Below are 115,278 nucleotides of genomic sequence, written 5' to 3'. Positions count from 1 at the left end.
ACCCAACAACAGCGGGCCGTAACCGCCCCCTGTTGTTGGCGCATTTATTCAACCTTGCGCCGCCATCTGGTGGCGCTTTTACACCGCCGCTAACAGCGAGTGTCGGCTGCAAGCCAACGAGGGTGAAGTTGATTGCAGCCGAAGCGAGGCTGTGTACGTTACGTCAGACGGCCCGACGAGAGCCGATGATCGCCTTGGTCTCCAGGTATTCGCCGAAGGCAACCTCGCCCCATTCGCGTCCGTTGCCCGATTGCTTGTACCCACCAAACGGCGCAGCAAAGTCCATGTCGGCATAGTTCAGTGTGACTTGGCCGGCGCGCAGCCTGCGCGCAACGCGCTCGGCCTGGCCCGGTTCGCCCTGGACGTAAGCCGCCAGCCCAAAAACCGTGTCGTTGGCGATGGCGATGGCGTCGGCTTCATCGGCATAACCGATGATTGCGAGAACCGGACCGAAGATCTCCTGCTGTGCGATCGCCATATCGTTCTTCACATTGGCGAAGACGGTCGGGCGAACATAGAAGCCCGTTTCCAGTCCCTCGGGTCGGCCAGGACCGCCGGTGACGAGCGTCGCGCCTTCATCGATGCCGGACTGGATCAGGCGCTGGATCTTGTTCCACTGCGCCTCAGATACGACCGGTCCCATCTTCGCGCTGCTAGCCGGATGCCCCACGGTCCACTGCTCGGCTGCGGCCCTGGCAAGCTCGGAGGCCTCCGCCATCCGCTCGGCGGGAACCAACATCCGCGTGGGCGCACCGCAGGATTGGCCGCTATTGATCATGACGCCCGCGACACCCGCCGCAACAGCAGACGCCAGATCGGCGCTGGGCAGGAGGATGTTGGGCGACTTGCCGCCCAGTTCCTGATGCACGCGCTTCACCGTCTGGGCTGCGTTGCGCGCCACCTGGATGCCGGCTGGCGTGGATCCGGTGAACGAGACGAGATCGACATCGGGATGTGCGGTCAGGGCATTGCCCACGCCTGCTCCGTCGCCTTGCACCAGGTTGAACACGCCGGCAGGCGTCTGAGCCTCGTGCATGATCTCGGTGAAGATCGTCGCCGAATACGGCGAGATTTCCGACGGCTTCACGACCATCGTGCAACCGGTCGCCAGCGCCGCGGCGACCTTGCAGGCGATCTGGTTGAGCGGCCAGTTCCAAGGGGTGATGAGCGCACAGACCCCGATCGGCTCACGCACAATGTGTGCCGTGCCGTGGGGATCTTCGAAGTTATAGCCCGCGAGCGCAGTCCGACCGATCTGAAGGTGGCCGAGACCGACGGGCACCTGATACTGCTCGGCAAGCCAAAGCGGCGCGCCCATCTCCTCCGAAATCGCGTGGGCCAGGTCTCCGGCACGCCGTTGGTAGGCGGCGATGATACGGTCGAAGAGCGCAAGACGGTCCTCGACCGAAGTCAGCGAGAAGGTCTCGAACGCAGCGCGAGCTGCGGCGACCGCTCGGTCGACGTCGCGGGCGTCGCCGATCGCGACTTGGCCGGAGACAGATTCATCCGCGGGGTTGATGACATCGATCACGGTGTCGCCGGCAGGCTCTACCCACGATCCGTTGATATAGAACTGAAGATTGTTGCGCATATCTGGACTCTCCATCGTCGTCAAAGGAGGCCAAGGTATATGTCGTAGACCTAGACGTAAATTAGGCACCTGGAGTAGCGCTGGTAGGCTTGAGGATACCAGGTGCCGTGGGCCAACCCGTTCGGCGGTAGTGTCCCGGTCGCCCTCACAGGTCCTGGTCGACAAGAGCCTGCAGGTCGCTCGTCAAGCAAACTGCCGATGTTCTGATCCTTCCGCCAACGCGCTTCCACCCGCCGCCGCGTCGAACGCCTGACGTGCGGCCTCGACCTCGGAAAACTTGACGAGCGTCCACTCATGCAGTGCCCGCAATGGCGGCTGCAACGTACGCCCAAGAGGCGTGATCTGATACTGCACCGCCACCGGAGACAGCGAAACGACTGTCCTCGAGATCAGGCCGTTGCGCTCGAGCCGGCGAAGACTTTGAGTGAGCGCCTTCTGCGTGACGCCTTGGAGGCGCCGCCGGATGGCGTTGAAACGCTGCGGCCCGTCATCCAGCACGACCAGAACCATCATCGACCACTTGTCCGCGATCTGGTCGAAGAGTGCGCGGCTGGGACAGTCAGACGAAAAGCATTTCAGTTCGGGAACGGGCATGGTGGTTTCCTTCGATACACCTGGGCGACTTCAGGTGCCTAATTGACGGCAGGTATCAAACATATACCATGATGCCTTTGTTTGCAACGGAGCCTCTTCAATGTCTCACCCCGATACCAGCACCCTGTTTCGTCCCTTCTCAATCCGCTCGCTCAACCTGAAGAACCGGATCGTCATGGCCCCGATGACGCGGCTCTTTGCCCCCGAGGGCGTGCCTGGCGACGCGAACGTCATCTATTACCGGCGCCGCGCGGAAGGGCGCGTGGGGCTTATTCTGTCCGAAGGGACGGTCATTGACCGTCCTGCATCACGCAACGACGGCGGCATTCCGTTGTTTTATGGCGAGGCCGCGCTAGCCGGTTGGAAAGATGTGATCGATGCCGTCCACGGCGCAGGCGGACGCATGGCGCCGCAGATCTGGCACACCGGTTCCACCCGTTACATCAACAACTGGGAGCCCGATGCGCCGGTCGAAAGCCCATCCGGGCTAGTCGCGCCCGCCGACCCTCGCGGCGTGGCTATGACCGAAGAGGACATCGCGGATACGGTTGCCGCCTTCGCCAAGGCGGCAAGAGACGCCAAAGCGCTCGGCTTCGACGCGGCAGAGATCCATGGCGCCCATGGCTATCTGATCGACCAGTTTTTTTGGTCGGGGACCAACCAGCGGACCGATCGCTATGGTGGGCCGACGATCAAGGGGCGGTCCCGCTTCGCAAGTGAGATTGTCGCTGCCGTGCGAGACGCCGTCGGTCCGGATTTCCCGATCATCATGCGGTTCAGTCAGTGGAAGCAGCAGGATTTGAGCGTGCGCGTCGCCGAGACCCCGGCGATCATGGAGGACTGGCTACTGCCGCTGGTTGAAGCGGGCGTCGATCTCTTGCACTGCTCGCAGCGACGCTTCTGGGAACCCGAGTTTCCTGAGATCGATGGCGAAAATGGGCTAAATTTTGCCGGCTGGGCCAAGAAGGTGACGGGTGCCGCGACGATCAGCGTCGGATCGGTCGGGCTTGAAAAGGATTTCGCCACCTCTTTTGCCGGCGAGGGATCGAGTCCTGCGAGCCTGGACCGTCTCGTCGAGCGAATGGAACGCGACGAATTCGATCTGATCGCCGTTGGCCGAGCCATTCTCAACGACCCAAGCTGGGTCAAAAAGGTCGAACACGGCGAATACGGCGCGCTGAAAGGGTTCGACGCAGCGGCGCTCGCCGAATTGGTCTGATGGTGAGTTCGAGGACGGGGAACATTCTTGGAACCCGTCCTCGTCGTTATTCGGACTTCATACTTTCCTATGGATGAAGGAAATGCCCAACCTTTTAGACTACACGGATAAAGTTGTGCTGATCACCGGCGGCGCTACCGGGATCGGACAAGCGACCGCGAAAGCGTTCGCCGGCCAAGGCGCGAAGGTCGTGATCGGAGACGTCAACGAGGGCGCGACGGAAACCGTTGCGCAGATCAAGCGGGCTGGCGGCGAGGCCTTGTTCGTGCGGACCGACGTAAGCGATCCTGCTTCGGTCGAAGCCCTCGTCAAGGCCACGGTCGATACCTACGGCCGCCTCGACTGCGCGTTCAACAACGCCGGCATCCTGCCGACAGCCTCCCCACTGGCCGAAATGTCGGTCGCGGAGTTCGACAAGGTCATCTCGATCGATTTGCGCGGCGTGTTTCTCTGCCTCAAATACCAGATTGCGCACATGCTGACGGCGGGGGGCGGCTCGATCGTCAACACGGCCTCAGTGGCCGGGCTGATCGCCGGCCGGAACACGTCTTCCTACGTCGCCGCCAAGCATGGCGTGATCGGTCTTACAAAGGCAGCCGCGCTCGACTATGCCACTCAGGGCATCCGCGTGAATGCCATCGCTCCTGGCCTGGTCGCCACTGCCATGACCAAGGGTTGGTTGGAAGACGCTGATTTCAGTCGAAGATTGTTGCAGACCATCCCGCTCGCCCGCCCAGCGGAGCCTGAGGAAATGTCTGGCATGGTGCTTTTCCTCAGCTCTTCCCAAGCGTCGTTCATCACGGGGCAGACCTTCACCGTCGATGGCGGGCAAGTCCCCCGCTGATCGCGGTGCCGCCCGTTATCCAGAATCATGGATCGAGACAACGTGCTTGGAGAGCGGGGAGGCCAGTTGACTTGGGAGCACTGTTCGATCGGCTAGACGTGAATGGGAGTGTGCCCGGTGCGGCCCGGGCGCTCCTCATCGTCGGCGGCGCAGGTGGCGTCGGCTCGATCGCCGTCCAACTTGCACGCGTCCTGACCGATGTCACCGTCATCGCCACCGCCTCGCGGCCCGAGACGATCGAGTGGGTTCGGTCGCTCGGCGCACATCTTGTCGTCGATCATTCGGCATCACCGGCCAGGGGTCGAGGCGCTGTCGCTCAATGCGCCACCGGCTCTCGTGTTCTGCACGACGAACACCTATGCGCACCTCGCCGACATCGTGGAATGGATCGCGCCGCAGGGCCGCTTTGCGCTGATCGACGCCCCAGCGGTGCTGGACGTCAATCCCCTCATGCCCAAAAGCGTCTCGACGCATCGGAGTTCGTGTTCATGCGGTCGCTGTTCGGAACGGCCGATATCGGCGCGCAGATGCAGCTTCTCGCTTTCTCCGGCGTCAATCGATCCAGGTCACCACTTCATCGAGTGGAGCACGTCCCGTCCTGAAATTGTTCGCTGCGTGAGCGGTGTCTTCGTACCCGAAAGAGATGCCAACCACCACATGTCGATCGTCGGAAATACCCAGATGGGAACGTATGAACCGTGGATACGAGGCCAAGGCTGCTTGCGGCGCAGAGGCTACTCCAAGATCCTGTGCGGCAAGGATGAAGTTCGCCAGGTAGGCGCCGGCGTCGACGGCACCGTACGTGCCGAGACAACGGTGGGTCGTGATGATCGCCACGTGTGGAGCGCCAAAAAAACGGAAGTTCTCCAGCGTTTGACGCGCCGAACCTTCGCGATCGCCCTTTTTGACGCCCACGCTTTCATAGAGCCGCCAGCCGCATTCCCGACGGCGATCTTTCAAGACACCTTCATAGGACTGCGGAAATTCGAAGTCGGGCGCAATCGGTTCGTTTTTCTGAGCGAAGCGGGTGTACGCCTCTCGGAATGTATCGGCGGCGTCACCCGAAACGATGGTCACCTGCCAGGGCTGCACGTTGCCCCACGAAGGTGTTCGCTGCGCGGCCTCCAGGATGGACTCGATGGTGCTGCGCGCGACGGGAGTCGGCAGAAAGGCTCTGCAGGTGTGTCGACGAGAAATCAAATCGTTTAGTGTGTTCGGCGGACGGGTCATGACGCTGAAGAATGGTTGTTTAAAGTAAATCAGAATTTACACGCAAATCTTGGCTACTGCAACGGGGCAACGGCGCCAATGTGGTAGGATTTTCCACGGTAATTCAAGATTTACTTTTAAGGATGGATGATGAGACAATTCGCTGTGGAAGCGGACAGGCTTGCGGCAAACCACCTTTTCGGCTTCGGATGTGCGGCGGGGCTTCGGCCATGAAGCCGGGTTCGCCTGTTCGACTGAATCTTCAGTTTTTACGATCATGGAGCGCCATTTATGATGTCGACGGCAGCGCTGCGCAGAGCGGCGAGCATTTGTCCAAAAGGGCTGGCCATTTCCAGTGGTGACGAACGGCGCACCTGGCCCGAGCTGTTGGGACGAGTCTCAGCGCTGGCTGGCGCCCTGCAATCTGCGGGGCTCGAGCGCGGTGATCGGGTAGCCACGCTGGCGAGGAATTCGCCTCGCTATTTTGAACTCCTGATGGCGATCTGGTGGGCGGGCGGAGTGATTGTTCCCCTCAACACGCGTTTGGCCTTCGAGGAGCTTCGCCACATCGTGGAGCACTCCGATTCCGTGCTGCTGTTCAGCGACGAGTCGTTCGAGGAGTTCGGAGCGCGGATGGCTGAGGTTCTGTCGTCTCTAAAGGAATTCATCCGCTTCGACGACGCGCGGTATGCGGCGATGCTCGAGCACCCGCGTGTTGAGGATGCTTGCGGTGACCTCAATTCGCTAGCCGGGATCTGCTACACAGGGGGGACGACCGGACTGCCCAAGGGAGTGGAGTTGACGCACCTGAACTTCAGCTTCGCCGCGATGAGCCTGCATCGCGAACTCGGGTACAACCAGGACACGGTCTATCTCCATTCGACGCCGATGTTCCATTTGGGAGACCTTGCAAATGGGCTGGCTGTGACGCTTGGCGGCGGCACGCACAGCTTCATAGCGCAATTCAAGCCGGAGGTTTTCTATCGGCGCCTGCGCGACGATGGTGTCACGCACGTTCAGCTCGTCCCAACGATGGTTGCGATGGTCCTGGACGGGCCAGAGCGCGATGACGAGCTTCTATCGCGAATTCGCTCGATCCAGTACGGTGCTGCTCCGATATCGCAGGCGTTGCTTGCTCGAATGCTGCAGGCCTTTCCCAATGCGCGGATCAACCAGTTCTATGGAATGACCGAGGCATGCGGAGGCATTTGTAGCTTGCCCCCCGACCGGCATGTCTTGAGCGGCCCCAAGGCGGGAAAACTGAAATCGGCAGGGCAGGCGTTGCCCGGCTTTGAGATCCGTATTGGGAGCGATCAATCTCGCCCATGCAAACCGGGGGAAGCGGGCGAGATCCTGCTGCGCGGCCCGGCTATCATGCGCGGTTATTGGAAGGCGCCCGAGAAGACCGCCCAGACGCTCGTTGACGGTTGGCTCTATTCCGGTGATGCGGGCTATCTAGACGAGGACGGTTTTCTGTACATCGTCGATCGGATAAAGGACATGATCATCAGTGGTGGCGAGAACATCTATTGCGCCGAAGTCGAGAACGCGTTGGCTTCGCACCCTTCGGTAGACGCCTGCGCAGTCTTGGGTCTGCCCGATGAGCGCTGGGGAGATCGGGTGCATGCCGCGGTTGTTCCGAAACCTGGCGCGAATTTGAGCATCTCAGAACTGGACGCACATTGCCGGGCGCAGATTGCCGGCTACAAGGTTCCACGCAGCTACGACATCCGCAGCGAGCCGTTACCACTTTCAAGTATCGGCAAAGTTCAAAAGAACCAACTGCGGGAAGCGTGGCTTGCCGCTGAAAAGAGCAGAGCCGGTTAGCCGGAAAACCGCATCGGACGGAATTTCTCCCACCGAAGTTACTTGTCCTCAGACTTTGGTTGGCTGCGGCGTATGACGCATTGCTGATCGACTCCTTCATCTTGAAATAGTAGGACCACCGGGGGTTGAATCCGCCTGCGCCATGACGTCCGCGGCCTTCGCGGCGGCAAAGCCATCGATGTCGCGCGCATGGCGCGCTGCTTGATCGCCTCTCGCTTTGGTCTGCATGCATGGCCGCGACTCTCCCGCGGTGAAGGGGCGGCATGGTCGGCTAGCCAAGCGCCAGTTCGACGAAGCTACCGTCACTTCAAATAAGGGTTTCCGATAAATGAATCTAGATTTACTTTTTGTGCGCCATGCATTGTAATACGTTTCATGGGCCGCGCTGGACCCATCACCGTGCACGGAAATCGGAGGATTTCAGGACAGGTGTTCAGGCACCGCGTGGGGAGGGCTGCTCGAAGATATCACCGCGCGCGCGGGCTGCATCGAACGCCCGATGCTCCTGAGGTGCGATCGCAGCGCGCTACTGCTTTGTCAACCTGAATCGGAAGACCCCGGAATGAATGCATCAAATCAACAAAAGTCGCTTGATGTCGTCATCGTCGGGGCCGGCTTCGCCGGCCTCTACCAGTTGCACCGCGCCCGCAAGGCGGGCCTGACTGCCCGCGTGATCGAGGCCGGCGAGGACGTCGGCGGCACCTGGTACTGGAACCGCTACCCCGGCGCGCGGTGCGACGTAGAAAGCCTCGACTACTCATTTTCCTTCGACAAGGAGCTCGAACAGGAATGGACCTGGAGCGAGCGCTACGCGACACAGCCGGAAATTTTGCGTTACATCCGCCACGTCGCCGAGCGATTCGACCTGCGGCGGGACATCCAGTTTCGCACGCGTGTGACGCGGGCAGTATTTGACGAGCGGGCAAAGCGATGGACCCTGGAGACAGACGCGGGCGAGTCATTCGACGCGCAGTTCTGTGTTATGGCCACTGGATGCCTTTCGATCGCGCAAGCCCCGAATTTCAAGGGCCTGCACAGCTTCGCCGGCACCTGGTATCACAGCGCCGATTGGCCGAAACAGGGCGTGGATTTCGCTGGCAAGCGGGTAGGGGTGATAGGCACCGGTTCTAGCGGTGTGCAGATGATTCCGTTGATCGCGGAGCAGGCCGACCATTTGACAGTCTTCCAGCGCACCGCCAACTTCAGCGTGCCGGCGCAGAACGAGCCGCTCGACGATGAGGCCGTCCGCCATGCCAAGGCCCACTACCGTGAGCGGCGGGCTCGCGCGAGAGACGCCAACAACGGCCTGTATCTGGAGGCAGTCGACAAATCGGCCCTCGAGGTTTCAGAAGAGGAGCGGCTGCGCGAGTTCGAGTTCCGCTGGCGCGGTGCCGGTGGTGGATTCCGGATGCTCCGCGCATTCAATGACCTGCTGGTCAATGAAAAAGCCAACGAGTATGTCTCCGACTTCGTGCGCTCCAAGATCCGTGCGATCGTGCGCGATCCGAAGGTGGCCGAGCTGCTTTGCCCCAAGAAGGAGCTGCGCTTCGGCACGAAGCGCCTTTGTGTGGACTCCGGCTACTACGAAACATTCAACCGCCCCAACGTGACGCTGGTCGACGTGAAGGCTGCGCCGATCGAGGAAGTGACCCCGCGTGGGCTGCGCACGAGCGCCCAAGCGTATGAGCTGGACATCCTCGTGTTCGCGACCGGTTTCGACGCCATGACGGGTGCGCTGCGTGCCATCGACATCCGCGGAGTCGGAGGCGTGACGCTGGGGGAAAGGTGGCAGCACGGTCCACGCACCTACCTGGGCGTATCGTGCGCGGGCTTTCCGAACATGTTCATCATCGCGGGGCCCGGCAGCCCATCGGTGCTCAGCAACGTCGTGCACTCCATCGAAGAGCACGTCGATTGGGTCACTCGGCTCATTCAGCACGCGCGTGAGACCAAAAGGGCCTACGTCGCTTGCGACCTCGAGGCGGAGAACGAGTGGGTTCACCACGTCAACGAGGTGGCCGATCGCACCCTCTACCCACGCGGCAATTCGTGGTACGTCGGCGCCAATATCCCCGGCAAACCTCGAATCTTCATGCCCTACGTGGGCGGGGTACCGGCTTACCGCAAGATTCTGAACGAGGTGGCCGATGCCGGATACCGCGGGTTCGTGCTCTCCTGAAACACGGATAAAAGGAAGTCCTGAATGAAAACGCTTGTCCTGGGCGGTACTGGCTTCATAGGGATGCATGTCGCGCGCGAGCTTGCCGCGAGGGGCGAAGAGATTGTGATTGCAGGTGCCAGAGCTGAACGCTCGCCTGCGGAACTCAGGGAGTTTTTCGGAGATGCCCCGCAGCAGGAACGAATTGATTTGACGGTCAGCTATGACGTCTTCGATGCGATTGCCCGTATCAAGCCCGATAAGGTATTCGACGCGTCGGGGTATGCCCCAAAATCGATGTCGCCGGCGCGTGAAGTCCATTTACGAACGGCTTGTGCGCTCAATGTGATCGAAGCCTGTCGAATCATGAATGTCGGACAGCTGACGATCACGAGTTCCAGCGACATCTACTGGGGCCTGGACTCAAAATACTATCCGTATAGCGAGGCCGGGCCGATCGCCATCACTGAACAGAAGGACCATCACTATATTCAGGCTGGGCCCAAGAAGTTGCTCGAGGCGATCGCCGCCATCTTTCAGCGCCAGACGGACCTCGACATCCGAATCGTGAGAATCGACGGCACATACGGGCCGCTCTACAACAAGATGATCAATGTCGTCGCGCGGATGGTTCACGCCGCCGTGCGCGGCGTCCCCATGGATCTGACCTCGGACAAAGGACGCTTGCCATGCGCGGACATGGCTTGGGACTTCAACTATGTCAAGGACCATGCATACGGCATGGCGCTGGTCCACCAGGCGATTGCCCCGGAGCACAAGGTCTACAACGTGGGCAGTGGCAAAACCACGCGGCTGGACGAATTCGCTGATGCAGTCAACGCGCTGTTCCCAGGCGCGATACCGCCGTTGCCGCTGCACCCTCATGGGCCTTCGAGCGACCAACGCTATCTGGACATAACGCGCGTGCGTGCGCTCGGCTATGAACCACGATGGTCGGTTGCGACCGGCGTTGCTGATTATGTGCAATGGCTGCAATCCCACGACGTCTGATTTTCGTGCTTGAGAGCAGCGCAAGGCGATGAGGTCAGTGGGCCGCCGGCCCACGCGGTGGCGGCCACCGGAGTTTCGGTGGCCGAGTAATCCGCGCCGCGCATGAGGACCTCACGTTCCCGCGGCAGGCCGAGTTTCTCGAGCCCGCCACTTTCGATGGCCTGCCCATCCTGCCGGCAGTTGACCGCACTGAGCACTCCATCACGCGGCTGGCTTTCCCGACGTCCGAGTCAAAGCACCGCACCTCCAAAAGTGAACAGTAAATTCTACGGTGTTCGTCCCCGCCGTTACCCGCCAGTCCTGGCTAGACGCTCTCGGCATGGCCGAAAGGGCGTGCATGGTTTCGATGCCGGCGAAAGTGAATCTGAATTACAATTACGCGTCCCGGGGACGTCAGCGGAAACTCCCGATCCATGCGGCTCAGGCGGCGCTTTGACACGCACTCGGGCGTTGAATCTGGGGGGGCGGGCGCCCCGGCGTGACCTGGATTCCTCGAGACTGAGTGATGTCGAAAAGCCGTTGAACAGCGGGAAGCCGCAATTGACGAATATTCCGGCCAAGTGCCGGTCAGACTAATGGACGATTGTTCTCGTTATGGACGAACTCATCGAGCCGGCGACCCGGCGGACACCGAAGGGCAATACGACGCGAGAAGCGATCAAGCTTGCGGCGAAGCGCGCGTTGGCAGTAGATGGGTTTTCGAACGCGAAAATCGCCGACATCATGGCGAGCGTCAACCGCTCACCGGGTGCCTTCTACAAATACTATCCAAGCAAGGAAGCACTGCTGCACGAGCTGCTTGACGAATTTCGCACGCGCCTCAAGGCAGAAGTAAACCGCCCCTTGAACACGCGTGGGGACCCGCTTGAACACCTGAAAGAGCGGTTAGGTGCGTTCTGGAAGATCTATCGCGATGACTGGCCTGTGGCAACTGCAGCATTTCAGATGTCGATGGCGGATCGTGAGTTCGCTCGTGCGTGGCATGGTGTGAGGCAACAGGGCATACGAGGCATGTCGAGCGTGATCAAGCTCCTCCAAAAGGAAGGCTATTGCGCCGGGCTCGATAGCGAACTGATTGCTTCGGCACTGTGTTCGATGCTCGAATACACCGGCTACAACTGGACTGCGCGCGCCGGTGACTTCCCAGACCGGCTGATTGATGACGGGGCGGCTATTGAGGTACTGACTCGACTGGTCCTGAACGGTGTGAGAGGCGGCGCCGCTGAGACAACAGCCGCGTCTCCCGCAGACAAGGAACCCGGCCGCGATCCGGTGCGGCGTCGTGCAAAATCGGAGCGCCGCTGAGCCGGCGAATCTTATGTAGTGGTTGAGGCCTCGAAATGCATGGGGGGCCGGAGGCGACGCGCGAAGTCGCGTTCAGCGCATGGATGTTTCGGGGACCGGCTGCGCCACCCAGTTGGTGATCCTCTGCTGTCGGCTCGAGAACTCGCGCACCAATTGTCTGGGCGTGCGCCCAGTCTTCACGAACTCCACATCTCCGCCTGGATATCCGTCGCACGAGGCTTTCGATGCTTGCCCGTGCCGACATTCCCCTCATCCAAGAACAGAGTCCGTCTTTCGCGGCTCAACTCAACTTCGACTGACGCCTATCGTTGCGCTTCGTGTATTGCGACGGGCTGCGGTGTCTAACGGTTCCCCCCCCCCCCCGATTCTTCGCGTCTGCGCAGCACAAACTCGCAGGTCGTTACTGGCAGCACAGTTCGGGTAAACCAAAAGTGAATTGCAATTTACTTATGGGCGCCGATAGGCTCTAATGGCTACCAATGGGCCGGACTTCCAAACGCCCGCTGCGGTGGCACAGCAAGGTCTCGCTCTTGACCCTCAGCGACTTGCCGAAGAATGCATGGCGTTCTTGCCAGGGAGGGCTAGGAACTGCGCCGCAAGGTGGGCGGTTACGCCCACGCCAAACAATTGAGGCGATGACGAATTGCGCGGAAGCCGGCACGCGCGAACCGCACTGAACGACAGATGTCGCGCCGGATGGCCATAGACCGCAGGGGGCGTCATCGGCTCGTTCAGAACACGGCGGAATGTGAATCCGTCGGCATAGAGACGGTAGTCAGTCTTACTAAATAAATGGAATGGAGACAGACGCGTGAAATCTAAATTGGCCAATCTTCTTGTTGCGTCGGGCCTACTGAGCTTCGCCGGGCTGGCGAGTGCCCAGAGCAGCGTGACCCTCTACGGCTTGATCTCGACAGGTATCGCCTATGCGAATAATCAGAAAGGCGCCTCTTCATGGTACGTGGCAAACGGCCCGATGCAGGCGCCACGCTTCGGACTGAAGGGAACCGAGGACCTCGGCGGCGGGCTGCATGCCATCTTCACGCTGGAGAACGGCTTCAGTATCACCAATGGATCGCTTGGGCAGGGCGGGCGCATGTTCGGGCGGCAGGCGTTCGTCGGCTTGTCGTCCGATAGGATCGGCACGCTCACGATCGGGCGGCAATACGACCTCGGCGCCGCAACCCTCTATGGCTACGAGTCGGCGTGCCAGTTCGCCGCCTACGGCACGCATATCGGCGACAACGACAACGTGTTCGACACGTTCCGCATCAACAACGCTGTCCAGTTCAAGAGTCTCGACTATCGCGGGTTGCAAGTCGCCGCGCTGTATGGCTTCTCGAACAAGGCAGACGGGTTCTCTGACAACAGCAGCTACAGCGCCGGCGTGTCATACCACAGCGGCGGTCTGTCGCTTGGCGCGGCCTATAACCAGGTCACCATGCCGAACGATCCGAATAACACTGGCGGCGCTGTTTCGGGCGACTACGGCTTCACTTCGCCATTCATCACTAATCCGGCGACCGGCGCAGGCGTCGCCAAACAGTGGATGTTCGGCGCAGGCGGGGCCTATAAGTTCGGCGCGGCAAGCGCGTCCGTGCTCTATACGAAGTCGCGCTTCGACTACCTCGATACGTCCAGGCTAGACCTGAACAACTTCGAGGTCTCGCTGGTGGACTATGTGTTACCCGACTTGCTCGCCGGCGCGGCCTACATCTACACATCAGGCAGCTATCGCCCACAACCTGTCGACCCGAAATGGCACCAGATCAATGTCGGGATCGATTATTTCCTGAGCAAGCGGACCGACCTCTTTCTCGTCGGCACCTACCAGCGCGCGGCCGGCGATGCAAAGTTCGCACAGATCTATTCGCTGTCGCCTTCCAGCACGAAAACGCAAGTGTTCGGGGTGGTGGGGATGCGGACGAAATTCTGAGGCGAGGGCCCCCAGCTTGCATCGTAGCGATTGCACGAGACAGCTCATAGCTCTTCGGGCAACGCCTTCGCCTCTCGCAAGTCGGTGGAGTCGAAGCCTTCCGCGAAAGCGCCATAGGTTCCAGCGAGCCGCTGGCGGGCCGCCTCACTCTTGCCTTGTGCTTGCCACAGGCGCAGGAGGTTCAACGTGGCGCGCAGCTCGAGCGACTTCGCGGCTTGATGGCCGGCGACTGCGATCGCGTGTTGAAAGCACGCTTGCGCTAATAACGCCCCCCGTTTTGTCAACCATAGCGAGCGCCTCCGTCAGCGCGCTTGGCCCGGCCTGCGTTTGTCCGCCATGTCCGTAGGCGGTGGACCGCTGCTCAGGCTCATGAACATCGTCTGCCGCTTCTCACTAGAAACGGGCGCGACAGTATTTGCCGCGCATTTCGCGGAAACATCGGCGGGCACGGTAAAGCGGGTTGGCAGAGGATTCGAATGGAGTTATGGGGAGGCCGATCCAGCGATCCGTGACGGGTGAATGCAGCGGATATCCACCATGGCCGATTTGCGGCCACGACCTCATGTGAGCGCATGATCGTTTGACCTTGAAACCGGCCATCGCTGCCAGACGGAGTGAAGCCTACGCAGGTCCGCGGAGTTGTCACCCATTGCAAGACTGGAGTAAGTGAATAAATCTTCCCCTCAAGGACCGAGCCCTGCATCGCGTACTTTTTTTGGCCATCCTGGCAATGCGAAGCTTGGTGGCGCGTCCGGTTTCTCGTCGTCTGGCTGCGGAACTGATCCGCACCAGTCACTCATCGGGATCAAGGTGAACCTCCGCTTTCCGGTATTCACCCCTGGCTCAGTCGAGCTCCAGAGAATCGTCGGTGCCGGGCCAATGTCCAGAGGGATACATGTCAATTCCATGGTCGCCCGCATGGCGGTACCAGACAGCTATCGGCTCATGACCTGGGCGTCTCGGTGTTCGCAGCAGCGGGATGGCCGGGGACTGGGCACAATCAACTCAATGGTTTCGGACCAACGACTCTACCGGGCTCTCAGTCTCCCGCCAAACCTGGCTAAAGCATCGCGTTACCTCGAATGGTTGGTCATCACGCATCATGTAATAAGTCGCACGCCGCAGCTTCGATGAACGCCCAAGCGAGATCCAGGCGATCCAGTAACTCGATTTCCGTTTTCGTGAATACCGCTTCGGGCGTGGCCTGTGGAACTGCGCGGCTGATCATCGTGAGCCAGAAGCTGCGCCAGCTCAGGATGCAGAGGACGGAGTCTGCGAAGTCGAGTGCGTCTTCGCGCCGGAGGAGACATGTTTAACGCTTATGGCTGCACTTTGCATACCCGCAATGTGCGATCCGCGCTCCTTACCGCATCTAATCTCTTCCTTTATGGTGGATAATATGGCATTCCACGCTCCGATCACGCCATGGTGTGACCCGAGCTTTCTCTGTCCACTTTTTTACTTATGTCAGATCTTAAAGTTGTCCGCGAAACCAAAACCCTTCGTGAACTGACGCTGGACAAGCTGCGCGACGCAATTGTGCAGGGGTATTTCCAGCCGGGCGCACGCCTCGTCGAACGCACGCTGTGCGACGAGTTGGGGGTGAGCCGCACGATTGTGCGCGAAGTATTGCGGCACCTCGAGACCGAGGGGCTGGTGGATGTTATCGCGCGCCAAGGGCCGGTCGTCGCGCAACTGAATGCCGGCCAGGTTAGCGAAATCTACGAACTGCGCGGGCTACTGGAGGCGAATGCCGCACGCGCGTGTGCCGAGCAGTCCACACCCGAACTCGTGAGGCGACTGCGGGAGATCCGCAAACAGATCGAAGCAGCGTTCCAGGTCAAAGACTTGCCAGCGGTGCTCGCCTACACGGAACACTTCTACGAGGCGTTGTTCGAGGGCGCGCAACGGACCGTCTCCCTGGCCGTGGTCAAGACGCTCAATGCGCGGATCAATCGATTGCGCGCACTCACGATAGCCACGCCGGGACGCAGCCAGGAGTCGAATCGCGAGATGAACATGATGCTTGATGCCATCGAACGGCGCGACGGCGATGCCGCGTCTTCCGCCTCGATCGCGCATATCAGGCGCACGGCGGAGCTTGCGCTTGCGGCGCTTGCTCAACGAAGCGAAGGGGCGGCCGAAGCTTGACGCGAACGGCCTGACGATTCTCTACCGCTTGTCTGCGCCGCGGTTCCGCGGCGCGCTCCGCGCGCTCCTTCCGAGCGCCAGACCACTCCCACTCCGCTCCCCATAACGCGCCGTTCGCTCGCGGCGTTGTCTTCGCTCGACCCGGCCGCGAGGCGCTCCTGGTTTTTCAGCGCGAGGCTCCGACCGGCAACTGCGTGCCGTCAGCAACGTCCATGCCAGCCAGTTCTCCGTTCGAAATTATGGTATTCCATAATATTTTGACGCGAAAAGTTTGCTGTAGTATGGCATACCATAATCTTGTGGAGCATGAGCCGAATGAATCCTGACCGGACGCCCAGGCTTGCCGCAGCGCGCGGCGAGATTGCAGGGACGAGCTACAGCGTGCATGCGCCGAAGTCGGGCGAAGCGCCGGCAACAGTTGTCCTGATTCACGGCGTGGGGATGAATCAGAGCGTATGGTCGTCGCAGATCGAGCCGTTGACGGCGGCGAACTACGAAGTCGTGGTCTACGACATGCTCGGGCATGGCGCCAGTGCTCTGCCTCCGGCCGAGCCGACGCTCGATGATTACGCCGCCCAGCTCGAACGCCTGCTCGACGGCCTCGACATCGAGCAGGCGCACGTCGCCGGTCATTCGATGGGCGCACTCGTCGCACTCGAGTTCGCGCTGACTCGTGCGCCGCGTACGCTGAGCGTCGCTGCACTGAACGCGGTCTACGACCGCTCGCCTGCACAACGCGAAGCAGTAATGTCGCGCGCCGCGACGCTCGGCGATACACCGGCCGATACGGGCGCGATTGCGGGCGTCGACGCAACGCTCAAACGCTGGTTCGGTGACCCGGTGCCGGCGCATCTGACGCAGGCGGCGCAAGCGGTGCGGCACCTGCTGCTCTCGGTCGATCCGGTCGGCTATGCGCGGACTTACGGTCTCTTCGCCTGCTCGGACGACGTCCACGTCGGTCGGCTGGCGAGCCTCGCTGTGCCGGCCTTGTTCCTGACCGCCGAGCTAGATCTGAACTCGAGTCCGGACATGTCGCGGGCGATGGCAGAGGCCGCGCCGTTCGGTCGGGCCGAGGTGGTTGCGGGTGCGCGTCATATGATGAACGTTAGCCATCCAGAAGAAGTCACCGCACGCCTGCTTGCTTTTTTCGCCGAAGCAGCGCAACGAAACGGGGCAAATGCAACGAACGTGGGGGAAGACCATGTCTGAGCCGATCATCGAACAGACTTTCGACACTCTCGAATTTCGCCGCGCACTCGGCGCATTCGTCACCGGCGTGACTGTTGTCACGACGATCCAGCCGGACGGTTCCCCGCGCGGCTTCACGGCCAACTCGTTCGCCTCGGTTTCGCTCGATCCGCCGCTGATCCTCGTGTGCATCGCGAAGAGCGCGTCGAGCCACGCGGTCTTTGCCACCACGAATCACTTCGCAGTCAGCGTGCTGGCGGGGGAGCAGAAGGCCGTGTCGGGCGTCTTCGCGTCGAAGTCGGTCGACAAGTTCGCGCAGGTCTCATGGCGCGTCCGCGCAACGGGCGCGCCGATCATGGAGGGCGCGGCGGCGACGTTCGATTGCAGGACGCACGACGTCGTGGGTGCCGGCGATCACATCATTCTGATCGGGCGCGTGGTCGACTTCGTGCATACGAATTCTTCGCCGTTGGGTTACTGCCGTGGCGCGTACGTAAACTTCAGTCTCTCGCAGGACGCGCTCGCGGCAACCGGCGCGCGCGCCCAGGTGGGCGCAATTCTCGAACATCGCGACGGCCTGGTGCTGCTTGAAACGAAAAACGGTTTGCAGTTGCCGACCGGCGTCAAGCTCGAACCCGAAAGTGATGCGGGGAGCCTGCGCGGCGTGCTGGCGAAACTCGGTCTCACCGCGCATCTCGATTTCATTTTTGCCGTTTTCGAATCGGGTAGTGGTCCGTCGGCGAGGGTCCACGTCTATTACCGGGGACGCGTGAGCAGCAGCCTCGCCGCAATGATGGACACCGCGATCCACATCGTCCCGCTGCCACGGATTCCATGGAGCGAACTGCGCGACGACGCCGTGCGCTCGATGCTGCAGCGCTATGTGCGCGAGCGCAGCGAAGACGCCTTCGGCATCTACGTCGGCGACACAGAGGCAGGACAGGTCCAGACGCTCGCGACAGCACATTGAGATGCCCGGTGTCGCACGGCTGCCGCCGTCATCCGGATACGCTTTGCGACGACCGGTTTGTCTGGGGTTAATCCACCAAAAAGATCCATCAATCCAGCATCGCAGTGGGGAGACAAAGGAAAAGATGGAAAACAGCAACATGAAGCCAGCGCGTTCTTCGCCGTTGGCCGCAGAGACGACCGATTCGACGACCACGCAGTCAATTTAGCGCGACCAAACCGACTTGAAGGATACCGATATGACCCGCACCCGCAGTCTGATGATTTCTCCGCTGTTCGCGCTGTGCGCGGCAGCGTTCATGGCGACGCCGGCGCTTGCCGCAGATCCCATCGTGTTCACGAGTTGGGGCGGCACGACGCAATCGTCGCAGCAAAAGGACTGGGCGCAGCCTTTCACCCAGGGGAGCGGCATCACCGTGCTGATGGATGGTCCGACCGACTACGGCAAGCTCAAGGCGATGGTGGACAGCGGCAATGTTAGCTGGGACGTCGTCGACGTCGAGGGCGACTTTGCCTATGCCGCGCAAAAGGCAGGGCTGATCGAGCCTATCGACTACACCGTGGTCAAGAAGGGCGAGCTCGATCCACGCTTCTCGAGCGCCGATGCGGTGGGCAGCTTCTATTACTCGTTCGTACTCGGCTATAACAAATCGAGCTTCAAGGGCGCGCAGCCGCAGGCGTGGGCCGATCTGTTCGACACGAAGAAATTTCCCGGCAAACGAACGTTCTACAAGTGGTCCGCACCCGGCGTGCTCGAAATTGCGCTGCTTGCCGACGGCGTGCAGCCGGACAAACTCTATCCCCTCGACCTCGACCGCGCATTTAAAAAGCTCGACTCGATCAAGAGCGACATCGTCTGGTGGAGCGGCGGCGCACAGTCGCAGCAACTGCTCGCATCGGGAGAGGCGCCCGTCGGCATGTTCTGGAACGGCCGTCTGCATGCGCTCGAACAGACGGGCGTGCCGGTCGGCGTTTCGTGGAACCAGAACCTGACTGCCGCGGACATGCTCGTGATCCCGAAGGGCGCGAAGCACAAGGCCGAGGCGATGAAGTTCCTCGCCGTCGCGACGAGTCCGCAGGCGCAGGCAAAGTTCGCGCAGGATACGGGCTACGCGCCGATCAACGTGAAGTCGGCGGCGCTGATGCCTGCTGCAGTCGCGAAGACGATGCCGGACCAGTACAAGACCTCCCAGATCGACCTGGACATGAAGTACTGGGCGGACAATCGCGACGCGATTGCGAAGCGCTGGTACGCGTGGCAATCGAAATAAGCGTCAGCGAAAGAGGCGTGCCCCGAAGCGGCGGTCAGGCAGAAGGCGCGTAGCAGCAACTGGAGAATGCAGGAGATACCATGCCCAATGTTCTGAGTACCGCGGCCCATCCGCCGGCGACACCCACGCGTCGGCGTCGCGACTGGCGCAACATTCGCCTGTTGATACCGGGGCTCGTGCTCCTCGTGATCTTCTTCATGCTGCCGGTGCTTTCGCTCCTGCTGCGCAGCGTGCTGGAGCCCACACCGGGGCTGCACAACTACGAGCAGCTTCTCGGCTCTTCCACCTACCTGCGCGTGTTCGGCAACACGTTCCTGGTCGCGACCGTCGTGACCGTGGTGACGGTGGCGATCGGTTTCCCGACCGCATGGCTGCTCGCCATTGCGCCGCGCAGGCTGAGTTCGCTGCTGTTTTCGATCATGCTGCTTTCGATGTGGACCAACCTGCTGGCGCGCACGTTTGCCTGGATGGTTCTGCTTCAGTCGACGGGCCCGATCAACCGCATGTTAATGGCGATCGGCCTCATCCACGAGCCGCTGCCGCTCGTGAACAACCTGATCGGTGTGACGATCGGCATGACGTACATCATGCTGCCATTTCTCGTCATGCCGCTGCACGCGACGCTGCGCAGCATCGACCCCTCGACACTGCGCGCCGCGGCGGTCTGCGGCGCGAGTCGCTGGCAGGCCTTCTGGCGCGTCCTTGTGCCATTGGCGATGCCGGGCATCGCATCGGGCGCATTGATGGTATTTGTCATGGCCCTCGGCTACTTCGTGACCCCAGCATTGCTCGGCGGCGCGCAATACATGATGCTCGCCGAACTGGTGGCCCAGCTCGTGCAGGAGTTGTTGAACTGGGGTCTCGCCGGTGCCGCCGCCTTCGTGCTGCTCGCCGTGACGCTCTCGCTCTACGCGCTTCAACTGCGGTTCACAGGCGGCGCGCGCGCCACTGCTGGAGGCCTTTGACATGTTGCTCGATTTCGACCGTTTAGGTGCGTTGCGCTGGGCGCTGCTTGCAATCGGCGCTGCCGTTGCACTTTTCCTTCTGTTGCCCATCGTGTTCATCGTCGCCTTGTCGTTCGGCGATTCGCAGTGGCTGATCTTTCCGCCGCCGGGCTGGACGCTGGAGTGGTACCGCCAGCTTTTCACCGACCCGGGATGGCTCGACTCGCTGCTCACGAGCGCCAAGCTCGCGGTGATCGTGACAGTGCTGTCCGTGCTGATCGGCTTTCTTGCATCGCTTGCGCTCGTTCGCGGCAAGTTTCGCGGCCGCAACGCGGTGAAGGCGTTTTTTCTGACGCCGATGGTGCTGCCCGTGGTGGTGCTGGCTGTGGCGCTCTATGCGTTCTTTCTGCGCATTGGCCTGACCGGCACGATGACCGGCTTCGTGATCGGCCATCTGATCATCGCCTTGCCGTTTTCGATCATTTCAATCAGCAACTCGCTGTCGAGCTTCGATACCGCACTGGAAGACGCAGCGTTGATCTGCGGGGCATCGCCGCTCGAAGTGAAGCTGCGCGTTACATTGCCGGCGATCCGGCTTGGCCTGTTCGCCGCAGCGATCTTCGCGTTCCTTGCGTCGTGGGACGAGGTGGTGGTGTCGATCTTCATGTCGAGTCCGACTTTGCAGACGCTGCCTGTGCGCATCTGGGCGACGCTGCGGCAGGACCTGACTCCCGTCGTCGCGGCAGCATCCTCGCTGCTCGTTGGACTGACGACCGTTTTGATGTTGGCGGGCGCAGTGCTGCGCCGCGCCCGATAACGCCCGAACAATGAGGTGATTAGCCATGACTTCCGCATTCCTGCAAATCCAGCGCCTGCGTAAGACCTACGACGACGTCGTTGCCATCGACCAGGTTTCGCTCGATGTGCGCAAGGGCGAGTTCATGACCTTCCTCGGGCCGTCGGGCTCGGGCAAGAGCACGACGCTCTATATCGTCGCGGGTTTTCAGGAGCCGACTGAGGGTCGCGTGCTGCTCGACGGCAAACCGCTGCTGTCGGTCGCGCCCAATAAACGCAACATTGGCATGGTGTTTCAGCGCTACACGCTGTTTCCGCATCTCACCGTCGGGCAAAACGTGGCTTTCCCCTTGCGGGTGCGCCGCCGCCCCGAGGCGGAGATCAAGAAGAAGGTCGAGCAGATGCTCGCGCTGCTTCATCTCGCGGAGTTCCGCGATCGCATGCCCGGCCAGCTCTCGGGCGGCCAGCAACAGCGGGTGGCGATTGCGCGCGCGCTGGCGTACGACCCGCCTGTGCTGCTGATGGACGAACCGTTGTCCGCGCTCGACAAGAAGCTTCGCGAGGAAATCCAGCTCGAATTGCGCCGCATCCACCAGGAGACCGGCGTGACGATTCTCTACGTGACGCACGACCAGGAAGAGGCGTTGCGTCTTTCGGATCGTATCGCTGTGTTCAACAAGGGCCGCATCGAACAATGCGGAACCGGCGAAGAGCTCTATGAAAATCCGGCTTCGCGCTTCGTCGCCAACTTCATTGGCAATTCGAACTTCCTGCCTGTTCGCATCACCGCGCGCGACGCGGCGCAATCGAGCGCCGTCTTCCCGAGCGGCCATGCAATCGCGGCCACCGGCGATGCCACGCTTTCGGTGGGCGGCGACGGCACGCTGATGGTTCGCCCCGAGCAGATCCGCATTCGCGCTGCCGGGGCGGCCAAAAACACGGCGGGCTTGCCAGTTACCGTGCGAGACATCACCTATCTCGGCGACGCCATGCACTACTCGGTGACGACGCCGTGGGCACAGGACATGTCAGTGCGGATGCCTGCGGGAGATCATCGGGACAGTGGGATCGTCATCGGCACGCAGGCCTGGATCGACTGGGATGCGCGCGACACGAGGCTGTTCGCGCAGGCTTGATCGGATACAGCAATGCACCAACCGATCTCGTCCCTGAAAGTTGAGCGCCGAACGACCACGCTCAGAGCGCTTGCGCTCGAGAAAATGCGTAGCGCCATCCTGGACGCGCGTTTTCAGCCAGGCGCCCGGCTGGTCGAGCGGACCTTGTGTGAAGAGCTGGGCGTGAGCCGCACGGTCGTGCGCGAAGTGCTGCGCCATCTGGAGACGGAGGGGCTCGTCGATACCCTGCCGAATCAGGGGCCCATCGTTGCCGTGCTCGATCTCAAGACCGCAACGGAGATTTACGAAATTCGCGGCCTGCTGGAGGGCGAAGCGGCGTCCGCCTGTGCGCGGCTTGCCGACGCACGCACCGTCGACGATCTGGACGCACTGATCGACAGCATTCAGCTCGCTTTCGATGACCGGGACTATCGCGCAGTGCTGGCGTTCACGACGGCGTTTTACGAGCGCATGTTCACCGCGGGCCACAAACATGTCGCGTGGGAAATCGTCCAGTCGCTGACGGCAAGAATCAACCGTCTGCGAGCGTTGACCATCGCGTCCGACGATCGCGGCAGCCAGGCAGTTCTGGAAATGCGTCAGATCCTGGCCGCGATACGCGCGGGGGACGCGGTCGCCGCGCACAGCGCCGCCGTCACGCACATCAGCGGGGTGGCGGAAATCGCCAGGAAGCTGTTGGTTGAAGGGCAGGGGCTCTTGCTCCTGAAACGCGCGGGGTAATCTTCGGGCCCTTTGCTCCTTGCGCAGAAGCGGCGATAGAAAGGATAAAACGGCTCGGTACGACGAAGCGTTCAGAAGGAAAAAGCAAGTTCACCCACACGCCCCCACGTTTCGTGGCGGGTTAGCAGCGCATTTGACAAGGAGAGAAGAAAGCATGAAACGTCGTGATAAGAAGAACATTGCTATGTGGTTATTGGCGGGGAGCGCTTTCGTCGCGTTGAACGCGCACGCGCAATCGTCCGTCACGCTGTATGGCGTGATCGACGAGGGCATCGACTACGTCAGCAACAGCGGCGGCCATTCGCTTTGGCGCATGCGCGACGGTACGTATGACGGCGTCTATGGCAGCCGCTGGGGTTTGAAGGGCAGCGAGGATCTCGGCGGCGGTCTGAGCGCGCTGTTCAAGCTGGAATCGGGTTTCAGCACGGAAAACGGCCAAAGCCGCCAGGGCGGACGCCTGTTCGGCCGTCAGGCCTACGTAGGGCTTTCGGATGCGCATCTCGGCACGGTCACGCTCGGGCGCCAGTACGATTCGGTGGTCGATTATCTGCAACCGCTCACCGCGCCCGGACAACTCGGGGGACCGCTCGTTCATGCTGGTGACATCGACAACACGGACAACTCTTTTCGCGTCGACAATTCGATCAAATACGCGAGTCCGAAGATCGGCGGCCTGACCTTTGGCGGCCTCTATTCGTTCACCAATACGAACGCGCCCGGCCGTGGAACGACCGGCTTGTGGAGCCTCGGGGCGAATTACGCTTTTGGCGGGTTCAACATCGCGGGCGCTTACCTGTACGCGAAGCATCCCGCGGCACTTCTGACCGACGGAAATTACGTGAGCAACACCACCGGCGCGGCGATTGGCGCGAGCGGCCCGTTCAGCTACGTGGGCAATCCGGCCAATGAGCAGATCTTCGGTGCGGCGATCAACTACGCGCTGGGTTCGGCGACGCTCGGTCTGGATTACACCAACACGAAGTTCAACGACGCCAACGGCACGCAGGGCACGGTGATTTTTGCGAACTACGAAGCGTGGGGCCGCTACAACCTGACGTCGGCGTGGTACGTCGGTGCGCAGTACGTGTACACGCACGGCAACGTCGGCTACGACCAGTCGATTCCGATTTACCACCAGGTGGGACTCACGACGGCCTATGCCTTGTCAAAGCGCACCTCGCTATACGCGATGGGCGTCTGGCAAAAGGCAGCGGGCGCGGCGTCGAATGCCGACATCTTCGATGGCGCAGTCGCTTCGGCTTCGTCGAACAATCATCAAACCGCTGTGCGCATCGGCATGTATCACCAGTTTTGATCGTGGTGGGCTCCGTCCTCGCGCGGAGCACGATGTCGCCCCGAGTATGAATTCGCGCGATCCGGCTTGCAGCGGGTCGCGCGACACTTTTTTGCAACCCCTTTAGGAATGACCATGGAATTGGCAACCCAGTTGAAGGATCCGCTGCTGTTTCGACAACAGGCCTACGTCAACGGCGAATGGCAAAGCGCAGCCAACGCCGAAACATTCGAGGTTCGCGATCCCGCAACGGGCGCGATCGTCGGCAACGTTCCTTTGATGGGCGCGAGCGAAACACGTCAGGCGATCGACGCAGCGAACGCGGCCTGGCCCGCGTGGCGCAAAAAGACCGCGAAAGAACGCGGCGCCATTCTGCGCAAATGGCACGGTCTGATGATGGAGAACGCCGATGATCTCGCGCTGGTCCTGTCGACGGAGCAGGGCAAGTCGCTTGCGGAAGCGAAGGGTGAAATCGGCTATGCCGCGTCGTTCTTCGAATGGTTTGCGGAAGAAGGCAAGCGCGTGTATGGCGACACGATTCCGACGCCGGCGAGCGACAAGCGCATCGTCGTGGTGAAGGAACCGGTGGGTGTGTGCGCCGCGATCACGCCGTGGAATTTCCCGGCCGCGATGATTACCCGCAAGGTCGGACCCGCGCTCGCCGCCGGTTGCACCATCGTCGTCAAACCCGCCGAAGCGACGCCGTTCTCGGCGCTGGCGCTGGCCGTGCTGGCCCAGCGTGCGGGCGTGCCGTCCGGTGTGTTCAGCGTGGTGACGGGCGACCCGAAGGCGATTGGTGCGGAGCTGACGTCGAATCCCGTCGTGCGCAAGCTCTCGTTCACGGGATCGACGCCGGTGGGCCGCCTGTTGATGAGCCAGTGCGCGTCGACGGTCAAGAAAGTGTCGCTCGAACTCGGCGGCAACGCGCCGTTCATCGTGTTCGACGATGCCGACGTCGATGCGGCCGTCCAGGGTGCCATCGCATCGAAGTACCGCAACAGCGGGCAGACGTGCGTGTGCACGAACCGCTTCTACGTGCACGACACCGTGTACGACCAGTTCGCGGAAAAGCTCGCCGCAGCGGTCAGCCGCCTGAAGGTCGGACGCGGCACCGAACCCGATGTCGCGCAAGGCCCGCTCATCAACGAGGCAGCGGTGCAGAAAGTTGAAGCCCACATCGCGGATGCGCTCGCGAAGGGCGCGTCCGTCGTCACGGGCGGCAAGCGTCATGCGCTCGGCCACGGCTTCTTCGAACCGACGGTGCTCCGGGACGTCACCCCGGCGATGCAAGTCGCGAAAGACGAGACCTTCGGCCCACTCGCGCCGCTCTTCAGATTCAGCAGCGACGACGAGGTGATCGGCTTCGCGAACGACACCGAGTTCGGTCTCGCATCGTACTTCTACAGCCGGGACATCGGCCGCGTCTGGAGGGTTGCGGAAGCGTTGGAGTACGGGATGGTCGGCGTGAACACGGGCCTGATTTCGAACGAAGTCGCGCCGTTCGGTGGCGTGAAGCAGTCGGGCATGGGGCGCGAGGGTTCGCACTACGGCATCGACGATTATGTCGTCATCAAATATCTGTGCATGGCGGTTTGACCAGAAAAAAGCGGGGTGCAAAAGCGGACGCTCGAACATGAATACCTGGTCATCCGGAAACAATGAAGCGGGCGCGGCCCGTTTGCACGACACGGCGCTCGATCGCACCGAACCCGGCGCGGTGAGCATACCGTTGCCGGTAACGATACGCGTCGTCGCGATCTGTCTGGCGATGATCCTCGCCGAAGGTTACGACGTCGCAATTTACGGCGCCGTGCTGCCCATGCTGACGCATGGCACGAACTGGTCGCTCTCGCCATTCCAGTTGGGCGCGATTGCGAGTTGCTCATTAGCGGGCATGATGATCGGCGCGATGTGTGCCGGCACGGTGAGCGACCTGATCGGCCGGCGCTGGGTATTACTCGGCAGCGTGGCGCTGTTCTCGGCCATGATGGCTGCGGCGGCGCTGGCGCCCACGCCCACGGTCTTCGTCGTCGCGCGTGTCGTGGGCGGGTTGGGGCTGGGCGGCGTCGTGCCGACCGCCGCGGCGCTCACCGTCGAATATTCTCCACCGCACCGGCGCTCGTTCAACTACGCGTTGATCTACACCGGCTATTCGCTCGGCGGCATTCTCGTCGCGCTGCTCGCGATCGCCTGGTTGCCGACGCATGGCTGGCGATGGCTGTTCGGCCTGGGCGCGCTGCCTCTGCTGCTGGTGCTCGCGGCGGGGCCTTCGTTGCCGGAGTCGATCGATTTCCTCATTGCACGAAAACGTTTTGACGAAGCGCGGTCGCTGGCGCGTGCGCTGCGGATCCGGCACGCGTGGCTTGAAAACGAGTGCGGCGGCGACGCAGTACGTATCGCTGAAAAAAGCGCCCCCGCGCCTGTGCGTTCGTTGTTCGATCGCTCCTTCATTCATGCCACGCTGGCGTTCTGGCTCGCGATGTTTATGGGCCTGCTTCTCCTGTACGGCCTGAGCACGTGGCTGCCGCAACTCATGCGCAAGGCGGGCTATCCGCTCGGGTCGAGCCTCGCATTGCTCATGACGCTCAATCTTGCCGCCGCGCTGGGCTCGCTGTCCGGCGGTGCGTTGGCCGATCGCATCGGTTCGAAACGCGTGGTCAGCGTGTTGTATCTGCTGGCGGCTGCGAGCCTATGCGCGTTGCCGTTTGCCCATGGCGTGGTGCTCACGTATGTGCTGGTCAGCATCGCGGGGGTTGGCACGATCGGCAACACCATGCTGCTTGGCGCTTATATCACGCAGTACTACCCGCCTCACAGTCGGGCGACTGGAATCGGCTGGGCGCTCGGCATAGGACGCTTCGGCGCGATCGCGGGACCATTGATCGGTGGCGTTCTGGCGCAATGGGACGTCGTGCTCGCGTGGAACTTCTTTGTGTTTGCTGCCGCGGGTCTGCTGGCGGCAATCGCCGTGCTGATGGTACCGGGCAATCGCACAAGGCCGATACGAGACTGAACTACAACCACAACTTGCCAGTTTCAACATGAAAATCATTAAAAGCGTCTCCATCTCCAGCAAGATCTTCATCGCGTTTTCAGGCGCGATTTTCGTTTTTATTGTCAGCGCGTGCGTTTGTCTTTACAGCGTTCGGGCCATTGATCAGAAGCAGAAAGAGATCGAAGCATCGGAACAGATGTTGCGTCTTTTGAAAGACGGGACGGGCGACTATCTCAACATCATCTGGGCGGTTCTGGCGAACAACCTCAACGGGAAGGCGTCACACAGGCAATGGATCGTCGATCACCGCCCAGACTTTGGCGAAAAATTGACGAAGCTCCGCGCGATGGATCCCACGCCCGAAGGTGCGGCACTGGTCAACGAAGGTCAGCGGGAATACGACGCGTGGGTAAGAACGGTCGTCGACCCGCTCGTGGAGATGCGCAAGAAGGTGGACGCTTTTTCGGTGAACGTGAGCGACCTCTCCACGTTGACCGAGAGTTTCGGCTCATATCTGGGAACCGAAAAACTGATTGCGGCGGTCGGAAAGCTGGAAAGCTATGAGCAGCAGAGAGTGTCGGCGAATCGTGCGCAGCTCGATTCGCTGCGCACCTCGATTTACGCTAGCGTGCTCTGCGCGTCGTCGATTGCCGTGCTAGCGTCGATTCTCGCAGGACGATGGCTATCGCGCACGATTTCCCGGCCGTTGAAACAGGCCGTATCGGTGGCGACGTGTGTCGCCGAAGGCGATCTGACGAATCGCATCGAAGCGACGTCGACGGACGAAACCGGACAATTGATGCTGGCCATGAAGGCGATGAACCAGAGTCTCGCGGGCATCGTGGGCGGAGTTCGCTCCAGCGCCGATCGCATTGCGTCTGCGTCCAGCGAGATTGCCGTTGGTAATCTCGACCTGTCTTCGCGCACCGAGGAGCAGGCGAGTTCGCTGGAGGAGACGGCCGCGAGCATGACGCAACTGACCGAAACCGTGCGCCAGAATGCGGACAACGCACGTCAGGCCAGTACACTGGCGACGCGCGCGTCCAGCATGGCGGACGCAAGCAATGAAGCGGTGCACGGCATGGTCGAGACGATAGAACGCATCAGCGGCAGCTCGGACCAGATTTCGGAAATCACCGGCGTGATCGAAGGCATCGCTTTCCAGACGAACATCCTGGCCTTGAATGCGGCGGTCGAAGCCGCGCGCGCAGGTGATCAGGGACGCGGGTTTGCCGTCGTGGCGAACGAGGTGCGCGCGCTCGCCCAGCGCTCGGCAACAGCGGCGCGGGAAATCAAGGAACTGATCGGGTCATCGGTGGAGACAATCCAGAGCGGAGCGAGGCGGGCGCATAACGCAGGCGGCACGATGACCGAAGTGAAGCTCGCGATCAGGCAGGTGGCCGACATCGTAAGCGAGATCGCGGCAGCATCCGACGAACAAAGCAGGGGCATCGAGCAGGTGAACCAGGCTGTGAACCTGATGGACAAGGTCACGCAGCAGAATGCGGCGCTCGTCGAGCAGGCTGCCGCGGCGGCCCAGTCGCTGGAAGACCACGCGATGGATCTGAAAAATGCCGTTGCGGTATTCAATCTCGCGGATCACGCTGGGCAACACGCGTAGACCGTAGCGGCAACGCAGAACCGGCTCGTTGCAGCAACGAGCCGGCTGAAGATCGCAATTCAATAAACGCGATTCAACGGGCGCGGTTACTCGGACGCCGTGGCGCCTGCTGGAGCGCGGCGCGGGGAGCGTGAACCGTTGGTCGGCGCGAGCAGGTAGTAGGCAAGCGCCGTCGCAACGAGGCCGACCATCCAGGAAACGTCCGCACCGCCAAGCAGCGACGCCCAAGGGCCGTGGAAGAAGCTCTCTTCCATGAACGGCACCTGAACCGCAATGCCGAAGACGTACAGTGCGATCGCCGTCACATTGAACGAGCCGTACATGCCGCCGTCACTGCTGATGATTTCAGCGACGTGGTAGTGTCGTTTGTTGATGAGGTAGAAGTCGACGAGATTGATCGCAATCCACGGCGCGAGCACGATGCGCATCGCGAAGATTGCATTCAGGAAGATCGCGATGAAGTTGCTCGACGCCCACAACGCGGTGACGGTGGACCCGATCAGCAGGATCGTCGACACGACGACGCGAACGTTGCGGCCAGGCATCCAGTGCGGACGGAACGTTTGCGCGGCGGTGATGAAGGACAGCACAGCGCCGTACAGATTCATGCCGTTATGGCCGATGATATTGACGAGGAAGAGGAAGATCAGCACATAGCCGAACATGCCCGTCTGCGTGCGGATGGCCTGCATGGCGTCGGTGGTATGGCCGGTACTCACGGCGACCACGCCGAACACGAATGCGAAGATCGTTCCCAGCGACGTGCCGAAGTAGGTGAATGCGAAGGTCTTGACGAACCCGGTGGAACTCGGCAGGTAGCGCGAATAGTCGGACGTATACGGTGCGAAGCTGATTTGCCACACCGCGCAGAGTCCGAACATCGCGTACCAGCCGGAGAGATCGAAATGGCCCTGCTGGGAGACGTGGGCGTCGAGGCCCGGCGCCATCAGGATCATGCCGATCAGGAGCGCGCTGCCCATGAACCACGCACCTACCTTGTTGAAGCGATGGATGAAGTGATAGCCGATCACGCCGACCAGCGTCGCGAGAACGGCGCCCATCACTGTCGCAACCGGCACGGGAACCGGCGGGATAGCGGCGTGCAGCGTCTTGCCCGCGAGAATGATGTTCGAAACGAAGAACCCGAGATAGATCAGCGTGGTGAATCCCACCACGAGCAACGACCCATACCGGCCGAATTGCGCACGGCTCTGAATCATCTGCGGCACGCCGACGAGCGGCCCCTGCGCGGAGGTGAGGGCGTGGAAAATCGCGCCGAAGAATTGCCCGACGACGATGGCAAGAATGGCGCTCACCAGATCCAGGTGGAAAATCAGCACTGAGGTAGCGCCGGAAATCACGGCCAGCGGCGCGACATTCGTGCAGAACCACAAGGTGAAGAGATCGACCGGTTTGCCGTGCCGGTTTTCCGGCGCAACATACTCGATCGAGTTGCTTTCGATGGTCAGAACGCTGTTATCGTTCGCCGGGTTTGTCATCATGTCTCCATTTTTATACCAGACTGCGCCGCACCACGAACGCAATGCGTGTGGCGACAGCGCAGCCTTTACGACTTTGAATCGATACGGCAGGGGAGCGCGCCCGTCTAGCGCATCACGAACGGGTCGCTGATCGGGTCGTCCGAGGTGCGAAGCCACACGGACTTCGTCGTCGTGTATTCGAGCGCAGCGGCGAATCCGCCTTCACGGCCATGCCCCGACAGTCCGAAGCCGCCGAATGGGACGAGCGGCGAAACCGCCCGATACGTGTTGATCCAGACGATGCCCGATCGAACGCGCTTTGAAACGCGATGGGCACGCGTGAGATTGGTAGTAAAGATGCCGGCTGCAAGACCGTAGGCTGTGCTGTTTGCCTTTTCGATTGCTTCCTGTTCGGTGGCGAACGTATCCACCGAAAGCACCGGCCCGAAGAGTTCCGTCGTAATACTGTCCGCGTTCGCGACACCGGTACAGTCCAGAATCGTGGGCGCGTAGTAGAAGCCGGCGCGCTCGATAGCCTTGCCCCCCGTCAACACTTTGGCGCCCTGGCGCACGGAGCTTGCAACGACCGACTCGATATTACGCAGTTGCCGCTTGGTGCAAAGCGGCCCGTATTCCGTTGCCATGTCATTGGGCAAGCCGACGAGAATGCGCGAGACGCGTTCGACCAGCAACGCAAGAAACTCGTCCTTGACGGATGCTTCGATCAACAGACGCGAGCCCGCGACACAGCTCTGACCGCTGGCAGCGAAAATGGCCGCGACCTGTGCATTCACGGCGCTTTGAATGTCGGTGTCAGCGAATACGATGAACGGCGATTTGCCGCCCAGCTCCAGCGAAACCTTGGCGAGGTTATTCGCCGTGTTCGCGACAATATGCTTCGCGGTTTCGGGGCCGCCCGTGAAGGCGACTTTGTCCACCTTTGGGTGGCTGCTGAGCACGGCGCCGCATTGCGCGCCAAAGCCCGTGACCACGTTGACGACACCCGGAGGGAACCCGGCTTCGTGGACCACGCGAGCGAATTCGAGCAACGGGCCGGGCGCTTCCTCGGATGCCTTGAGCACCACCGTGCAGCCGGCGGCAAGCGCCGGCCCGAGCTTCACTGCGGAGAGGAACAACTGGCTATTCCATGGAACGATCGCGGCCACCACGCCAACGGGTTGGCGGTCGAGCCAGACCTGCATGTCCGGCTTGTCGACGGGAATATGGCTGCCTTCGAGCTTGTCGGCAATGCCCGCGTAATAGCGGTAGTACTCCGCCACGTACGCGATCTGGCTGGACGTCTCGCGGATGATCTTGCCGGTATCGTTGGTTTCAATTTCAGCGAGTCGCGGCGCAGCCTTTTCGAGGAGTTCGGCAAGCCTGTGCAGCAGTTTCCCTCTGGCCGACGCGGTGATGCCGGCCCACGCAGGATCGGTCAGCGCACGGCTGGCGGCGTCCACGGCGCGGTTGACCTCGTCGTTCCTGGCCTCGGGCATCTGCGCCCACACTTCGCCCGTAGCCGGGTTCACGCTTCCGAACGTCGCGGCGCCCGATTCGAACTGGCCGTCGATATAAAGCTGAAAATGAAAACTCATGGAATTACGTCCTCACTGAAAGGCCGGCATCACGTCGTTGATCATCCGTTCGAGCGACGCCTTCTTGCGCTCGAAGCTCATGCCGGTGTCGATCCAGAAGGAATACTCGTCGAAGCCGAGCGCTTCGTATGCCTTCAGGCGCGCGATCACCTCATCGGGCGTACCGATGACGTTGTTCTTGCGCATGGCTTGTGGCGTGTAGAACGGGTGAGCGGCGATTTCTTCCTTGCTCAGCGACTTGATCATGCCACGGCTCACCGGACGTTCGTTCTTGAACCATGCGCCGAAGTAGTTATAGAAGACGTTCACTTCGTCGGCCGCCAGTTGCGCGTCGTCCTCGCTGCTCGCGACATAGGTGTGGCGCAGCAACATGATCTGCGGGCGAGGCATGTCGCTGAACTTCTCGCATGCCGCGTTGAAATGGCCGGCGAGCTTCTCGACTTCTTCGTCGCCCATATGCAACGGCGTGACCTGGACGTTGCAGCCGTTCGCCACGGCGAACTCGTGGCTGTTCGGGTCGCGGGCGGCTACCCAGAGTGGCGGGTGCGGCTGCTGGAGCGGTCGCGGAGACGACGTTGTCGAAGGGAATTTCCAGAACTCGCCTTCGTGCGCGTAATCGCCTTCCCACAGTTTTTTCACTGCCGGAATGAGTTCGCGCATTCTCTGGCCGGCACCCCATGCATCGAGGCCCGGCAGCAGACGTTCGTATTCGAACGAATACGCGCCGCGTGCGATGCCCAATTCCAGACGGCCGTTGGTGATGATGTCGGTCATCGCCGCTTCGCCAGCAAGCTTGATCGGATGCCAGAATGGCGCGATGACCGTGCCGGTGCCCAGCCTGACGTTCTGGGTCTTGTTGGCCAGATCCACGAGGTTGAGGAACGGATTGGGCGCGATCGTGAAGTCCATGCCATGGTGCTCGCCGGTCCAGACGGCGTGCATGCCGCCCCGGTCCGCGATCTGACAAAGCTCGACCATCTCGTCATAAAGCTGTTTCTGACTGGTCTGGTCGGAGACGCGCTCCATGTGCACGAAAAGTGAAAAACGCATGGGGTAACCTTTCAGGAAAGAAGCGGGCGGACGGTGCCCTGGCTATGGTCGCCGTAGTACATGCTGTAGCTCTTCAACTGGCTTTCCTTGCGGTAGCGTTCGAGCATGCTGGCGACGGCGGCGTCCTGGAACTGATTCGAGCCGATCTCGTCGAGACTCACGAATTCGCCCGCAACAGCGGCCTCATCCGGCGCGCTGCAGAGAAACGAGATGTACTGGTAGTGGGTTTCGGTGTTGTTGTACGCCGAATAGATGAAGCTTGCCGATGCGTCCGGCTGGTACTTCGCGAAGATCTCGGCGAGTGCCTTGTCGGCGCCTTCCTTGCCGATTTCTTTCGAAGGCAGACGCCATCTGTTGTCCGCGTCCCGCGTGAGCAGCACCTTGTCGTCGCGCGCGATGATCGCGCTCACGATGACTTTCGGGCCGGCGATCACTTCGGCCGATACCTTGGCGGGCGTGAAATAGCCGCCGCGGTAATAGCCGAGGCCCGCGTAGCCAGCAGAGTGGAATGCCTCGACCTTGCCGACGATGAGCGCGTGGTCGCCCGCATCGATCACCGTGTGCGTTGTGCAGTCGAACCACGCACTGACGTCGCCGATGAGCGGGTTGTTGTTCGCGCTCAGATGCCAGTTCACGTCGGCGAAGCGATCGTCGCTGGGCCGCGCGAAGGTATTGGATAGATCCTTCTGGCCTTCCGCGAGAATGTTGATGGCGAAGTGTCCCGTCGTGGAAAACGTCTGGTAGTTGCTCGACGTCTTTGCGATGCTCACGAGCAGCAAGGCCGGGTCCAACGAAACTGACGAAAACGAGTTTGCGGTAAAGCCGAGCGGCTTGCCGTCGTCTCCTGCCGTCGTCACAATCGTGACGCCTGTCATGAAGGCGCCGAATGCATCGCGCAGTTCGCGAGGATTGATTCTGGCGGTCTCTTGGGTCATATCACACTTCCGATTTCAACGTTTCGGCGAGATGCTCGGTCTGCAGCCAGGCGCGGAGGGCGCGATTGACTTCCTCGGGGGCGGTCAGGTTCACCATATGGCGCTCGTTGCGGATTACGACGGCACGACCGTTGTGGGCGGCACTGGCCATCTGTTCTGCCATCTCCGGGGTCGAATTCGCATCATCCGAACCGGTAAGCACGAGAGCAGGGCAGGCAATCGTATGCCAGCCGTCGGCATACACTTCATCGCCACTCGCGAAGGCCGTATAGGCCGTGGCGTAACTTGCCAGATCGACGGATTTCAGCCAGGACTCGACCTTTTGCGCCGCGATGTGCTGCGTTTCCCCGGCATTGAACCAGCGCTTGAGCGGTGTCTCGACGTCAATGGTTCCCGATCGAAGTTCGGCCGCGCGTTGCAGTACGGCGTCGCGGGCCTCCGGTGTTCGACGATACACGCCGTTCAGAACGGCTACGCGCCTGACCAGATCGGGCCGTGTGACGGCCACGCCCGCGGCAATCAATGAACCCATCGAATGACCCGCCAGATTGACGGGGCCTGCGTCCAGTGCTTCGATGAATTCGATGGCCCAATTCACGAATTGCTGCAATCCGGCATTCACGTCCAGCGCGGTGCTCGTGCCGTGCCCGGGCATATCGACCGAAATTACCCTGAATTCGGCCGACAGATCGTCGATCTGCGGGTGCCACGCACGCGCCTGCATGCCCACCCCATGAATCAGGACCAGTGGCTCCCCAGTTCCCTGCTCGAGATAGTGCGCGACGCGATTACTTGACAGATGCAGGATTGTTGAGGTCATTTCCGAGTTCTGCCAGATCTTTGTAACGATCGCCAATGCGGTGATGCGGACGGCCGCCGGTCGAGCCGCCAATTGCAATAACCAGTTCGTCCGGCGCCGGCGCATCGGCGATCGCGAACTGTAGCGTCAGGTAATGCGAACGGCGGCCTTCGTCGTTCTTGTCCATCATCGGGATCAGCAGCGGCGCATTTGCCGGGCCGCGCGTGTTGTTGAAAGCCAGATACGACTTGGCGCCGACGGCCGTGCGATAGATGTTGCCGAAGTGCAGCGTGTGGATCAGCGCGGACGCATGCTCGAGCTCACCGTCGAGGCCGACAATCGCGCTCTTGCCGAACGCCTCGACCGCTTCGCCTGACCCCGCCTCGTCAAGGATGAGCTTCGTGAGGTGCTCGCTGAGTTGCGGCGCGATTGCGCGAATCTCGGACGACAGATCTTCGACATAGCCTCGGCCTGCCCACGGGTTTTTGATGACGGCCGCCGCGCCGATCATCTTCAGCGGCTTCGCGGCGGCTTTGTCGCCATCCACGAAGACCGTCTCGACATGGAGAATAGATTTGCGAATCAGGCTCATGGCAAGGTGTCCCAAGGTCAGTTGTTGATGTAAAGTATTGTGGTATGCCATAGTACGGCGTACCATGAGTGTTAACCCTAGCGCACGGATGGCGGCCCAGAAAATGGCGTCGCCCGCGCTCAGGACATGAAATGCACTCGTGCGAGGGTCAATGTGCGCTGACGAGCGTCGCGCGAAGGAGCCGGAAATTCGACGTCAGCGTGTCAGGCGGTAATGGCTAAGAGATCTTTGAAGGTGGAAAGGAGGAAAGATGACTGCATACTGGATTGCTCATGTCACCGTGCTCAACCCTGTGAAATACAAGGATTACACCGACATCGCACCGCTGGCATTCAAGAAATTCGGGGCGGTTTTCCTGGCGCGTGGAGGCGCGTCGAAAGTGCTCGAAGGGGAGTCGTTCGAGCGCCACGTGGTTATCCAGTTCAGCGACATGCAAACAGCGCTGGATTGCTACAGTTCACCCGAATATCAGTCGGCCAAGCAGGCGCGAGACGGACACTGCATCGCGCAAGTGTCGATTGTCGAGGGCTTAGACGGCGGATAGGCTTGCGGGGGGCCGTATTGCGCAAGCGAGATCATGAAGGTCTAGTGTCGTTCAAGAGGCTGCTTTGATGTTTATGTCAGTCACTGCCTGCGACCGTCGACGCGAACCGCTTACTCTCGTTTCTTTGTAATACGTTGAAAAGGGCCCCGTGCCATGGTGGTGGTGGCAAATGCTTGTTGATTCGTCAGTATTTACGAGACAGCGGCTTCAAAGTTGAAGCCGCTTTCTAATTTGACATGGTCACATGTTCGAATAATTCGGACCGCCACCGCCTTCCGGCGTGACCCACACGATGTTCTGTGTCGGGTCCTTGATGTCGCAGGTCTTGCAGTGCACGCAGTTCTGCGCGTTGATCTGCAAGCGGTCTTCGTTTTGCTCGTTCTTCACGAACTCGTAGACACCCGCCGGGCAGAAGCGTGACTCAGGTCCCGCGTAGGTCTGCCAGTTCACGTTCACCGGCACCGTCGGATCTTTCAGCGTCAGGTGCGCCGGCTGGTTTTCTTCGTGGTTCGTGTTCGAGATGAACACCGAGGAGAGCCGGTCGAACGTCAGCTTGCCGTCCGGCTTCGGATACGTGATCGGCTTGCACTGCGAAGCCGGCTTCAGCATCTCGTGATCGGAATGCTGGTGGTGCAGCGTCCACGGCACGTTGCCGCCGAGCAGCGTCTGCTCCAGACCGACCATCAGCGTGCCAAGGTAGAGACCCTTGCTCATCCACTGCTTGAAGTTACGCGCGCGATACAGCTCGGTGTAGAGCCACGACGTCTTGAACGCTTCCGGGTAGGCGCTCAGTTCGTCGGCCTGACGGCCGGCCTGCACGGCGTCGAACGCGGTATCGGCGGCGAGCATGCCGGTCTTGATCGCGGCGTGCGAACCCTTGATGCGCGACGCGTTCAGGAAGCCCGCGTCGTCGCCGACCAGCGCACCGCCCGGGAACACCAGCTTCGGCAACGACATCAGGCCGCCCGCGGTGATCGCGCGCGCGCCGTAGGACACGCGCTTGCCGCCTTCGAGAATCGCGCGGATCGCCGGATGCGTCTTGTAGCGCTGGAATTCCTCGAACGGCGACAGATACGGATTCGAATAGCCGAGGCCGACCACGAAGCCGACCACGACCTGGTTGTTGTCCATGTGGTAGAGGAACGAGCCGCCGTAGGTGTCGTTTTCGAGCGGCCAGCCGGCCGTGTGCATCACCAGACCCGGCTTGTGCCTGGCGGGATCGATCTCCCACAGCTCCTTGATACCGATGCCGTACACCTGCGGATCGACGCCGTCGCGCAGCTTGAACTTCTCGTTCAGCTGGCGGCCGAGGTGGCCGCGCGCGCCTTCGCAGAACAGCGTGTACTTCGCGTGCAGCTCCATGCCGAGCTGGAAGTTCCCGGTCGGTTCGCCATCCTTGCCGATGCCGAGGTTGCCGGTCGCGACGCCCTTGACCGAGCCGTCGTCGTTGTACAGCACTTCGGCCGCCGGAAAGCCCGGGAATAGCTCGACGCCGAGCGCCTCGGCCTGCTGACCCAGCCAGCGCGTCACGTTCGCGAGGCTGATCACGTAGTTGCCGTGGTTCTTGAAATTGTCCGGCAGCGCCCAGGTCGGCACGCTCTTCGCGCCCGTCTCCGTCAGGAACAGGAAGCGGTCTTCGGTCACGTCGACCGTCAGCGGCGCGCCTTTTTCCTTCCAGTCCGGGATCAGCTCGGTCAGCGCGCGCGGGTCCATCACCGCGCCCGACAGAATATGGGCCCCGATCTCTGAGCCTTTTTCGAGGACGCACACGCCAATGTCAGCGCCTCGTTCGGCGGCGCGCTGCTTCAGGCGAATGGCCGCCGACAGGCCCGCAGGGCCGCCGCCGACGATGACGACGTCATATTCCATCGACTCGCGAGGACCGTACTGCTCAATGAGGTTGTGCATGGTCGAATGCCTTATTGCGCGGGCGTCCGGACGTTCGGTTCGATCGCAATCGACACCAGCTTTGCGCCGGGGCCGACATGATGCAGATCCAGCTCCTCGCTTCGGCCTTCGATCCAGATGCCATGCATCGGCGACAGCGTGACGTTCTTCAGCAACTCACTCGACAGGCTCCATCGTCCGGAGAGACTGATCAACAGTTGCACGCTTGCTGGCGTGATCCGCAGCGCGTTCGTCGCTACACTGACTTTCGCGCGGCAGGCTTCGCGCCGGGCCATCACATTGAGTACCTGAACGGGCTTCGTCGGCAAGCTGACCCACACATGCAGGTCGCCGGAGAACTGCACAGGCTGGCCGGTTCGCGCGAGCAACTGGCCATCCTGCGAATGCAGATCGACTGTGCCGTCGTCGATCAGCAGCAGCGTGCGTTCGAAGCCAGGGAATTGCGAAAACCGCGCGGCGCCCTTAAGGTCCGCCAGACTCACGCGCCAGTCGGCTACGCCCGCCGGATTCGCACCACGAGCGAGGGTGCGGGTCGTACCGCCGCCGTTGACCCATGGTTCGGGCGAGACCGACGTGCAGTCGAGAAAGCGGACCGACGGCAGGTTGTCGTCGGCACGATGCGTTTTCAGATGACCCAGCGCTTCGCCGCTATAGCGCGAGATGGGTTTCGGCAGGTCGAGTTCCATCACGCTGCCCCTGCGCCGGCGTGGGCTTCGAGTTCACTTAATACATCGAACAGATCGCCGACGATGCCGTAATCCGCCACCGAAAAAATCGGCGCGTCCGGATCCTTGTTGACGGCGACGATCACCTTCGAATCCTTCATGCCGGCCAGATGCTGGATCGCGCCGGAAATGCCGAATGCGAAGTACACATCGGGTGCGACGGTTTTGCCGGTCTGTCCCACTTGCGTGGCGTTCGGCGCATAACCCGCATCCACGGCGGCTCGCGATGCGCCGAGTGCGGCACCTATGCGATCGGCGAACTCGCCGAGACGGACCATGTTGTCTTTCGATGCCAGTCCGCGGCCGCCCGAGATGACGACACGTGCCGTGCTCAGATCGCGTCCGGATTGTCCGGATGCCTGGCGCTCCAGTAGCTTCGTTTTCTTGAACGCGGCGACCGGTTCCGTTTCGACAATCGCGGCGGCACCGCCCGATGCCCGCGCCGCAACGAAAGATGAGGTTCGTACCGTGGCAAACGTCACGCGCGCTGTGACCGATACTTTGGCGATGACGCTGCCCGCATAAAGACCTCGCGTGAAGCGGCCTTGCGCGTCGATGCCGGTCACGTCCGCGAGAAACGCGCCATCGGTTAGCGCAGCGGCACGCGGCAACGCACGGCGGCCGAGATTGCGGTGACTCGCGACGATCAGCGTGTAATCGTGAGAGACGGCCTGAAGCTGCATGCCGAGCGTTTCGGGCACCTGAACATGAGCCACATCGCCCGTGATGGCGAGCACGCGCTCCACGCCGGTGATGCTGGCCGCAGCGTGGGCGCCTGCTGCCGGTACCAGGACGTCGACCGGCAAACCACGTTGCAACGCCGCAGTGACGGCGCGCCGCGTCGATTCCGCGAGCTCGCCATGCTCCCATTCCCCTACCACAAGGCTTCTCATACCGGTGCTCCCAGGTTGTCCAACGGACGCTGTGCGGCGAGCGCATCCAGCAGCGCGACGGTATTCGCGACCTTGATGCCGCCCTCGCGCACAGGCGGGTCTCGCAGTTCGACGATCGTCGTGCTCGGCGTCAGATCGACGCCGAGCGATGCGCCGTCGATCGTCACAAGCGGTTTCTGCTTCGCCTTGACGATGCTCGGCAGCGTGACGCGACGCGGCTCGGCCAGACGCAAGTCCGCGCTGATAACGCTCGGACCGTCCAGTTCCCACACGGATGTGCCGCCGTCATCGCCACACGTCACCTGCCAGTGAGCGTCGCGTGCGGACAACGCGCTTGCGTTCAGCGCCTGGGACCAGCCAAGCAACGCCGCGAGCATGGCGGCGACGCCGCCAATGTCGTTGTCGATTGCCTGCTTGCCGCATAGGACGAGGCCGAAGTCGCTCGTTGCCATGTACGCGCGCAGCGAGCGCGCGACGGCCAGCGAGTCCACGGTGGCGCTGGCGGCGCCAGTGTCGATCAGCACGGCGTCGTCGGCGCCCATCGCGAGGGCAGTGCGCAACACGTCCTGGCTGGTGGACTGGCCGCACGTCACCACCGTTACCTGGGAGGCCACGCCTGCCTCCCTCAGTTGCAGCGCCTTTTCGACCGCGCATTCGTCGAAGGGGTTGAGCGACATCTTCAAACCGGTTGTGTCGATCGCGCCGCTCGTGCTGACCCGCACGCGCACGTTGGCATCGACGACCCGTTTGACGGGAACGAGAATTCGAATGGTCATGTGGATAGGCTCCGGATCAGGACACGGCGCCCGCGCCGTATTTGCCGACCAGCAGCGCGCCGCTCGCGAACCGGCTCAACGCATAGGGGTCCAGCGAAACGTCAGTGGGCAGTCCGAGCGCATGCTGCGCGAGAATCTTACCGACCCCCGGCGACAGCTTGAAACCGTGTCCCGAGAAACCGAATCCCACCACCAGTCCTTCGATATCGCCAACTGAGCCGAGCACCGGATTCCAGTCGGGCGTGACGTCGTACACACCCGTCCATGACGACGCCAGACCTGCGGTCTCATAAGCGGGAAAGCGTTCGGCGACTTGCGCTCCGACTTCTCCGACGTAATCGAGCGAGATATCGCCTTGCTCGGTCTCCGGCGCATTCAACGTTTCGCCGACCACGCCTTCGGACACGAGCATCTGGCTGCCGCCATAGCTGCGGTAGTAAAGCATCCCGGCTGAGCCAAGATCCTTGAACGCGGGCATCTTGAACGAATAGGCGGCTGCGTCGCATTCCAGTGCAAGCACCGTATGACGTTCAGGCTTGACCGGCAATTCGACGTCCATCCACGCGGCCATCTCCGGCGTCCAGATGTTCTGCGTGCTGATCAGCGCGCCGCAACTGAACGAGCCCGCCGACGTCTGAACCCCAACCACCTTGCGGCCTTCGCGTACTACGCCGGTGACGCTCACGCCCTCCATGATCTTGACGCCTTGCCGGCGCGCCGCGCGAGCGAAGCTGGTCGCAACCAGATACGCGTCGGCGAAGCCCGCTTCCGGCTCGTAGCCGATCAACGCGGCGTCGTCGAATTGCGCGATCGGCAGGCGTTCGCGCGCCTCGGCCCGGTCCAGCAGTTGGACCTCGATACCCATGTCCTGCTGTGCGGTCAACGATGCGCGCAGCGGATCGATCTTGCCGCCGTCCGGTGCGGAAATCATGTAGCCGCATTTGACGAGACCGCACGACGCTTCGTCGTCGCCAACATATTCGGCGAAATTGTTGAAAGCCCACCACGACGAGCGAGCCAGTTCGACGTTCTGTTTCACCGAATAATGGGTGCGCAACAGACCGGACGACTGTGACGTCGTGCCCGCGCCAATGGTGCTGCGTTCAAGCACAAGCACGCTTTTCGCGCCGAGCGCGGCCAGATGATGGGCTACCGAGGCTCCGATCACACCGGCTCCGATCACAACAAAATCGTAATGGCTCATGTGAACCTCTGCGTTGAAGATGGAGCCGATTCTAGGCAACCGAACCCCACGGGACTTTTGTATTAGGCAAACTTATGGTGCAGACCGTGGATTGCTCATGGTCGGCAAGTGCCGGCAGAAAAAAAGCATCATGCACGCTCTTCCGTGACAAAAGAGGGCAAGAAGGCGAAAGGCGCCAGACGCGATAACCAGCGGAGTTTTCATGCGACGAACCCAACCTCCCATCGACCTGCGCGCGTTGCAGGCTTTCATCGCAGTCTGCGAGGCGGGGTCCATGACGGGCGCGGCGAAGCAGTTGGGCGTAAGCCAGAGCGCGATCAGCCAGGCCATTAGCGCGCTGGAGCGCGATCAAGGCGTCGATCTGTTCGATCGCGAAAGCCGGCCGCCACGCCCCAATATCGCTGGACGCGCATTGCTGGAACTGGCCGGTCCGTTGATCGAACATGCGCAGATGGTGAGCGCACGCGTCGGCGATGCGTCGCATGCAGGCAAGCTGCCGGTGCGGCTCGGTTGCGTGGATTCGTTCGCGGCCACCGTGGGGCCCGAACTGATCCGGGCGGTATCGGGCTCGGCGCGGCAGATTTCGCTCTGGTCTGGTCTGACGCCGGGCCTCAGCAAGCAGTTGCACGACCGGGAACTGGACGTGGCGATCTGCACGCAGACGTTATTGAGCGACGCACGGATTGTCGAAGTCCCGCTGTTTTCGGAAGCCTTCGTGGCCGTCGTGGCGCGACGTTATCTCGATCAGCGCAAGAACGTCGACTGGCGCACGCTCGCAGTGGAATTGCCGCTGATCCGCTATACGGCGCGCTCCGTGATCGGTCAGCAGGTTGAGCGGTTCGCGCGGCATCTTGGCATAGAGAGCGCGCGGCGCTATGAATTCGACGCGACCGATCCGCTATTGAGTCTCGTGGCCGCAGGGCTCGGATTCGCCATTTCGACGCCGCTCTGTTTGTGGCAGGCGCGTCATTATCTCGACGACATTGCCGTATTGCCGCTGCCCGATAGCCGTCTTGGGCGTCGTGATTTTTTTCTGCTGCATCGTCAGGGTGAATGGGACGATTTCGCGTCGGAGATCATCACACTCACACGTGGCGTGCTCGATCACAGCATCCGGCCGGCGCTGGCCCGCGTATTGCCGCATCTGCCCGATGGCGCGCTGCGCTGAGAAATAAATTTAAAGGAGTCAACGATGAGCGAGCTTTACAAGCTGCATATCGGCGATGCGCCATTGCTGATTTCGATCCCGCATCTCGGCATGGAGATTCCGTCGTCGTTGAAGCATGGGTATTCGGAGGTGGCACTGAGTGTGGCGGACACCGACTGGCATCTCGACCGTCTCTACGACTTTGCGAAAGCGCTGGGCGCGACCTTGCTGGGTGCGCGACTCTCGCGCTACGTGATCGACCTGAACCGGCCGCCGAACGACGAGAGTCTGTACCCCGGCCAAACGACGACGGGCCTTTGTCCGACGGAAACGTTTCGGGGCGAAGCGGTTTACCGGCCCGGCCAGGAACCCGATCAGGCGGAGAAGCAACGCCGCGTGGCTGCCTATTGGCAGCCATACCACACGGCATTGCAAGCGGAGTTGGCGAGGCTGCGCGAGCGGCATCCGAATGTACTGTTATGGGAAGCACATTCGATCGCGAGCGTACTGCCGCGCCTTTTCGACGCGAAGTTGCCGGATCTCAATCTCGGGACGCAAGACGGCCGCACCGCAAACGCGCTCGTGCAAAACGCAGCCGAACGAGCCGCTGCGGACAGCGCCTATACGTGGGTCGCGAACGGGCGCTTCAAGGGTGGTTATATCACGCGTCACTATGGCGAACCCGAGCGCGGTATCCACGCGGTTCAGCTTGAAATGTGTCAGTGCATCTACATGAATGAAGACGCGCCGTTCTCCTATCACGACGCGCGCGCCGCGGCGCTTCAACCGACGCTGCAACGCATGGTGGGCGGCGCGCTGAATGCGCTCGAGCACCTGTGACCACTTGTATAAGTCATGCTGTTGATGTATCTGAACCCGAGGTGCCGTTCCTGTGCAGCGAGGCACCGCGCAGGTCGGTAAACCGCACTGCTTTGATGCGGTGAGGATCCGCGGAAGTCACCCGTTTCATGCCGTCGGTTCGCCCAAAGTGTTTCCCATCATGAATCTTATGTTCCTACGGGTAATCATGGCATGGAGGTTGCATAAGAGGTAGCGGCGAATGAAGGCGCATCAGTCCCGGTCACCTTCGCCGTACACGAAGATGGACAGGAACTGAATCGGCATTTTGATCAGCCGCTCGGGACCGTGGGGCACGTCGGCCTGGAAGGTGAGGGTGTCGCCGGGATGCAGGATGTACGTTTGCTGGCCGTGCCGGTACTCGATGACACCCTTGAGCATGTGGATGAACTCGGTGCCCTGGTGTTCGAAGACGGGGAAGGTTTCCGATTCATCGTCCATCGTGATCAGGAACGGCTCGAACAGTTTTTTGGGGCCCTGGTCGTAGGCAAGCAGGTGATAGGTGTGGCCGCGTTTGGTGCCTTTACGGACCACCTCCATGCCTTCGCCCTTCTTCACGAGCTGGGCGCCGCCTTCGGGAACGTCGAAGCGGCGGAACAGGGTGGACATCGACACACCGAGCGCATTGGCGATCCGGTTGAGCACGTCGAGCCCGGTGGAAGTCTGGGCGTTCTCGATCTTCGAGAGCATGCCGCGGCTGATCCCGGCCTGCTCCGACACCTGGGCGATGGTCAGCCCGTGGCGCTGGCGAAGTTCGCGGATCGTGGCACCCAGATAGCGTTCGAGCGAGTTTTTGCTGTCTTCGCCGTTTTGCATGGTTGAACCTCGTTGAAAGGCGTGAGGGTAGCAGATAAGAAAGGCCGCATTGCGCCCTGAATGTTTCTTGTTGGGAACTATTGTTGCACGGTAATAAATTTGTATTGATGCTGCGAACAGGCTCGCAGTGGGGTCGTGCAATGGGGCATGACTCGCCAATCAGCCAGCGATGGTGGTGCAAGGAGTGACGATGAACCTGAACGATGCGAGCAAGCTGCCGGTCAACGAGTTGGGTAGCGTGCCCCGCTTTGGCTCGGCTGAAGAGGCCCAGGACTATCTCACGCAACGCGGCGTGAAATACGTGCTGGCGCAATTCGTGGATATTCACGGGGTCGCGAAGGCCAAGTCGGTCCCGGTCGCGCATCTCAAGGGTGTGCTGAAGGCGGGCGCCGGCTTTGCGGGCTTCGCGATCTGGGGCGTGGGCATCGAGCCGAACGGTCCGGACTACATGGCGGTGGGCGATCTGTCGACGCTCACGCCGGTGCCTTGGCAGGACGGTCTCGCGCGAATCGTCTGCGACGGCCACGTCGACGGGCAGCCGTGGGCATACGACTCGCGCGTCACGCTGAAGAAGCAGGTCGCGCGCATGACACAACGCGGCTGGACGCTTTTCACCGGACTGGAGCCGGAGTTCTCGCTGCTCAAGCGCTCGGTGACGGGCGCGATCGAACCGTGCGACCCGAGCGATACGCTCGCCAAGCCGTGCTACGACTACAAGGGACTGTCGCGTACGCGGGTCTTCCTGGAAAGGCTCACCGAATCGATGCGCTCGGTCGGCATCGACGTCTATCAGATCGATCACGAAGACGCGAACGGCCAGTTCGAAATCAACTACACGTATACCGATTGCCTGACTTCGTGTGATCACTACGTGTTCTTCAAGATGGCCGCCTCCGAGATCGCAAACGAGTTAGGCATGATCTGCTCGTTCATGCCCAAACCGTTCGCGAACCGTCCGGGCAACGGCATGCACATGCATATGTCGATCGGCGATGGCGAGCGCAATCTGTTCTCGGACAAAAGCGACAAGCTCGGCATGGGGTTGTCCACGCTCGGCTACCAGTTCACCGCGGGACTGCTCGCGCATGCGCCGGCACTCGCCGCGCTATGCAATCCGACCGTCAATTCGTACAAGCGTCTCGTGGTGGGCCGCTCGCTGACGGGCGCGACATGGGCGCCGGCCTACATCAGCTATGGCGATAACAACCGCTCGACGATGGTGCGCATGCCCGGCGAGCGCATCGAACTGCGTCTGCCCGACGGCGCATGCAATCCGTATCTCGCGACGGCCGCTGTGATCGCCGCGGGTCTCGACGGCGTTGAACGTGAATTGTCACCGGGCGCGCCGGCCAACGAAAACCTCTACGACTGGTCGCCTGCGAAGTTGCGCGAGCACCAGATCGGCATCCTGCCGCAGAACCTCGAACAGGCGCTCGACGCACTCGAAAGCGATCGACTGATCTGCGATGCGCTCGGCCCCGTCGCCGACGAATTCATCAAGCTCAAGCGGATGGAATGGCTCGAGTACATGCGTCATGTCTCGGACTGGGAAATGAAAAGTTATCTGGAATTCTTCTAAGGGGTACGACTATGTGTGGAATTGTAGGCTTGCTGGTCAAGACGCCGGCACTGCGCGCGCAACTTGGTCAATTGATGGTGCCGATGCTGATCGGCATGACCGAGCGCGGCCCGGACTCGGCCGGACTCGCCGTGTTCGGCAGCGCGGTCGACGAAAGCCAGCGCAAGCTGAGCCTGTATGCGGGCTTTACTGACGCGGGAAACGACTTCGACTGGAACGCGTTGATCGATGCGCTCAACGGCGCGATCGAAATGAATGCGCGCGTTGAGGCGAAAGGCAATCATGCGGTGCTGACGGTGAATGGCAATGTTGACGCTGTAAAGGCGTGGCTCACCGAGCATTTTCCGAAGCTGTTTCTGCTGTCCACCGGACGTTCGATCGATCTGTACAAGGACATCGGCTCACCTGCCGACGTCGCGCAACGTTACGACTTCTCGAAGCTGACCGGCTCGCATCTCGTCGGCCATACGCGGATGGCGACCGAGTCGGCGGTCACGCCGGATCGCGCGCACCCGTTCACGGCCGGCGAAGACTTCTGCCTCGTGCATAACGGCTCGCTCTCGAATGCGCATGGCGTGCGCCGCAAGCTGGAGCCGCAAGGTATCCGCTTCGAGACGGACAACGACACCGAAGCCGCGTGCCGCTTTCTCGAATGGCGGCTGCGTGAAGGGGATGAACTGCCGGTCGCGTTGCAGAAGGGCTTCGAAGAACTCGACGGCTTCTACACGTTCCTGATGGGCACCTCGACCGAACTCGCGCTGATTCGCGATCCGTTCGCGTGCAAGCCGGCGGTGGTCGCGGAAAACGACGACTACGTGGCGATCGCCTCCGAGTTTCGCTCGCTCGCGCACTTGCCGGACATCAGGAACGCCAAGGTATTCGAACCCGCACCCGAGGAGATGTATGTATGGAAAGCATGACGTTTGACCTTGAAGGGTCGTCGGTACGCGCGCTGAACCAGTACCTGCATGGCGAGAAAGAAGCGCTCGAAGGCGTCAAGGTGGATATCACGTCGCCGAACGGCGCGCACAACATCGCGGTGGGCGTCAACGCGCACGTGACGGTCACGGTGCAAGGACACGCCGGTTATTACGTGGGCGGCATGAACCAGCTCGCGACGATCGTCGTCGAGGGCAGCGCCGGCACCGGCGTCGCGGAAAACATGATGAGCGGCAAGGTCCACGTGAAGGGATTTGCATCCAACGGCGCGGGGGCGTCCGCACATGGCGGCCTGCTCGTGATCGACGGCGATGCGGGCTTGCGCTGCGGGATTTCGCTCAAGGGCGGCGATATCGTGGTCGGCGGCTCGGTGGGCAGTTTCTCCGCCTTCATGGCGCAGGCCGGCCGCATGGTGATCTGCGGCGATGCGGGCGACGCACTGGGCGACTCGCTGTATGAAGCCGTGCTGTATGTGCGCGGCGAGGTGAAGTCGCTCGGCGCGGATGCGCAGTACGAACCGATGACCGAAGCGGACGTGACGGCGGTCAGCGCATTGCTCGACGCCGCGGGTCTCGGTCACGACCCGCACTCGTTCAAGCGCATTGCATCGGCCCGCACGCTCTACCACTGGAACGCTGACGCGGACCAGGAGTATTGAGCGCTGCCTGCAGCTGCAATCGAACAACCAGTTCACAGAGAAGATTTCCATGGAAGCCAAACCCATCCATTTCGCCCGCTTGCAGCAGGAAGAGTCGCAAGGCTACGACCGGAAGACAATTGACTACATCCACACCGCCGCGCAGCGCGGACTCTATGAAATTCGCGGTCTCGGAGCGAAACGCCGCGTGCCGCATTTCGACGATCTGCTGTTTCTCGGCGCGTCGCTCTCGCGCTATCCGCTCGAAGGATATCGCGAGAAGTGCACGACACAAACGGTGCTCGGCACGCGCTTCGCGAAGAAGCCCGTTGTGCTGGATATTCCGATCACGATTGCGGGCATGAGCTTCGGCGCGCTGTCGGCGAACGTGAAAGAAGCGCTCGGCCAGGCGGCCACCGCGATGGGCACGTCCACCACCACCGGCGACGGCGGCATGACGCAGGAAGAAAGACGCTCATCGAAGACGCTCGTGTATCAGTGCCTGCCGTCGCGATACGGCTGGAATCCCGACGACGTGCGCCGCGCCGATGCGATCGAAGTCGTGATCGGACAGGGTGCGAAGCCGGGCGGCGGCGGCATGCTGCTCGGGCAGAAGGTGAACCCGCGCGTGGCCTCGATGCGCACGCTGCCCGCGGGCGTCGACCAGCGCTCGGCGAGCCGTCATCCGGACTGGACCGGCCCCGACGATCTGGCGATCAAGATTCAGGAGCTGCGCGAAATCACCGATTGGGAAAAACCGATCTACGTGAAAGTCGGCGCGACGCGTACGTTCAACGACGTCAAGCTGGCTGTGCATGCCGGTGCGGACGTGGTGGTGATCGACGGCATGCAGGGCGGCACCGCCGCCACCCAGACGTGCTTCATCGAAAACGTCGGCATTCCGACGCTGGCGGCGGTTCGTCAGGCCGTGGACGCGCTTGAAGACCTGAACATGAAGGGCACGGTGCAGCTGATCGTGTCAGGCGGTATCCGCTCCGGTGCGGACGTGGCCAAGGCGCTCGCCATGGGCGCCGACGCGGTCGCAATCGGGCAGGGCATGTTGATGGCGCTCGGCTGCAATAGCGATACGTACTTCCAGAATGGCGCGCTGCATCCGGCGGTGGCGGATTATGCCGCGCTCGGCACGTCGCCAGGGTTCTGTCATCACTGCCACACCGGCAAGTGCCCGGTCGGCGTGACGACACAGGACGCCGTGCTCGAACAGCGCGTGCAGGCGGAAGAAGGATCGCGCCGCGTGCGCAACTACCTGAAGACGCTGAACATGGAACTGACGACGATAGCGCGCGCCTGCGGCAAGCAGAACGTGCATCACCTCGAGCCGGAGGACCTCGTTGCGTTGACGGTGGAAGCCGCTGCCATGGCGCGTATTCCGCTCGCCGGTACGTCGTGGATTCCGGGGCAGACGTACTGATCGGTGCAGGATTCGACGCCCGGTGCGGGGCTCGCAATGCGAGTAACGCCGGGCGTCGGGACTGTCGCGGAGGTTGATGCATTGTGTGCGGCGCTAACGCAGGACCGCGCCGCGGCGGTCGGGTATCGCCGCTGGTTTAGACCAGCGTAGCAGTCGCCATTGGATTCTGTTTTACCCCACACTCATCACGGTCACCGCCTGCTTGCGCATGGTCCATCGCGCACGAGCACGCTTCGACGTTTTCTACAGGATCGCGCAATGAAAAGACTGAACAGGGTTTTTGCGTTACTCATGATGCTGGCGTTCGCTGTGCCGGTGTACTCGCAGAACGCCGCAGCCGCACCAGTGCCGAACAAGGGCGATACCGCCTGGATGATCGTCGCCACTCTGCTCGTCGTGATGATGGCCGCGCCGGGCCTCGGGTTGTTTTACGGCGGCATGGTGCGTGCCAAGAACATGTTGTCCGTGCTGATGCAGACACTCGTGGTGTTCTGCCTGCTTGGCGTATTGTGGGCCGTGTATGGCTACAGCATCGCCTTCACCGAGGGCAATGCCTTCTTCGGCGGTTTGAGCAAGGCGTTTCTTGCCGGCATTACGCCGGACTCGACGGCGTCGACGTTCAGCAAGGGTGTCGTGATTCCGGAATTCATCTATGTGTCATTCCAGTTGACGTTCGCGGCGATTACCCCGGCGTTGATCATCGGCGGCATCGCTGAGCGCGCCAAATTCTCCGCGGTGCTGCTTTTCATGGTGCTGTGGTTCACGTTCTCATATCTTCCGATTGCACATATGGTCTGGTACTGGCCTGGTCCCGATGCCTACACAAGCGCTGCCGCGGGCGAAAAGGCGACCGCGACCGCGGGCTTCCTGTTCCAGAAGGGTGCGATCGATTTTGCGGGCGGCACGGTGGTGCACATTAACGCGGGCATCGCGGCGCTAGTCGGCGCGGTCATGATCGGCAAGCGTACCGGTTTCGGTCGCGAAACGATGGCACCGCATAACCTCACGATGACAATGGTGGGCGGATCGCTGCTGTGGGTCGGCTGGTTCGGTTTTAACGTCGGCTCGAACCTCGAAGCCAGTGGCGCGGCCACGCTGGCGTTCATCACGACCCTGCTCGCCACATGCTCGGCCACCGTATCGTGGACGCTGGTGGAATGGGTGCTGAAGAAGAAGCCGTCGATGCTCGGCGCGGTGTCCGGCGCGATTGCCGGACTCGTCGTGATCACGCCCGCATGCGGCTACGTCGGGCCCATGGGGGCGATCGTGATGGGCTTGATCGCCGGGGGCGTCTGCTACTGGGGCGTGAACGGGCTAAAGCGTCTGCTTGGTGTCGACGACTCGCTCGACGTGTTTGGTGTGCACTGTCTCGGGGGAGTGGTTGGCGCACTGCTGACGGGCGTGTTTGCATCGCCGGGACTCGGTGGCACCGGTGTCTACGATTATGTCGCCAACAAGGTCGGCGACTACGATATGTTCGGCCAGTTAATCGCGCAGTGTTGGGGCGTGGGTATCTCCCTGGTCTGGTCGGCGGTGGTATCGATCGTCGCGTTCAAGCTGGTCGACATGACGGTCGGACTGCGTATCGAACAGGAGGGTGAGCGGGAAGGGCTCGATGTCAGTTCGCATGGGGAATCAGCCTACCATTCCTGACATTCGGCAGCGTGAAGGAGCTGGCTTTGGGGTGCAAAAATTGGCACTACGAGGCCGGTGACAAGGGACATGAAAGGTGCCGGCTCTTATGCTGCATGTCACGAATGTTGATTCGAGCGATAGACGTCGGCAATCAAGCGTAGGGTGAGAGACCATCTCGCCAGCAGCTGCAACGAAAATTCCCGTCCTGTGGCCCCAAAATGTCGACCGCACCTTGGACAACCAGGCATGGTCGCATGCATGCTCCACGTTAGCCGGAAACAACCTCCCGCGAGGGCTCCGCGGCTCGGTCGGGTCCGGCGGTGCGAGGTTGCCGTGTTCCGGCTGGCGCCATGCTGATGTAATGGCACCAGGCCTGCATCATTTGCGCCGCTTCTCAAACATGTCGCTGCGGAAGTAGGCGGCTTCTGCCTTGTTGCTCAGCGTATGCGCAAGCGCTGCTTCGGCGAGCTCGCGAGGGTAGGCAGTTATTTCGGCACACCAGTCGCGGAACGTGGAGCGGAATCCGTGAACCGTCAGTTCCGGATAGCCTGCCTTGCGCAGCAACTGAAGCATGGCCATGTTCGACAGGCCGGTTCCCGCCTTCCATCCCGGGAAAACGAAATCGCTCCTGCGTGCTTTCTTCATCTGCGTCAGAAGTTCGATCGCGCGGCTGGACAGCGGGACCCGGTGTTCGCGCTTCGCCTTCATCCGTGTCTTCGGAATGATCCATACCGCCTCCCGCAGATTGATCTCTTCCCAGGTGGCTGCGATGACCTCGCCGGTGCGCGTCGCAGTAAGAATCGTGAATTCGAGCGCTCGCGCCGTCACGCCGGGCTGCGCATGCAGCCCGGTGACAAACGCGTGGATGTCCTTGAAGGGAAGGGCTGCGTGATGTTTCTGCCGTTGTACCGAGGCGGGACGGGGCAACAGGGTATCAAGATGATTACGCCAGGTCGCCGGGTTGTCGCCGGTGCGCAGGCCGCGGGTTCTGGCCCACGCCAGCACGCGCTCCAGGCGGCCGCGTACGCGGGACGCAGTTTCGTTCTTGCTGACCCAGATCGGTTCCAGGATCTGCACGATATGCTGGGTATCGACAAGCCCGACATCGAGCTTGCCGATGACGGGCATCGCGTAAGTGTCGAGGGTATTGGTCCACTGGTCGGCGTGCTTGGGGTTTTTCCACCCCGGGCTGTGCATGGCAATATATTGACCAGTTGTATTCCTGCGATATCACGTATTTGCCGACGACGATCCGTGGGCATTACTTTTATCTGTGCCTGTTTCTGGATGTATTCGCAAGATCGTGGGTTGACAGATCTATGCGGAGGAAAGCAGCGCGCTGACCAGCGAGGTTCTCAGGGACCTCTGCCCGCGTGAAGCGATACAGCCTGACCGGGTGATTCTGCATTCGGATAACGGCGGCCCGATGAAAGGCGCGGCGATGCTTGCCACACTCCAGGCGCTGGGTGTCATGCCGTCGTTGAGTCGCCCGGGCGTGAGCAACGACAACCCCTGTTCCGAGTCGCTGTTCAAGCCCATGAAGTACCGGCCCGCTTACCCGCAAGGCGTTCGATACCCGTTCGCCGCGCGCAGCTGGGTGGGCGCACTGGTGTGCGGGTACAACGACGAACATCGTCACAGCGCGATCCAGTTCGTGACGCCGCCGCAGCGTCATGCCAACCTTGATCAGGACATTCTGGATCGGCGCATGGCGCTCTACAAGACTGCCCGGCAGCGCAATCCGCTGCGATGAAAGGCCGCACGCGCAACGGGCAGCGCGTAAGTGCTGAGCATCTGAACCCGGATCGAACTCACAACCTGCCAGGCACTCCGCAGCGCGATCAGCAGGAGCGAAAGGCCGTCTGAACTCAAACGTTGAGGCGACAACTACCTTGAAAATTTCAGAAGATGGCATCGAGGTTCCGCGGGTCGATGAGCAACCTCCGCCCGGGGGATAAGTGCTTGCGAAAATCGAGCCAAGGGCGGCCTGCTGATCGTCTTCGGACCGTAGCGATAGAGCGAGCTGCCGGGACAATTGGCCGCGTCGTACTGACCACTGAGCTGCAACGTCAGCAATCTTCGAACGGTGACGTAGCGAAAAGTGTTTCGTCGACTGACGGCGACAGACCAGTCCTGGTCAGTAACAAACCATCGCACCACACACGTTCGACGCGTCCCCACGCACAGGCTGAAGCAGCGTCCGGGAAGAAACCTCGTCCGTGATAGTTGGCGCTCGTGTTGCAGAGCAACGGAATACCCGTCAGCTTTTCGTATTCGACCAGAAGTTGCGCCACCGAATGCTCGGAAGTTCTTGAAATGGTCTGCAATCGGGCAGATCCGTCGAGATGCACGACGGCAGGGATCTTTTCTCGCCATTCCGCGCGCGTCTGATGATCGAACAACATATAGGGATCAGGGCTCCCCGGGCTAAAAATGGTCGGCGCACGATCCTCAAGGCATATTGGCGCTACGGGACGGAAGTGCTCTCGAAACTTGATGTCGTTGAGATGATCCTTCATTGTGGACGAAGTCGCGGCGGCCAGAATGCTTCTGCCCCCCAATGCTCGTGGTCCGAGCTCGGCCCGGCCGGCAAGGAAAATGACGGGCTCGCTACTGGCGAGTATGCTGGCGAGTTCTGCAATGGAGCAAGCAGACGCCGTCCATCCGGGCGGTACTTGGCAACCTTTTAAGGCCGGTCCGCTATATACCGACCACTCCAGCGGCACGAAGCCCTTCTCGGCTGCCAGCGCGCAACAAGCGGCGCCAATCGCAGACCCGCTATCGTTGGGAAACGGCGGCACCCAGATTGCGTCGAACAAACCGCTCGCGCGTAGGGCGCTGTTCCATTTGATATTGAGTCCGCATCCGCCAGCGATGCACAAATTTTTCGGCCCCGCAATCGAATGGCGCTGCAGCGCGATACCCATTTCATGAACGAGAAGACGCTCGAGGAATACATGGAACGAGGCGAGTACGTCTTCGGGCGGCCTGGCTTCCAGTCGCAGCGCGCTTGCTTCGAAGAACTCTCCCACAGCCGCTAGTGACGCATCCGCGCTGTGGATGTTCTCGCGATAAGCTTGCGCACACTCCGTGTCGCCAGCAAAGCGTGCCTGATAAAGCTCGCGAAATACCTCAACGATATCTTCGTCAACGGAGCCCAGCGCGATGTAAGCCATCAGCTTGCCGGCCACACCCAGATCCCACCGGGCGCCGCCCGGCTTCTTATAAGGACCAAAGTGATGACCCGCCGCAGCGTAGATGTGACCTATCACGGGGAACAGGCAGTCAACATGGCGGGCGTGGTGGCGTTCTACATGATAGAGGCGTGGGACGATGCCACCATCCCACACCAAACAGAATGCAGGTTGCCCGCTTTGGGCAAAGGGACTGGTGCAGTACGCGGAGGCCACATGGCCTGACACGTGAGGATAGCTTTTATAAGGAAAGGACTGGCCGCCGACAAGCAGTCCGGAGCCGTCGAGCGAAGCGAGAAGATCATCGGCTCGGCGTTCGGCATAAGGGGCCCCTTTCAGGCTGACGGGAATCGACCCACTCAGGACCCGAAACTGCGACTCGACTACTCCGTCCCAGCCGTCGATGACAAACTGGTCGATATCGTGCGCATCGAAACCATGCTCGGCCAATGCGATCGCGATCGCGTCGAGGTCGTCGATCGCCTGATACCGCGGATTGTTGTCTCGCTTTTCCTGCTCCACGCAAAAAACCAGTTTTCCATCCTCGACAAGGGCGATCGCTCCGTCGTGCGTCAGTTTGATCCCACAGATGCGCATAATATCTCCCGGCCTAACGCTGGTAAGTTGGTCCGCACGAAGGCGAAGCCGCGTTCCGAAAACTGGCGAGCAGACAGTCTTCATTCAACGACTGACCGACGCACCTCAAACGATCGATCTCAACCAGCTCTTCTTCCAGGATGGCTATGACCGTCTCGGCTCCGGCAATGTGGCCCCATCGCCGGCAATTGGCGTCATGTGCCGATCCGAAAACCAGCTGTCCTCCGGGCGCAAGCATCCGTGCTAAATTGCGGACAGCCGCACGCACCTCGGCGCTGCCGTCGAGGTAATAGAGAACCTCCGCCACCACGACCAGATCGAACTGTTGCTCAGTCGAAAAATGCTGGACATCGGAGACGATCCAATTGATGTGTGGTGGGTCCATCATCCGTTCGCGTGTCCTGGCAATTGCGTGTGGCACGATATCGATCACGGTGAGCCGTTGGCAGTGCGGTGCCAATTTTTCCGTGAAGGCTCCGCCTGCGCATCCGACTTCGAGCGCATTTGTGACGGATCCCTGCGAAAGTGCCATCCGAAGCATTTGCCTGTGGCGCTCGTGCTCAAAGGGATTGCTGTCGAGCCGCCATGGATCCTCTGCGTCCAATTCCCGACGCAGCAATTCGAAGTTCGTTTGATGTGTCAATTCCGCCTACCTTTGTGGTGCGCCGCTGCAAGTGTCCGGACCTTGGGCCGGGACTGGTGCTCCGTTGGACACCGGCATGTTGGTACAAGAACTGCACGGCGGCCAAACGCTATTGTTTAACGTTCTAGAAAAATAGCTCGCGAGTGCTGTTACCTAGCTTCAGACCTTCAGCAACTCATTGGAGGCGCGTCGTTACCGTGACAACGCCCGTGAGGGATGTAGCCGAACCCGACGCTGTTCCCACAATCCGCGCAGCTCCTCGACGAGGGCTTCCCGTTGAGTCTGCTCAGGCGTAATTGAATCGAGAAGATGTCCGAGCACGGCTTCGCCTTCGATCCGCATCAGCAGATCGAACAACTCATGTGAAATACGCACACTGTCATAGTTGGAGCCGCCGGTGCGAATTTCGCACACCGTCTCCTGACGATCCCGCGCTGTGTGAGCGCGGACTCGATAGAGCGATGCATAGGGCGGCAGTGAAACCGCGAGCGCAGTCCAATGTTCCTGCGTTGCGAGCCGCTTTTTGACGAGGAACGGCCCGACCACAAGTCCATCCAGCTCTGTCGTCAGAAATGTGGCAATTGCGTCTGCAACCGAATCTACGATCGGCTCAGCGTTGTTATTAAAGGAAGTATTGAGCAGAATTGGGATTCCTGTCCGCTTCTTGAACGCATTAATAACCTCCCAGTAGGCGGGATTGGTCTTGCGCGATACTGTTTGCAGCCGCGCTGTACCGTCAATGTGCGTGATGGCGCCGAGCAAGGCACGCTTGGAGTCGCGCACGCGAACGACAAAATTCATAAAAGGGAATTCGCGGGTGCCCTCTGGGAGGTCAAAAAATTCGTGCGCATCGTCCTCGAGCACTGATGGCGCGAACGGTCGGTAACCCTCACGCTTTTTGACCATGGCGTTGATCCGGTCCTTGTTTGCGGCCGGCCTGGGATCGGCAAGAATGCTGCGGTTGCCAAGCGCGCGTGGCCCGAACTCCGAACGACCCTGCACCCAGCCGATCACGGCACCATTGGCCATCCAGTCCGCTGCTCTGCCTGCCACGTCATCACTGCGTTCAACGTGGAGGTGTCCGACCCACGCATTCAATTCTTGCTCCACGACCAGATCGCTCCCAAGATCGGGCCCCCAATAAACCTCCTGCAATCGCTCACGCGGCGCGGGCCGACCGAAGTCGCTTGACATCATAAGGGCAGCGCCTAATGCGCAACCGGCGTCATGCGCTGCGGGCTGCACGAAGATGTCTTCGAAAAGTCCCGAATACAGCAGCTTACCGTTCATGGTGCAGTTATGAGCTACTCCTCCGGCTATACACAGCCGCTTCATACCGGTGACCTCGCGATGATGGCGGAGAATGTGAAACACGATCCGCTCCAGCGCTTCCTGCAATGAAGCACCCACATCTCGATGCTGCTGTGTGAATGGCATTCCCTTTCGCCGGACCTGGATGCTGCGGAGCAACGTCGGACCGATGCGGTCCAGGTAGACGCGGTACTCACCGTTGGCGGACAGTTGATAGAGTTGCTCGAAGAGCCCGCGATAGGGAGCGGGATCCCCATAAGGTGCAAGCCCCATGACCTTGTATTCATCGAACAAGCCGTAACCGAGATACCGGATTGTTTCGAGATAAAACAGCCCTAGAGAATTATGCTCTGCGAAAGTCGCGAGTTGCGTAATTTCGGTTCCAGATCCGAGCGCCAAGAGCCCCGAGAGGAAATCACCGCCGCCATCGACCGCGAGGATCAGACTTTGCTCGAATCCAGACATCGCAAACGCGCTCACGGCATGCGCCAGATGGTGACTCACGAATGAGACTCGCGAAGGATCGACCTCGGTACCGAATTCCCGCATTAGTAAGTTACGCAGAAACAGCTTGGCATCCACCGGAATGGAGATGTTCGGCTGGGACAGGAACAGGCGTTCGAGCATAACGTTGCAATAGGCCTCGGTAGCGTAAAACGCGATGTGGTCGATATCGCTGAGCTGAATCCCTGCGGATGCGAGGCAGTATTGAATTGAACTGCTCGGGAACTTGTTAGAGTGCTTGATCCGGTTGAGGCGCTCCTCTTCGACGGCCGCTATTACGCGTCCGTCCCGGACAAGCACCGCAGCGCCGTCGTGCAGAAATGTGTTCGGCAGTTCGAGTGAATTTTCATGAACTTTGTCTAGCCCGCCGCTCACTCCTAAGCACAGCATGTTTCTCTCCTTCATCGTGGTAGGAAGCCCCTATTGGCAAAACTCGAACCCCTACCACATAGGTAAGGTAGGGTATCGCTCGCCGCTGCGAACACCGGTCAGAGGTCACCAGCCCAAAGAATCTCGCGTAGGGTCCGTCTGCAAAATGGCGCCGCAATTCATGAAAATTCTGTACCGTTTGGTCCAGGGTCGCGTTTCTTGGCGACGAAGGATGGCGCGACCAGAAAGCTGAAGCGCTGGAACCCCGAGGAAATCCCCAATCGTTGCCAAACATGCGGCGGGTTCGCGAGGAGGCTCCCGATGCATGTGATTGATCGACAACTGCTGCAACGTCATTTCCTCGGCTTTGCTCAGTTTTACGACACACTTCATCCACTATCCCGGCACCACGAAGGCGCCAGCAGGTTGCGAAATTGAAATGGATCTACCAGGAACACTATCCTCCATGCCGTACAATTCGTAAAATCGATTGTTTTGATGGAAGACATCTACATTATGGATAACTTGGGATCATGCGTTTCAAGGGCCTCGATCTAAATCTCCTCGTCGCGCTCGATGCTCTGATGACCGAGCGTAATCTCACCGCGGCGGCACGCAGCATCAACCTGAGCCAGCCGGCCATGAGTGCGGCCGTCGCCCGGCTACGCGCCTATTTTTGCGATGAACTATTTACGATGAGGGGCCGGGAATTTGTCCCAACACCGCGTGCGGAAGGGCTCGCTGCTCCAGTCCGGGAGGCTCTGGTGCACATCCAACTCTCCGTTATTTCCCAGGACGTGTTCAACCCAGCCAAATCGGATCGCCGCTTCAGGATCATTCTTTCCGATTTCATGACAGTCGTATTTTTTCGAAAGATCGTGGAGCGTATTGCACGGGAAGCTCCCGCCGTCAGTTTCGAATTGCTGCCACTTGCCGATGACCCCGATGAGGTTCTCCGGCGCGGCGAAGCCGATTTTCTTATCTTGCCGGAATTTTTCATGTCGAGCGCGCACCCTAAAGCGAAGCTGTTCGAGGAGACGCTCGTGTGCGTAGGCTGCCGCACGAACCAGCAGCTATCAGGGCAGCTCACATTCGAGAGATATATGTCGATGGGGCACGTTGTGGTCAAGTTCGGGCGTGCGCGGCAGCCCTCCATCGAGGAATGGTTTTTGCTTCAGCACGGTCTCAAGAGACGGGACGAGGTCATCGTGCCGAGCTTTAGCATGATCCCGCCTATGCTATTAAACACTGACCGTATAGGGACGATGCCCTTAAGGCTGGTCAAGTATTTCGAAAAAGCGATGCCTCTGCGGATCGTCGAACTTCCGCTGCCACGTCCCGCATTCACCGAGGCCGTCCAATGGTCTGCCCTTCACAACAGTGATCCGGCAAGCAATTGGATGCTGGAGATAATATTGGAGGAGGCGTCACGCATGATTCCTCTGCCTAAGACCACGCGAAGACCAATCCAGCCAAGTTAGGAAATGGGATCTTTCAGCAAGGTTTTTGCGGCATGGATTTGTGGGGTTTCGAGGGTTTTGTGGCGATATAACGTGTATCGGCACACCAGGCCTCATTCGGCGCGGTGACGGCAAACGCCTGATCGAGCAGGTTCGGCGCGACCGGCAAGGCGTGTGTCAATCTGGTTGTTGCCTTGATTTGCGTTTCCGGTTGCAACGCAACCCCTGCTTGCGACGCGGTCTCTTTATCGGATGTACGCCGAATTGTCGGCACCGCTGGGCTACCGGTTTCCACGGCTCGCTGAAAAACGTCCACGGCATGGCGTGCGCGCCCGCGCGAAGTGTGCGGCGAGCGTCGGCTTTGACTAGTGAAACGATCGCCATGAACTGCAATGGAGTTCTGCCATAGCCATGCCGGGGACATATTGTCAATCTGTCAGTTGATCTTCCGGCGGCGATTATCGGGATCCGGACTGTGCGAGCAAGGCTTCCACGACGTCCAAGCCTATGCAATCGATCGGGTCCAGCCTGCGCAGCTTGGCGATCAGCTTCAGTGCAACGGCGCGCTCACCGCGCCGCACGCTGATGAACGCGAGCGCCTTCAGTGTGAAGAGCCAGAAGCGGCCCGGACCAGGAATGGTGAAGTCGGTGTCGCCCGGCTGTACCGCACACCAGTCGCTGTCGAGCGACGCCTGCCGGGCGGCGACCGCCAAAGCCTTGGTCGCGACCTCCTGCGCCTCGCCAAGTTCACCCCGGTTCGCATGGAACTTATACAGCAGATAGTAGGGTGGCAGGCAGCGCGGGTACGACAGGACCGCAGTCCACAACGCGGCGGCCACATCGTCATTGCTGCCGCCGCGGGTTCTCTCGATCAGCTGTAGCACGGGGGAGGGAACGTTGCCGCCGAAGAGATCGGTCGATTCGATACCAGTAATGAGATTCATCAATTTGCTCCGATATGGTGAGTGGTGAGGCGTCCGGCCGCTTTTGCGGCGCTCGGAAGCCGATGTGACGATGGATGTGTTTGTCTACGCGAACCTGAACTGGATGCGATGCTCGCTGCGCGGACACGCCCATTCGAGGTTGTGATGGTCGGTGCACAGAATGCGGCAACTACGGGTCAATGTTCAGCTCAGTGCAGTCGGCGGTGAGGCCGGTCAAGAGCGTCGTTGCGACAGATCCGGCGAGATCCCGGGCCATCGAGGTTGCACCGAGCAGCAGAATCTCGGAGCGGTACTTGTTGACCGGGTCGGTCAGCCCCTTCGTGAACGGTTCGTTGCGATAGCCGAGCGACACAGGGTCGTGAATCACATACGCTTTGTCCGCGCCGAAACTGAACGCCTCACTGGCAAACTGCTCAAGCGGCTCGTCGGTACCGCCGAGCACGGCCACAGCGACACGACTGCCGAGTTTGTCGGCGGGCTTGCGCGCCTCACCGAGCAGCTCCCACGACACGCTATGCACGTGGCCGCGGTCGTGCTCGAGAAAGACCCAGACGCCCTGGTAGGCTTTCAGACGTTCGGGCAGATCGAGGTTAGGGCCGGCGGCCCGTTTGACCGGCGCGGCCGGCTTCTTTTCCGAGGCAGCGGGCGAGTTCAAGGGGCTCTCTTCATCAACAGGTCCGCCTCCAATGTAGGATGGCGAGCGAATATCTTGTGCACGAGTTTCAGCGACACGTCGCGCAGGCTGGACGCTTTGAAGACCTTTTGCTCCGCGGGCGTGGATACAGCGAAGTCGTTGTAGGCCTTCTGCAGTAAGCATCGATAGACGGCGAGCACGGCCGTCGCGTTGTTACGCGGCAGTTCTTTCTGTTGCTCGATATTCTGAAAGAAGCGCTTGAGGATGTGCAGGCGGCTCACGTTCACCACCTTATCGCCGAATGCGATGTCGAAGAATCGCAGGAAATCCTCGGCCGGCGACAGGTGACGCAGTTGTTCGATAACTTCTTGCATGTCGTTACTTCTATTGGACAAGTTTGGCCGCCATCACCACACTCACGACACCTTCACCCGCGTGCTGTGGACTTGGGTCAGGAAGCGGCGCAGATCGCTTGCATTCGGCGCCTGCTTGTACTGCGTGACGAAAGAGCGGATGCGCGCAAGCAGGAGCGGGATGAGCCGCTCCGACACCGTCACGCCTAGAGCGTCGTAGGCCTCACGCACACTTTGAGATCCAGAATGTTTCCCGAGTATCGTCGACCGTTGCCGGCCGAGCTCTGCCGGATCGAATCCCTCGTAGGTCGTGGGGTGCTTCGCGAGGCCGTCGGTGTGAATGCCCGACTCGTGAGTAAAGATGCTCCTACCGATGATGCTCTTGTTGAAGGAAACTGCGCGGCCTGAGGCTTGTTCGACCAGCGACGAAATGTCGGGCAGCGCTCTGGTGTCGACGCCAGTGTCTCGTCGCAGCAGGTGCCGCGCGCCCATCACGACTTCTTCCAGCGCTGCATTGCCGGCGCGCTCACCCAACCCGTTGACGGTGGTGCTCGCATGGGTCGCGCCGGCCCCAAGGGCGGCCAGTGTGTTGGCTGTGGCGAGCCCGAGGTCGTCGTGCGCATGGATTTCGATCTCCAGATCGACGGCGACGCGCAGCGCTGCAATGGCGTAGAAGGTCTTAAAGGGGTCCAGGATACCGACAGTGTCGGCAAAGCGCACGCGCTGGGCCCCGTGCTGCTGCGCGCATTGAGCCACTTCTATGAGAAATGAGGGATCCGCGCGCGAGGCGTCTTCCATGCCGAGGGAAATCTTGGGATGGTTTTTCGCTGCCTCGTCGACGACGCGTGCGATCTGCGCCAGTACCCAACTGCGCGACTGCCGCAGCTTGTGTTGCAAATGAATATCCGAAACGGGAACCGAGAGATGAACGATATCGGCATCGCAGCGCAATGCCGCGGTGAGATCCTCGTCGGTGAGGCGCCCCCAAACCATCAGGCGGGCGTCGAGGTTCAGGTCGACGATTGCAGCGATGCACGCCATTTCGTCTTCGCCCATGGCAGGAATTCCGATTTCGAGTTCGGCCACGCCGGCTTGCGACAGTGCGGCGGCAATCGCGCATTTTTCCTCGCTGCGAAACGCGACGCCGGCGGTCTGCTCGCCGTCACGAAGCGTCGTGTCATTGATGATCGGATTGAGCATGTCAGGTCTCTTGAGTTGTCGGCGATGGATCGCAAGCGTTGTGCCAAGCGAGCATCTACAGTCGGAGCACAATTTGCGGGATGTTGACCGGCACAATGTCGGGTTATGGCGGTGCATCGTCCGATTGTTGGTGTCGCGAATGTTACGTTCCGGACAATGCGGCAGCGCTGGAGGTGGCTCGATCGATGCCCGCAAGACCCGCCGCGATCAGGGCCGCAAAAGCGAGATACGGATTCAGATCCGCACCGCCAATGCGGCACTCAACGCGGACGGCGTCCGAGCCTTCGCCGTAAAGGCGGAAACCGACCGTCCGATTGTCTTGGCTCCATGCGACCTTGGTCGGCGCGAACGTACCGATCTGGAATCGCCTGTAGGAGTTGATGTGGGGCGCCAGAAAGAGGGTGATGTCCTTCGAATATTTCTACAGGCCCCCAAGGTAATGGTGCATTAGATTGAGACGTTTATATGCGGATGCGGTACGAACGCTTTGCCGCGCGGCAACGTTTCACAGGGGAATCTTGTCCGTGCAAAATCTGGCGGTGGGCGAGTGCCGAGCTGCTTGCGGTAAGGCTCAGTAGCTCCCAGTTTTCACGGAGTCGACGGATGCACAAATCGTTAGTCGGTAAGGGATTTTAGAAACCAACTGCTAGATTCTCTATTGCTCAATGTACACAGCGCATAGACTTTCAGGGGGAGCAAGAGAAAGAGGTTAATGGGTGTGTGAAGAGAAAAGCCAATAAATCGAATCTGGCGAGCGCGAACCGATGCCCACGCTACAGCGGATCATGGTCAATGATGCGATTATCAGGGCAGTCCACCACGGCACTGTCACTGTCAATGCGAGCTGCGCGAGCCCCCGCTAGAAGCGATAAGGCGAGAAATAGCGAGCCCAGATTCTGTCCGATCACGTCCAGCGTAAGGTAGCGATCTAGACAGGGCAGCAGGCGCAGCGAAAGCAACGTGTCCCGATAAGTACTGCGCGCCCAGCGCAGTTGTTGGCGCAGATACACCCCCAGTCTGTCCGGAACGACTGTCGCCGCAATGGCGTCCGGAACGTACTCGGTCCGATAACCTGCCGTCAGCACGAGAATCGTGAGATGACGGTCCTCGCCGAAGTCGCTCGGCTTCCCGCGAAAAATTTGCGTCTCGTACTGATCTAGAAGCAAAAGGACCGCGGAGCGCATAAGACGAGACAGCGACAGTGCTAGTTGCGCCAAGCATGTTCATAGGGTGTCTGGTTTGTCCGGTTAGGTTGAGGAAGCGATCGGATTGCAAACCCCCGGTCATGCAATGCTGGAATCATGAGGGAAAGCGCCATGAGGGTCTGCTCGCGCCGACCAGCGTGAGTGCATCGTCCCAACTCATCGGGAGGGCATCCGTCGTGCAAGAGCACAATTGCACCCGGCCGGACAGAGGCCAGCACTGCGCTCACAATCGCGTCCACGCCGGGACGAGACCAGTCTCGCGGGTCTACCGACCAGTGGAGGGGCGCCAGACCAGCGCTCGCTGACGTAGTGAGCACTGCTTCGGTCCACATGCCATACGGGGCACGCATATACCGCAGCGAAGCATGGGGGCTCGCCATCCTGATGACCCTGCTTGCCGTTAGTATTTCCTGTTGTACTTCGGTGGGTTCGCATCTGGACAGGTCCGGATGAGTCATCGTGTGGTTTGCGACCTCGTGCCCTTCTGCGATCATCCGTCGGATCAGCTTCGGCTGGTCCGCTGCGTACGCGCCGATGACGCAGAAAGTCGCTGGCACCCGGTGTTCCGCCAGCACATCGAGGACGTCCGGTGTGCAAAATGGATTAGGGCCGTCGTCAAACGTCAAATAGACGTCGCGACGTCCGTTGGTGTCAGCGCACTCGCTGCGCGCTTCGGATAAGCAGTGCCTCACAGCTCTGGCCCGTTTCGATCAATTATCGTTCCGGTCGGCCAATCGCTCATTGACCGTCCAATCGGTAAGACGACAATGAGTACGTCCTCGATGCGCGTGGGCGGCGTGTCGAGATGCACTTCTCGAAGGGTCGACCTCACGCGAACTCCAGACACAATAGTCGCCAGACCGGGTCGGCCGAGCAGCCTTGCAATGTGTTGCCGCAACGCGTGTCGAACCGTGCCGAAGCCGAATGGAACGCCAAGTTCCTGCAATACGGGATACATCACGCGCATTAATTGAGGGATTCCGAGTCCCTCAAGATCCGGACGTACCGCGTACAATCCTAGTTCGGCCACTAGTAGATCGACTGCGCCAACCTTGATGAAACGGCGCAGTGCGCCGATATGAGCCGCTACGCCGCGCGCGTCGTAGCCGATTGCACGGAACTCTGGCCGCGCACCAGCCCAACTGTGATTGCCTTCGAATGGTTTTGCATTAAACGCCCCGGTCGGTCCGTAGGTCTTTCGGAAGAACTCGGACAGTTCGATGTGGTCGGCGAGTCGCAACTCATTTTCCCAAACCAGCCTCCACCGCACCTGAGAGCGCACGGAGAGAGGTCCTCTATCTGTGGACACGGCCAAATTCACGACTGCCTCCTATGCGCCGTCCGGCCTTTGAGGGTGGACCTGACGGACGCGAAGGACTTGCTGAGAAAGCGGTTCGATTTCGAGAAATCATCTGCACTCTGGAACAGTTCTGGGATGAAGCCCGAAGAAAAGAGTATTTCCGTCAACGCTTCACGGACCGATCGAACCTCATCCACGATGGAGATTACATCGAGTGCGCGTGCCTTTCGCACCGGATCTACCAAAGACTTCCCCCGCATCTTCCGCACGATCTGACCGCGATTGACACGAGATCCATTTGGCAGGGTCGCTGAAGCAATTGGCACCTGCAAACGGCTGCTCCCGATTCGTCGCGAAGCCAAGGCGAAGTCGAGGGTTGCCTCAACTGTACGAAGGTAAGCGGCCGATATAGAAAGGGTTTGGAGAACTATGCGCAGTTTTGCCGGTAGTAAGCGCCTACGCGACCCGCCGGACGCTTGTCGCGTCGTGTCGGCGCGATCCAGCTTGCCCATGCCGCCGAAGACCGTGGCCGCATTGGACATGTGCCTCGGTTGATGCTCGGCGTACACCTGAGGATTTTTCTCGGCGTCAGGGCAAAGACCGACAACCATCTTGATATGCCCAAATTCTATTTCTCCGGCCCGACGTTTTGCCGCAGTATTCATGAGAGCGTCCACGAGAAATTGACTTGAAATTTGGTGCCGTGTCCGCCGAGAAAGTTCAGCGAGTTCGGGATCTGCGATTTCCTTCGTCCAGGTGATGAAGCGCCGCCAGTGGTGCTTCATGTGCCCACCGTTATGGCCGCCCATCGGGCCGGACACGCCGCTGTTGCGCCATGCGTGAGCCAGTCACAGATCGACTGCCCGCTCACGCCGAGTTGCTCGGCGGTGAGCTTGCGCTTGATCCTGTGTCCGAGCGGCGACAGGGCCGCCGCTCGCATGCGCGTGTCCCGATGCATGTGATTGATCGACAACTGCTGCAACGTCATTTCCTCGGCTTCGCTCAGTTCTACGACACACTTCATCCGCTACCCCGGCACGACGAAGGCGCCAGCAGGTTTGCGAAATTGAAATGGATTTACCAGGAACACTATCCTCCATGCCGTACATTTCGTAAAATCGATTGTTTTGATGGAACGCATCCACACTATGGATAAGTTGGGATCATGCGTTTCAAGGGCCTCGATCTAAATCTGCTCGTCGTGCTCGATGCTCTGATGACCGAGCGTAATCTCACCGCGGCGGCACGCAGCAAGGCCCAACTCAACGTCGTTCGCTACGCCGATGACTTTATTGTGACCGGTATGTCGAAAGAAGTGCTCGAATTCGAGGTGCTTCCGGCGCTCAGGCAGTTTATGGCCGCTCAAGGTCTGGAGCGCTCGGAAGAGAAGACCCGGATCACGAACATTGCAGACGGTTTCGATTTCCTTGGCCAGAACGTGCGCAAGTACGACGGCTACTGGCCCAGCGCCTGTGAAGATACTTGGGGTTGCCAAAACAATAGAGGTAGTGAGGATGGCTGGCACCTAGAGCCCGGAGGGCTTTTTTTTGCACCTGAAACGTTACGCTAACGCAGCCATGACTTACCAAACCAGATTAATCGGACCGATAGGCTCGGATGTGACGATCTGAAAACAGTTTCCATACGTCCTTGGCCAGTTCAAGACGGACATTTTGTCGCCCGACACGGAAGCGCTTCTTGTGCCAAATATCCCGCTGCACCGGGCGGGCACGCCCGAAGAGGTCGCAAAGATAGATCATCTTCGTCCTATGCTCGGATGCGGCGAGTTATCTCACGGGCACCGAGGCAGCAATCAATAATGGACGACACCTGTAATCGGCTGCACCTGGAGTAGACAAATCGCAGTTGATTTGAGCGACATCAATGGAACTCGAGTTCCTAACGGAATCCACGCAGCGAGATCGCAAAAGCAGAAAATAAGTACATCAAGGCACTACAGTTTCACCGTCCTTCCATGAAAAGGCATTATCTTTTGAAGACAGCCCATGAAATTGGGCGCTAGATCGAGGATGATATGCAACACAATGCCCGCAAATCCGAACAAGGTGACGGGGAGCACGGTCCCCACAACGGGGAAGTCGTCATGCTGCATATCGCTTCCGTACGCGAAAGGCCTAGCTCAAAGTCCGAGGCGGACCACGCGGTCCCTATTGTGCAGTGGCACGAGAGCGTGCTTACCGGCATCTTCGAAATATCGAAGGTACTGACCGCTCCCTACCGGCTCGAAGTCACGTTGGCCAACGTCATCGATCGCCTGCAATCGTTTGTTCAGATGCGGCTCGGTATCGTCTCTCTCTTCGACGATGATGGCGTACCGGACATTACCGTTGGCGCGGACTGGAGCGAAGGCAGCGATGAGCACTACCGGATGCGCCTGCCGCAGAAGGCAATTGACCAGATCATGGCGACGGACAGGCCGCTCGTCGCCGAGAACATAGCGGTGCATTCGGGCTTCAGTGCCGCCGACATGGGCGTGCTCGGTGCCTCCGACAACATGCGAGTGTCGTTCATTGGCGTCCCTATTCGCATCGACGCGAAAGTCGTAGGCACGCTGACCATCGACCGCATCCTGGACTATGGGTCGAACTTCCGGCTCGATTGCGACGTGCGGCTGCTTACCATGGTCGCCAACCTGGTAGGGCAGACGGTGAAGCTGCATCGCTTTTTCAGGAGCGACCGCGAGCGACTGATGGCGGGGAAGGACGGGCTGCAAAAGCCATTGTCCGAGCTCAAGCACCCTGCAGGTGAGCGTAAGAAGTTTCAGATCGACGGGATCATTGGCGACAGCCCGGCGCTGCGCGGGCTGCTCGCGAAGATCGCGGTGGTAGCCGAATCGAACAGCACGGTTCTGTTGCGCGGCGAATCCGGTACCGGGAAGGAGCTGGTCGCCAAGGCCGTTCACGAGTTGTCGCCGCGCGCCAAGCGGCCCTTCATCAAGCTCAATTGCGCGGCGCTCCATGAGACGGTGCTGGAATCCGAATTGTTCGGTCATGAGAAGGGTGCCTTTACCAGCGCCTTCAATTCGCGTAAGGGGCGCTTCGAGCTCGCCGACAAGGGGACGCTGTTTCTGGACGAGATCGGCGAGATCTCGGCCTCGTTCCAGGCAAAGCTGCTGCGCGTCCTGCAGGAGCAAGAATTCGAGCGCGTCGGCAGCAACCAGACCATCAAGGTCGATGTTCGCGTGATTGCCGCCACGAACAAAAACCTGGAAGAGGCGGTGGCAAGGAACGAGTTCCGCGCCGACCTTTATTATCGCCTCTGCGTGGTTCCCTTGCTGTTGCCGCCGTTGCGTGAAAGGCGCAGTGATATTCCGCTCCTCGCCGTGGAGTTTCTCGATAATTTCAACAGCGAGAACGGCCGTACGCTGAGCTTCGATGCGAGCGCGATTGAAGTATTGATGAACTGCGGTTTTCCCGGCAATGTCCGCGAGCTCGAGAATTGCGTGCAGCGGAGCGCGACCTTGGCGCCGGGACCAGCGATCGTGAGAAACGACTTTGCCTGCTGCCACGGCCAGTGCCTGTCCGCGATGCTGTGGAAGAGCCGATCGGACGAAATTGCGCTGCAGCCCGGGCGAATCGTACCAGTGCCCGTGAAGCCGGCTACGCCGCGGGCTGAGGCTGCTACGTCGGGCGCAGTTGCTGCGGTCCAGCCTGTCGGCAGCGAGCGGGCTCCGTTAGCGGCTGGCGGCGCAGTCCTCGGAAGTGATGCGAAGATGACCAACCGCGAGCGTCTCATCGCCGCCATGGAAAGGTCCGGCTGGGTGCAGGCAAAAGCGGCGCGGCTGCTTGGACTGACGCCGCGCCAGATTGGCTACGCGCTGAGGAAATACGGTGTCGAGATCAAGCGTCTCTGAAAGTAGGGGTGCCCTCGAGAAACGGATTTTTTCGTACGCTAAGACTTTGCCCTAGCCGATTTTGCGGTGCGCAGCGGCCTGAATCGCCCCTTGGCAACGCGTTTGTTGGCATGCCATACGTAGTCGCCGGTTAGGTTGATGTGATTCCAGCCGAGCGGCGCGACGTGGGGGATCAGACTCTCGTCGACCTCGCGCTGCTCCCGCAAGCCGGCGATTGAACGTTCCAGATACACCGTGTTCCACAGCGTGATCGCAGCCACCACCAGATTCAGGCCGCTGGCCCGGTAGCGCTGGTTCTCATACGAACGGTCCCGTATCTCACCCAGCCGGTAGAAGAATACGGCGCGGGCCAGTGAATTACGCGCTTCGCCCTTATTCAGCCCGGCGGACACGCGCCGGCGCAAAGCCGGGTCCTGCAGCCACTTCAAGGTGAACAGTGTGCGTTCGATGCGGCCGAGCTCGCGCAGGCCGACCGCAAGACCGTTCTGCCGCGGGTACGCGCTCAGCTTGCGCAGGATCAGCGAGGCCGTCACCGTACCTTGCCGGATCGACGCAGACAGGCGCACCACGTCGTCGAACTCCCGTTCGATCAATTTCCGGCTGATCGATCCTCCGATCAGCGACGACAGCGCCGGCCAGTCGCCCGGCTTGCCGGGCACATACAGATTCTTGTCGGCAAGATCGGCGATGCGCGGCGCGAACTCGAATCCGAGGAAGTGACACAGCGCGAACACGTGGTCGGTGAAGCCAACTGTGTCCGTGTAGTGTTCCTCGATGCGTAACTCGGACTCGTGATACAGCAAGCCATCAAGCACATGCGTGGCGTCCCGCACCGGCGAATTGATGACCTTGGTCTGAAACGGCGCGTACTGATCGGAGATGTGCGTATAGAACAGCACGCCGGGTTCATTGCCGTATTTCGCGTTGCGATATCCGCCGGCCTGGCCATGGCCGCCGGCACGGAAGCGCTGACCATCCGATGAAGAGGTGGTGCCCTCGCCCCAGTACGCGGCAAAGGGCAGGCCATGCTGAAAGTTGATCAGCTCCGCCAGTCCCTTCTGGTAGGTCTCGTCGCGGATATACCAGGCGACCAGCCACGACAGCTTGGCAGCGCTGGTGCCCGGACAGGCGTCCGCCATTTTCTCGAGCCCGAGGTTGAATGCGTCGGCGAGGATGGCAGTCAGCAACAGCGTCCGGTCAGGCGGCTCAGCTTCGCTTTTCAGGTGCGTGAAGTGCCGCGTAAAGTCGGTCCACTGATCGACCTCAAGCAGCAGATCCGTGATCTTCACGCGTGGCATCAGGTCATATAATCAGGTCATATACCTGCTGTGTGAGCACGTCGGCCTCTGCTGGTGTCGCGTCATCCAGCGGTGTGATTTTGAGCCCCTTGTCGTTCAGCTCGACGTCCGGCAACTCGCCCGCTGCCGCAAGCCGGGCTGTTTCGTCGAGGGCTTCGCGTAGACGCTCGAATCGCTCGTCGAGATAGCTCGTCGCCGACGTTTCAACAGCCAGCCCAAGTCGATTCTCGCGATGGTGTGTGTCAAATGTGGCGCGCGGCATCAGATACTCATCGAAGTCCTTGAACTGACGGCTGCCGATTACCGATACGTCACCCGAGCGTAGCGCGTTCTTCAATTCGCTCATGGCGGCCAGCTCGTAGAACTTCCGATCGATACCTCCTTCCTTGACGCGGCTTGACGAAGCCTTTCGGTGCGTCGGCTGGCACCTTGCGCGCATCGGCACGATTCATTGTGCGCAGCGTTCCGATCTCATCCATCAGATCCTGGCGGGCGGCCGCCGCCCGGAAATCGAAGGTGTCGATGAAAGTTCGGGGAATAGCGCTGCAACTGCGTGTAGTGGTCAACGAGCAGTGCCGTCGAATCGAATTCCGCGTCACGCGCGAGCTGTTCGGCTTCGTGCACGCTTGCGGTAAAAGTCTCCCACGGCACAATAGCCTCGATCGCCCGGAACGGATCGTCCCCGGTTTCTTTTGCGGCGATCAGTGCGCCGCCGACTTTCGCATAGAGACGCACCTTGTCATTGACGGCTTTACCCTCGGCAGCGAAGCGCTTTTCATACTTGTGCTTGGCCTTCGTGAAGAACGATCCGATCAGGCGATCATGCAGGTTGAGAATCTCATCGGTCAGCGTCGCGGCGGTGTCGAGCAGAATCGCGACCAGGGTAGCGTGGCGCCGATCAGTTTCATATTCCTCAATCTGGTAGACCGCAGTTTGTTCGCCTTCACGTGCCAGCCGCAGTAGCCGGTTCTGATGGATATCGCGGCCAATGTCCGGCGGCAGGCCCAGCGCCCGGATCTCTTGCAATCGCTCGATATGAGCCAGCACGGCCTTTGCGCTGGGCTCGCCAGGCGATTGCCTTAGCCATGCCAGCTTGCTCACGGGACGATCAGTCAGCAACGACAGGCGCTGATCGAGCGAATTGCGCTGTTCGTCCGTCAACGGCGCGGTCAGCAGCCGGAACACTTCGCGCTGCGCGCGGGTGGCGACGGCGGCACACCGTTTTTCGAGCGCAGCTACCGGCGGCAACAGCACATGCCGGCGTCGAAGTTCTTCCACGGCGGCCTGCGCGAGCACCATGCCCTGCGTGGTCTGCATCGCGACCGGCAACAGCAACTCGACCAGCGCACGATAGTGCAGTCGGCTGAATTGCGCCAGGCCCAACCTGGCCAGGAGTTCCTGCAGATGTTCCCGACGCGTTTCGTCGCGCGTCGCGTATACGTCCCACACCGCCGGCGTGACGCCCAGTTGTGCAGCGACGATACCGATGATCGGCACGTGTGGCTTCTCGGCCGGCCCCAGTACTCGACCCGGAAAGCGCAGGTAGACCATCAGCACTGCGATGCCGAGCCGGTTGTGGCCGCCTCGATGCTGGCGCACGAACGCGAAGTCCTCCGCCGACAACGTGGCCGGGCGAATCAGTTCGCTTTCATCTTCTGGAAAAGCAAACAGCTGGAATCGCTGCGCAGGCGTAAGGAGTTCGCGGCGGGGCACGATTCACCGCGCCGAGCGAAGATACTGATACAGCGTTTCGCGGCTAACGCCAAATTCACGAGCGATCTGGGCTTTACGTTCGCCAGCGTCCACGCGACGGCGAAGGTCGGCAACCTGCGCGTCGGACAAGGCCGGCTTACGACCGCGATAGGCGCCGCGTTGCTGCGCCAGGGCGATGCCCTCACGCTGACGTTCGCGAATCAGCGCACGCTCGAATCCCGCAAAGGCCCCCATTACCGACAACATCAGATTCGCCATCGGCGAGTCCTCGCCCGTGAACGTCAAGCAGTCCTTGGAGAACTCGATGCGCACGCCGCGTTGGGTCAGCGCCTGCACGACATGGCGCAGGTCGTCCAGATTCCGCGCGAGCCGGTCCATAGTATGCACGACTACCGTGTCGCCGCTGCGCACGAACGTCATCATCGCGTCGAGCTGCGGCCGCTTCGTGTCTTTCCCCGACGCCCTGTCGGTAAAGGTGCGATCGAGCTCGATTCCGTCGAGCTGGCGCTCGGCGTTCTGCTCGAACGAACTGACCCGCACGTATCCGACACGCTGACCGTTCATGGGGAATTTCCGACAAAGGTGTCAGCCTGAAATCTATGACTTCGGCAACTCCGCGCAAACAATTGACGGGAAGGCCCTATCCTGACGACTCTGACGGTCTTGCCTGACATCAGGTTAGGGTATGCCCAACCCTGACTCACCCCATCGGGCCCTTGCGCCCAATTGTCCCCGAGACTCCGCCACTACCTGCTCACGTGCCACAGGGTCATCGCACTACAGATGCCTCTGTGCAGGCTCTTGAGGTGGACCGCGTCGGCGGCCTGGCACCAGCTTATCGCTGCGCAGGCTCATTTTCCGTTGGGAATGCGTCCTGGATCAGCTCCAAAACCGCCGTCCAGGCTCATGAGCCGGTGGACAGCACTGAGTGTTAACAATGGTCAAGTCTCTTGTCACTAGTCAAAAACTTCAGACAATTAAGACTAGTCCAATTTACCTCGCATTGGTTAAACAGATATTCTAACCGCCAGCATGCACTCAATGCTCGACTCGACGTCCCAATCCGACGGCTTACTCTCCCGATCTCTCCTTCGGAGATATATACGATGTTTTCCAGAATGCGCGCGGATTTCTCCGCGTCTGCCGCCATCGCCGGACTCATCGCACTTGTAGCAACCTATAGCGGTCCGGTACTGATCGTTGTGCAGGCGGCACAGGCCGGGCATCTTTCTCACAGTCTGCTATCGACTTGGATCTGGGCGGTTTCGATCGGTGCTGGAGCATTAGGTCTGTGGCTTAGCGTACGGCACAAAATGCCGGTCATCGGCGCTTGGTCGACACCCGGCGTAGCACTCCTGATCAGCGGTCTCGCCCACTATCCATTCAGTGATGTTATAGGCTGCTATCTCGTTGTGGCGATCATCATCGCAGTTGTCGGCCTGTCAGGTCTCTTTGGTCGACTGATCCAGTACCTGCCAGCGCATCTGCTCTCCGCCATGATCGCCGGCGTGCTCTTCGAATTCTGCGCTGGGATATTCCAGTCTCTGCAGTCTGCTCCCGCCGTTGTCCTGCCGGTCATTGTTGCGTATGTCGTCTGTCGGCGCATCATCCCGCGCTACGCCGTTGCGCTTGCGCTGCTGACTGGTGTGATCGCGGCGATGTCTGGCACAAACTTCACAGTGCGAGGACTTGACCTGAGTATCGTAAGGCCCGAACTCACGGTTCCAAGCGCTTCTCCCGAAGCGCTGATTGGCCTTGGGCTGCCTTTGCTTCTGCTTGCCCTTACCCAGTATGCCACCTCAATCCACGTTCTCCGTAACGCGGGATACGATATATCGCCCAGATCGGTAGTTGGCGTAAGCGGACTAATGTCCATTCCTCTCTCCCTTTTTGGAAACTCAGGCATCAACCCTGCGGCCATCGTAGGTGCGATGTGTGCGAGCTCCGAATGCCATGAAAATCCACAGCGTCGATACATCTCCGGCGTTGTTTGTGGCATTGGCTACCTCTGCATCGGCACGTTTGGCGCATCCATCATCGCGCTCTTTGCCCGTTTGCCTGAAGGTCTCACAACCACCCTGGCAGGTCTGGCGTTGCTCGGAACGTTCGTCTCAAGCCTCTCGTCCTCCCTCGCCAATGAATCCCATCGCGAATCATCGGTCATTACTTTCGCGGTCACGGTCTCCGGCATGTCTTTCTTGGGCTTAGGCTCCGCACTGTGGGGACTGGTCGCCGGGGTTGTGTTTTCGCTAGCCCTGTCAAGGAGGCACCCCGCAAGTCCCGCCAAGCAATCAGCTGTTGGCGCTCCCGAGAAAGGGACGCCAAATACAGGCCTCTCAGAGCGCACCTGATCCCAATATCGCCAACCCACATAGACAACGATGGCGTACTGAGACATGGCAACCGAGAACAGATGGGTAGTGAAGATTGGCAGTTCGTTGCTTACCAACGACGGCAGAGGGCTTGATCGTGAAGCACTGGCCCGTTGGGTAGACGATATAGCCGGACTGCAGCGCGGCGGCATGGAAATCGTTGTCGTGTCCTCCGGCGCAGTCGCCGAAGGCATGAGCCGGCTTGGATGGCGCAAGAGGCCAGACGACCTTCCATTTCTGCAGGCTGCGGCTGCTGTCGGCCAGATGGGCCTCATGGAAGCATACGGGGCGAGCTTCCGCCGTAGCGGCATATGTGCAGCCCAAGTCCTTCTCACGCACGAAGACTTCGCCAGTCGTCAGCGATACATGAATGTACACGCGACCCTTCGTAAGCTCGCTCAAATGCGCGCCATACCTGTCATCAATGAGAACGATACGGTTAGCACTCGAGAGATCTGTTTCGGTGATAACGACATGCTGGCAGCGCTTGTTGCCAATCTGACCGCTGCCGACCGCCTAGTGATTCTGACGGACCAGCGAGGCCTGTTCTCCCACGATCCACGGATGGATCCGGGTGCCGACTTGATAAGGCAGGCTTCCGCTGAGGACGACAGCCTTTTTGACATTGCCGGAAGCGCGAGCAAATGGGGCCGAGGCGGGATGCTAAGCAAAGTGAAAGCGGCCAGGATGTTCGCCCTTTCGGGTGGCATCACAACGATAGCGTCAGGACGTGTGGAGGGGGTACTCGGACAGATTCGATCCGGCATGGCTGTCGGTACAGAACTACGCCCCGGCCAGCAGCGTCTTCTCAAACACAATCAATGGTTGGCCGGACAGTCAATTACGCACGGCACGATCGTGCTCGATGCTGAAGCCGCGCGCGCGGTTGCGCAGCATGGCCGAAGCATTCGACCGGATGGCGTACTTCATGTACGAGGTAATTTCGACCGCGATCAAGTGATCCAGATTACAGATCCCGAGGAGCGAGCTCTTGCCAAAGGCCTCAGCAATTACAGCGCACGAGAAATGAATCGGATGGTCGTCCCAAGGACGTCTATGGCACACCTTCCACGGAGTGATCAGAGCATCACGGAGTTGGTACATCACGCAAACATCGTTTTGGAACTTTACAAAGGGAGATTGTAGACATGGCGACCAAAACCCGCCTCGTAGGCCGCATCAAGTTCGACAACGCGTTGCTCAAGAAAGATCTGAAAGTGCTGTCCGAGCTGCCAATCATCAAGGAACAGTACGACGAATTCAGTTCAGGAACCTGGATAAACCATTCGCTCTGGAACAGAACTGGCGAATGGACCGACACCCAGTATTCCGACTATGACCATCCGGCCATCCGAACGCAGGTCGGAACTGCGACCGCCTATCTCAGTAGGATCATTGAAGAGTGCTTCGATGTCGAACATATGCGAATGGCACGCGTACGCAATCTCGTCAAGGGACTTGTCATCCCGCACACTGATTTTCTGGAACTCTCCGAAGAAAAAGACCGGTACGTCCGCATCCTGATACCTCTCGAAACCAGCCTCGATTCATACCATACTGAGGAAAATTTCGGGGTCTTCCGGATGCGAAAGGGCGACATCTGGATACTGGAATCAACGGTTCCTCATGCGGCGCTCAACCTCACCACCGACAACCGCCGGATTCTGAGCCTCGATTTTCAGTATGCCGATATCCCAAACCCGCATTACTCTCTGATTTTCAAGGACCGATCAATCCACGACGAGACGGTCGCACCCGCACTGGTAGCGCGCACGAAGCTTGAGCCCGAAGACTTGCACGATTATCTGGAACTCCTGTCCGAGCGCTTCAAAGACAAGGACGACGCTGAACAGATACTGGTCAATCTGTCGGAAATCCAGTTGCGCTTCGACTCACCGGTCAGTGATATCTACCACAATCTAACCGCAGTCGCCCGACTGACTCAACGACACGACCTCATTGAGCATTGTGAAAAGATGCGGAAATTTTATATTGGATCGCGCGTGATGAACGAACGGTTCCCACTTCGCAAGGGCCTCTTCTAGGCATCAGCACCGATGCTGCCGGCGCGCTCTCGGGATTGTTCAATTTGCCCAAAGCGTCTCGGCAGCGTTTGCCGAAGGGATCTGCATCGTCAGGCCTATTCCCGTCCGCTCACACGACGCCAGAAACCTCCAAGCTTATGTCAGCTACACCTGGTGCTTCCACCGTCACGCCTTCGAGTGCGCTCGCACCGCACTTGCAGTTGCATGTTGCCACGCTCCTATTCGGTATCGCCGGAGTCATCGGCCGAGCGACATCTCTGTCTCCATTTACGCTCGTCGAGGCGCGCGCAAGCCTCGCCGCCTTCGCACTGATCTATGTTGCATGGATCAGGAAACTGCCTTTAGGGGTCGAACTCGCCCATCGCCTTTGGTTCGTTATGCTTGGGCTGCTACTTGCTTTCCACTGGTACAGTTTCTTCCATGCCATTCAGCTGTCCGGGGTAACGATAGGTCTTTTGTCCTTCTCGTCGTTCCCGATCTTCGTCGTGCTGCTCGCCCCTTATGTTGACCGGTCGCGTATGAGAAAGCGTGACCTCATACTTGTCCCAGTGATGCTGATCGGACTGCGTCTCATGTTGCCAGGGTCAGATATCGATCTTCACAATCTGGCAGGTCCATTGTGGGGATTGGCGTCCGGCTTAACGTTTGCAATTATGCAGATAGTCGGTCGCGTACTTGTTAAACACCATAGTCCGATCAAGGTTTCCGCGTACCAGAATGCGATTGCGGCTCTCGTTCTGTTGCCATTCATGGTGCATGCGGTGCTGCCCGAAACAGGTATTGAACTCGGTGAAATACTGTTCTTGGGCCTCTTTTGCACAGCGCTGGCCCATACGCTCTTTATTTCCGGAATGCGCTCCGTCACCGCGCAGACGGCGAGCATGTTTACCTATCTGGAACCAGTCTACGGAATCGGCATGGCAGCTCTGCTGCTCCACGAGATACCCAGTGTTCAGACGCTGTCCGGTGGTGTGATTATTCTCGCATCGGTTTTCCTAGCATCGAGGCCCGATGAGCGCTAAAAAAATCGTCCCGGTAGAACGCGCGATTAGTTGTGTAGGCGACAGGTTTCTCATGCAGAAGATTCTCTGAAGCTCATCCGGCGATCCACTGCCCATGCATTCGTAAGTGATGTGCCGCCCCCTCCCGCAATGGAGACTTCCTCGGCAATGCGGTCCACCTGGTCGACCCCCATGTCTGAAGCATACGTTCAACGCGCCATAGAGTCTGTCGTCCCCACTCACGCGGATATCCTCGACGGTCTTCGCGTCGCAAGCGGTCGACAGGCGGAAATGTACCTCCAGCCTTTAGTGTTTTCCGAATTGCTACGCCGCGAATTCATAGAATGCGAACGCCAGAAACGTCCTGCCTGCGAGCAAGGTGTTTGCGGTATTGATGGCGCGTATCTAAACGTCTCAATCACGGCGCGCGGATGTGCTGCGCTCGACTGGCTACTCAGCATCACGCGATCACCTCGATGGGAACAACTCCGGTGGATGCGCTACGGCGACTAAGTATGCGTACGCGGCGTATATCGCAATTCTCGAAACTGAGGCCGGACAGGCACCGCCAGTTAACCCGAGCGCTGTCGAGTACGAGGAGGTCTTAGCGTACGTAAAAGTCCGTTTCTTGAGGGCACCCCAAGTACTGTCGGACTTGCGGCGTGTCGGGGCCGCGATATCGCGACTGAGGCGGATGGCTCGGAGAAGTCAAATCTGGATTTGGCGCGGACCTTGGCACGATCACGATCGGAAGCGGCCCCCGTGTCGGTGCTAATTCGGTAAGCGTCGAGAACAGCACTTTCGACCTCAGGGGCGGTCGGTATCTCGACTAAGCTGGTGCGAACGCGGCGCTGTCATCGCCGGTTCGACGGCCCTGTCGCGCTCGACCATCAGCTCACGCCGGATGCGGACAGCGACACAAGCGGTGCTGTTAGCAGCCATCGGCGCGGCGCACCACGAGATGCGCATGTTCCAGCGACGCGAGCAGGCGCAGCACGGTGCTCTTATACAGGCGCGTGCGTCCCGCGAGCGCGCTCAATGACAGAACGGGCGTGCCGTTGCCGAAGGCAGCCAGCAGGGTCAGCGCACGGTCGACTGCTGCCACGCCGCCGGCTGCCAGATTGTCGTCGGCCAACGATGCGATGGCGGGCTGTTTGGACATCGTGTGTCTCCTCAGACGGACCGTTGCAGCAACGCTTCCACTACGCCGAAGCCGAGGTGATCCGCCGGATCGAGCTGCCGTAGTTGTGCGATCAACTGTGTGGCGGTCTCGCGTTCGCCGCGCCGCAGGCCGATGAAGGCGAGCGCCTTTAGCGTGAACAGCCAGAAGCGGGCGGGACCGGGCGCGTGGAGGTTCGCGTCGCCGGCTTGTACCATCTGCCAGTTCTCATTCAACCCGGCGGCATGCGCAGCTGCTATTGGTCCCAGATGGGCCGCGCGGCGGCGGCCGGTTCTCGGTGCAAGCAAACACATGTCGTTCTGGTCTGGCAATGACGATGTTCCTCAACCGAACTTGAACAGGATGCCGTGACCACCGCGCGGGTAGTCCCACTCGATATTCTGGTGGTCGGTACAGAGGATGCGGCAACTGCCGCATTCGAGGCAGCCGTCGGTGATCAGCGTCACCGCGCCGTTGCCTTCGGCCTTGTAGCACGAGGCCGGGCAGACGAAGGTGCAACTCTTCGCGCTGCATTCGCTCTGGCAGACGTCGGCATCCTTGATGTGGACGTGCGGCCGTCCTGCATCGACGCGATAACGGTTCTGGAACAGCTTTTCCTCTACGTTGACGGGTAGGGTGCTCATCGGAAGGCCCTCAGGAGTTTGTAGGCGTCACCCACGATGCCGGAAAGCGATCGGGCTGTGCGGAAGCTCGAAAAAATCTCGCGCTCCTTGCTTTTCTTGTCCTTACCGTCGACCGTGATCATCGTGCGCGCGGCGCGCGCCATGAGGTCGGGGTAGGTCGTGAAGAACTGCGGATTCTGGTGCAGCACGGCCGGCATGTCGCGGTACTTGTGCAGGTCTTTCATCACGAAGCTCTGATCGAGCGCGGCCTTGTAGGCCTTGAGCGTGCCGGCGCGGTAGCCGTGGCCCGCGGCTTTCGCGTGGATCACCGTTTCGGCGGCGAGGCGTCCCGTGGTCATCGCAAGATTCGATCCTTCTCGGTGCGCGGCGTTCACGAAACCGCCTGAATCGCCAACGATCATCCAGCCGTTGCCGTAGACCTGCGGGATTGCGTGAAAACCGCCTTCGGGAATCAGATGCGCGCAATACTCCTTCATCTCGCCGCCCGCAATCAGCGGCGCGATCGACGGGTGCTGCTTCATCTTTTCGAGGAGCACGTAGGGGCTCGTGCGGTTGGGGTTTTTCTTGAAGTCGCTCAGCATGCAGCCCACGCCTATGGTGAGCGATTCCTTGTTGGTATAGAGGAAGCCAGTGCCCATCATGCCGTCGGTGATCCTGCCGACCATCTCGATCACGACGCCGTCGTCCTCGCCGACGTTGAAGCGCTGGCGGATCGTCTCCTCCGGCATGAAGAGAATCTCCTTGACGGCGAGCGCAACGTTGCCGGCCCCGATCTCTCCATGAAAGCCCGCCTTGCGCGCGAGCGTCGAATTCACGCCGTCGGCGAGCACCACCACGTCGGCATAGACATCGCCGTGCTCGCGGTCGCACTGCACGCCGACCACCACGTCGCCGTCCATGATCAGTTCCTTCACCGTGGTCTCGCAGAGCAGCAGTGCGCCGGCTTCGCGCACTTTCGATGAAAACCACTTGTCGAACTGCGCGCGGATGATCGTGTAGCGGTTATAGGGCGGCTTGTTGTAATCCTCGCTGCGCACATGTGTACCGACAAACGACGTATCGTCGAGCATCCACATCCGCTGCTCGATGATGTGGCGCTCCAGCGGCGCATCGTCGCGGAAGTCCGGGATGATCTCTTCGAGCGCCTTCGCGTACAGGATCGCACCTTGAACGTTTTTGCTGCCCGGATACTCGCCGCGCTCGATCTGCAGCACTTCCAGACCTGCCTTGGCCATCGTGTAAGCGGCAGCGTTGCCGGACGGACCGGCGCCGACCACAATCACATCGAACTGTGAAGGTTTTCTCATCGTGATTCTCCTCAGGCAGCCTGCTTGCGGCGCCGGGTCAAATGCTCCACAAAAGCCTGCTTCAGCGCGGGCAACACTTGCAACGCATTGCCGACAATCCCGTAGTGTGCAAAATCGAAGATGGGCGCGTTCGGATCGGTGTTGATCGCCACGATCACGTCTGCGCTTTCCATGCCCACGCGGTGCTGGATCGCGCCGGATATGCCGGCGGCGATGTAGAGCTTGGGCCGCACCGTCTTGCCGGTCTGTCCCACCTGGCGCTCCCCCTCGACCCAGCCGGCCTGCACGCATGGCCGGGTCGCACCCACTTCGCCGCCGAGCACGTTCGCCAGATCGAACGCCAGCTGGAAGTTCTCCGGGCTCTTCAACCCCTTGCCGCCGCTCACGATCACATCGGCATAGGGCAGGTTGATCCGGTTGCTGCTCGCATCCGGGATAAAGTCGAGCAGCCTCGTGACGATATCCGTCTCGATCATCCCCAGCGTTCCATGGACGATGTTGCCGGTGCGTTCGGCGTCGCGCAGCGGCATCGGCATCACGCGCGGGCGCACCGTCGCCATCTGCGGACGGTACGCGAGCGTCATGATCGTGCACAACAGCGAGCCGCCGAAGGTGGGGCGCGTCGCCGCCAGCGCCCGCGACGCGGGATCGATGTTGAGTTCGGTGCAATCGGCGGTCAGCCCGGTCAGCAAGGTCGTCGCTACGGAGCCGGCGAGGTCGCGGCCCATCGACGTCGCGCCCAGCAGCAGGATCTCGGGCTGATGCCGGTTGACGAGGTCGGTCAGCCCTTTCGTGAACGGCTCGTTGCGATAGCCTTGCAAGACCGGGTCGTGGACGATGTACGCATCGTCCGCGCCGTAAGTGAAGGCTTCTGCGGCGAACTGTTCGAGCGGTTCATTCGCGCCGCCGAGCACCGCGATGCCCACTCGGCTGCCGAGCGTGTCGGCCAATTTGCGCGCTTCACCGAGCAGTTCCCACGAGACGCTGTGCACGTGTCCACGGTCGTGCTCGATAAAGACCCAGACGCCTTTGTAGGCCTTCAGGTGTTCCGGCAGTTCGAGGTTGCGTCCTGCGCGGCCGGCGGGTTTCTTCGCGGTGGCGGCGGGTGCGTTCATGACCCCTCCTTCATCAGCAGGTCAGCTTCCAGGGTAGGATGGCGCGTGAAGATCTTTTGCAGCAGGTTCACCGACACGTCGCACAGACTCGATGCGTCGAGGTCGAGCATCTCCGCTTTCTCGCTGCGCGGCGTCGGTCCAAAGACTTTTCTGACCGCTGTCGGCGAGCCCTTCAGGCCGATCTTGCTGAGGTCTTCGATGCCGGCCTGTTCGCAGTTCCATTTGTGCACCGGATAGCCGGCCGCATGAATCATCGCGGGCAGCGTCGCAAAACGCAGTTCGTTGGTGTTCTCCAGCATTGTGATCAGGCACGGCAGCGCAGTCCTGAGCACCTGCACGCCGCCCTCGGCGCGTCGCTCGACGGTGATCGTGCGCGCATCGAGAGCGGTCTCGACGATGCGCGACACGTAGGTCAGCAGTTGCAGCCCGAGGCGTTTGGCGATACCGGGGCCGACTTGCGCGGTGTCGCCGTCGATCGTCTGCTTGCCAGTGAACACGATGTCCACCGCCTGTTCCTTCGCGATCTGCTGGATACCCGCTGCCAGCGCGTACGACGTAGCGAGCGTATCCGCGCCAGCGAATGCACGGTCGGTGAGCAGCACGGCGTCGTCCGCGCCGAAGCTGATGCACTTGCGCAGCGCTTCCTCGGCCTGCGGCGGGCCCATGCAAAGCAACGTGACCTTGCCGCCGAAGCGGTCCTTCAGTCGCAGCGCCTCTTCGAGTGAAAACAGGTCATACGGGTTGACGATCGCCGGAACACCCTGGCGCATGATCGTGTTGGTGACCGGATGAACGCGGATCTGCGTCGAGTCCGGGACCTGCTTGATGCAGACGACAATGTGCATGGTCTTAACGATGTGCATGGTCTTGCTCCACCTTTCAGGCAAGGGTGCGCGCGGGCAGCGACGCGCGCAGACTGTCGAGTGAAACGTGCTGCCGCCCATTTGTGTCCTGGAACACCTTGAACACTTTTTCCTGCGCCGGCGTGGAGGTGACGAAGTCGCCGTAAGCCTTCAGCAGCAGCGCGTGATATGACGCGAACAGGGCGGGCTCGTCGCCTTCCGGCAGCGTGTCCTGTTGCTGGATGTACTGAAAGAAGCGCTTGAGGATGTGCAGTCGACTCACGTTGACGACCTTCTGGTCGAACGGAATGCCGAAGAACTGCAGGAAGTCCTCGGCTGAGGACAGCGTCTTGAGTTGCTGGACAAAGCTTTCCATCGCGTTTACTCCTTGCAAGCGGATGAGGATAGGTATGGACAGAGCGTCGGCTCGGCGAAGTACTTGTCGCAGGCGCCGCTGGTGGCGCACGGCGTCGTCGTGCCCGACTGTTCGGGTCCGCGCGACGCACTTCGTGAAGCCGACCACAACGCCGCTCATGACAATTCTCCGACGGTGTAGCGCAACTCGATCAGGAAGCGATACAGGTCGGCGGCGCTGGGCGTTTGCTTGTGCTGGGTGGCATGGTGGCGGATACGGGTCAGCAGCAGCACGAGCAGCTTTTCACTGACGGCCAGGCCGAGCGCGTCATAAGCCCGGCGCACGCTTTGCGAACCCGAATGCTTGCCGAGCACGACCGAGCGTTCGCGACCGAGTTCGGCGGGATCGAAGCTCTCGTAGGTCGATGCATTCTTCGCGAGCCCGTCTGTGTGGATGCCGGACTCGTGCGTGAATACGCTGGCGCCGACAATGCTTTTGTTGAGCGCGACCGGGCGTCCTGAAGCCCGTTCGACAAGCCGCGAGATGCTCAATAGCGCGGTCGTGTCGACGCCGGTGTTGCGACCCATGATATGACGCACGCCCATCACGATCTCCTCCAGCGCGGCATTTCCGGCGCGTTCGCCGAGACCATTGACAGTGGTGTTGGAGTGGGTTGCGCCGGCGCGCAGTGCGGCAAGGGTGTTCGCGGTCGCGAGCCCGAGGTCGTTGTGCGCGTGGATTTCGATTTCCAGATCGACCGCGTCGTGCAATCGCGCAATCGCTTCATAGGTCGAAAAAGGATCGAGGACGCCGAGCGTGTCCGCAAAGCGGATGCGTTGCGCACCGCACTGTTGCGCGTGCCGCGCCACGTCGGCAAGGAACGAGGGGTCCGCGCGCGAGGCATCCTCCGCGCCCAGCGAAACCTTGCGGCCGCTCTTGACGGCGGCGCTGATCACGCGATTCACCTGCGCGAGCACCCACGAGCGCGGCTGGTGCAATTTGTGTTGAAGGTGGATATCGGACACGGGAATCGACAGGTGAATGATGTCGGGATTGCAGCACAAGGCCGACGCCAGGTCCGCGTCGGTGAGACGGCCCCAGACCATCAGATTGGCGTCGAGATTCAGCGCGACGATGGTCTGGATGCAATCGATTTCCTCGGCACCCATCGCGGGGATACCGATTTCCAGTTCGGGTACGCCGGCGCTTGAGAGCGCCTCGGCAATCGCGCATTTTTCGGCAACCGTGAATGCGACACCAGCGGTCTGTTCGCCGTCGCGCAGTGTGGTGTCGTTGATGATCGGATTCGACACGGGAAGTTGTCCTTTAGGCATTTGAACATACGGTTTGCAAGTACTGCGCCATGCACGGTTAGTGCGAATAGCCGCTTGCCGCGGGGCTTTCCAGTGTTCGCTGGCGCTGTGATGAAGCGGTTCCAACGAAGACCTGTCGCGAATGTCCTGTTTCGAACAGCCAGGTGTAGCGATGAACACGGCGCTGCAGAAAGCGATGCGCGATGCGATGGGCGTGGTCAGCCAGGACGTGCGGACGCGGCGATGACCGCTATGGCGCTTGAAGAGGCCGCACAGCGCTAAGGACGCATGCCCTCAATGCTCACGCGCGAGCTCGCGCGTATGTGGCGGCAGTTCGATCGTCAGGTCGGCGTCGCGCAGCTTCACGCAGCACGCGAGACGCGATTGCAGGTCAAGGCCCCACGCATTGTCGAACTGGTTGTTCTCCTCGTCGTCGGGAGGCGCCAGTGAGATTTTCATGATTGCATCACACGGAAAACGAACTGCCGCAGCCACAGGTGCTCTGCGCATTGGGGTTGTGAATGACGAAGCGCGAACCTTCCAGGCCGTCTTCATAGTCGACGCGCGCGCCGGGCAGGTATTGCTGGCTCGTCGAATCGACCAGCAGCGTGACGCCGTCCGTGACGGTCTGCATGTCGTCGTCCGCCACCTGGTCGTCGAACGCGAAGCCGTACTGCAAGCCCGAACACCCGCCGCCGGATACGTACAGCCGCAGCTTCAGGTTGGGATTGCCTTCTTCCTCGATCAGCGAGGCCACTTTCGCAGCAGCCTGAGGCGTGAATTCGAGTAGGTCGGGCATGACGCCGGGTGTGGCGGCAGCCGGTTGGGTGAGCGTTTCCATGGAGGTTCCTCTCAGGCTTGAATGGACTCACTTCGGGTTAGACGAGCAGGTCGGTTGCTCGGCGAGTTACAGGTCGTCGGCTGCTGCGCCTCGAATCGTCTGGCGCGAGCGAAAGTCAGACACGACCGCCTTGATCGCGTCCTCGGCGCGAGAATCGAGCAGTGGATCTCGACCGGCGGCAATGGCAGTTCCTCGACGATCTGATGCGTGCACAACGTCCCCGAGCGCATGCCGCGCTCGTGGACGCCGCCGTGCATTTGGCGCGCGATCCGCATGCGCGGCCGGAGCTCCACGAGGTCCAGACAATCTCGTGCGGGTCCCCGTTGACGAGCGAGCTGACCTGCTCGCGGGCCAGTTCCACCGCTTCTTCGCCGACCCGGCCGTAGGCATGCGAACGGCTGGCGGGATTGCCGTACATCTCGCTCAGGTAAGGCCGCATGCGTCTGATCACACGCGGATCGACCGGCGTGGTGGCGGCATGACCCAGATGCACGGGGTTGAAGCTGCGCGGATGGAGGCCGGTATTCACGCGTTGGAAATCCGACATTGCAGGCTCCTGAAAGCGGGGTAATGCGACCTTCAGGGCAACTTTCATGCCAGTGGATTTTCACGCTCTAGTGGCCTCTTTCAACTGGGCCGCTGTTGTTTCGCTGTTGTTTTTGTGTCGATGCGCCCGACGAGTGAGGATTGCCGCCGTTCTTTTTGTCGGATTTGTCGTTACGCGCGCTGGATTGACATGCGCGATGGCTGAATCGTCAGGCGTAGAAATGCGCTTACTTCAAACGCTGTGTCTTTGGGTCGATCGTGCGCCTTGCGCCGGTACATCGAAAGCGCGCAGCGCACGAAGGGGAAGTCAACGGTGAATATTCAGGCAAGCGTTGGACGGCGTCTACGAGGTGAGCAAGACGCTGGTTTCGTCGCTCGATGTGGCGAAAGCCTTCCGCGAGTCCCTGAACTATCTTGTGCAGACGATGGAGTGGCGGCGCGCCTTTGTGGTGCTGGCCGAACCGGACGGGCAACTGCGCGGCCTGAGCGCTACGGGTCTTTCGCGTGACGAGCAGCAGCGGACGACCGCACGTTCGCGACATCGCAAGCCGGGGAAGCCGGAGGGTGAACGCGAACGATTGATCTGGTTTGTGCGGGTCCATCTCGCTGGTTCGGAACATGCTGTCCGGGTCGTGTGAGATTTGTCGCAACACCGACACGACGCAACGAAATTGTAGGGATACGTCGCGCGCCGGAATCAAACAGAACTGCGAAATATATCCTAACTCGTTGATTCCTGGCGTTCTTGTCGAGTGGCATGGATCTGGCTCTATGGCTTGCGCGCGGCCGCCGTTGGTTGCGAGGAGATATCCATGCAAGCGAGTTCAAATGCGAGCGACTTGCCCGCAGCGGCCTATATCAGCATCGGGCAGATTAAATCGCTCGGCGTGAAGATCGAAGACCCGTCCACCGGTGGCGGCTGCGGCACGCACGGTGGCGAGGGTAAGGCCAGCTGCGGCGCGTCGGGTAGTCTCGACGACATGCCGCCGAACATCTGGGAGAAGGTCAAGAATCACCCATGCTACTCGGAAGAAGCCCATCATCACTATGCGCGCATGCATGTGGCGGTGGCGCCGGCTTGCAACGTCCAGTGCAACTACTGCAACCGCAAATACGACTGCGCGAACGAGTCGCGTCCCGGCGTGGTCTCTCAGAAGCTAACGCCGCAACAGGCAGTGAAGAAGGTCGTGGCGGTCGCAAGCGAGATTCCGCAGATGACGGTACTTGGCATCGCCGGTCCCGGTGATTCGCTGGCGAGCCCGAAGAAGACCTTCGAGACGTTCCGGATGCTGCAGGAACAGGCGCCGGACATCAAGCTGTGCCTGTCGACCAATGGCTTGGCGTTGCCCGACTTCGTGGACGAAATCTGCAAGTACAACGTCGACCACGTGACAATTACCATCAACATGGTCGACCCGGCGGTGGGCGAGAAAATCTATCCGTGGATTTTCTGGAAGCACAAGCGCGTGACCGGTTACGAAGCAGCCTGCATCCTTCATGACCGGCAGATGAAGGGTCTCGAGATGCTCACCGCACGCGGCGTGCTGACCAAGATCAACTCGGTGCTGATTCCCGGCATCAACGAGGAGCACCTGATCGAGGTCAACCGCGACGTCAAGAAACGCGGCGCGTTCCTGCATAACATCATGCCGCTGATCTCGGAGCCCGAGCACGGCACGCACTTTGGCCTGAACGGCCAGCGCGGACCGACTGCGCGGGAACTGAAGGTTGTGCAGGACGCCTGCATGGGCGGCGCCAACCTGATGCGTCATTGCCGCCAGTGCCGCGCGGATGCGGTTGGCCTGCTGGGCGAGGACCGCAGCGAGGATTTCACGCTCGACAAGATCGAGCAGATGGAAGTGGTCTACGACCTCGACCGCCGCCGTGAATACCAGAAGCGCGTCGAAGCCGAGCGTCAGGCGCAGCACGACGCGAAGCAAGAAGCGCTGGCTGTCTCTCGCGAGATCGACGTCGCCGACGACATGAAGGCGCTGGTCGCGGTCGCAACGAAGGGCGGCGGCCGGGTCAACGAGCACTTCGGCCACGTCACGGAGTTTCAGATCTTCGAGGTCTCGGCAGCCGGAGCGCTGTTCGTCGGCCATCGCCGGGTGGACCTGTATTGCCGGGGCGGTTACGGCGACGACGAGCAACTACCGTCGGTCGTGCGCGCGCTCCACGACTGCCACGCGGTGCTGGTCGCGAAGATCGGCGCCTGCCCGAAAGACGAACTGGCGCATGCGGGCATCGAGCCGGTCGATCAGTACGTCGGCGAATTTATCGAAAAAGCGGTGCTTGCTTGGTTCAACGACTACCGCAGTCGCATCGCCAGCGGCGCCATCGTGCACCGGGACCGCGGCGATGCTTCGATCCGCCAGGGTGCTTACACCTCGTCAGCCTCAGCTGCGTGACACCCCACACCCTTCCAGACAGGACAACAGCCTCCATGCCTCTGAAGATTATTGCGTCCACCTGTACGGGATGCTCGGCCTGCGAACCGGAATGCCCCAATGTGGCGATCAGCGAGAAAGGCGGCGTGTTCGCGATCGACCCCAAGAAATGCACCGAATGCGAAGGCCACTTCGACGACCCGCAGTGCGTCGCCGTGTGTCCCGTGGACGGCTGCATCGTTCAGGTTTGAGTCTGGCTCGTGGCCGGGCCGGCCATTCATCCATCAGGAGACTACCCATCATGCTGTCCAACGTAACTGTTACGAGCGCCGCCGAGAAGTTCATGCGTCGTATCGTGCGCTTTTCGGGCCTGCCGGCTGGCGCCGGCTTTCGTCTGGTGGTGAGCGCCGGCGGCTGTTCCGGCTATACCGCGAAATTCACCGCCGAGCCGGCGCTGCAACCAGGCGAACAGGAACTCGACATCAACGGCCTGCGCGTATTCCTGCCGGCTGAGAGCCGGCTGATGCTCGAAGGCATAACGATCGATTTCGCCGACACGCCAACCCAGTCCGGCTTGATCTTCTTCAATCCGAACCAGGCCGCTTGTGGTTGCAGCAGTGCGGAGTCGGCGCCGCCGGGCGTGGCGACCATCGATGTCAGCGCGATTGGCCGCGGGCGGCCGCCGCTGCCGCGTCAGATCTCCTGAAGAGGAGCGATGGCGATGGAGTCTGGCGACCGTGCCCTCGACGACGCAATGACCGCGTTTGCGCAGAGCGCGATTGGCGGCGGCTTCCCGTCAGGCGTCAATGCATTGATCGCCGAGGCGGGTCGGCTGCGCGAGCGCCCCGACGAGGCGCTCGCGCTGTTGCAACGCGCCCGAGCCGCCGCGCCGCGCCATCCGGTGCCGTTGATCGCGCTGTACCGCTTTTACTTCTACGGCCATCAATTGGCGCAGGCGCGTGCGATCGGCGAAGACGCGCTGGCGGTCGCTCGCACCGCGCTGGGCTCAAATTTCGGCGACGAACCGCTTGCGGCCGCGATCGTGACCACGCGTTATGACGCGGCCGCGCGTTTTTATCTGTTCACGCTGAAAGGCCTCGCGTACCTCAACATGCGTCTCGGCGACTTTGAAGAAGCGCGCATGCTACTGCGCGAATTGCGCCGGCTCGATCCCGAAGACCGGGTGGGCGGCGCGCTGCTTTCGCAGGTCTTGGATCGTCATGAGACCGGCGTCGGGTCCGACGATGCAATGGATGCGCTGAGTGAGTATCCGACGCGCGGCTGGACGGGGACGCAAGCATGAGCGTACAGAACGTGCGCGTACCAGGCGGCGACATTGCACCGCGTCGCTGGCAGGGCGGCCCGCTCGACTGCGCCGGCTGCGGGTATGTGCGGTTCCGCGAGTTGCCGGCGGAGCACGGTTGTGGGCCAGGTCACGCGTGCATGCAGGATGCGTACGCGCGCCGCATCGAGCGCTTCTTTCACTGGCATCCTGAACTGGCCAACGAGCAGCTTGCGCATCCGTACTTCGAGGTGCGCGCAATCGCCGCGAGTCACGCCGATGTCTTTTGTCTGCCCGCATTGCTCGGCGACCCGGACGCAATGGTCCGGCTGCAGCTCGCGTTGCGATTGCCGCAGGCGCAACTGGCGCGCCTGATCCACGATCCGCATCGCGAGGTGCGGATTCGCGTGGCGCAGCGCCTGTCGTCTGCTGCATTGGTCGGCATGCGGGGCGATTCCGACTACGGCGTGCGCGAATGGGTGGCGCAGCGTCTGCCGCTCGCGCTGCTGCCGCAGATGATCGGCGACCCTGATTGCGTATTCCGGATGCGATTGGCCGAGCGTCTTGAGATGCCCGCGCTGCTGCGTATTGCCGACGACAGCGAGGCCGAGGTACGCCGCATCGTCGCCGAGCGTCTGCCCGCGACGCTGCTATCGCGCCTCGCGTTCGATCCCGATTGGCGAGTGCGCTGGGAAGTCGCGGGGCGCGCCGCTGGCGAAATCGTGGCGTCGCGGGTGGACGACGCGGACGAAGAGGTGCGCGCGCTCGCGCGGCAGCGCCGGCAGTCGGGCGAGGTCGCGAACCTGATGACCACTGGACAGACGCAACGATCAGCGGGAGCGAAGCATGGCTGACATCAACCGCGACGACGACCTGATCGAGGTCGCGTTTCCCCCGCGCTTCAACTACGGCGAGCGCGTGATCGCACGCGCGGTGATCCGAAACGACGGCACCTACAACGGCAAGGACATCGGCGAAGTGCTGGTGAACAAGGGCGAGTTCGGCTACGTCACCAGCATCGACACCTTCCTTCAGCGGTTCTATATCTACGCAGTGGAGTTCGTCGAGAGCGGCCACCGTGTCGGCATGCGCGCGAAAGAGCTATGCACGCTCGACAACCTGCCGGACGACGTGCTGCAAGGCTTGGGCGAGCGGGCCGAAGCGCTGCACAAGATCGGCACACGGGTCCAGCCGGAAACGTCGCAACCGCAGGAGCCGTCAGCATGAGTATCGAACCGGTTCAGCCTGCTTATCAGTGGGGCATGCGCGTGATCGCGCTGGATGACCTGTGCAACGACGGCAGCTTTCCGGAGCGCGGCCAGGACGATTGTCTGGCCGAGGCGGGTACGGTCGGCGAAATCGTCAACGTCGGCCGGGTGGTTGAGAGCGGCGAGCCGGTCTATCTGGTGGAGTTCGGCAACTGTGTCGTCGGATGCACGGAGAATGAAATTGCGCCCGCACCCGCCGGCCTGCTACCCGAAGAAGGAGCCATGTCATGACGGTTCAGGCGAGCGCGCCAGAAGCGGCGCCGCCGCGCGACGGTTTGCGCGCGGGCCGCCCGTTCGACCTGACCCAGCGCCAGATCGAGCAAGCGTTGCGCGAGCGTACCCGCTACCGCTATGTGGTGCCGCGCGTGCTGCGCGACGGGCAGGGGTTCCGTGTCGAGAGCCCGTGCTGCTCCCGCAATGTCGACGCGAATGGCGGGCTGATCGACATAGCCTGGCTCACGCGCGACGAAGATGGTATGTGGCACCTGAGCGCGCGCGATCATGCGTCGCAGCGATGGATGCCCCAGCATGAGAGCACCGACCTGGCCGAGCTGCTGGACACGCTGTGCATCGATCGCGAATGCCTGTTCTGGCCGTGAAGCAAACTAACGGAGCCGGGCGACGATCTATCTCGACCACAACGCGACCATGCCGCCAACCTCCGCCGTGGCAGGCGATGTGGTCCATCCTGACGGATGTGTGGGGCAACGCGTCGTCGCAGCATGCCGTCGGTCAGCAGGCGAAGGGCACGCTCGCTGCGGCCCGCGCGACGATCGCGCGAGCGCTCGGTTGCAAGCCCGCAGAGTTGATCTTCACCAGCGGCGCCACCGAAGCCAATCACCTGGTCGTGTGCGGGCTGCACGCGGCGGCGCCGGAGGGCCGGCACCGTGGCGTATTCAGCGCGATCGAACATGCGGCGCACCTGAAGCTGGCGCGTGCGCTGGCTGCACACTGCTGGAGGAAGCAGCGCATCCCGCTTGAACCTGGTTTGAACCTGTCATCAATCTCCGGAGTCCGCAACCATGAAAGTCATGATCCGCAAGGACAGCAAGGGCGCGCTGAGCGCCTACGTGCCAAAGAAGGACCTGGAAGAGCCCATTGTCGCGATGGTGCAGCCCGGGATGTGGGGCGGTCTCGTCACGCTCGCGAACGGCTGGCAACTCGAATTGCCCGCGATGGCCGACGATACGCCACTGCCCATCACGGTCGAAGCGCGGCGTATTGCGGGCGTGGAGGAGTGAGATGAGCCTGAACGCCGAGCAATTGGACTTCGCGGCGGACCTGCTCCGCACGGCACCGACGCTACGCGACGCCGCCGCGCAATGGCACGAACGTTATCCCGAGGTGCGCACAATGCATGTCAGCGCAACGGCGATGCGCGACGAGACAGCAGCGCTCCGGTTCGGTGTGCGCAGTATCTATCTCGCGATATCGGCCGGGTATTACAGGACCATCACGCAGCGGCCTGAAGAGGCCGATGCGTTGATCCTGACTGAGGACAAGGCGCATGGAAATCGATGAGATCGCGCTGAGCGAACCGGCTTGCGCGGCGCGCGAGATCGATCTCGTCAACGCGGTGCTGCAATCCTCGCGTTGGAGCGACGGGCCGATGCTTGATTCGTTCGAGCGCGCGTTTGCGGGCTGGGTTGGCCGGGAGTATGCGGTCGCGGTCGCGAGCGGCACGCTCGCCACCTGGATTGCGTTGCGCGCGACGGGGATCGGCCCGGGAGACGAGGTGGTCTGCGCGTCGCACACCTGGCATCAGGTGGCGCAGGCGATCACGCTGGCGGGAGCCGTGCCGGTGTTCGCCGACATCGACTACTGGAGCAGTTGTCTGAGCGCCGAAAAAGCCGCGCAGAAGATCGGCCCTCGCACGCGCGCGATCCTCGCCGGCAATACCAACGGCCACCCGGCCGCGTGGGCGCTGCTGCGCGAACTGGCCGACGCGCAGCGCTTGCGGCTGATCGAAGACAGTACTGAGGCGTTGGGCTCGCGCTACCGGGGCCGCAACGTCGGCTGTTTCGGCGACGTATCAGTGTTCGACTTCTCCAGCCCGTCCGCGCTGTGCACAGGAGCGGGCGGCATGCTCGTCACCGACGATGACGAACTCGTCCATGAACTGCGCTATCTGCGCGAGCGGCGCGTCACGGACCGCGCGTCCGTCTCGGTCGGCTCGCGGGTGCCGCTGCAGGCGGGCATCAGTGATCTGACCGCCGCGCTCGGTCTCGCGCAACTGGCCGAACTCGACACGCGCCTCGCGCAGCGAAAGCAGGTCGAGACCTGGTATCACGAAGAGATGCAAAGCTTCGAAGGGATCAAGCCGGCCTACGTGGCCGAGGACGTCGAAGAAGTGCACTGGATGCTCTATGTTGTGCATTTGGGCAAGCGTTTTACGCAGAGCGCGCGCGCCCAGATGATCGACGACATGAAATCTTGCGGCATTGAGACGGTGGCCTACAGCCATCCGCTGCATCAGCAGTTCCACTACATGAACGCGGGCGATGCGATCGGCCGCAAGAGCGGCCTGTTGCCCGACACCGAGCGCATCGGCGATCGCGCGCTGGCGCTGCCGCTGCACACGCTACTCGACACCGACCAGGTCAAGTACATCGTCAAGACGCTGAAAGACACCGCGACCAACGTGGGCGCCGGCGCTGCCATTTATCTGTGAGACGCACTGCATGACCGTTTCAGTCCAGACCATCGCCGAACGCCTGTGTGCGGGCGGCGTCATTCCGTACCTGGGACCAGCGCTGCTCGCGCTGTGCCCCGATACGGCCGTCCCTGCCACGCCGCTCGCGCTCGCCGAAATCATCACGGCCAAGGTCAGCGTGCTGCACAAGATCCGCACCCGGCTGACCCAGGCGGCGCAGTTCATCGAAAACTTCAAGCATCGCAAGTCGCTGGTGAGCGTCATGAATGAGGCCTTCGCCATGACGCCGACGCCGTCGGCACTGCATTGCGCGCTGGCGGCGATCGGCGCCGGGCTGGTTGTCGACAGCTGGTCCGACGACACCTTCGCCTGCACGCTGGCGCAGGCGCGGGCCGCAGGGCGGCTGGGCGCAGTTGCAGGGGCTGTCGCAGGCCGAGCATTTCGGCCATTGGTTCGCGGCCTATAGCGCAGACGGCGCGTTGCTGGATGACGTGCCGGCCTCGGGCGCGCTGCTCTACAAGCCGGCAGGACGTTTCCGTCGTGGTCATCGAAGCGCGCGAGCGCGAGGGCGGCCGTGCTGACGCAATGTTGCGAAGCCACGCGTCGAGATACGGGCAGATGCCCTTCGCGCGTTCCAGCGGGCTGTCGGCGGTGGCCTGATCCAGCGTGCCGGCCATGAAGACGGTGAGACTGAGTGCCATCCCGTAGGCGCCCTCGAGGTTCATCTACATCGACAGCGCGATTCCCGGTTGGGCTCAGCGCAGCAGCTTGCGGCGCTCGGCCGGCGAATAGTTGCTAAGGTGCCCTTCGCGCGCCGCCTGACGCCGTGCGCGGGAGATGATCGCGCGGCTCTTGCCGGGCGAGGCCGGCGCGCTGACCTGCTTGTCCAGCACGGTGCCGCCGCATTGCGGGCAGACGGGCGTGTGGCCGGCGCGCACCAGCGTTTCGAATGCGTGGCCGCAGGCCGCGCAGCGGTAGTCGTACAGGGGCATAGTGACCAGATCTCCGTTTCAGGTGGATGGGGCGCAGCGGATCGCCCGTTGGTGCGAGCTGTGGTCTGTCATTGCGCGCTCGCTAGAACTTCATCCCGACGCCTATTCCCAGTACCAGTGGGTCGATGTCCAGCCGGCCCAACGAACTATCGCCGACCGAGGCGTCCGTGTGCATCCAGATCTTCTTGATATCCGCGTTGAGAAAGACGGTCTTCGTGATCTGCACGTCGACGCCAGCCTGCACCGCCGGACCGAAGCTGCTGCGTGACACCTGGATGCCTTCGGAGCCCGCGCTCAGGCCGTCGTTGTAGAAGTACGTGTAGTTGACCCCCGCGCCGACATACGGTCGGATCATGCCAGCATGGTTGAAGTGATATTGCAGCAGCAGCGTCGGTGGTAGCACGTTCACGCCACCGAGATCGCCGAGGCCGGACGTCACGTGATGCCGCGAGGTGGCGAGAATCAGCTCGATGCCGATCGCGTCGCGGATCATATAGGTCAGGTCCAACTCCGGCACGAATGCGTTATTGACACCCACGCCGAGCGACGACAACGTGCCGCTGGTGTGAACGTCCGGCTCGATCGAGATGGCACGCAGACGCACGAGCACGTCGCCGGCGTGGATCCCATCAGCCGTCACCTCGCCTGCCATCGTGCTTCCGTTCGCGCTGACGTCATCCGCGTATGCCAGCACTTCGAACAAACCGGTAGCGCACAGGCTTGCCACGATCATGACGGCCTTAATCATGTGCTTCATCGCTTTCCCCTTGTTGACGTATGCGGGGAATTGTCGACGCGCAAATCAGGGCTGCCCTTGCGCAGGGTCAACCGGTCCCGATCCCGAAGTCAAGATGCGACACCGGGTCACGCGTAGGAATGTCGAGATAGCGGGAGCCTTGAGGCCGGACTATTGGCCTTCAACCGCATTGACTGGTACCCAAGATGTTTCTCGCACCCGGAGACACCGATTTCGCAGCCATTGCCGGACTGGCTGCAGCCGCCGAACGGCACGCAGATCACTCTGCTACTTCTGCGCATGCAACAAGGTCATTACGCACGACCATGGCTGCAGCGCCAGATATCTGAGCTACCTCGTTCGTGAGATGGACCTGGTCGCGTCACATCTCGGACCTGACCGGCGAACCGTGCAGCTACATCTGGGAGATGGAACGCCGACCTTCTTCCGTGTTGCGGAGCTCGAAGAGCTTGTCCAGCAACTGCAGAACCGCTTCGCGTTCTCGATCGACGCAGAACTTGCCATCGAAATTGATCCGCGAACCGTCAGCACCAAAACGCTTTCACCACTCGCGCGCCTCGGCTTGAACCGAGCGAGCTTCGGCGTACAGGACTTTGCTACCGACGTTCAGCAGGCTGTCAATCGCATCCAGCCACTCGATGTGGTGGAACGCGCACTCAGCGGCGCACTGCGTCAGTGCACCGCACCCCGCCGCTTTGTTCGTCCTTGATCGACATCAATCACAAAGCTGGCCGGTTGTCGGACCATGACACTGCGAGTGTGATGCCGCATGCGTCAAGCCAGCTTCAGGTCAAAAGTGCCACAACCCGGACTTAACCACTATGACAGACAGAAAAGCCTTAAGGAAACGGTCGATAGCCATCGTCACGACATTGAGCGCCTGTCTATCGGGATGTGGTCTGACTGTGCTTGATCCAAAAGGGAGCGTCGGCGCGGCCGAGAAGTCGCTGATCGCCACCGCCACGTGGGCGATGCTGATCGTCGCGATCCCGGTGATCCTGCTGACGCTGTTCTTCGCGTGGCGCTACCGTGCGTCGAACCGTCACGCGGTCTATGCACCCAAATGGGCGCACTCGACGGCGATCGAGATCGTCGTCTGGACGATCCCCGCCCTGATCATCCTGTACCTCGGTATCCTGACCTGGCGCACCACACATGAGCTCGACCCGTACCGGCCGCTGCAGTCGAGCGTGAAGCCGATCGACGTCGAGGTGGTCGCGCTCGACTGGAAGTGGCTCTTCATCTACCCGGACCTCGGCATTGCGTCGGTGAACCAGCTCGCCGTGCCAGTCGATACGCCGGTAAATTTCCGGATCACGTCCGATTCGGTGATGAACTCATTCTTCATCCCGCAACTCGGTACCCAGGTGTATGCAATGGTCGGCATGCAGACCCGTCTGCACCTGATCGCGGATGCACCGGGAAATTTCGAAGGCATGTCCGCCAACTTCAGCGGCAAGGGATTCGCCGACATGAAGTTCCGTACGCTCGCGACGAGCGCCACCGACTTCGACGCATGGGTGCGGAAGGTCAAGGCTTCGCCGGACCGCCTGAGCATGGACGAATACGCCGAAGTCGCGAAGCCGAGCGAGAAGCAGTCGGTACGCTACTTCTCAACGATCGACCAGTACCTGTTCCGCAACATCGTTGCCCGATACAACAACGGCAACGTCACGGCCTTCCGCGACGCCGCCTGTCGCACGCAGACCACGGAGTAAGCCATGTTTGGAAAACTCACGCCCGGCGCGATTCCGTTCGATCAGCCGGTCATCATGGGCGCGGCCGCGTTCATGGCGCTCATCGTGCTGGCGGTCATCGTCACGCTCACGAAGCTCGGCCGCTGGAAGTGGCTCTGGACCGAGTGGCTGACAAGCGTCGATCACAAGAAGATCGGCATCATGTACATCATCGTCGCGGTGCTGATGCTCGTGCGCGGTTTTGTCGACGCCGTAATGATGCGGCTTCAGCTCGCGATCGCGTTTCACGGCCCGGGTTACCTGCCGCCGCACCACTACGACCAGATATTCACCGCGCACGGTGTCATCATGATCTTCTTCATGGCGATGGCGCTGATGGTCGGCCTCTTCAATCTTGTCGTGCCGCTGCAGATCGGCGCGCGCGACGTCGCCTTCCCGTTCCTGAATTCGCTGAGCTTCTGGATGACGGCGATCAGCGCGATCCTGATCAATCTGTCGCTCGTGATCGGCGAGTTCGCGCAGGTCGGCTGGCTCGCGTATCCACCGCTGTCGGAGCTGCAGTTCAGTCCCGGCGTCGGGGTCGACTACTACATCTGGAGTCTGCAGCTCTCCGGCGTCGGTACGCTGATTACCGCGATCAACTTCTTCGTGACGATAGTCAAGCTGCGCGCGCCCGGCATGACGCTGATGAAGATGCCGGTGTTCACGTGGACCGCGCTGTGCTCGAACGTGCTGATCATGGCAACGTTCCCGATCCTAACCGTGACGCTCGCACTGCTCGGCCTCGACCGCTACGCAGGCATGCACTTTTTCACCAATGAGCTCGGCGGCAACGCGATGGTGTACCTGAACCTGATCTGGGCGTGGGGCCACCCGGAGGTGTACATCCTCGTGCTGCCCGCGTTCGGCATCTACTCGGAAGTGATCGCGACCTTCGCGAAGAAACCGCTGTTTGGCTACAGAACGATGGTCTACGCGTCGTGCGCGATCACGGTGCTCGCATTCCTCGTGTGGGCGCACCACTTCTTCACGATGGGTTCCGGCGCGGACGTCAACGCGTTCTTCGGCATTATGACGATGGTCATCGCGATCCCCACGGGCGTGAAAATCTTCAACTGGCTGTTCACGATGTATCGCGGTCGCATCGAGTTCACGGCACCCGTGCTGTGGACGATCGGCTTCATGGTCACGTTCACGATCGGCGGCATGACGGGCGTGATGATGGCGATCCCGGGCGTGGACTTCGTGTTGCACAACAGCCTGTTTCTGATCGCGCACTTTCACAACGCGATCATAGGCGGCGTCGTGTTCGGCTATCTCGCAGGCTTCCATTACTGGTTCCCGAAGGCGTTCGGCTTCAAGCTTAACGAGAAGCTCGGCAAGCGGGCGTTCTGGTGCTGGTTCGTCGGCTTCTACGTGTCGTTCGTGCCGCTCTACGTGCTCGGCTTCATGGGCATGACCCGGCGCCTGAATCACTACGACAACCCGACCTGGCATCCCTGGCTGTTCGTCGCCGCATGCGGCGTGGTGCTGATCGCACTCGGCGTCGTGCACCAGATCGCCCAGGTCGTCGTGAGCGTGATCCATCGCAACGAGCCGGAATACGGCGACCTGACGGGCGACCCGTGGAACGGCCGCACGCTCGAATGGGCCACCGCGTCGCCGCCCGCTGTCTACAACTTCGCGCGCATACCAGTCGTCCACCAGCTCGACGCGTTCGCGCACATGAAGGAAAGCGGCGCAGCAAATGCCGCACTGGCGCATTACGAGGACATCCACCTACCGTCGAACACCGCGGACGGGTTCCTGATCGGCGCATTCAGCCTCGTGCTCGGCTTCGCCGGCGTCTGGCACATCACGTGGCTCGCCGTGCTGGCCTTCGTCGCGATCGTCGCCGCGCTGATCGCGCGTAGCTTCCGCGACGACCATGGCTACGTGATTCCGGCCTCGCGCGTGCGCGAAATCGAAGCACGACGCGGCAGCGCGCCCGCCCCGGCCGCCCTTGAATTACCCGAATCCGCGGAGACCTGATCCATGACGCAACCTGCATTACTCGTCCATCACGGCAGGTCGAGCGCTGACCACGGCCCAACGCCCACCGTGTTCGGCTTCTGGCTGTACCTGATGACCGACTGCATGCTGTTCGCGTCGCTGTTCGCCGTGTTCGCCGTAATGGCGCACCAGTTCGCGGGCGGCGCGTCCGGACGGGACCTGTTCGACATCCCGGGTGTTGCACTTGAAACCGGCGCGCTGCTGCTGAGCAGCACCACCTACGGCTTCGCGATGCTCGGCGCGCAGCGCCAGGGGCGTGGTGCCGTGATCGGCTGGCTCCTCGTGACGTTCGTGCTTGGCGCGCTGTTCCTCGCGTTAGAGCTGCGCGAGTTCTCGCACCTGGTTGCCGACGGTGCTGGGCCCAGTCGCAGCGCCTTCCTGTCGTCGTTCTTCACGCTGGTCGGCACCCACGGCCTGCACGTGACAGCCGGCCTCGTCTGGATGGCCGTGCTCGTCGTGCATGTCGTCCGCTCGCCTGAACTGTCCGGTCGCGACCTCACGAGTCTGACATGCCTGAGCCTCTTCTGGCACTTCCTCGACATCGTGTGGATCTGCGTGTTTTCGTTTGTCTATCTCGGGAGCATGCTCTAAATGGTCCATTCACACTCGACGTCCACGACCGCCTCGCGTGGTGACGTCGCCGGTTATATCACCGGTTTCGTGCTTGCCGTGGCGCTGACTGCTGGCTCATTCTCGATCGTCACGCAACGGTTGCTGCCGTCCGGCTCCGCGATTATGGCGCTTGCGTTGCTGGCGTTCGTGCAGATCGTCGTGCAACTGGTGACGTTCCTGCATCTCGACCTGTCGCGCGGCCAGCGCTGGAACGTGCTGGCGTTATGCTACACCGCGCTCGCCGCGCTGTTCCTGATCTTCGGCACGATCTGGGTGATGCACAATGTCAGCATGAACATGATGTCGCGCTGACTCGCCACCAGCGCGAAACTGTCTGGTCACATCATCGCGGACACGGCATGGAGCCGTCGGCCGCGTGCGTAGTGTTGTGCTGCACCCCTCTACCGGTCTTTCTTCATGAACAGCCCGAATCACCCCGTTCCCGCCAATGAGCCATTGCCCCATCGCAAGGTCATCCGCTCGTGGCTGACACCGTTCGCCGAACGCCGCACCGCCTACGCGCTTCTGCTGCTCGTGTTCGACTACGTTTTGCTATTGTGTGCGCTCGCCGCGAGCGTGTTCGCGCACGGGTTCGTGCTGAAGACCGTATTCGGATGCATGGCGGGCTTCGTCATCGGACGGCTCTTCGTCATCGGTCACGACGCATGTCATGAGAGCCTGACCCGGCACCGCACGCTCAACCGCTGGCTGGGCCGGATCGCCTTCCTGCCGTCGCTCACGCCGTACAGCCTGTGGCAAGTGGGTCACAACGTGGTGCATCACGGCTACACGAACCTGAAAGGCGTCGATTTTGTGTGGGCACCGCTGACGATCCAGGAATATCGCGCCTTGAGTGGGCCACGGCGCGCACTGGAACGTATCTATCGCAGCGGCTGGGCGCCTGGTCTCTACTACATGATCGAAATTTGGTGGACGAAGATGTTTTTCCCGTCGCGGGCCGCAATGCCGACGCGGCGCCTCGTGTTCTTCCGTGACTGCACGCTGGTATCGGTGTTCGCACTGCTGTGGATCGGCGCGCTCGCGTGGATCGCTCGCGCGACGCAGCGGGGGGTGGTCCCGTCAATCGCATGCGGGTTCGGGGTGCCGTTCCTGTTCTGGTGCGCGATGGTGGGTTTCGTCGTCTACGCGCACCACACGCATCCGCAAATCCGCTGGTACGACGATCGCGCGAAATGGGGGCGTTCGGATCCGTTCGTATCCACGACGGTGCACTTGACCTTTCGCTGGCGTTTTGGTGCGCTGTTTCATCACATCATGGAGCACACCGCGCATCACGTCGACATGAGTCTCCCTCTATACGGGCTCGTCGGTGCTCAGCGAACCCTCGAAGCGATGCTTCCGGAACGGATCGTCGTGCAGCGGTTTTCGTGGCGTTGGTACTTCGACACCGCACGAGGCTGCAAACTATACGATTTTTCGACTGATCAGTGGACCGACTTCGCTGGTCGCGCGACGCACGTTCCTCTTAAGACTCGCTAACAAAGCCTGTCATCCGAAAGCAAGCAGCAGTTGCAGCCCGAGGTCGGCTGCCATGTCGAGCGCGCTGCGCCCATCCGGTGCGCACAGTTCTGCGTTCGCCCCATGCGCAAGCAGCAACTGCAGGACGTCGAGGCGAGCGCTCGCGGCTGCCTGCATCAGGCATGTGATGTCGTCGTCGTTCACATGGTCGATCGGCGCGCCGGCGTCGATCAGCCGCAGGATGGTCGCGGGGCCGCCGTGCAGGCACGCGAACCAGAGCGCATGGTTGCCGTCGTCATCGAGCGCGTCGGCGCGTGCGCCGAGTGCGAGCAACGCTTCGACCGCGGCGTCCTCGCCATGCTGCGCGGCGCGCATCAACGGGGTTTCGCCGTTTACGCAGCGCGAATGCGGAGCAGGGAAGCCGTGGTACGCCAGCCAAGTGGAAAGTGCGGCGGGCACGATCGTATCGAGTTGTGCATCGGGGTTCCGGACAACGCGCGAGGCCAGGCGTTCGCGGACGACGAAAACAGTGTCGGTGTGCATGATCATGGTCGCGTTCGGGTGCAAGGGAACATCGGTTGGCGCAGCCGCGCGGGCGGCGGCCGCAGGGACCCGAGCCTCAGACGGGCCGGTTCTCGTTGGGGTTGCGCACTGGCCCCATCAATTCAAGTCCTTCGCTGTAGGTGATCGTCTCGAAGGTCACGTCGAACTTGATGGCCGCGTCCGCTACCGCATCCAGCTTGCCGCCTGAGTCCTTTTTCTTCAATTCGTTCTTTTCGAGGTACAGCAGTTCGAGCATCTCGTTGTAGACGGTGGACTCGAGAATCGGCAGCACATAGAACATCGCGCCCTTGTACGGCACCTGATATCGCTTGCTCAGGTCGATGTTGTCGCAAAACAGAAAGTACTTGCCATCCGCCGAGAGCGTGTCGCTGAGCACCTCGGCCACGTCCTTCAGATGCTCGAAGCTCAACAGATACCCGGCGAAGAACGGCAAGTGCTTACGGCCGATCGTCGCGCATGCCATCACCTGATCGCAGGTCAGCTCCGGCGGCCGCGCTTCGTCGGCGAGCTTCGGGGCAAACCGCAGCGCAAGTTCGCCGCGGAAGCCGACCCGGTCGAGCCTGTTCGTCAGCCCCTTGAGAACCGGGTTGAGCAGACGGCCTTCATGTTCGAGACGGGCGAACGCGGTGTCGTCGATCTCCTTGTGCGCGAGCGTTTCGGTCATCACGGATCCTTGGGTTAAACAGCGTTGAAGAGGGATTCACGTCTGCGTATTGCGCATCCGGTCGGCGATTTTGAAAAAGGCCTGCATCAGTTCATCGCGTAGCACCGGATCGACACCCGTCTCGTCGAACGCGGCGCGCATGCAAGCTAGCCACGCATCCCGTTCGGCGGTGCCGATCGCGAATGCGGCATGACGCGTGCGCAGCCGTGGTTGGCCGCGCTGTGCCGAGTACCGCTTGTCGGCGCCGAGCCATTCGCACAGATACAGCACCAGCACGGCCTTCGTCGAAGACAGGTCCGGGTGATGCATCGCGCGAATGCGCTGCGCGTCGGCCCGCGTATCCATGTGTCGATAGAACGCATCGACCAGGCGGATGACGGCGGTCTCGCCGCCTAGACGGTCGAAGTGCGTCTCGCGCGGCACGGGTCGCGAAGCTTGGGTGGCTGGTGTGTCCATGGCGCGATCAATGCAATAACCGAACCAGGCCGCAACCCGGCGATTGTCCGGCTGCACGCAGGCCAATGCGACATAAATCGCACGACAAACGCGCCCGAATGGTTTCATTGGCGACGAAGTTCGCGTGGTTTGTCGCGAAATCGACAAGACAGAAGAGGAGTCCGCAAAAGTCCCGTACCAACCGCCGCAGCGCGGCGGGGCGGACGCGTCGCAGTACCGCTGGTGACGTGGCACAGAAGCTGCGTTTGGAGTCCAGCGCGGACACAGGTCCGGCCGATGCGTGACTCGATATAAGAAGACCCATACAGGCACGACAGGCTGACATGGTCGCGGTTACGCAACCCTGGTTTCAACCCTTCTTCCTGAATGGAGAAATGCAATGTCTAAACTTCGGCAAATCGCTTTCTACGGTAAAGGCGGTATCGGCAAGTCGACCACCTCGCAGAACACCCTGGCAGCCCTGACTGAACTCGGGCAGAAGATCCTGATCGTCGGCTGCGATCCCAAGGCGGACTCTACTCGCCTGATCCTGCATGCAAAGGCGCAGGACACCATCCTGTCGCTAGCGGCCGAAGCCGGCTCGGTGGAGGACCTCGAACTCGAGGACGTGATGAAGATCGGTTACCGCAACATCCGTTGCGTGGAGTCCGGCGGTCCGGAACCGGGCGTCGGCTGCGCGGGCCGTGGCGTCATCACGTCGATCAACTTCCTCGAAGAAAACGGCGCCTATGACGGCGTGGACTACGTGTCGTACGACGTGCTCGGCGACGTGGTGTGCGGCGGTTTCGCAATGCCGATTCGTGAGAACAAGGCGCAGGAAATCTACATTGTGATGTCCGGCGAAATGATGGCCATGTATGCGGCCAACAACATTTCAAAGGGCATTCTGAAATACGCGAACAGCGGCGGTGTGCGGATCGGCGGGCTCGTGTGCAACGAGCGTCAGACCGACAAGGAACTCGAACTCGCCGAAGCGCTGGCGAAGATGCTCGGTTCGAAGCTGATCCACTTCGTGCCGCGCGATAACATCGTGCAGCACGCCGAGCTGCGCCGCATGACGGTGATCGAGTTCGCGCCCGAATGCAAACAGGCGGAAGAGTATCGCCAGCTCGCCACCAAGGTGCACAACAACGCGGGCAACGGCACGATCCCGACGCCGATCACGATGGATCAACTGGAAGACCTGTTAATGGAGCACGGAATCATGACGTCCATCGACGAATCGCAAGTCGGCAAGCCTGCAGCGGAACTGACCGCCTAAGCGAGCGGCGCTGCGCGCGGCCCGGTGTTCTTCTTCACGCGAAGAACCGGGCCATGCCGGCTACCCGCTGCCAGGCTTGATACTCACCCTATGGAGCATTCCCCCATGAGCGTCACTGTTGAAGAGCGCAAGGCCGCGAACAAGGCCCTGATCGATGAAGTGCTGAAGGCCTATCCGGAGAAGATGGCCAAACGGCGCGCCAAGCATTTGGGCACCTTCGAGGACGGCAAGCCCGACTGTGGCGTGAAATCAAACATCAAGTCATTGCCGGGCGTGATGACGATTCGCGGTTGCGCGTACGCCGGCTCGAAGGGCGTGGTCTGGGGGCCCATCAAGGACATGATCCACATCAGTCATGGTCCGGTCGGTTGCGGCCAGTACTCGTGGGCCGCGCGTCGCAACTACTACATCGGCACTACCGGTATCGACACCTTCGTGACGATGCAGTTCACGTCGGACTTCCAGGAAAAGGACATCGTCTTCGGCGGCGACAAGAAGCTCGACAAGATCATCGACGAGATTCAGGAACTGTTTCCGCTGAACAAGGGCATCTCGATCCAGAGTGAATGCCCGATCGGCCTGATCGGCGACGACATCGAGGCCGTCTCGAAGACGAAGAGTGCGCAGTATGAAGGGCACACCATTTTGCCGGTGCGCTGCGAAGGTTTTCGCGGCGTCAGCCAGTCGCTGGGCCACCATCTGGCTAACGATGCGATTAGAGACTGGATATTCGACAAGGCCGATCCGGACAAGCGGCCCGAATTTGTTTCGACGCCTTATGATGTTGCGATCATCGGCGATTACAACATCGCCGGCGATGCCTGGTCGAGCCGGATTCTGCTCGAAGAGATCGGCCTGCGCGTGATCGCGCAATGGTCGGGCGACGGCTCGATCGCCGAGCTCGAGAATACGCCCAAGGCCAAGCTCAATTTGCTGCATTGCTACCGCTCGATGAACTATATCAGCCGGCACATGGAAGAGAAGTACTGCATTCCGTGGGTGGAATACAACTTCTTCGGCCCGTCGATGATCGAGAAGAGCCTGCGCGAGATCGCCAGCCACTTCGACGACACCATCAAAGCCAACGCGGAGAGGGTGATCGCCAAGTATCGTCCCCTGGTCGATGCGGTGAACGCGAAGTTCAGAGCGCGCCTGCAGGATAAGACCGTGATGCTGTTCGTTGGCGGCCTGCGTCCGCGCCACGTAATCGGCGCCTACGAAGACCTCGGCATGAACGTGGTCGGCACCGGCTACGAATTCGGCCACAACGACGACTATCAGCGCACCACGCACTACGTGAAGGACGGCACACTGATTTACGACGACGTGACCGGCTACGAGTTTGAGAGGTTCGTCGAACAGGTCCAGCCCGATCTGGTCGGCTCCGGCATCAAGGAAAAGTACGTGTTCCAGAAGATGGGCGTGCCGTTTCGCCAGATGCACAGCTGGGACTATTCCGGTCCATATCACGGCTATGACGGCTACGCCATTTTCGCGCGCGACATGGACATGGCCATTTCCAGCCCGGTGTGGGGGCTCGCCAAGGCGCCCTGGAAGAAAAACCTCTAAGCGCCGGCCACCGCACCGATCACCGGACTGATCACCGGCCGGCAGGCCATTGAATTGAATATCAGGAGCATCCCGTGCCCCAATCCGCAGACCAGATTCTCGACCAGGAACTCCTGTTCCGTGAGCCCGAGTACCAGAAAATTTTCCGCGCGAAAAAGGAAAACTTCGAGTTCAACCATTCAGACGAGCAGGTCAAGCAGATCGTCGAGTGGACCAAGAGCGAAGACTACCGGCAAAAGAACTTTGCACGCGACTCGCTCACCATCAACCCGGCCAAGGCCTGCCAGCCGCTCGGCGCAGTGTACGTGGCCAACGGCTTTCACAGGACGCTTAGTTTTGTGCATGGCTCGCAGGGCTGTGTAGCGTTTTACCGCTCGCACTTCTCGCGTCACTTCAAGGAGCCGACCTCGTGTGTCAGCTCGTCGATGACCGAGGACGCGGCGGTGTTCGGCGGCATGAACAACATGATCGACGGCCTCGCAAATGCGTACAACCTGTACAAGCCCGACATGATCGCAGTCTCCACGACCTGCATGGCGGAAGTGATCGGCGATGACCTCGACGCGCTCATCAAGAGCAGCAAGCAGAAGGGCAGCGTGCCGGAAGACTATGACGTGCCGTTCGCGCACACGCCGGCCTTCGTCGGCAGCCACGTGACCGGCTACGACAACGCGCTCCTCGGCATCCTCAGGCACTTCTGGGACGGCAAGGCCGGCACAGCGACGCCGCTTGAGCGCGTGCCCGACGACAGCGTCAACTTCATCGGCGGCTTCGACGGCTACGTGGTCGGCAACATGAAGGAAATTCGCCGCATCTTCGATCTGTTCGGCGTGACGGTGAACATCATCTGCGACCCATCCGAAACGTGGAATACGCCGACCGACGGCGAGTTCCGGATGTACGAAGGCGGCACGACCAAGGAGGAAGTCGAGCGCGCGTTGAACGCGAAGGCGACCTTCGTGTTCCAGGAATACTGCTGCGAGAAGACCAGCAAGCTCATTGGCGAGCATGGACAGGAAGTGGTGGTGCTGAACTCGCCGGTTGGCGTCGCGGGCACCGATCAGTTCCTGATGGAAATCTCGCGCGTGACCGGCAAGCCGATTCCGGCGCAACTGGAGAAGGAGCGAGGCCAGCTCGTCGATGCGATGGCCGACAGCCAGGCTCACCTGCACGGCAAGCGCTTTGCACTCTACGGCGACCCGGACCAGATGCTGGGCTACACGCAGTTCCTGCTGGAACTCGGCGCCGAGCCGGCTCACGTGCTGGCGACCAACGGCAACGAAACCTGGGCTGCGAAGGTGCAGGCGCTGCTCGACGCGTCGCCCTACGGCGCCGGCTGCAAGGTGTATCCGAAACGCGACCTGTGGCACATGCGTTCACTGCTGTTTACCGAGCCAGTGGATTTCCTGATCGGCAACACCTACGGCAAATATCTCGAGCGCGATACCAAAACGCCGCTGATACGCATGGTGTTCCCGATCTTCGATCGCCACCATTACCATCGCTTCCCGACCTGGGGCTATGAAGGTGCGTTGCGGGTGCTGGTCACGCTGCTGGACGAGTTCTTCGAAGCGCTCGACGCCAACACGATCGACGTGGCGAAGACCGACTACAGCTACGACATCATTCGCTGACGAGGAGAGCGCGGCCATGGCAGACACAGCAGATGCATCGGGCGCGGCAGATGCAGTTCTGGTCAAGATGACGCAGGACGGCCGTAACGTCGAGGTCATCAGCGGCTAGGTTTGCCTGGCCGGTGTGGGCGAGGCCGACCACCTCGTCCCGCTGCTCGAACACCCGAACCGGCAGATGATCGCCCAAGTGCTGCCCGGGGCCCCGCGCATGTGGCCGGCCGGTTGCCATTGACGCACGAGGAGATTGCGATTGCACAGGGTGCGATGTCGGCGGCTCGGTGGCAGTTCGACGCGAGCCCGGCGGGTATCGCGCCGCGGTTACCTCGCGCGGTGTGGGCGAAGATTGCGGCGGAGGATGTCGAGTAGCGGGGCACCGCTGAAAACGAAATTGCTGCGCTGTGTGTAGCTAGCCTGCGTGACGAACCTCAGCGAGGGAGCGGGGCATGATCTATGTAGTCGCGCAGTCTGACTCCGTGCCGCTGCGTGCCTGGTTCGCAACCAGTTGATGGTAGAGATCGCCAAACTGGCTGGCCGGATAGCGTGGATTTGCGACGATGTTGGAACGCCGTGGGATGTTCAGGATCGCAAGCAAGCTGTGACGAAACTGCTCAGTCTGAATATGGGCGGCGAGATCGGCAAGCAGAGTGGAAAGAGACATGGGGCCAACGAAGATCAAAAAGATCCTCATTGGCCGCAGCCCTGCTGGCGTCTAAAAAGACGCCAGCAGGGCTGCGGCCGCGCGAAGCTGGCTTCACGTCAAGTGTTTTTTTAACTCAGTGAGGTAAGCCCCCGGCTTTGCCGGGGGACTCACCAAGGTTTGACCTTTACGACGGTCAGCGCGAATTTCCTATCTCTGCCAAGAGAAGGAGATTCACGATGAAAGAGTATCAAAGCCTGAGCCATACGCGATGGGACTGCAAGTACCACGTGGTGTTTATCCCGAAGCGCCGGAAGAAGCGGATTTTCGGGGCGTTGCGGCGGCAGCTTGGGGAAATGTTTCATGAGCTGGCGTCCCACAAGGAATCGAAGATTGTCGAAGGGCACCTGATGGGAGACCACGTTCACATGTGTCTGAGCATTCCGCCGAAGTATGCGGTATCGAATGTGGTCGGCTACATCAAGGGCAAAAGCGCGATTCAGATAGCGCGAAAGTACGGAGCCCGGCAACGAAATTTCACGGGCGAGCATTTTTGGGCCCGAGGCTACTTCGTTTCGACTGTGGGGTTGGACGAGCACATGGTGCGAGCGTACATCCGCAATCAGGAAGAAGAGGACGAGCGATATGACCAGATGAAGCTAGCCATGGAGTAAGCCGCCACGGGCGGCTCACGGTTTTATGGGCGCCTTTGAGGCGCTCACAATCTCAAGCCACCGGCTTTGCCGGTGGTGTTTGACTTGATTGAGTTCCGGCGCGGCAGACGCGCTTAACTTGGGTGGATCGAGGTGCTGCCGGGTGCCGGATATCGATTGCGCGAAAACCATACCCGTTTTCCGGATCAGTGCCGCAGGCGTCAACGAAGTTGCGCGCGTACAGGCTCATCGGTCGTCAGATGGATCCCATATTCCAGGTTCCGTGTTGCGGGATTATATAAAAAGCATACGTAATTAAACTGCCAAGGTGAAACGCATGACCAGCAAATTAACCAGCCGTCAGCCTTATGCCAGCCCGTTGGAGCGAATACAGAAGCGCGTGAGGAACAAGCGCGCTTCTATTCCGCGGCGAAGCGCAACCTGTCTTGCGGCCCTTGCATATATCGCGGCCATTCCTTCATTGTCTTTCGCGAATTGCACGACATCGAATAACTCGACGACGTGCGACACGAGCGCCCCGTCGCCATGGTCAAGCACGATCGGAACCGGCCCGACCACCGCTTCAGGCTCTACTGTGACAGTAGGAGCAAACGCACAGATCGTGGTGGGCGATGCGACAGCGATCGCGCTTGCCGACAACGCCACCATCGTCGTTCAGTCAGGCGCGCAAGTAAAAAACAGCGCGCTGACGGGTAACGGCACGTACGGCACCGGGGCCGATACGATCGCCTTCCGGAACAACAGCACGCTGACAGTGGAACAGGGCGCGGCCGTCATCTCTGGCGGGACGGAAGGCAACGCCGAAGCCGTCAATCCGGAGGGTACAGGCAATACCATCATCAACAACGGGACGATCCAGGGCGTCCATAGCGCTGCGATCTGGTTCCAGAATACGTCCGGCTTGAATACCGTCATCAACAACGCGACCGGCGTGATCGAGGCGCCGGGAAACGTGATGGGCGCGTCCGGCAACGGCGCGGTCGACTTTACCAACCGCGGACAGGTGATCGGTAATCTGGTCTTTGCCGGTGGCAACGATACGCTGCGCCTTTACACCGGTTCGTCGGTGAGCGGAACCATCAACGGAGGCGGCGGCAACAACCTGTTGACGCTGAACGGCACCGGAACGGACACGCTGCCGACCGGCATCACGAACTTCCAGACGCTGCAGAAGCAGGACACCGGTACCTGGACAGTCGCGAGCTCGATGGGCGCGATGGGGGTCACGTCGGCCGAGGTGCAGCAGGGAACGCTCGCGCTGACCGGCAACAACACGCAGTACACTGGCACGATGCTGGTCGATCAGGCGGGCATCCTTCAGGGATCGTCGCAGAGCCTGCCAGGCGCGATCACCGATAACGGTCTGGTGCAGTTCGCGCAGGCCGCCAACGGCACTTATGCGGGGCTCATCAGCGGTACCGGCTCGGCGGAGAAAGACGGTGCCGGCACGCTTACGCTTGCGCCCACCGCTGCGGGCGGCAATACGTATACCGGGGGTACCGTACTGAAGCAGGGCGTACTCTCGGTGTCCGCAGATAACGCACTCGGCGGCACGGCAGGCGGCGTGACGTTCGACGGGGGAACGCTGCAGCTCGGCAGCAGTTTCGACCTCGCCAGTACGCGCGCGTTATCGGTTGCCGCGGGCGGCGGCACCATCGATACACAGGGCTTCCAGTCGACGATCGCGCAAAACGTGACGGGTACGGGCTCGTTCTTCAAGACCGGCTCGGGCATGTTGACGATCGACGGCTCGCTCGTCGGCCCGATCGCCGCGGAGGTGCAAGAGGGCACGCTCGTGCTCAACGGCAGCGGCGCACAGCATACGGGCAGCGTGACGGTTGATCTGCCCGGCACGTTGCAGGCGAGCGCCAAAAGCCTGCCGTCGACCGTTACCAACAACGGTCTCGTGCAATTCGAACAGAACGTCGACGGGACATATGCCGGGTTGATCAGCGGGACCGGCGTCGTGGAGAAAGACGGACTGGGCACGTTGACGCTCGCGCCGGGCGCGGTGGGCGGCAATACGTATACCGGCGGCACGGTGCTGAAACAGGGTGCGCTGTCGGTGAGCGCCGACAGCGCGCTGGGCGGCGCGACCGGTGGCGTGGCCTTCGATGGCGGCACGCTGCAGTTCGGCAGCAGCTTCGACCCGGCCAGCACGCGTGCAATCTCGATTGCGGCAGGCGGCGGCACGATCGATACGCAGGCGTTTCAGTCGACCCTCACACAGAACATCACCGGCACCGGTGCCTTGACAAAGGTCGGTGCGGGGACGCTGGTGCTCGATGGGGCGAATACGTGGTCGGGCGGCACGACGGTAAGCGCCGGCACGCTCGCGGTCGGCGATGCGTCGACGTCCGCCGCGTCGATGACCGGCGCGACGAGCGTCGCTGCGGGAGCGACGCTCGGCGGCTACGGCACTGTCAACGGCGACGTGACCAACAACGGCACCGTCGCGGTGGCCAATGCGTTGGCGCAGTTTGCCGGCGGCGCACAGGGCAATTTCACGATCAACGGCAAGTTGACGAACGCGAATCTCGTGCAGATTGGCGGCGGCAAGAGCGCCGGCAATTCACTCGTCGTCAATAGCTACGTCGGAAACAATGGGGCCATTGCATTGAATACCGTTCTCGCGGGTGACAACGCGTCTTCGGACAAGCTCGTTGTGAACGGCGGCACGGCAACCGGTGCGACCACGCTGAAGGTGACGAACGTGGGCGGCCAGGGCGCGGCGATCACGTCGAACGGCATCCAGGTCGTCGCCGCGACGAACGGCGCCACGACTGATGCCGGTGCATTTTCGCTCGCAGGCGGAACGACGAAAGCCGGCGCATACGAGTACTACCTCGTCAAAGGCGGCGTGATGGCCGGCACGTCGCAGAGCTGGTACCTGCGCAACACCGTGCCCGCTGCGCAGAGTGCGCCGGCCGACACGAGCGGCAGCGGCACGACAGCCGTGACCAGCACCCCCGCGCCGGGCACACCCGCACTTCCCGCCGCGAGTGCTGATCCGATTACGCTTTACCGCCCTGAAGCGGCCCTTTACGCGGAGCTTCCAGCCGTTGCCCGGCAGCTCGGCATGATGCAGATCGACAACTTCCATCTGCGCCAGGGCGAGCAGTCGTTGCTGAGCGAGAACGGCAGCCTGCCAGCGGCGTGGGCACGTGTGTGGGGCGGACACAGCACGCTGTCGCAAAGCGGCGACGTCGCGCCCGGGTTTTCCGGCTCGATGACGGGAGCGCAGGTCGGTCAGGACCTGTACGCGAGTACGACGGCGAGCGGTCACCGCGACCACTACGGGCTCTTCCTCGGCTTTGGACGGGCCACGGGTGATGTCAGCGGCTTTGCAGTCGGCGTGCCGGATGCCGCGGCCGGCCATCTTGGAATTAGCGCATACAGCATCGGCGGCTACTGGACCCACATCGGACCGAGCGGGTGGTACACAGATGCGGTGGTTTCGGGCAGCTCACTGGTGATCGATTCGTCGTCGCGCGACGGGGTTAGCGCCACGACGCACGGAAATGCGGTGACCGGTTCGCTTGAAGGCGGTTTGCCGTTCGCGATCGGACACTCGCTCACGCTCGAACCGCAAGCCCAGCTGATCTGGCAACACCAGACGATCAAGGATCTGAACGACGGAATCTCGAACGTCACGTTCAGCAACGGTAATACGATGGTCGGCCGTCTTGGCGTGCGGCTCGCCGGCGTCTACGAGGCGGCACGCGTGACCTGGCAGCCTTATCTGCGGCTTAACCTGTTGCGTTCGTTCGGCAGCACGGACAAAGCGACGTTTGGCGGCGTGACGCCGATCAGCACGTCGGTTGGCCAGACCACCGGGCAGATCGACGCGGGGATGGTGGCGAAGCTGACGAAGCATGGAAGCGCGTTTGCGACTGTCAGCCTCGGCACGAACCTTGGGGGCGAACACCAACGCGTTGTCACTGGAAACGTCGGCGCGCGCTGGACCTGGTAGCACAATTTACCAGGTTCGCAGGAAGACATTGAACTGTCAAGCTTCGGACGGATCTTCCCCACGGTAAATTTGTTCTAGCCCGACACGGGCGCGGAAGGTCGGGTAGAGTTCTGCGTCATTCGCAGATAGTCGAAGACCTGTCGTGTGTTGCGGTTCAGGCTGCGCATTTTCTCTCAACTGGTTGCGGGTTTCTCAAGGCTGCTAAATTTGCCTGAAGGCCTTTGTGGGTATGACTTTCGCCGATTTCCGCCGGATCCGCTAGAATTCCCGATCTTTGGCGGTCGATAATGGCGCAAAGCCAGCAATGGCAACGGATTCCAACGGAATTAAGCCTCGAACAGTTCGAGCAATTTGTCTTGCCGCACCTTACGGCAGGAAGCCGGGGACCGGCATCCAAACTGACCGCGCACGCGATCTTCAACTACATCCTGAAACTGCTTTACCTCGGTTGCCAATGGAAGGCGCTGCCGATTGCAATGGATCGGCACGGCAAGCCGGAGATTCACTACACGAGCATCTATCGGGCCTTTCGGCGCTGGCAGGCATGCGAATGTTTCGACGCTGTCTTCCTCGCGTCAGTGGTGCGGCTTAGCCACGACCAGTTGTTGGACACCAGCGTCATCCATGGCGACGGCACCACGACGGCGGCGAAAAAAGGCGGCGACAATATTGGCTTCAGCGGCCACAAGCACATGAAGGGTGACAAGGTAGTGGCCTTCTGTGACCGGAACTGCAATGTGATCGCCCCGTTCGTGTCGACGCCAGGCAATCGCAACGAATCGCCACTGCTGCGAGACGCGTTGCCGCAGGTGATGCGGATTGCCCGTGAAGCCAGGCTGGACCTGCGTGACACCGTGGTCAGCCTGGACGGCGTCTACGATTGTCGCGCCAACCGCAAGGCGATCTTCAACCGCGGGATGGTGCCCAACATCAATCCGAACCCGCGCGGCAGGAAACGCACAAAGCGAGGTCGCAAGGCGCTGTTCGATCTGGCCATTTTTAAAGAGCGATTCCGAACGATCGAGCGCGTGTTCGCATGGGAAGATAAGTTTCGTCGCCTGCTACTTCGCTTCGATCGTATCAGTCAGTTGCACTACGCATTCAAGATCATGGCCTACACGATGATCGATCTACGACACCATTGCGGTAGTTGATCTGACAGTTGAGGTCCATGCTTCATGTCCGGCGCAGCGCGCCGTGATCCCGTTCGTCCTCATCCTGCGGAAATACATCCATGACAACACAAAACTGCCTCGTCCCCCTCCTCGACGCGGCTGGTCTCGCCCGCTTGCCCATTCCGTTGACCGCCGCCAGATCGCTTCAACCGAAACTCGCAACCAGTTGGTCGCCTACGACGACTTTGAGCGCGAGGTGGCGGCGTCCGACCCGTTGAGCCTCGCGGAGATCAATGACGAGGTAACGCCGCGCGAACTGCTCGCTCTGGTCGACGACGTTTCCGATGCGAACGGACGGGCAGAGCACCTGTCGATCTGTGCGGTGGGACTACGCGAAAGCTCCACGGATGCGCCACGCGCTGACTGCTTACCTGGCGGTTCGCGACCCCTTGGGGCCGGATGCGTTGCTGGAGGCGCGCGCGAATGCGATCGCACGGTTCCTGCTCCATACGGAACGGCAAGGCAGGCAGTGAACGTGTGTTGTGGTTCTCTGTGTCGCGAACCGTCTGTCGCAAACCGTTCAAACTCGCCATGACGATGCGCGCGAGCGACTGCTTCAGCGCCAATTGGCACGTTTTCAAGGCGTTTCCCGGTGGTATGGAACTTGCCACTAGAGAAACGTCCATCCATCAGGAGCACGTCATGTCTGCTTCGCTCAATGCCCAAATCGCCGAAGTTTTCGACGAGCCGGGTTGCGACAAGAATCAAGGCAAGAGCGAGAAGGAACGCAAAAGGGGCTGCACGAAGCAGCTTTCGCCGGGTTCGGCCGCAGGCGGGTGCGCGTTCGACGGCGCGAAGATCGCTTTGCAGCCGATGGTGGACATCGCACACCTCGTGCACGGGCCGATTGCTTGTGAAGGTAACTCGTGGGACAACCGGCACGCCGCTTCGTCCGGTTCGCAACTCTATCGCACGGGCTTCACCACCGATATCAACGAACTCGACGTGGTGTACGGCGGCGAGAAGCGCCTGTTCAGGAGCGTGCGCGAAATCATCGAGAAATACGATCCGCCCGCAGTGTTCGTCTACCAGACCTGCGTCACTGCGCTGATCGGCGACGACATCGAGGCGGTCTGCAAGCGCGCCACCGAACAATTTGGCAAGCCGGTGATTCCGGTCATTTCCCCCGGTTTCGCCGGGCCGAAGAATCTGGGCAACAAGCTTGGCGGCGAGGCGATCCTCAATTATGTGATCGGCACGCGCGAGCCCGAGTACACGACGCCGTATGACATCAACGTCATTGGCGAATACAACCTGTCGGGCGAACTCTGGCAGACCAAGCCGCTGCTCGACGCGCTGGGCATCCGTATCCTCTCGTGCATCTCCGGCGATGGGCGCTACAACGAGATCGCAAGTTCGCATCGCGCCAAGGTCAACATGATGGTCTGCTCGAAGTCGATGATCAACATCGCGACAACGATGCAGCGGCGCTACGGCATCCCTTACTTCGAGGGCTCGTTCTATGGGGTCGGCGACATGAGCGACACGCTGCGCCATATCGCCAGGCTGCTCGTGCAGCAAGGCGCGCCGGACGATCTGCTCGAGCGGACCGAGCGCCTGATCGCCGCCGAGGAAGCGCGCGCGTGGGAGCGCATCGCGCACTACAAAGCGCGCCTTACCGGCAAGCGGGTATTGCTCATCACAGGTGGCGTGAAGTCTTGGTCGGTGGTTTCCGCGCTGCAGGAAGCAGGGCTCGAAATCGTCGGCACCAGCGTCAAGAAGAGCACTAAGGAAGACAAGGACAAGATCAAGGAGATCATGGGCGACGACGCCCACATGATCGACGGTATGACGCCCCGGGAGATGTACGCGATGCTCAGGGACGCGCGGGCCGACATCATGCTGTCGGGTGGCCGCTCACAGTTCGTCGCACTGAAGGCCCGCATACCGTGGCTCGACATCAATCAGGAACGTCACCACCCTTATGGCGGCTACGAAGGGATCGTCGAGCTGGTGCATGAGATCGACCGCGCGATCTACAACCCGGTGTGGCAACAGGTGCGGATCCCTGCTCCGTGGGGCGACGACGGGGGACCGCTCGGTGTGGTCCAGGCGCAAGCCGCCCGCCCGCTGTCGAGCGCCGCGGGGTGGGGGCGATGAGCCTCGAACCCAGTATGCCGACCTGACGCCCCCGAACTCGAGAACATGCCATGGCCGATGTCGTCGAATCTATGAAAGCCTGTGCGGTCAATCCGCTCAAGATGAGCCAGCCGCTGGGCGCGAGCCTCGCGTTCCTTGGGCTCGATGCCTGCATGCCCGTAATGCACGGCTCGCAGGGCTGCACGTCGTTCGGCCTCGTGCTGCTGGTGCGCCACTTCAGGGAGGCGATTCCGCTGCAGACGACAGCCATGGACGAAGTCACCGCGGTGCTCGGCGGCTACGAGAACATCGAGGCCGCGCTGCTCAACATCCGCAAGCGCGCTGCGCCGAAGGTCATCGCGATCTGTTCAACAGGTCTCACCGAGACCGAGGGCGACGACGTGGACGGCTATCTCGTTACCGTGCGCAAGCGCAAGCCCGAACTCAACGACACTGAGATCGTCTATGTGTCGACCCCCGACTATGTCGGCGCATTCGAAGACGGCTACCGGCATGCGATTACCGGCATCGTCAACGCGCTGGTCAAGGCGTTGCCAACGGTGGCCAATCAGGTGACGCTGCTGCCCGGCAGCCATCTGTCGCCTGGCGACATCGACGAACTGCGCGAGATCATCGAAGCGTTCGGCCTCGATGTCATCGTGCTGCCCGACATTTCCGGCTCGCTCGACGGCCATATCGCGCCGGACTGGCGCGGCACCACACTGGGTGGTACCACGCTCGCGGAGATCCGGGCCGCGGGTGCATCGGCATTTACGATCGGCGTGGGCGAGCAGACGCGCGACGGCGCCGAGGCATTGCATGCTATCGCCGGCACACCGTTCGAAGTGTTCGGGCGGCTCACCGGACTGGAACCCAACGATCGTCTGCTGCAATTGCTCGCGCAGCGCTCCGGACGACCCGTTCCCGCGAAATACCGGCGTCAGCGCAGCC

Annotated in this window: 102 protein-coding genes and 12 pseudogenes (1 of these 114 only partly in view); 65 read left to right on the top strand and 49 right to left on the bottom strand. The window is 61.1% G+C overall.

The window, feature by feature from the left end:
* Window positions 1-163: 163 nt before the first annotated feature.
* Together HDG34_RS25455 and HDG34_RS25450 are read right to left on the bottom strand one after the other, a co-directional pair.
* Window positions 164-1,591 (bottom strand): aldehyde dehydrogenase family protein, encoded by a 1,428-nt coding sequence (locus HDG34_RS25455; RefSeq protein WP_184063092.1) that lies wholly within the window; start codon window positions 1,589-1,591, stop codon window positions 164-166.
* A gap of 183 nt (window positions 1,592-1,774) precedes the next feature.
* Window positions 1,775-2,185, bottom strand: coding sequence for a helix-turn-helix domain-containing protein (locus tag HDG34_RS25450; protein WP_184063090.1), 411 nt, complete (start codon window positions 2,183-2,185; stop codon window positions 1,775-1,777).
* 100 nt (window positions 2,186-2,285) lie between these two features.
* Here HDG34_RS25450 and HDG34_RS25445 point away from each other — a divergent pair, with 100 nt between their 5' ends.
* Together HDG34_RS25445 and HDG34_RS25440 are read left to right on the top strand one after the other, a co-directional pair.
* On the top strand, window positions 2,286-3,404 hold the full coding sequence (locus tag HDG34_RS25445; RefSeq protein WP_184063088.1) for an NADH:flavin oxidoreductase: 1,119 nt from the start codon (window positions 2,286-2,288) through the stop codon (window positions 3,402-3,404).
* A gap of 82 nt (window positions 3,405-3,486) precedes the next feature.
* Window positions 3,487-4,248, top strand: coding sequence for an SDR family NAD(P)-dependent oxidoreductase (locus HDG34_RS25440; protein WP_184063086.1), 762 nt, complete (start codon window positions 3,487-3,489; stop codon window positions 4,246-4,248).
* A gap of 92 nt (window positions 4,249-4,340) precedes the next feature.
* Here the strand turns inward: HDG34_RS25440 and HDG34_RS25435 are convergent, their stop codons facing one another.
* Window positions 4,341-4,529: a hypothetical protein gene (locus HDG34_RS25435; RefSeq protein WP_184063084.1), complete on the bottom strand. Its 189-nt coding sequence runs from the start codon at window positions 4,527-4,529 to the stop codon at window positions 4,341-4,343.
* Between the two features lie 271 nt (window positions 4,530-4,800).
* Complete coding sequence (locus HDG34_RS25430) at window positions 4,801-5,478, bottom strand: nitroreductase (protein WP_184063082.1); 678 nt, start codon at window positions 5,476-5,478, stop codon at window positions 4,801-4,803.
* Between the two features lie 270 nt (window positions 5,479-5,748).
* Between HDG34_RS25430 and HDG34_RS25425 the strand changes: the two genes are divergently transcribed.
* From HDG34_RS25425 to HDG34_RS39880, 17 genes are all read left to right on the top strand, one after another.
* Entirely contained in the window at window positions 5,749-7,284 is a 1,536-nt protein-coding gene (locus HDG34_RS25425; RefSeq protein WP_184063080.1) for a class I adenylate-forming enzyme family protein, read from the top strand.
* A 562-nt stretch (window positions 7,285-7,846) separates the two neighbouring features.
* Window positions 7,847-9,463: an NAD(P)/FAD-dependent oxidoreductase gene (locus HDG34_RS25420; RefSeq protein ID WP_184063078.1), complete on the top strand. Its 1,617-nt coding sequence runs from the start codon at window positions 7,847-7,849 to the stop codon at window positions 9,461-9,463.
* A 24-nt stretch (window positions 9,464-9,487) separates the two neighbouring features.
* A complete protein-coding gene (locus HDG34_RS25415; protein ID WP_184063076.1) occupies window positions 9,488-10,453 on the top strand; it encodes an NAD(P)-dependent oxidoreductase in 966 nt (321 codons plus the stop codon).
* 594 nt (window positions 10,454-11,047) lie between these two features.
* Entirely contained in the window at window positions 11,048-11,758 is a 711-nt protein-coding gene (locus HDG34_RS25410) for a TetR/AcrR family transcriptional regulator (RefSeq protein ID WP_184063074.1), read from the top strand.
* Window positions 11,759-12,569: 811 nt separating this feature from the next.
* Window positions 12,570-13,694 (top strand): porin, encoded by a 1,125-nt coding sequence (locus HDG34_RS25405; protein WP_311734932.1) that lies wholly within the window; start codon window positions 12,570-12,572, stop codon window positions 13,692-13,694.
* 1,464 nt (window positions 13,695-15,158) lie between these two features.
* Window positions 15,159-15,845, top strand: a complete 687-nt coding sequence (locus tag HDG34_RS25400) for a GntR family transcriptional regulator (RefSeq protein WP_102634254.1) — start codon at window positions 15,159-15,161, stop codon at window positions 15,843-15,845.
* Between the two features lie 315 nt (window positions 15,846-16,160).
* Window positions 16,161-17,054: an alpha/beta fold hydrolase gene (locus HDG34_RS25395; RefSeq protein ID WP_184063072.1), complete on the top strand. Its 894-nt coding sequence runs from the start codon at window positions 16,161-16,163 to the stop codon at window positions 17,052-17,054.
* Window positions 17,047-18,003 (top strand): flavin reductase family protein, encoded by a 957-nt coding sequence (locus HDG34_RS25390; RefSeq protein ID WP_184063070.1) that lies wholly within the window; start codon window positions 17,047-17,049, stop codon window positions 18,001-18,003. The genes HDG34_RS25395 and HDG34_RS25390 overlap by 8 nt, the downstream gene beginning before the upstream one ends.
* A 238-nt stretch (window positions 18,004-18,241) precedes the next feature.
* Entirely contained in the window at window positions 18,242-19,273 is a 1,032-nt protein-coding gene (locus tag HDG34_RS25385; protein WP_128598245.1) for an ABC transporter substrate-binding protein, read from the top strand.
* An 80-nt stretch (window positions 19,274-19,353) separates the two neighbouring features.
* Window positions 19,354-20,238, top strand: a complete 885-nt coding sequence (locus HDG34_RS25380) for an ABC transporter permease (protein WP_027194702.1) — start codon at window positions 19,354-19,356, stop codon at window positions 20,236-20,238.
* Window position 20,239: 1 nt separating this feature from the next.
* The gene (locus tag HDG34_RS25375) at window positions 20,240-21,034 is read left to right on the top strand and encodes an ABC transporter permease (RefSeq protein WP_102634259.1); all 795 of its coding nucleotides are present in this window, start codon (window positions 20,240-20,242) and stop codon (window positions 21,032-21,034) included.
* Window positions 21,035-21,059: 25 nt separating this feature from the next.
* Window positions 21,060-22,148, top strand: a complete 1,089-nt coding sequence (locus tag HDG34_RS25370) for an ABC transporter ATP-binding protein (RefSeq protein ID WP_184063068.1) — start codon at window positions 21,060-21,062, stop codon at window positions 22,146-22,148.
* A 12-nt stretch (window positions 22,149-22,160) separates the two neighbouring features.
* Window positions 22,161-22,868: a GntR family transcriptional regulator gene (locus tag HDG34_RS25365; RefSeq protein ID WP_184063065.1), complete on the top strand. Its 708-nt coding sequence runs from the start codon at window positions 22,161-22,163 to the stop codon at window positions 22,866-22,868.
* Between the two features lie 154 nt (window positions 22,869-23,022).
* A complete protein-coding gene (locus HDG34_RS25360) occupies window positions 23,023-24,183 on the top strand; it encodes a porin (protein ID WP_409259547.1) in 1,161 nt (386 codons plus the stop codon).
* 114 nt (window positions 24,184-24,297) lie between these two features.
* Window positions 24,298-25,758 (top strand): NADP-dependent succinate-semialdehyde dehydrogenase, encoded by a 1,461-nt coding sequence (gabD, locus tag HDG34_RS25355; RefSeq protein WP_184063063.1) that lies wholly within the window; start codon window positions 24,298-24,300, stop codon window positions 25,756-25,758.
* Window positions 25,759-25,795: 37 nt separating this feature from the next.
* On the top strand, window positions 25,796-27,175 hold the full coding sequence (locus HDG34_RS25350; protein WP_184063061.1) for an MFS transporter: 1,380 nt from the start codon (window positions 25,796-25,798) through the stop codon (window positions 27,173-27,175).
* Window positions 27,176-27,203: 28 nt separating this feature from the next.
* Window positions 27,204-28,778 carry a methyl-accepting chemotaxis protein gene (locus tag HDG34_RS39880; RefSeq protein WP_311734933.1) on the top strand — a complete coding sequence of 525 codons (1,575 nt, stop codon included), beginning with the start codon at window positions 27,204-27,206 and terminating at the stop codon, window positions 28,776-28,778.
* 86 nt (window positions 28,779-28,864) lie between these two features.
* Here HDG34_RS39880 and HDG34_RS25340 read toward each other — a convergent pair whose 3' ends face one another.
* The 6 genes from HDG34_RS25340 to HDG34_RS25315 form a co-directional block, all read right to left on the bottom strand.
* Window positions 28,865-30,277: a cytosine permease gene (locus HDG34_RS25340; protein ID WP_184063118.1), complete on the bottom strand. Its 1,413-nt coding sequence runs from the start codon at window positions 30,275-30,277 to the stop codon at window positions 28,865-28,867.
* Window positions 30,278-30,384: 107 nt separating this feature from the next.
* A complete protein-coding gene (locus HDG34_RS25335; RefSeq protein ID WP_184063059.1) occupies window positions 30,385-31,854 on the bottom strand; it encodes an aldehyde dehydrogenase in 1,470 nt (489 codons plus the stop codon).
* A 12-nt stretch (window positions 31,855-31,866) separates the two neighbouring features.
* A complete protein-coding gene (locus HDG34_RS25330; RefSeq protein ID WP_184063057.1) occupies window positions 31,867-32,904 on the bottom strand; it encodes an LLM class flavin-dependent oxidoreductase in 1,038 nt (345 codons plus the stop codon).
* 11 nt (window positions 32,905-32,915) lie between these two features.
* Window positions 32,916-33,839: a flavin reductase gene (locus HDG34_RS25325; protein ID WP_184063055.1), complete on the bottom strand. Its 924-nt coding sequence runs from the start codon at window positions 33,837-33,839 to the stop codon at window positions 32,916-32,918.
* A gap of 1 nt (window position 33,840) precedes the next feature.
* A complete protein-coding gene (locus HDG34_RS25320; protein WP_184063053.1) occupies window positions 33,841-34,659 on the bottom strand; it encodes an alpha/beta fold hydrolase in 819 nt (272 codons plus the stop codon).
* Window positions 34,628-35,230, bottom strand: coding sequence for an amino acid synthesis family protein (locus HDG34_RS25315; RefSeq protein ID WP_184063051.1), 603 nt, complete (start codon window positions 35,228-35,230; stop codon window positions 34,628-34,630). The genes HDG34_RS25320 and HDG34_RS25315 overlap by 32 nt, the downstream gene beginning before the upstream one ends.
* A gap of 250 nt (window positions 35,231-35,480) precedes the next feature.
* Between HDG34_RS25315 and HDG34_RS25310 the strand changes: the two genes are divergently transcribed.
* Entirely contained in the window at window positions 35,481-35,774 is a 294-nt protein-coding gene (locus tag HDG34_RS25310; RefSeq protein ID WP_128598348.1) for a DUF1330 domain-containing protein, read from the top strand.
* Between the two features lie 240 nt (window positions 35,775-36,014).
* Here the strand turns inward: HDG34_RS25310 and HDG34_RS25305 are convergent, their stop codons facing one another.
* From HDG34_RS25305 to HDG34_RS25285, 5 genes are read right to left on the bottom strand one after another with little or no spacing between them, the layout of a single operon-like run.
* The gene (locus tag HDG34_RS25305; RefSeq protein WP_184063049.1) at window positions 36,015-37,682 is read right to left on the bottom strand and encodes an electron transfer flavoprotein-ubiquinone oxidoreductase; all 1,668 of its coding nucleotides are present in this window, start codon (window positions 37,680-37,682) and stop codon (window positions 36,015-36,017) included.
* An 11-nt stretch (window positions 37,683-37,693) separates the two neighbouring features.
* Window positions 37,694-38,368 carry a HutD family protein gene (locus HDG34_RS25300; RefSeq protein ID WP_184063047.1) on the bottom strand — a complete coding sequence of 225 codons (675 nt, stop codon included), beginning with the start codon at window positions 38,366-38,368 and terminating at the stop codon, window positions 37,694-37,696.
* A complete protein-coding gene (locus HDG34_RS25295; RefSeq protein WP_184063045.1) occupies window positions 38,368-39,300 on the bottom strand; it encodes an electron transfer flavoprotein subunit alpha/FixB family protein in 933 nt (310 codons plus the stop codon). The genes HDG34_RS25300 and HDG34_RS25295 overlap by 1 nt, the downstream gene beginning before the upstream one ends.
* Window positions 39,297-40,070 (bottom strand): electron transfer flavoprotein subunit beta/FixA family protein, encoded by a 774-nt coding sequence (locus HDG34_RS25290; protein WP_184063116.1) that lies wholly within the window; start codon window positions 40,068-40,070, stop codon window positions 39,297-39,299. The genes HDG34_RS25295 and HDG34_RS25290 overlap by 4 nt, the downstream gene beginning before the upstream one ends.
* 22 nt (window positions 40,071-40,092) lie before the next feature.
* Window positions 40,093-41,280, bottom strand: a complete 1,188-nt coding sequence (locus HDG34_RS25285) for an FAD-binding oxidoreductase (protein WP_102633961.1) — start codon at window positions 41,278-41,280, stop codon at window positions 40,093-40,095.
* A gap of 202 nt (window positions 41,281-41,482) precedes the next feature.
* On the opposite strand from HDG34_RS25285, the gene HDG34_RS25280 reads away from it, so the two are divergent.
* Both HDG34_RS25280 and hutG read left to right on the top strand, forming a co-directional pair.
* Window positions 41,483-42,448 carry a LysR family transcriptional regulator gene (locus HDG34_RS25280; protein WP_184063043.1) on the top strand — a complete coding sequence of 322 codons (966 nt, stop codon included), beginning with the start codon at window positions 41,483-41,485 and terminating at the stop codon, window positions 42,446-42,448.
* Between the two features lie 24 nt (window positions 42,449-42,472).
* Window positions 42,473-43,267: an N-formylglutamate deformylase gene (gene hutG / locus HDG34_RS25275; protein WP_184063041.1), complete on the top strand. Its 795-nt coding sequence runs from the start codon at window positions 42,473-42,475 to the stop codon at window positions 43,265-43,267.
* A gap of 231 nt (window positions 43,268-43,498) precedes the next feature.
* On the opposite strand, the gene HDG34_RS25270 is transcribed toward hutG, so the two are convergent.
* Window positions 43,499-44,101, bottom strand: coding sequence for a helix-turn-helix domain-containing protein (locus tag HDG34_RS25270; protein ID WP_184063039.1), 603 nt, complete (start codon window positions 44,099-44,101; stop codon window positions 43,499-43,501).
* Window positions 44,102-44,291: 190 nt separating this feature from the next.
* Here HDG34_RS25270 and glnT point away from each other — a divergent pair, with 190 nt between their 5' ends.
* The 5 genes from glnT to HDG34_RS25245 all read left to right on the top strand — a co-directional run bounded on the left by glnT (window position 44,292) and on the right by HDG34_RS25245 (window position 50,341).
* Window positions 44,292-45,680 (top strand): type III glutamate--ammonia ligase, encoded by a 1,389-nt coding sequence (glnT, locus tag HDG34_RS25265; protein WP_184063037.1) that lies wholly within the window; start codon window positions 44,292-44,294, stop codon window positions 45,678-45,680.
* Window positions 45,681-45,691: 11 nt separating this feature from the next.
* Complete coding sequence (locus HDG34_RS25260; RefSeq protein WP_184063035.1) at window positions 45,692-46,600, top strand: glutamine amidotransferase family protein; 909 nt, start codon at window positions 45,692-45,694, stop codon at window positions 46,598-46,600.
* Window positions 46,588-47,277, top strand: a complete 690-nt coding sequence (locus tag HDG34_RS25255) for a protein glxC (protein WP_184063033.1) — start codon at window positions 46,588-46,590, stop codon at window positions 47,275-47,277. The genes HDG34_RS25260 and HDG34_RS25255 overlap by 13 nt, the downstream gene beginning before the upstream one ends.
* Window positions 47,278-47,326: 49 nt before the next feature.
* Entirely contained in the window at window positions 47,327-48,688 is a 1,362-nt protein-coding gene (locus HDG34_RS25250; protein WP_184063031.1) for an FMN-binding glutamate synthase family protein, read from the top strand.
* A 291-nt stretch (window positions 48,689-48,979) separates the two neighbouring features.
* Window positions 48,980-50,341, top strand: a complete 1,362-nt coding sequence (locus tag HDG34_RS25245; RefSeq protein ID WP_260321336.1) for an ammonium transporter — start codon at window positions 48,980-48,982, stop codon at window positions 50,339-50,341.
* A 360-nt stretch (window positions 50,342-50,701) separates the two neighbouring features.
* Here the strand turns inward: HDG34_RS25245 and HDG34_RS25240 are convergent, their stop codons facing one another.
* Complete coding sequence (locus HDG34_RS25240; protein WP_409259553.1) at window positions 50,702-51,526, bottom strand: tyrosine-type recombinase/integrase; 825 nt, start codon at window positions 51,524-51,526, stop codon at window positions 50,702-50,704.
* 223 nt (window positions 51,527-51,749) lie between these two features.
* Between HDG34_RS25240 and HDG34_RS25235 the strand changes: the two genes are divergently transcribed.
* Entirely contained in the window at window positions 51,750-52,076 is a 327-nt protein-coding gene (locus HDG34_RS25235) for an integrase core domain-containing protein (protein ID WP_184063025.1), read from the top strand.
* A gap of 316 nt (window positions 52,077-52,392) precedes the next feature.
* On the opposite strand, the gene nodU is transcribed toward HDG34_RS25235, so the two are convergent.
* The 3 genes from nodU to HDG34_RS25220 form a co-directional block, all read right to left on the bottom strand.
* Window positions 52,393-54,114 carry a nodulation protein NodU gene (gene nodU / locus HDG34_RS25230; RefSeq protein ID WP_184063023.1) on the bottom strand — a complete coding sequence of 574 codons (1,722 nt, stop codon included), beginning with the start codon at window positions 54,112-54,114 and terminating at the stop codon, window positions 52,393-52,395.
* A 13-nt stretch (window positions 54,115-54,127) separates the two neighbouring features.
* Complete coding sequence (gene nodS, locus HDG34_RS25225) at window positions 54,128-54,757, bottom strand: nodulation methyltransferase NodS (protein WP_184063021.1); 630 nt, start codon at window positions 54,755-54,757, stop codon at window positions 54,128-54,130.
* Between the two features lie 192 nt (window positions 54,758-54,949).
* Window positions 54,950-56,962, bottom strand: coding sequence for a carbamoyltransferase (locus HDG34_RS25220; protein WP_184063019.1), 2,013 nt, complete (start codon window positions 56,960-56,962; stop codon window positions 54,950-54,952).
* Between the two features lie 512 nt (window positions 56,963-57,474).
* Here HDG34_RS25220 and HDG34_RS25210 point away from each other — a divergent pair.
* Window positions 57,475-58,422: a LysR family transcriptional regulator gene (locus HDG34_RS25210; RefSeq protein ID WP_184063017.1), complete on the top strand. Its 948-nt coding sequence runs from the start codon at window positions 57,475-57,477 to the stop codon at window positions 58,420-58,422.
* 58 nt (window positions 58,423-58,480) lie between these two features.
* On the opposite strand, the pseudogene HDG34_RS25205 reads toward HDG34_RS25210, so the two are convergent.
* The 11 genes and pseudogenes from HDG34_RS25205 to HDG34_RS25155 form a co-directional block, all read right to left on the bottom strand.
* Window positions 58,481-58,629 (bottom strand): annotated as a pseudogene (locus HDG34_RS25205) (IS3 family transposase); the annotation flags it as partial.
* Window positions 58,630-58,859: 230 nt separating this feature from the next.
* Window positions 58,860-59,345, bottom strand: a complete 486-nt coding sequence (locus HDG34_RS25200; RefSeq protein WP_184063013.1) for a hypothetical protein — start codon at window positions 59,343-59,345, stop codon at window positions 58,860-58,862.
* A 172-nt stretch (window positions 59,346-59,517) separates the two neighbouring features.
* Window positions 59,518-60,000: pseudogene (locus HDG34_RS25195) on the bottom strand (electron transfer flavoprotein subunit alpha/FixB family protein); the annotation flags it as partial.
* Window positions 59,997-60,353, bottom strand: a complete 357-nt coding sequence (nifW, locus tag HDG34_RS25190; RefSeq protein WP_260321329.1) for a nitrogenase-stabilizing/protective protein NifW — start codon at window positions 60,351-60,353, stop codon at window positions 59,997-59,999. The gene nifW (HDG34_RS25190) and the pseudogene HDG34_RS25195, both read right to left, overlap by 4 nt.
* A 42-nt stretch (window positions 60,354-60,395) precedes the next feature.
* Window positions 60,396-61,532, bottom strand: coding sequence for a homocitrate synthase (gene nifV, locus HDG34_RS25185; protein ID WP_184063011.1), 1,137 nt, complete (start codon window positions 61,530-61,532; stop codon window positions 60,396-60,398).
* 142 nt (window positions 61,533-61,674) lie between these two features.
* Window positions 61,675-61,890: a hypothetical protein gene (locus HDG34_RS25180; protein WP_311734875.1), complete on the bottom strand. Its 216-nt coding sequence runs from the start codon at window positions 61,888-61,890 to the stop codon at window positions 61,675-61,677.
* 415 nt (window positions 61,891-62,305) lie between these two features.
* The gene (locus HDG34_RS25175; RefSeq protein WP_260321328.1) at window positions 62,306-62,749 is read right to left on the bottom strand and encodes a glycosyltransferase family 2 protein; all 444 of its coding nucleotides are present in this window, start codon (window positions 62,747-62,749) and stop codon (window positions 62,306-62,308) included.
* Window positions 62,737-63,429, bottom strand: a complete 693-nt coding sequence (nodB, locus tag HDG34_RS25170) for a chitooligosaccharide deacetylase NodB (RefSeq protein ID WP_184063009.1) — start codon at window positions 63,427-63,429, stop codon at window positions 62,737-62,739. Before nodB ends, HDG34_RS25175 begins: the two co-directional genes overlap by 13 nt.
* Window positions 63,426-64,007, bottom strand: coding sequence for a NodA family N-acyltransferase (locus tag HDG34_RS25165; RefSeq protein ID WP_279633854.1), 582 nt, complete (start codon window positions 64,005-64,007; stop codon window positions 63,426-63,428). Before HDG34_RS25165 ends, nodB begins: the two co-directional genes overlap by 4 nt.
* 47 nt (window positions 64,008-64,054) lie before the next feature.
* A complete protein-coding gene (locus tag HDG34_RS25160) occupies window positions 64,055-64,822 on the bottom strand; it encodes a hypothetical protein (protein ID WP_184063007.1) in 768 nt (255 codons plus the stop codon).
* Window positions 64,819-65,061, bottom strand: a complete 243-nt coding sequence (locus HDG34_RS25155; RefSeq protein WP_184063005.1) for a hypothetical protein — start codon at window positions 65,059-65,061, stop codon at window positions 64,819-64,821. The genes HDG34_RS25160 and HDG34_RS25155 overlap by 4 nt, the downstream gene beginning before the upstream one ends.
* Window positions 65,062-65,292: 231 nt before the next feature.
* Here HDG34_RS25155 and HDG34_RS25150 point away from each other — a divergent pair.
* Together HDG34_RS25150 and nifA are read left to right on the top strand one after the other, a co-directional pair.
* Window positions 65,293-65,607, top strand: a pseudogene (locus tag HDG34_RS25150) (reverse transcriptase domain-containing protein); the annotation flags it as partial.
* A 465-nt stretch (window positions 65,608-66,072) separates the two neighbouring features.
* Window positions 66,073-67,911: a nif-specific transcriptional activator NifA gene (nifA, locus tag HDG34_RS25145; protein WP_184063003.1), complete on the top strand. Its 1,839-nt coding sequence runs from the start codon at window positions 66,073-66,075 to the stop codon at window positions 67,909-67,911.
* Between the two features lie 38 nt (window positions 67,912-67,949).
* On the opposite strand, the pseudogene HDG34_RS25140 reads toward nifA, so the two are convergent.
* Window positions 67,950-70,922: pseudogene (locus HDG34_RS25140) on the bottom strand (Tn3 family transposase).
* A gap of 3 nt (window positions 70,923-70,925) precedes the next feature.
* Window positions 70,926-71,486: a recombinase family protein gene (locus HDG34_RS25135; protein ID WP_184063001.1), complete on the bottom strand. Its 561-nt coding sequence runs from the start codon at window positions 71,484-71,486 to the stop codon at window positions 70,926-70,928.
* 542 nt (window positions 71,487-72,028) lie between these two features.
* Between HDG34_RS25135 and HDG34_RS25130 the strand changes: the two genes are divergently transcribed.
* The 4 genes from HDG34_RS25130 (at window position 72,029) to HDG34_RS25115 (ending at window position 76,361) form a co-directional block, all read left to right on the top strand.
* The gene (locus HDG34_RS25130) at window positions 72,029-73,273 is read left to right on the top strand and encodes a benzoate/H(+) symporter BenE family transporter (protein ID WP_090811355.1); all 1,245 of its coding nucleotides are present in this window, start codon (window positions 72,029-72,031) and stop codon (window positions 73,271-73,273) included.
* Between the two features lie 45 nt (window positions 73,274-73,318).
* Window positions 73,319-74,440, top strand: coding sequence for a glutamate 5-kinase (gene proB, locus HDG34_RS25125; protein WP_184062999.1), 1,122 nt, complete (start codon window positions 73,319-73,321; stop codon window positions 74,438-74,440).
* Between the two features lie 2 nt (window positions 74,441-74,442).
* On the top strand, window positions 74,443-75,339 hold the full coding sequence (locus tag HDG34_RS25120) for an aspartyl/asparaginyl beta-hydroxylase domain-containing protein (RefSeq protein WP_090811352.1): 897 nt from the start codon (window positions 74,443-74,445) through the stop codon (window positions 75,337-75,339).
* Window positions 75,340-75,476: 137 nt separating this feature from the next.
* Window positions 75,477-76,361 (top strand): DMT family transporter, encoded by an 885-nt coding sequence (locus tag HDG34_RS25115; protein ID WP_090811350.1) that lies wholly within the window; start codon window positions 75,477-75,479, stop codon window positions 76,359-76,361.
* Window positions 76,362-77,277: 916 nt separating this feature from the next.
* Here HDG34_RS25115 and HDG34_RS25110 read toward each other — a convergent pair.
* From HDG34_RS25110 to HDG34_RS25060, 11 genes and pseudogenes are all read right to left on the bottom strand, one after another.
* Window positions 77,278-77,502 (bottom strand): annotated as a pseudogene (locus HDG34_RS25110) (helix-turn-helix domain-containing protein); the annotation flags it as partial.
* 11 nt (window positions 77,503-77,513) lie between these two features.
* Window positions 77,514-77,756 (bottom strand): annotated as a pseudogene (locus HDG34_RS25105) (hypothetical protein); the annotation flags it as partial.
* Between the two features lie 87 nt (window positions 77,757-77,843).
* Window positions 77,844-78,143: a ferredoxin family protein gene (locus tag HDG34_RS25100; protein WP_018423212.1), complete on the bottom strand. Its 300-nt coding sequence runs from the start codon at window positions 78,141-78,143 to the stop codon at window positions 77,844-77,846.
* Window positions 78,140-79,450, bottom strand: coding sequence for an FAD-dependent oxidoreductase (locus HDG34_RS25095; protein WP_184062997.1), 1,311 nt, complete (start codon window positions 79,448-79,450; stop codon window positions 78,140-78,142). The genes HDG34_RS25100 and HDG34_RS25095 overlap by 4 nt, the downstream gene beginning before the upstream one ends.
* Before the next feature lie 11 nt (window positions 79,451-79,461).
* Window positions 79,462-80,565, bottom strand: a complete 1,104-nt coding sequence (locus HDG34_RS25090; RefSeq protein ID WP_184062994.1) for an electron transfer flavoprotein subunit alpha/FixB family protein — start codon at window positions 80,563-80,565, stop codon at window positions 79,462-79,464.
* Complete coding sequence (locus HDG34_RS25085; RefSeq protein ID WP_184063115.1) at window positions 80,562-81,410, bottom strand: electron transfer flavoprotein subunit beta/FixA family protein; 849 nt, start codon at window positions 81,408-81,410, stop codon at window positions 80,562-80,564. Before HDG34_RS25085 ends, HDG34_RS25090 begins: the two co-directional genes overlap by 4 nt.
* A 34-nt stretch (window positions 81,411-81,444) precedes the next feature.
* A complete protein-coding gene (nifW, locus tag HDG34_RS25080) occupies window positions 81,445-81,783 on the bottom strand; it encodes a nitrogenase stabilizing/protective protein NifW (protein ID WP_184062992.1) in 339 nt (112 codons plus the stop codon).
* 155 nt (window positions 81,784-81,938) lie between these two features.
* Window positions 81,939-83,075, bottom strand: coding sequence for a homocitrate synthase (nifV, locus tag HDG34_RS25075; protein WP_184062989.1), 1,137 nt, complete (start codon window positions 83,073-83,075; stop codon window positions 81,939-81,941).
* A 294-nt stretch (window positions 83,076-83,369) separates the two neighbouring features.
* Window positions 83,370-83,525 (bottom strand): annotated as a pseudogene (locus tag HDG34_RS25070) (2Fe-2S ferredoxin); the annotation flags it as partial.
* Window positions 83,526-83,541: 16 nt separating this feature from the next.
* Window positions 83,542-83,916 carry an iron-sulfur cluster insertion protein ErpA gene (gene erpA, locus HDG34_RS25065; RefSeq protein ID WP_184062987.1) on the bottom strand — a complete coding sequence of 125 codons (375 nt, stop codon included), beginning with the start codon at window positions 83,914-83,916 and terminating at the stop codon, window positions 83,542-83,544.
* Window positions 83,917-84,208: 292 nt separating this feature from the next.
* Window positions 84,209-84,463, bottom strand: a pseudogene (locus HDG34_RS25060) (aminotransferase class V-fold PLP-dependent enzyme); the annotation flags it as partial.
* A gap of 349 nt (window positions 84,464-84,812) precedes the next feature.
* Between HDG34_RS25060 and HDG34_RS40225 the strand changes: the two are divergent.
* The 14 genes and pseudogenes from HDG34_RS40225 to HDG34_RS24990 form a co-directional block, all read left to right on the top strand.
* Complete coding sequence (locus HDG34_RS40225; RefSeq protein WP_341809951.1) at window positions 84,813-85,100, top strand: hypothetical protein; 288 nt, start codon at window positions 84,813-84,815, stop codon at window positions 85,098-85,100.
* A gap of 174 nt (window positions 85,101-85,274) precedes the next feature.
* Window positions 85,275-86,870 carry a nitrogenase cofactor biosynthesis protein NifB gene (gene nifB, locus HDG34_RS25050; protein WP_184062985.1) on the top strand — a complete coding sequence of 532 codons (1,596 nt, stop codon included), beginning with the start codon at window positions 85,275-85,277 and terminating at the stop codon, window positions 86,868-86,870.
* Window positions 86,871-86,905: 35 nt separating this feature from the next.
* Window positions 86,906-87,100 (top strand): 4Fe-4S binding protein, encoded by a 195-nt coding sequence (locus tag HDG34_RS25045; protein WP_026226294.1) that lies wholly within the window; start codon window positions 86,906-86,908, stop codon window positions 87,098-87,100.
* A gap of 50 nt (window positions 87,101-87,150) precedes the next feature.
* Window positions 87,151-87,555, top strand: a complete 405-nt coding sequence (locus HDG34_RS25040; protein WP_184062983.1) for an iron-sulfur cluster assembly accessory protein — start codon at window positions 87,151-87,153, stop codon at window positions 87,553-87,555.
* Between the two features lie 15 nt (window positions 87,556-87,570).
* On the top strand, window positions 87,571-88,152 hold the full coding sequence (locus HDG34_RS25035; protein ID WP_184062981.1) for a hypothetical protein: 582 nt from the start codon (window positions 87,571-87,573) through the stop codon (window positions 88,150-88,152).
* Entirely contained in the window at window positions 88,149-88,985 is an 837-nt protein-coding gene (locus HDG34_RS25030) for a 4Fe4S-binding leucine-rich repeat protein (protein WP_184062978.1), read from the top strand. Before HDG34_RS25035 ends, HDG34_RS25030 begins: the two co-directional genes overlap by 4 nt.
* Window positions 88,978-89,358 carry a nitrogen fixation protein NifZ gene (locus HDG34_RS25025; protein WP_131241300.1) on the top strand — a complete coding sequence of 127 codons (381 nt, stop codon included), beginning with the start codon at window positions 88,978-88,980 and terminating at the stop codon, window positions 89,356-89,358. Before HDG34_RS25030 ends, HDG34_RS25025 begins: the two co-directional genes overlap by 8 nt.
* Window positions 89,355-89,630, top strand: coding sequence for a nitrogen fixation protein NifZ (locus tag HDG34_RS25020; RefSeq protein ID WP_184062976.1), 276 nt, complete (start codon window positions 89,355-89,357; stop codon window positions 89,628-89,630). Before HDG34_RS25025 ends, HDG34_RS25020 begins: the two co-directional genes overlap by 4 nt.
* Window positions 89,627-89,998: a hypothetical protein gene (locus tag HDG34_RS25015; protein WP_184062974.1), complete on the top strand. Its 372-nt coding sequence runs from the start codon at window positions 89,627-89,629 to the stop codon at window positions 89,996-89,998. Before HDG34_RS25020 ends, HDG34_RS25015 begins: the two co-directional genes overlap by 4 nt.
* Window positions 89,980-90,288: pseudogene (locus HDG34_RS25010) on the top strand (aminotransferase class V-fold PLP-dependent enzyme); the annotation flags it as partial. The gene HDG34_RS25015 and the pseudogene HDG34_RS25010, both read left to right, overlap by 19 nt.
* A gap of 133 nt (window positions 90,289-90,421) precedes the next feature.
* Complete coding sequence (gene nifT / locus HDG34_RS25005; RefSeq protein WP_184062972.1) at window positions 90,422-90,640, top strand: putative nitrogen fixation protein NifT; 219 nt, start codon at window positions 90,422-90,424, stop codon at window positions 90,638-90,640.
* Window position 90,641: 1 nt separating this feature from the next.
* On the top strand, window positions 90,642-90,920 hold the full coding sequence (locus HDG34_RS25000) for a hypothetical protein (protein ID WP_184062970.1): 279 nt from the start codon (window positions 90,642-90,644) through the stop codon (window positions 90,918-90,920).
* Window positions 90,907-92,070, top strand: coding sequence for a DegT/DnrJ/EryC1/StrS aminotransferase family protein (locus HDG34_RS24995; RefSeq protein ID WP_184062967.1), 1,164 nt, complete (start codon window positions 90,907-90,909; stop codon window positions 92,068-92,070). Before HDG34_RS25000 ends, HDG34_RS24995 begins: the two co-directional genes overlap by 14 nt.
* Window positions 92,071-92,080: 10 nt before the next feature.
* Window positions 92,081-92,609, top strand: a pseudogene (locus HDG34_RS24990) (SIR2 family protein); the annotation flags it as partial.
* Window positions 92,610-92,807: 198 nt separating this feature from the next.
* On the opposite strand, the gene HDG34_RS24985 reads toward HDG34_RS24990, so the two are convergent.
* Both HDG34_RS24985 and HDG34_RS24980 read right to left on the bottom strand, forming a co-directional pair.
* Window positions 92,808-93,044: a zinc ribbon domain-containing protein gene (locus tag HDG34_RS24985; protein ID WP_184062965.1), complete on the bottom strand. Its 237-nt coding sequence runs from the start codon at window positions 93,042-93,044 to the stop codon at window positions 92,808-92,810.
* An 82-nt stretch (window positions 93,045-93,126) separates the two neighbouring features.
* On the bottom strand, window positions 93,127-93,801 hold the full coding sequence (locus HDG34_RS24980) for an OmpW family protein (RefSeq protein WP_184062963.1): 675 nt from the start codon (window positions 93,799-93,801) through the stop codon (window positions 93,127-93,129).
* On the opposite strand from HDG34_RS24980, the pseudogene HDG34_RS40220 reads away from it, so the two are divergent.
* The 6 genes and pseudogenes from HDG34_RS40220 to HDG34_RS24950 all read left to right on the top strand — a co-directional run.
* A pseudogene (locus HDG34_RS40220) lies at window positions 93,776-94,468 on the top strand (radical SAM protein); the annotation flags it as partial. The gene HDG34_RS24980 and the pseudogene HDG34_RS40220 overlap by 26 nt on opposite strands.
* A gap of 154 nt (window positions 94,469-94,622) precedes the next feature.
* Complete coding sequence (cyoA, locus tag HDG34_RS24970; protein ID WP_260321326.1) at window positions 94,623-95,519, top strand: ubiquinol oxidase subunit II; 897 nt, start codon at window positions 94,623-94,625, stop codon at window positions 95,517-95,519.
* Between the two features lie 3 nt (window positions 95,520-95,522).
* Window positions 95,523-97,529 carry a cytochrome o ubiquinol oxidase subunit I gene (gene cyoB, locus HDG34_RS24965; RefSeq protein ID WP_184062959.1) on the top strand — a complete coding sequence of 669 codons (2,007 nt, stop codon included), beginning with the start codon at window positions 95,523-95,525 and terminating at the stop codon, window positions 97,527-97,529.
* 3 nt (window positions 97,530-97,532) lie between these two features.
* Window positions 97,533-98,141 carry a cytochrome o ubiquinol oxidase subunit III gene (cyoC, locus tag HDG34_RS24960; RefSeq protein ID WP_184062957.1) on the top strand — a complete coding sequence of 203 codons (609 nt, stop codon included), beginning with the start codon at window positions 97,533-97,535 and terminating at the stop codon, window positions 98,139-98,141.
* Window positions 98,142-98,474, top strand: a complete 333-nt coding sequence (gene cyoD / locus HDG34_RS24955; RefSeq protein ID WP_121325257.1) for a cytochrome o ubiquinol oxidase subunit IV — start codon at window positions 98,142-98,144, stop codon at window positions 98,472-98,474. It abuts the gene before it with no gap.
* A gap of 105 nt (window positions 98,475-98,579) precedes the next feature.
* Window positions 98,580-99,662 carry a fatty acid desaturase gene (locus HDG34_RS24950; RefSeq protein WP_260321324.1) on the top strand — a complete coding sequence of 361 codons (1,083 nt, stop codon included), beginning with the start codon at window positions 98,580-98,582 and terminating at the stop codon, window positions 99,660-99,662.
* A 9-nt stretch (window positions 99,663-99,671) separates the two neighbouring features.
* On the opposite strand, the gene HDG34_RS24945 is transcribed toward HDG34_RS24950, so the two are convergent.
* The 3 genes from HDG34_RS24945 to HDG34_RS24935 all read right to left on the bottom strand — a co-directional run bounded on the left by HDG34_RS24945 (window position 99,672) and on the right by HDG34_RS24935 (window position 101,325).
* On the bottom strand, window positions 99,672-100,184 hold the full coding sequence (locus HDG34_RS24945; RefSeq protein WP_260321334.1) for an ankyrin repeat domain-containing protein: 513 nt from the start codon (window positions 100,182-100,184) through the stop codon (window positions 99,672-99,674).
* Between the two features lie 76 nt (window positions 100,185-100,260).
* The gene (locus tag HDG34_RS24940) at window positions 100,261-100,869 is read right to left on the bottom strand and encodes a hypothetical protein (RefSeq protein WP_184062954.1); all 609 of its coding nucleotides are present in this window, start codon (window positions 100,867-100,869) and stop codon (window positions 100,261-100,263) included.
* Window positions 100,870-100,905: 36 nt separating this feature from the next.
* The gene (locus HDG34_RS24935) at window positions 100,906-101,325 is read right to left on the bottom strand and encodes a group II truncated hemoglobin (RefSeq protein ID WP_026226291.1); all 420 of its coding nucleotides are present in this window, start codon (window positions 101,323-101,325) and stop codon (window positions 100,906-100,908) included.
* Window positions 101,326-101,704: 379 nt separating this feature from the next.
* Between HDG34_RS24935 and nifH the strand changes: the two genes are divergently transcribed.
* The 10 genes and pseudogenes from nifH to nifN form a co-directional block, all read left to right on the top strand.
* The gene (gene nifH / locus HDG34_RS24930; RefSeq protein ID WP_184062952.1) at window positions 101,705-102,586 is read left to right on the top strand and encodes a nitrogenase iron protein; all 882 of its coding nucleotides are present in this window, start codon (window positions 101,705-101,707) and stop codon (window positions 102,584-102,586) included.
* A 105-nt stretch (window positions 102,587-102,691) separates the two neighbouring features.
* Window positions 102,692-104,155, top strand: a complete 1,464-nt coding sequence (gene nifD, locus HDG34_RS24925) for a nitrogenase molybdenum-iron protein alpha chain (protein ID WP_184062950.1) — start codon at window positions 102,692-102,694, stop codon at window positions 104,153-104,155.
* A gap of 74 nt (window positions 104,156-104,229) precedes the next feature.
* Window positions 104,230-105,789 (top strand): nitrogenase molybdenum-iron protein subunit beta, encoded by a 1,560-nt coding sequence (nifK, locus tag HDG34_RS24920; RefSeq protein ID WP_184062948.1) that lies wholly within the window; start codon window positions 104,230-104,232, stop codon window positions 105,787-105,789.
* Window positions 105,790-105,805: 16 nt separating this feature from the next.
* Window positions 105,806-106,155 (top strand): annotated as a pseudogene (locus HDG34_RS24915) (hypothetical protein).
* Between the two features lie 139 nt (window positions 106,156-106,294).
* Window positions 106,295-106,561, top strand: a complete 267-nt coding sequence (locus HDG34_RS24910) for a hypothetical protein (RefSeq protein ID WP_143037302.1) — start codon at window positions 106,295-106,297, stop codon at window positions 106,559-106,561.
* Window positions 106,562-106,665: 104 nt separating this feature from the next.
* Complete coding sequence (tnpA, locus tag HDG34_RS24905; RefSeq protein ID WP_184062945.1) at window positions 106,666-107,100, top strand: IS200/IS605 family transposase; 435 nt, start codon at window positions 106,666-106,668, stop codon at window positions 107,098-107,100.
* 574 nt (window positions 107,101-107,674) lie between these two features.
* Window positions 107,675-111,073 (top strand): autotransporter outer membrane beta-barrel domain-containing protein, encoded by a 3,399-nt coding sequence (locus HDG34_RS24900; protein WP_311734873.1) that lies wholly within the window; start codon window positions 107,675-107,677, stop codon window positions 111,071-111,073.
* A gap of 287 nt (window positions 111,074-111,360) precedes the next feature.
* The gene (locus HDG34_RS39445) at window positions 111,361-112,227 is read left to right on the top strand and encodes a transposase (protein WP_184062941.1); all 867 of its coding nucleotides are present in this window, start codon (window positions 111,361-111,363) and stop codon (window positions 112,225-112,227) included.
* A gap of 663 nt (window positions 112,228-112,890) precedes the next feature.
* A complete protein-coding gene (gene nifE / locus HDG34_RS24890) occupies window positions 112,891-114,348 on the top strand; it encodes a nitrogenase iron-molybdenum cofactor biosynthesis protein NifE (RefSeq protein ID WP_184062939.1) in 1,458 nt (485 codons plus the stop codon).
* A 50-nt stretch (window positions 114,349-114,398) separates the two neighbouring features.
* Window positions 114,399-115,278, top strand: partial view of a nitrogenase iron-molybdenum cofactor biosynthesis protein NifN gene (gene nifN / locus HDG34_RS24885; RefSeq protein ID WP_184062937.1) — the 5' portion only. It continues 512 nt past the right edge of the window; the window shows 880 of its 1,392 coding nt (coding positions 1-880); its start codon is at window positions 114,399-114,401; its stop codon lies off the right edge, out of view.

Origin of the sequence: Paraburkholderia sp. HC6.4b (assembly GCF_014200875.1) — a bacterium.
GTDB lineage: Bacteria > Pseudomonadota > Gammaproteobacteria > Burkholderiales > Burkholderiaceae > Paraburkholderia > Paraburkholderia tuberum.
Note: the sequence above shows the minus strand (reverse complement) of the source record. Positions and strands in the feature narration are given on the sequence as shown.

Bases quoted from the DNA above. Each gene is read 5' to 3' on its own strand.
- HDG34_RS25455 (WP_184063092.1), bottom strand. From the start codon at position 1,591: ATGCGCAACAATCTTCAGTTCTATATCAACGGATCGTGGGTAGAGCCT.
- HDG34_RS25450 (WP_184063090.1), bottom strand. From the start codon at position 2,185: ATGCCCGTTCCCGAACTGAAATGCTTTTCGTCTGACTGTCCCAGCCGC.
- HDG34_RS25445 (WP_184063088.1), top strand. From the start codon at position 2,286: ATGTCTCACCCCGATACCAGCACCCTGTTTCGTCCCTTCTCAATCCGC.
- HDG34_RS25440 (WP_184063086.1), top strand. From the start codon at position 3,487: ATGCCCAACCTTTTAGACTACACGGATAAAGTTGTGCTGATCACCGGC.
- HDG34_RS25435 (WP_184063084.1), bottom strand. From the start codon at position 4,529: ATGATCGACGACAAGATGTGCGCCGAGCGACCGAACCCACTCGATCGT.
- HDG34_RS25430 (WP_184063082.1), bottom strand. From the start codon at position 5,478: ATGACCCGTCCGCCGAACACACTAAACGATTTGATTTCTCGTCGACAC.
- HDG34_RS25425 (WP_184063080.1), top strand. From the start codon at position 5,749: ATGATGTCGACGGCAGCGCTGCGCAGAGCGGCGAGCATTTGTCCAAAA.
- HDG34_RS25420 (WP_184063078.1), top strand. From the start codon at position 7,847: ATGAATGCATCAAATCAACAAAAGTCGCTTGATGTCGTCATCGTCGGG.
- HDG34_RS25415 (WP_184063076.1), top strand. From the start codon at position 9,488: ATGAAAACGCTTGTCCTGGGCGGTACTGGCTTCATAGGGATGCATGTC.
- HDG34_RS25410 (WP_184063074.1), top strand. From the start codon at position 11,048: ATGGACGAACTCATCGAGCCGGCGACCCGGCGGACACCGAAGGGCAAT.
- HDG34_RS25400 (WP_102634254.1), top strand. From the start codon at position 15,159: ATGTCAGATCTTAAAGTTGTCCGCGAAACCAAAACCCTTCGTGAACTG.
- HDG34_RS25395 (WP_184063072.1), top strand. From the start codon at position 16,161: ATGAATCCTGACCGGACGCCCAGGCTTGCCGCAGCGCGCGGCGAGATT.
- HDG34_RS25390 (WP_184063070.1), top strand. From the start codon at position 17,047: ATGTCTGAGCCGATCATCGAACAGACTTTCGACACTCTCGAATTTCGC.
- HDG34_RS25385 (WP_128598245.1), top strand. From the start codon at position 18,242: ATGACCCGCACCCGCAGTCTGATGATTTCTCCGCTGTTCGCGCTGTGC.
- HDG34_RS25380 (WP_027194702.1), top strand. From the start codon at position 19,354: ATGCCCAATGTTCTGAGTACCGCGGCCCATCCGCCGGCGACACCCACG.
- HDG34_RS25375 (WP_102634259.1), top strand. From the start codon at position 20,240: ATGTTGCTCGATTTCGACCGTTTAGGTGCGTTGCGCTGGGCGCTGCTT.
- HDG34_RS25370 (WP_184063068.1), top strand. From the start codon at position 21,060: ATGACTTCCGCATTCCTGCAAATCCAGCGCCTGCGTAAGACCTACGAC.
- HDG34_RS25365 (WP_184063065.1), top strand. From the start codon at position 22,161: ATGCACCAACCGATCTCGTCCCTGAAAGTTGAGCGCCGAACGACCACG.
- HDG34_RS25360 (WP_409259547.1), top strand. From the start codon at position 23,023: ATGAAACGTCGTGATAAGAAGAACATTGCTATGTGGTTATTGGCGGGG.
- gabD (WP_184063063.1), top strand. From the start codon at position 24,298: ATGGAATTGGCAACCCAGTTGAAGGATCCGCTGCTGTTTCGACAACAG.
- HDG34_RS25350 (WP_184063061.1), top strand. From the start codon at position 25,796: ATGAATACCTGGTCATCCGGAAACAATGAAGCGGGCGCGGCCCGTTTG.
- HDG34_RS39880 (WP_311734933.1), top strand. From the start codon at position 27,204: ATGAAAATCATTAAAAGCGTCTCCATCTCCAGCAAGATCTTCATCGCG.
- HDG34_RS25340 (WP_184063118.1), bottom strand. From the start codon at position 30,277: ATGACAAACCCGGCGAACGATAACAGCGTTCTGACCATCGAAAGCAAC.
- HDG34_RS25335 (WP_184063059.1), bottom strand. From the start codon at position 31,854: ATGAGTTTTCATTTTCAGCTTTATATCGACGGCCAGTTCGAATCGGGC.
- HDG34_RS25330 (WP_184063057.1), bottom strand. From the start codon at position 32,904: ATGCGTTTTTCACTTTTCGTGCACATGGAGCGCGTCTCCGACCAGACC.
- HDG34_RS25325 (WP_184063055.1), bottom strand. From the start codon at position 33,839: ATGACCCAAGAGACCGCCAGAATCAATCCTCGCGAACTGCGCGATGCA.
- HDG34_RS25320 (WP_184063053.1), bottom strand. From the start codon at position 34,659: ATGACCTCAACAATCCTGCATCTGTCAAGTAATCGCGTCGCGCACTAT.
- HDG34_RS25315 (WP_184063051.1), bottom strand. From the start codon at position 35,230: ATGAGCCTGATTCGCAAATCTATTCTCCATGTCGAGACGGTCTTCGTG.
- HDG34_RS25310 (WP_128598348.1), top strand. From the start codon at position 35,481: ATGACTGCATACTGGATTGCTCATGTCACCGTGCTCAACCCTGTGAAA.
- HDG34_RS25305 (WP_184063049.1), bottom strand. From the start codon at position 37,682: ATGCACAACCTCATTGAGCAGTACGGTCCTCGCGAGTCGATGGAATAT.
- HDG34_RS25300 (WP_184063047.1), bottom strand. From the start codon at position 38,368: ATGGAACTCGACCTGCCGAAACCCATCTCGCGCTATAGCGGCGAAGCG.
- HDG34_RS25295 (WP_184063045.1), bottom strand. From the start codon at position 39,300: ATGAGAAGCCTTGTGGTAGGGGAATGGGAGCATGGCGAGCTCGCGGAA.
- HDG34_RS25285 (WP_102633961.1), bottom strand. From the start codon at position 41,280: ATGAGCCATTACGATTTTGTTGTGATCGGAGCCGGTGTGATCGGAGCC.
- HDG34_RS25280 (WP_184063043.1), top strand. From the start codon at position 41,483: ATGCGACGAACCCAACCTCCCATCGACCTGCGCGCGTTGCAGGCTTTC.
- hutG (WP_184063041.1), top strand. From the start codon at position 42,473: ATGAGCGAGCTTTACAAGCTGCATATCGGCGATGCGCCATTGCTGATT.
- HDG34_RS25270 (WP_184063039.1), bottom strand. From the start codon at position 44,101: ATGCAAAACGGCGAAGACAGCAAAAACTCGCTCGAACGCTATCTGGGT.
- glnT (WP_184063037.1), top strand. From the start codon at position 44,292: ATGAACCTGAACGATGCGAGCAAGCTGCCGGTCAACGAGTTGGGTAGC.
- HDG34_RS25260 (WP_184063035.1), top strand. From the start codon at position 45,692: ATGTGTGGAATTGTAGGCTTGCTGGTCAAGACGCCGGCACTGCGCGCG.
- HDG34_RS25255 (WP_184063033.1), top strand. From the start codon at position 46,588: ATGGAAAGCATGACGTTTGACCTTGAAGGGTCGTCGGTACGCGCGCTG.
- HDG34_RS25250 (WP_184063031.1), top strand. From the start codon at position 47,327: ATGGAAGCCAAACCCATCCATTTCGCCCGCTTGCAGCAGGAAGAGTCG.
- HDG34_RS25245 (WP_260321336.1), top strand. From the start codon at position 48,980: ATGATGCTGGCGTTCGCTGTGCCGGTGTACTCGCAGAACGCCGCAGCC.
- HDG34_RS25235 (WP_184063025.1), top strand. From the start codon at position 51,750: ATGAAAGGCGCGGCGATGCTTGCCACACTCCAGGCGCTGGGTGTCATG.
- nodU (WP_184063023.1), bottom strand. From the start codon at position 54,114: ATGCGCATCTGTGGGATCAAACTGACGCACGACGGAGCGATCGCCCTT.
- HDG34_RS25220 (WP_184063019.1), bottom strand. From the start codon at position 56,962: ATGCTGTGCTTAGGAGTGAGCGGCGGGCTAGACAAAGTTCATGAAAAT.
- HDG34_RS25210 (WP_184063017.1), top strand. From the start codon at position 57,475: ATGCGTTTCAAGGGCCTCGATCTAAATCTCCTCGTCGCGCTCGATGCT.
- HDG34_RS25200 (WP_184063013.1), bottom strand. From the start codon at position 59,345: ATGAATCTCATTACTGGTATCGAATCGACCGATCTCTTCGGCGGCAAC.
- nifW (WP_260321329.1), bottom strand. From the start codon at position 60,353: ATGCAAGAAGTTATCGAACAACTGCGTCACCTGTCGCCGGCCGAGGAT.
- nifV (WP_184063011.1), bottom strand. From the start codon at position 61,532: ATGCTCAATCCGATCATCAATGACACGACGCTTCGTGACGGCGAGCAG.
- HDG34_RS25160 (WP_184063007.1), bottom strand. From the start codon at position 64,822: ATGAAGCACCACTGGCGGCGCTTCATCACCTGGACGAAGGAAATCGCA.
- HDG34_RS25155 (WP_184063005.1), bottom strand. From the start codon at position 65,061: ATGAAGTGTGTCGTAGAACTGAGCGAAGCCGAGGAAATGACGTTGCAG.
- nifA (WP_184063003.1), top strand. From the start codon at position 66,073: ATGCAACACAATGCCCGCAAATCCGAACAAGGTGACGGGGAGCACGGT.
- HDG34_RS25135 (WP_184063001.1), bottom strand. From the start codon at position 71,486: ATGAACGGTCAGCGTGTCGGATACGTGCGGGTCAGTTCGTTCGAGCAG.
- HDG34_RS25130 (WP_090811355.1), top strand. From the start codon at position 72,029: ATGTTTTCCAGAATGCGCGCGGATTTCTCCGCGTCTGCCGCCATCGCC.
- proB (WP_184062999.1), top strand. From the start codon at position 73,319: ATGGCAACCGAGAACAGATGGGTAGTGAAGATTGGCAGTTCGTTGCTT.
- HDG34_RS25120 (WP_090811352.1), top strand. From the start codon at position 74,443: ATGGCGACCAAAACCCGCCTCGTAGGCCGCATCAAGTTCGACAACGCG.
- HDG34_RS25115 (WP_090811350.1), top strand. From the start codon at position 75,477: ATGTCAGCTACACCTGGTGCTTCCACCGTCACGCCTTCGAGTGCGCTC.
- HDG34_RS25100 (WP_018423212.1), bottom strand. From the start codon at position 78,143: ATGAGCACCCTACCCGTCAACGTAGAGGAAAAGCTGTTCCAGAACCGT.
- HDG34_RS25095 (WP_184062997.1), bottom strand. From the start codon at position 79,450: ATGAGAAAACCTTCACAGTTCGATGTGATTGTGGTCGGCGCCGGTCCG.
- HDG34_RS25090 (WP_184062994.1), bottom strand. From the start codon at position 80,565: ATGAACGCACCCGCCGCCACCGCGAAGAAACCCGCCGGCCGCGCAGGA.
- HDG34_RS25085 (WP_184063115.1), bottom strand. From the start codon at position 81,410: ATGCACATTGTCGTCTGCATCAAGCAGGTCCCGGACTCGACGCAGATC.
- nifW (WP_184062992.1), bottom strand. From the start codon at position 81,783: ATGGAAAGCTTTGTCCAGCAACTCAAGACGCTGTCCTCAGCCGAGGAC.
- erpA (WP_184062987.1), bottom strand. From the start codon at position 83,916: ATGGAAACGCTCACCCAACCGGCTGCCGCCACACCCGGCGTCATGCCC.
- nifB (WP_184062985.1), top strand. From the start codon at position 85,275: ATGCAAGCGAGTTCAAATGCGAGCGACTTGCCCGCAGCGGCCTATATC.
- HDG34_RS25045 (WP_026226294.1), top strand. From the start codon at position 86,906: ATGCCTCTGAAGATTATTGCGTCCACCTGTACGGGATGCTCGGCCTGC.
- HDG34_RS25040 (WP_184062983.1), top strand. From the start codon at position 87,151: ATGCTGTCCAACGTAACTGTTACGAGCGCCGCCGAGAAGTTCATGCGT.
- HDG34_RS25035 (WP_184062981.1), top strand. From the start codon at position 87,571: ATGGAGTCTGGCGACCGTGCCCTCGACGACGCAATGACCGCGTTTGCG.
- HDG34_RS25030 (WP_184062978.1), top strand. From the start codon at position 88,149: ATGAGCGTACAGAACGTGCGCGTACCAGGCGGCGACATTGCACCGCGT.
- HDG34_RS25025 (WP_131241300.1), top strand. From the start codon at position 88,978: ATGGCTGACATCAACCGCGACGACGACCTGATCGAGGTCGCGTTTCCC.
- HDG34_RS25020 (WP_184062976.1), top strand. From the start codon at position 89,355: ATGAGTATCGAACCGGTTCAGCCTGCTTATCAGTGGGGCATGCGCGTG.
- HDG34_RS25015 (WP_184062974.1), top strand. From the start codon at position 89,627: ATGACGGTTCAGGCGAGCGCGCCAGAAGCGGCGCCGCCGCGCGACGGT.
- nifT (WP_184062972.1), top strand. From the start codon at position 90,422: ATGAAAGTCATGATCCGCAAGGACAGCAAGGGCGCGCTGAGCGCCTAC.
- HDG34_RS25000 (WP_184062970.1), top strand. From the start codon at position 90,642: ATGAGCCTGAACGCCGAGCAATTGGACTTCGCGGCGGACCTGCTCCGC.
- HDG34_RS24995 (WP_184062967.1), top strand. From the start codon at position 90,907: ATGGAAATCGATGAGATCGCGCTGAGCGAACCGGCTTGCGCGGCGCGC.
- HDG34_RS24985 (WP_184062965.1), bottom strand. From the start codon at position 93,044: ATGCCCCTGTACGACTACCGCTGCGCGGCCTGCGGCCACGCATTCGAA.
- HDG34_RS24980 (WP_184062963.1), bottom strand. From the start codon at position 93,801: ATGAAGCACATGATTAAGGCCGTCATGATCGTGGCAAGCCTGTGCGCT.
- cyoA (WP_260321326.1), top strand. From the start codon at position 94,623: ATGACAGACAGAAAAGCCTTAAGGAAACGGTCGATAGCCATCGTCACG.
- cyoB (WP_184062959.1), top strand. From the start codon at position 95,523: ATGTTTGGAAAACTCACGCCCGGCGCGATTCCGTTCGATCAGCCGGTC.
- cyoC (WP_184062957.1), top strand. From the start codon at position 97,533: ATGACGCAACCTGCATTACTCGTCCATCACGGCAGGTCGAGCGCTGAC.
- cyoD (WP_121325257.1), top strand. From the start codon at position 98,142: ATGGTCCATTCACACTCGACGTCCACGACCGCCTCGCGTGGTGACGTC.
- HDG34_RS24950 (WP_260321324.1), top strand. From the start codon at position 98,580: ATGAACAGCCCGAATCACCCCGTTCCCGCCAATGAGCCATTGCCCCAT.
- HDG34_RS24945 (WP_260321334.1), bottom strand. From the start codon at position 100,184: ATGCACACCGACACTGTTTTCGTCGTCCGCGAACGCCTGGCCTCGCGC.
- HDG34_RS24940 (WP_184062954.1), bottom strand. From the start codon at position 100,869: ATGACCGAAACGCTCGCGCACAAGGAGATCGACGACACCGCGTTCGCC.
- HDG34_RS24935 (WP_026226291.1), bottom strand. From the start codon at position 101,325: ATGGACACACCAGCCACCCAAGCTTCGCGACCCGTGCCGCGCGAGACG.
- nifH (WP_184062952.1), top strand. From the start codon at position 101,705: ATGTCTAAACTTCGGCAAATCGCTTTCTACGGTAAAGGCGGTATCGGC.
- nifD (WP_184062950.1), top strand. From the start codon at position 102,692: ATGAGCGTCACTGTTGAAGAGCGCAAGGCCGCGAACAAGGCCCTGATC.
- HDG34_RS24910 (WP_143037302.1), top strand. From the start codon at position 106,295: ATGGTAGAGATCGCCAAACTGGCTGGCCGGATAGCGTGGATTTGCGAC.
- tnpA (WP_184062945.1), top strand. From the start codon at position 106,666: ATGAAAGAGTATCAAAGCCTGAGCCATACGCGATGGGACTGCAAGTAC.
- HDG34_RS39445 (WP_184062941.1), top strand. From the start codon at position 111,361: ATGGCGCAAAGCCAGCAATGGCAACGGATTCCAACGGAATTAAGCCTC.
- nifE (WP_184062939.1), top strand. From the start codon at position 112,891: ATGTCTGCTTCGCTCAATGCCCAAATCGCCGAAGTTTTCGACGAGCCG.